90 protein-coding genes, 2 pseudogenes and 1 riboswitch (1 of these 93 running past the window's edge) are annotated in these 115,343 nt (G+C 70.2%); of the genes and pseudogenes, 42 read left to right on the top strand and 50 right to left on the bottom strand.

Annotated features, from left to right (window positions below; genetic code table 11):
- Positions 1 to 105, bottom strand: partial view of an alpha/beta hydrolase gene (locus F8M74_RS05965; RefSeq protein ID WP_141252693.1) — the 5' end (the start) only. Its footprint begins 705 nt before the window's first position; only the first 105 of its 810 coding nucleotides appear in the window; its start codon is at positions 103 to 105; the stop codon falls past the left edge of the window.
- 208 nt (positions 106 to 313) lie between these two features.
- Between F8M74_RS05965 and F8M74_RS05960 the strand changes: the two genes are divergently transcribed.
- On the top strand, positions 314 to 3,511 hold the full coding sequence (locus tag F8M74_RS05960; protein ID WP_228559482.1) for a type 2 lanthipeptide synthetase LanM family protein: 3,198 nt from the start codon (positions 314 to 316) through the stop codon (positions 3,509 to 3,511).
- An 84-nt stretch (positions 3,512 to 3,595) separates the two neighbouring features.
- Positions 3,596 to 3,838, top strand: a complete 243-nt coding sequence (locus F8M74_RS05955) for a mersacidin/lichenicidin family type 2 lantibiotic (RefSeq protein WP_141252695.1) — start codon at positions 3,596 to 3,598, stop codon at positions 3,836 to 3,838.
- 138 nt (positions 3,839 to 3,976) lie between these two features.
- On the opposite strand, the gene F8M74_RS05950 is transcribed toward F8M74_RS05955, so the two are convergent.
- Positions 3,977 to 5,212, bottom strand: a complete 1,236-nt coding sequence (locus F8M74_RS05950) for a DUF1501 domain-containing protein (RefSeq protein ID WP_141252696.1) — start codon at positions 5,210 to 5,212, stop codon at positions 3,977 to 3,979.
- Positions 5,213 to 5,313: 101 nt separating this feature from the next.
- Positions 5,314 to 5,525, top strand: a riboswitch (cobalamin riboswitch).
- 399 nt (positions 5,526 to 5,924) lie between these two features.
- On the opposite strand from F8M74_RS05950, the gene F8M74_RS05945 reads away from it, so the two are divergent.
- Positions 5,925 to 6,380, top strand: a complete 456-nt coding sequence (locus F8M74_RS05945; protein WP_141252697.1) for an acyl-CoA thioesterase — start codon at positions 5,925 to 5,927, stop codon at positions 6,378 to 6,380.
- 13 nt (positions 6,381 to 6,393) lie between these two features.
- On the opposite strand, the gene F8M74_RS37720 is transcribed toward F8M74_RS05945, so the two are convergent.
- The 6 genes and pseudogenes from F8M74_RS37720 to F8M74_RS37455 all read right to left on the bottom strand — a co-directional run bounded on the left by F8M74_RS37720 (position 6,394) and on the right by F8M74_RS37455 (position 9,452).
- Complete coding sequence (locus tag F8M74_RS37720) at positions 6,394 to 6,588, bottom strand: hypothetical protein (RefSeq protein ID WP_228559493.1); 195 nt, start codon at positions 6,586 to 6,588, stop codon at positions 6,394 to 6,396.
- Positions 6,589 to 6,628: 40 nt separating this feature from the next.
- Positions 6,629 to 6,754: pseudogene (locus F8M74_RS38430) on the bottom strand (MerR family DNA-binding transcriptional regulator); the annotation flags it as partial.
- 144 nt (positions 6,755 to 6,898) lie between these two features.
- Positions 6,899 to 7,411, bottom strand: coding sequence for a PEGA domain-containing protein (locus tag F8M74_RS05930; RefSeq protein WP_162294982.1), 513 nt, complete (start codon positions 7,409 to 7,411; stop codon positions 6,899 to 6,901).
- A 320-nt stretch (positions 7,412 to 7,731) separates the two neighbouring features.
- On the bottom strand, positions 7,732 to 7,866 hold the full coding sequence (locus F8M74_RS38425; protein WP_255470587.1) for a hypothetical protein: 135 nt from the start codon (positions 7,864 to 7,866) through the stop codon (positions 7,732 to 7,734).
- A 140-nt stretch (positions 7,867 to 8,006) separates the two neighbouring features.
- Positions 8,007 to 8,972, bottom strand: a complete 966-nt coding sequence (locus F8M74_RS05925; protein ID WP_141252700.1) for an IS630 family transposase — start codon at positions 8,970 to 8,972, stop codon at positions 8,007 to 8,009.
- 189 nt (positions 8,973 to 9,161) lie between these two features.
- Positions 9,162 to 9,452: a hypothetical protein gene (locus tag F8M74_RS37455; protein ID WP_194856992.1), complete on the bottom strand. Its 291-nt coding sequence runs from the start codon at positions 9,450 to 9,452 to the stop codon at positions 9,162 to 9,164.
- A gap of 210 nt (positions 9,453 to 9,662) precedes the next feature.
- On the opposite strand from F8M74_RS37455, the gene F8M74_RS05915 reads away from it, so the two are divergent.
- From F8M74_RS05915 to F8M74_RS05850, 14 genes are all read left to right on the top strand, one after another.
- Positions 9,663 to 9,974 (top strand): acyl carrier protein, encoded by a 312-nt coding sequence (locus tag F8M74_RS05915; RefSeq protein WP_011556324.1) that lies wholly within the window; start codon positions 9,663 to 9,665, stop codon positions 9,972 to 9,974.
- A complete protein-coding gene (gene fabZ, locus F8M74_RS05910; RefSeq protein ID WP_141252701.1) occupies positions 9,967 to 10,449 on the top strand; it encodes a 3-hydroxyacyl-ACP dehydratase FabZ in 483 nt (160 codons plus the stop codon). Before F8M74_RS05915 ends, fabZ begins: the two co-directional genes overlap by 8 nt.
- 20 nt (positions 10,450 to 10,469) lie before the next feature.
- Positions 10,470 to 11,240, top strand: coding sequence for an MBL fold metallo-hydrolase (locus F8M74_RS05905; RefSeq protein WP_141252702.1), 771 nt, complete (start codon positions 10,470 to 10,472; stop codon positions 11,238 to 11,240).
- Positions 11,237 to 12,448, top strand: coding sequence for a beta-ketoacyl synthase (locus F8M74_RS05900; protein ID WP_141252703.1), 1,212 nt, complete (start codon positions 11,237 to 11,239; stop codon positions 12,446 to 12,448). The genes F8M74_RS05905 and F8M74_RS05900 overlap by 4 nt, the downstream gene beginning before the upstream one ends.
- The gene (locus F8M74_RS05895; RefSeq protein ID WP_141252704.1) at positions 12,445 to 13,467 is read left to right on the top strand and encodes a beta-ketoacyl synthase N-terminal-like domain-containing protein; all 1,023 of its coding nucleotides are present in this window, start codon (positions 12,445 to 12,447) and stop codon (positions 13,465 to 13,467) included. The genes F8M74_RS05900 and F8M74_RS05895 overlap by 4 nt, the downstream gene beginning before the upstream one ends.
- Complete coding sequence (locus F8M74_RS05890; RefSeq protein WP_141252705.1) at positions 13,460 to 13,909, top strand: 3-hydroxyacyl-ACP dehydratase FabZ family protein; 450 nt, start codon at positions 13,460 to 13,462, stop codon at positions 13,907 to 13,909. The genes F8M74_RS05895 and F8M74_RS05890 overlap by 8 nt, the downstream gene beginning before the upstream one ends.
- Entirely contained in the window at positions 13,896 to 14,645 is a 750-nt protein-coding gene (locus F8M74_RS05885; protein WP_141252706.1) for an SDR family oxidoreductase, read from the top strand. Before F8M74_RS05890 ends, F8M74_RS05885 begins: the two co-directional genes overlap by 14 nt.
- Positions 14,642 to 15,415 (top strand): SDR family NAD(P)-dependent oxidoreductase, encoded by a 774-nt coding sequence (locus tag F8M74_RS05880; protein ID WP_228559479.1) that lies wholly within the window; start codon positions 14,642 to 14,644, stop codon positions 15,413 to 15,415. Before F8M74_RS05885 ends, F8M74_RS05880 begins: the two co-directional genes overlap by 4 nt.
- Before the next feature lie 62 nt (positions 15,416 to 15,477).
- Positions 15,478 to 16,713, top strand: coding sequence for a beta-ketoacyl synthase (locus F8M74_RS05875; protein WP_141252708.1), 1,236 nt, complete (start codon positions 15,478 to 15,480; stop codon positions 16,711 to 16,713).
- A 38-nt stretch (positions 16,714 to 16,751) separates the two neighbouring features.
- Positions 16,752 to 17,969, top strand: coding sequence for a beta-ketoacyl synthase (locus tag F8M74_RS05870; protein WP_141252709.1), 1,218 nt, complete (start codon positions 16,752 to 16,754; stop codon positions 17,967 to 17,969).
- Positions 17,970 to 17,986: 17 nt separating this feature from the next.
- Positions 17,987 to 18,715 carry an ABC transporter ATP-binding protein gene (locus F8M74_RS05865; RefSeq protein ID WP_141252710.1) on the top strand — a complete coding sequence of 243 codons (729 nt, stop codon included), beginning with the start codon at positions 17,987 to 17,989 and terminating at the stop codon, positions 18,713 to 18,715.
- Positions 18,712 to 19,938, top strand: coding sequence for an ABC transporter permease (locus F8M74_RS05860; protein WP_141252711.1), 1,227 nt, complete (start codon positions 18,712 to 18,714; stop codon positions 19,936 to 19,938). The genes F8M74_RS05865 and F8M74_RS05860 overlap by 4 nt, the downstream gene beginning before the upstream one ends.
- Positions 19,939 to 19,957: 19 nt before the next feature.
- Positions 19,958 to 20,701: an outer membrane lipoprotein-sorting protein gene (locus F8M74_RS05855; protein ID WP_141252712.1), complete on the top strand. Its 744-nt coding sequence runs from the start codon at positions 19,958 to 19,960 to the stop codon at positions 20,699 to 20,701.
- Positions 20,702 to 20,706: 5 nt separating this feature from the next.
- On the top strand, positions 20,707 to 22,038 hold the full coding sequence (locus F8M74_RS05850; protein WP_228559478.1) for a hypothetical protein: 1,332 nt from the start codon (positions 20,707 to 20,709) through the stop codon (positions 22,036 to 22,038).
- A gap of 45 nt (positions 22,039 to 22,083) precedes the next feature.
- Here the strand turns inward: F8M74_RS05850 and F8M74_RS05845 are convergent, their stop codons facing one another.
- Positions 22,084 to 23,658, bottom strand: a complete 1,575-nt coding sequence (locus F8M74_RS05845; RefSeq protein WP_141252713.1) for a serine hydrolase — start codon at positions 23,656 to 23,658, stop codon at positions 22,084 to 22,086.
- 173 nt (positions 23,659 to 23,831) lie between these two features.
- On the opposite strand from F8M74_RS05845, the gene F8M74_RS05840 reads away from it, so the two are divergent.
- Positions 23,832 to 24,380, top strand: a complete 549-nt coding sequence (locus F8M74_RS05840; RefSeq protein ID WP_141252714.1) for a hypothetical protein — start codon at positions 23,832 to 23,834, stop codon at positions 24,378 to 24,380.
- Here F8M74_RS05840 and F8M74_RS05835 read toward each other — a convergent pair.
- Positions 24,334 to 25,950 carry a DUF1800 domain-containing protein gene (locus tag F8M74_RS05835; protein ID WP_216619907.1) on the bottom strand — a complete coding sequence of 539 codons (1,617 nt, stop codon included), beginning with the start codon at positions 25,948 to 25,950 and terminating at the stop codon, positions 24,334 to 24,336. The two genes, F8M74_RS05840 and F8M74_RS05835, sit on opposite strands and share 47 nt — an antisense overlap.
- A 177-nt stretch (positions 25,951 to 26,127) precedes the next feature.
- On the opposite strand from F8M74_RS05835, the gene F8M74_RS05830 reads away from it, so the two are divergent.
- Complete coding sequence (locus F8M74_RS05830) at positions 26,128 to 27,990, top strand: protein-arginine deiminase family protein (RefSeq protein WP_141252716.1); 1,863 nt, start codon at positions 26,128 to 26,130, stop codon at positions 27,988 to 27,990.
- The gene (locus tag F8M74_RS05825; RefSeq protein WP_141252717.1) at positions 27,987 to 28,910 is read left to right on the top strand and encodes a HEAT repeat domain-containing protein; all 924 of its coding nucleotides are present in this window, start codon (positions 27,987 to 27,989) and stop codon (positions 28,908 to 28,910) included. The genes F8M74_RS05830 and F8M74_RS05825 overlap by 4 nt, the downstream gene beginning before the upstream one ends.
- Positions 28,911 to 28,912: 2 nt before the next feature.
- Here F8M74_RS05825 and F8M74_RS05820 read toward each other — a convergent pair whose 3' ends face one another.
- The 7 genes from F8M74_RS05820 to F8M74_RS05790 form a co-directional block, all read right to left on the bottom strand.
- A complete protein-coding gene (locus F8M74_RS05820) occupies positions 28,913 to 29,614 on the bottom strand; it encodes a response regulator transcription factor (protein ID WP_141252718.1) in 702 nt (233 codons plus the stop codon).
- Positions 29,611 to 31,434: a HAMP domain-containing sensor histidine kinase gene (locus F8M74_RS05815; RefSeq protein ID WP_141252719.1), complete on the bottom strand. Its 1,824-nt coding sequence runs from the start codon at positions 31,432 to 31,434 to the stop codon at positions 29,611 to 29,613. Before F8M74_RS05815 ends, F8M74_RS05820 begins: the two co-directional genes overlap by 4 nt.
- 9 nt (positions 31,435 to 31,443) lie before the next feature.
- Entirely contained in the window at positions 31,444 to 32,775 is a 1,332-nt protein-coding gene (locus F8M74_RS05810; protein WP_228559476.1) for a von Willebrand factor type A domain-containing protein, read from the bottom strand.
- A gap of 98 nt (positions 32,776 to 32,873) precedes the next feature.
- A complete protein-coding gene (gene ddpX / locus F8M74_RS05805) occupies positions 32,874 to 33,530 on the bottom strand; it encodes a D-alanyl-D-alanine dipeptidase (protein ID WP_141252721.1) in 657 nt (218 codons plus the stop codon).
- Entirely contained in the window at positions 33,527 to 34,219 is a 693-nt protein-coding gene (gene queC, locus F8M74_RS05800; RefSeq protein WP_141252722.1) for a 7-cyano-7-deazaguanine synthase QueC, read from the bottom strand. The genes ddpX and queC overlap by 4 nt, the downstream gene beginning before the upstream one ends.
- Positions 34,219 to 34,824 (bottom strand): hypothetical protein, encoded by a 606-nt coding sequence (locus F8M74_RS05795; protein WP_140867702.1) that lies wholly within the window; start codon positions 34,822 to 34,824, stop codon positions 34,219 to 34,221. The genes queC and F8M74_RS05795 overlap by 1 nt, the downstream gene beginning before the upstream one ends.
- Before the next feature lie 20 nt (positions 34,825 to 34,844).
- On the bottom strand, positions 34,845 to 44,393 hold the full coding sequence (locus tag F8M74_RS05790) for a flagellar hook-length control protein FliK (RefSeq protein ID WP_141252723.1): 9,549 nt from the start codon (positions 44,391 to 44,393) through the stop codon (positions 34,845 to 34,847).
- Between the two features lie 223 nt (positions 44,394 to 44,616).
- Between F8M74_RS05790 and F8M74_RS05785 the strand changes: the two genes are divergently transcribed.
- Entirely contained in the window at positions 44,617 to 47,040 is a 2,424-nt protein-coding gene (locus F8M74_RS05785; RefSeq protein WP_239004909.1) for a protein kinase, read from the top strand.
- Position 47,041: 1 nt separating this feature from the next.
- On the opposite strand, the gene F8M74_RS05780 is transcribed toward F8M74_RS05785, so the two are convergent.
- The 3 genes from F8M74_RS05780 to F8M74_RS05770 form a co-directional block, all read right to left on the bottom strand.
- Positions 47,042 to 47,461 carry a hypothetical protein gene (locus F8M74_RS05780; RefSeq protein ID WP_228559474.1) on the bottom strand — a complete coding sequence of 140 codons (420 nt, stop codon included), beginning with the start codon at positions 47,459 to 47,461 and terminating at the stop codon, positions 47,042 to 47,044.
- Between the two features lie 68 nt (positions 47,462 to 47,529).
- Complete coding sequence (locus F8M74_RS05775) at positions 47,530 to 48,384, bottom strand: NlpC/P60 family protein (RefSeq protein WP_141252726.1); 855 nt, start codon at positions 48,382 to 48,384, stop codon at positions 47,530 to 47,532.
- A gap of 41 nt (positions 48,385 to 48,425) precedes the next feature.
- A complete protein-coding gene (locus F8M74_RS05770; protein WP_228559470.1) occupies positions 48,426 to 53,942 on the bottom strand; it encodes a hypothetical protein in 5,517 nt (1,838 codons plus the stop codon).
- A gap of 202 nt (positions 53,943 to 54,144) precedes the next feature.
- Here F8M74_RS05770 and F8M74_RS05765 point away from each other — a divergent pair, with 202 nt between their 5' ends.
- Together F8M74_RS05765 and nth are read left to right on the top strand one after the other, a co-directional pair.
- Positions 54,145 to 54,651 carry a GNAT family N-acetyltransferase gene (locus tag F8M74_RS05765; RefSeq protein ID WP_141252728.1) on the top strand — a complete coding sequence of 169 codons (507 nt, stop codon included), beginning with the start codon at positions 54,145 to 54,147 and terminating at the stop codon, positions 54,649 to 54,651.
- A gap of 129 nt (positions 54,652 to 54,780) precedes the next feature.
- Positions 54,781 to 55,503: an endonuclease III gene (gene nth, locus F8M74_RS05760; protein ID WP_141252729.1), complete on the top strand. Its 723-nt coding sequence runs from the start codon at positions 54,781 to 54,783 to the stop codon at positions 55,501 to 55,503.
- Between the two features lie 2 nt (positions 55,504 to 55,505).
- On the opposite strand, the gene F8M74_RS05755 is transcribed toward nth, so the two are convergent.
- Positions 55,506 to 55,679, bottom strand: coding sequence for a hypothetical protein (locus F8M74_RS05755; protein WP_228559468.1), 174 nt, complete (start codon positions 55,677 to 55,679; stop codon positions 55,506 to 55,508).
- 141 nt (positions 55,680 to 55,820) lie between these two features.
- On the opposite strand from F8M74_RS05755, the gene F8M74_RS05750 reads away from it, so the two are divergent.
- Both F8M74_RS05750 and F8M74_RS05745 read left to right on the top strand, forming a co-directional pair.
- Positions 55,821 to 58,154: an acyl-CoA dehydrogenase gene (locus F8M74_RS05750; protein WP_141252730.1), complete on the top strand. Its 2,334-nt coding sequence runs from the start codon at positions 55,821 to 55,823 to the stop codon at positions 58,152 to 58,154.
- Position 58,155: 1 nt separating this feature from the next.
- Positions 58,156 to 58,305, top strand: coding sequence for a nuclear transport factor 2 family protein (locus F8M74_RS05745; RefSeq protein ID WP_228559466.1), 150 nt, complete (start codon positions 58,156 to 58,158; stop codon positions 58,303 to 58,305).
- Between the two features lie 8 nt (positions 58,306 to 58,313).
- Here the strand turns inward: F8M74_RS05745 and F8M74_RS05740 are convergent, their stop codons facing one another.
- Complete coding sequence (locus tag F8M74_RS05740) at positions 58,314 to 58,940, bottom strand: hypothetical protein (protein WP_171410212.1); 627 nt, start codon at positions 58,938 to 58,940, stop codon at positions 58,314 to 58,316.
- A gap of 147 nt (positions 58,941 to 59,087) precedes the next feature.
- Here F8M74_RS05740 and F8M74_RS05735 point away from each other — a divergent pair, with 147 nt between their 5' ends.
- Positions 59,088 to 60,524, top strand: coding sequence for a M48 family metalloprotease (locus tag F8M74_RS05735; RefSeq protein ID WP_141252732.1), 1,437 nt, complete (start codon positions 59,088 to 59,090; stop codon positions 60,522 to 60,524).
- A 267-nt stretch (positions 60,525 to 60,791) separates the two neighbouring features.
- Positions 60,792 to 61,247: a DUF3293 domain-containing protein gene (locus tag F8M74_RS05730; protein WP_141252733.1), complete on the top strand. Its 456-nt coding sequence runs from the start codon at positions 60,792 to 60,794 to the stop codon at positions 61,245 to 61,247.
- A 63-nt stretch (positions 61,248 to 61,310) separates the two neighbouring features.
- Here F8M74_RS05730 and F8M74_RS05725 read toward each other — a convergent pair whose 3' ends face one another.
- The 4 genes from F8M74_RS05725 to F8M74_RS05710 all read right to left on the bottom strand — a co-directional run bounded on the left by F8M74_RS05725 (position 61,311) and on the right by F8M74_RS05710 (position 64,445).
- Entirely contained in the window at positions 61,311 to 61,730 is a 420-nt protein-coding gene (locus F8M74_RS05725) for a hypothetical protein (RefSeq protein WP_141252734.1), read from the bottom strand.
- 144 nt (positions 61,731 to 61,874) lie between these two features.
- Positions 61,875 to 62,486 (bottom strand): ATP-dependent Clp endopeptidase proteolytic subunit ClpP, encoded by a 612-nt coding sequence (clpP, locus tag F8M74_RS05720; RefSeq protein ID WP_090488476.1) that lies wholly within the window; start codon positions 62,484 to 62,486, stop codon positions 61,875 to 61,877.
- Between the two features lie 105 nt (positions 62,487 to 62,591).
- Entirely contained in the window at positions 62,592 to 63,992 is a 1,401-nt protein-coding gene (gene fumC, locus F8M74_RS05715) for a class II fumarate hydratase (RefSeq protein ID WP_141252735.1), read from the bottom strand.
- Between the two features lie 99 nt (positions 63,993 to 64,091).
- Entirely contained in the window at positions 64,092 to 64,445 is a 354-nt protein-coding gene (locus tag F8M74_RS05710) for a PspC domain-containing protein (RefSeq protein ID WP_228559464.1), read from the bottom strand.
- Between the two features lie 248 nt (positions 64,446 to 64,693).
- Here F8M74_RS05710 and aceB point away from each other — a divergent pair, with 248 nt between their 5' ends.
- The 3 genes from aceB (at position 64,694) to F8M74_RS05695 (ending at position 68,246) form a co-directional block, all read left to right on the top strand.
- Positions 64,694 to 66,319 carry a malate synthase A gene (gene aceB, locus F8M74_RS05705; protein WP_141252737.1) on the top strand — a complete coding sequence of 542 codons (1,626 nt, stop codon included), beginning with the start codon at positions 64,694 to 64,696 and terminating at the stop codon, positions 66,317 to 66,319.
- 57 nt (positions 66,320 to 66,376) lie between these two features.
- Positions 66,377 to 67,663 (top strand): isocitrate lyase, encoded by a 1,287-nt coding sequence (aceA, locus tag F8M74_RS05700; protein ID WP_141252738.1) that lies wholly within the window; start codon positions 66,377 to 66,379, stop codon positions 67,661 to 67,663.
- Between the two features lie 178 nt (positions 67,664 to 67,841).
- Positions 67,842 to 68,246 (top strand): hypothetical protein, encoded by a 405-nt coding sequence (locus tag F8M74_RS05695; RefSeq protein WP_171410211.1) that lies wholly within the window; start codon positions 67,842 to 67,844, stop codon positions 68,244 to 68,246.
- Between the two features lie 139 nt (positions 68,247 to 68,385).
- On the opposite strand, the gene F8M74_RS05690 is transcribed toward F8M74_RS05695, so the two are convergent.
- The 7 genes from F8M74_RS05690 to F8M74_RS05660 all read right to left on the bottom strand — a co-directional run bounded on the left by F8M74_RS05690 (position 68,386) and on the right by F8M74_RS05660 (position 75,973).
- Positions 68,386 to 68,724, bottom strand: coding sequence for a hypothetical protein (locus F8M74_RS05690; RefSeq protein WP_140795389.1), 339 nt, complete (start codon positions 68,722 to 68,724; stop codon positions 68,386 to 68,388).
- A 66-nt stretch (positions 68,725 to 68,790) separates the two neighbouring features.
- Positions 68,791 to 69,519, bottom strand: a complete 729-nt coding sequence (locus tag F8M74_RS05685; RefSeq protein WP_141252740.1) for a double-CXXCG motif protein — start codon at positions 69,517 to 69,519, stop codon at positions 68,791 to 68,793.
- Complete coding sequence (locus F8M74_RS05680; RefSeq protein WP_141252741.1) at positions 69,516 to 70,187, bottom strand: TIGR02269 family lipoprotein; 672 nt, start codon at positions 70,185 to 70,187, stop codon at positions 69,516 to 69,518. The genes F8M74_RS05685 and F8M74_RS05680 overlap by 4 nt, the downstream gene beginning before the upstream one ends.
- A 48-nt stretch (positions 70,188 to 70,235) precedes the next feature.
- Positions 70,236 to 71,519 (bottom strand): TIGR04013 family B12-binding domain/radical SAM domain-containing protein, encoded by a 1,284-nt coding sequence (locus F8M74_RS05675; protein WP_141252742.1) that lies wholly within the window; start codon positions 71,517 to 71,519, stop codon positions 70,236 to 70,238.
- A 68-nt stretch (positions 71,520 to 71,587) separates the two neighbouring features.
- Entirely contained in the window at positions 71,588 to 73,171 is a 1,584-nt protein-coding gene (locus F8M74_RS05670; protein WP_141252743.1) for a serine hydrolase, read from the bottom strand.
- A 331-nt stretch (positions 73,172 to 73,502) separates the two neighbouring features.
- Complete coding sequence (locus tag F8M74_RS05665; RefSeq protein ID WP_141252744.1) at positions 73,503 to 74,081, bottom strand: hypothetical protein; 579 nt, start codon at positions 74,079 to 74,081, stop codon at positions 73,503 to 73,505.
- A gap of 797 nt (positions 74,082 to 74,878) precedes the next feature.
- Complete coding sequence (locus F8M74_RS05660; protein ID WP_141252759.1) at positions 74,879 to 75,973, bottom strand: heparin lyase I family protein; 1,095 nt, start codon at positions 75,971 to 75,973, stop codon at positions 74,879 to 74,881.
- A 256-nt stretch (positions 75,974 to 76,229) separates the two neighbouring features.
- Here F8M74_RS05660 and F8M74_RS05655 point away from each other — a divergent pair, with 256 nt between their 5' ends.
- Positions 76,230 to 77,255, top strand: coding sequence for an arginine N-succinyltransferase (locus F8M74_RS05655; protein WP_141252745.1), 1,026 nt, complete (start codon positions 76,230 to 76,232; stop codon positions 77,253 to 77,255).
- A gap of 9 nt (positions 77,256 to 77,264) precedes the next feature.
- Here the strand turns inward: F8M74_RS05655 and F8M74_RS05650 are convergent, their stop codons facing one another.
- Positions 77,265 to 78,290: a lasso peptide biosynthesis protein gene (locus F8M74_RS05650; protein ID WP_141252746.1), complete on the bottom strand. Its 1,026-nt coding sequence runs from the start codon at positions 78,288 to 78,290 to the stop codon at positions 77,265 to 77,267.
- Between the two features lie 62 nt (positions 78,291 to 78,352).
- Here F8M74_RS05650 and F8M74_RS05645 point away from each other — a divergent pair, with 62 nt between their 5' ends.
- Positions 78,353 to 81,499: an ABC transporter substrate-binding protein gene (locus tag F8M74_RS05645; protein WP_141252747.1), complete on the top strand. Its 3,147-nt coding sequence runs from the start codon at positions 78,353 to 78,355 to the stop codon at positions 81,497 to 81,499.
- A gap of 36 nt (positions 81,500 to 81,535) precedes the next feature.
- Here F8M74_RS05645 and F8M74_RS05640 read toward each other — a convergent pair whose 3' ends face one another.
- On the bottom strand, positions 81,536 to 83,656 hold the full coding sequence (locus F8M74_RS05640; RefSeq protein ID WP_228559491.1) for a hypothetical protein: 2,121 nt from the start codon (positions 83,654 to 83,656) through the stop codon (positions 81,536 to 81,538).
- A 113-nt stretch (positions 83,657 to 83,769) separates the two neighbouring features.
- Positions 83,770 to 84,390 carry a DedA family protein gene (locus tag F8M74_RS05635; protein WP_141252749.1) on the bottom strand — a complete coding sequence of 207 codons (621 nt, stop codon included), beginning with the start codon at positions 84,388 to 84,390 and terminating at the stop codon, positions 83,770 to 83,772.
- A 313-nt stretch (positions 84,391 to 84,703) separates the two neighbouring features.
- Here F8M74_RS05635 and F8M74_RS05630 point away from each other — a divergent pair, with 313 nt between their 5' ends.
- Positions 84,704 to 85,090, top strand: a complete 387-nt coding sequence (locus tag F8M74_RS05630; RefSeq protein WP_133453620.1) for a hypothetical protein — start codon at positions 84,704 to 84,706, stop codon at positions 85,088 to 85,090.
- A 22-nt stretch (positions 85,091 to 85,112) separates the two neighbouring features.
- On the opposite strand, the gene F8M74_RS05625 is transcribed toward F8M74_RS05630, so the two are convergent.
- From F8M74_RS05625 to F8M74_RS05610, 4 genes are read right to left on the bottom strand one after another with little or no spacing between them, the layout of a single operon-like run.
- Positions 85,113 to 86,189: a radical SAM protein gene (locus F8M74_RS05625; protein ID WP_141252751.1), complete on the bottom strand. Its 1,077-nt coding sequence runs from the start codon at positions 86,187 to 86,189 to the stop codon at positions 85,113 to 85,115.
- Positions 86,186 to 86,494 carry an anti-sigma factor gene (locus tag F8M74_RS05620; protein WP_020478006.1) on the bottom strand — a complete coding sequence of 103 codons (309 nt, stop codon included), beginning with the start codon at positions 86,492 to 86,494 and terminating at the stop codon, positions 86,186 to 86,188. The genes F8M74_RS05625 and F8M74_RS05620 overlap by 4 nt, the downstream gene beginning before the upstream one ends.
- Entirely contained in the window at positions 86,491 to 87,105 is a 615-nt protein-coding gene (locus tag F8M74_RS05615) for an RNA polymerase sigma factor (RefSeq protein WP_140795401.1), read from the bottom strand. The genes F8M74_RS05620 and F8M74_RS05615 overlap by 4 nt, the downstream gene beginning before the upstream one ends.
- A 35-nt stretch (positions 87,106 to 87,140) precedes the next feature.
- The gene (locus F8M74_RS05610; protein WP_141252752.1) at positions 87,141 to 87,725 is read right to left on the bottom strand and encodes a DNA-3-methyladenine glycosylase; all 585 of its coding nucleotides are present in this window, start codon (positions 87,723 to 87,725) and stop codon (positions 87,141 to 87,143) included.
- 107 nt (positions 87,726 to 87,832) lie between these two features.
- On the opposite strand from F8M74_RS05610, the gene F8M74_RS05605 reads away from it, so the two are divergent.
- Positions 87,833 to 89,383, top strand: a complete 1,551-nt coding sequence (locus F8M74_RS05605) for a 4-alpha-glucanotransferase (RefSeq protein ID WP_141252753.1) — start codon at positions 87,833 to 87,835, stop codon at positions 89,381 to 89,383.
- A 54-nt stretch (positions 89,384 to 89,437) separates the two neighbouring features.
- On the opposite strand, the gene F8M74_RS05600 is transcribed toward F8M74_RS05605, so the two are convergent.
- The gene (locus F8M74_RS05600; protein ID WP_141252754.1) at positions 89,438 to 89,749 is read right to left on the bottom strand and encodes a hypothetical protein; all 312 of its coding nucleotides are present in this window, start codon (positions 89,747 to 89,749) and stop codon (positions 89,438 to 89,440) included.
- Positions 89,750 to 89,905: 156 nt separating this feature from the next.
- Here F8M74_RS05600 and F8M74_RS05595 point away from each other — a divergent pair, with 156 nt between their 5' ends.
- Positions 89,906 to 92,053 (top strand): BamA/TamA family outer membrane protein, encoded by a 2,148-nt coding sequence (locus tag F8M74_RS05595; protein WP_141279465.1) that lies wholly within the window; start codon positions 89,906 to 89,908, stop codon positions 92,051 to 92,053.
- Positions 92,050 to 96,786: a translocation/assembly module TamB gene (locus F8M74_RS05590; protein ID WP_163884337.1), complete on the top strand. Its 4,737-nt coding sequence runs from the start codon at positions 92,050 to 92,052 to the stop codon at positions 96,784 to 96,786. The genes F8M74_RS05595 and F8M74_RS05590 overlap by 4 nt, the downstream gene beginning before the upstream one ends.
- A 58-nt stretch (positions 96,787 to 96,844) precedes the next feature.
- Here the strand turns inward: F8M74_RS05590 and F8M74_RS05585 are convergent, their stop codons facing one another.
- Positions 96,845 to 97,891: a hypothetical protein gene (locus tag F8M74_RS05585; RefSeq protein ID WP_141257866.1), complete on the bottom strand. Its 1,047-nt coding sequence runs from the start codon at positions 97,889 to 97,891 to the stop codon at positions 96,845 to 96,847.
- A gap of 350 nt (positions 97,892 to 98,241) precedes the next feature.
- On the opposite strand from F8M74_RS05585, the gene F8M74_RS05580 reads away from it, so the two are divergent.
- On the top strand, positions 98,242 to 99,150 hold the full coding sequence (locus F8M74_RS05580; RefSeq protein WP_171410497.1) for a LysR family transcriptional regulator: 909 nt from the start codon (positions 98,242 to 98,244) through the stop codon (positions 99,148 to 99,150).
- Positions 99,151 to 99,269: 119 nt separating this feature from the next.
- Positions 99,270 to 99,599, top strand: a complete 330-nt coding sequence (gene trxA, locus F8M74_RS05575; RefSeq protein ID WP_141257864.1) for a thioredoxin — start codon at positions 99,270 to 99,272, stop codon at positions 99,597 to 99,599.
- A 365-nt stretch (positions 99,600 to 99,964) separates the two neighbouring features.
- Here the strand turns inward: trxA and F8M74_RS05570 are convergent, their stop codons facing one another.
- From F8M74_RS05570 to F8M74_RS05535, 8 genes are all read right to left on the bottom strand, one after another.
- Entirely contained in the window at positions 99,965 to 102,709 is a 2,745-nt protein-coding gene (locus F8M74_RS05570) for a VWA domain-containing protein (RefSeq protein WP_141257863.1), read from the bottom strand.
- 124 nt (positions 102,710 to 102,833) lie between these two features.
- The gene (locus F8M74_RS05565) at positions 102,834 to 104,618 is read right to left on the bottom strand and encodes a BatA and WFA domain-containing protein (RefSeq protein ID WP_141257862.1); all 1,785 of its coding nucleotides are present in this window, start codon (positions 104,616 to 104,618) and stop codon (positions 102,834 to 102,836) included.
- A gap of 46 nt (positions 104,619 to 104,664) precedes the next feature.
- Positions 104,665 to 105,513 carry a DUF58 domain-containing protein gene (locus F8M74_RS05560; protein ID WP_171410496.1) on the bottom strand — a complete coding sequence of 283 codons (849 nt, stop codon included), beginning with the start codon at positions 105,511 to 105,513 and terminating at the stop codon, positions 104,665 to 104,667.
- An 8-nt stretch (positions 105,514 to 105,521) separates the two neighbouring features.
- Positions 105,522 to 107,051, bottom strand: a complete 1,530-nt coding sequence (locus F8M74_RS05555; protein ID WP_141257860.1) for an ABC transporter permease — start codon at positions 107,049 to 107,051, stop codon at positions 105,522 to 105,524.
- A complete protein-coding gene (locus F8M74_RS05550) occupies positions 107,048 to 108,034 on the bottom strand; it encodes an ABC transporter ATP-binding protein (protein WP_141257859.1) in 987 nt (328 codons plus the stop codon). Before F8M74_RS05550 ends, F8M74_RS05555 begins: the two co-directional genes overlap by 4 nt.
- Positions 108,031 to 109,785 carry a hypothetical protein gene (locus F8M74_RS05545; protein ID WP_141257858.1) on the bottom strand — a complete coding sequence of 585 codons (1,755 nt, stop codon included), beginning with the start codon at positions 109,783 to 109,785 and terminating at the stop codon, positions 108,031 to 108,033. Before F8M74_RS05545 ends, F8M74_RS05550 begins: the two co-directional genes overlap by 4 nt.
- Positions 109,778 to 110,776 (bottom strand): MoxR family ATPase, encoded by a 999-nt coding sequence (locus tag F8M74_RS05540; RefSeq protein ID WP_171410495.1) that lies wholly within the window; start codon positions 110,774 to 110,776, stop codon positions 109,778 to 109,780. Before F8M74_RS05540 ends, F8M74_RS05545 begins: the two co-directional genes overlap by 8 nt.
- A gap of 1 nt (position 110,777) precedes the next feature.
- Positions 110,778 to 112,355 carry a hypothetical protein gene (locus F8M74_RS05535; protein WP_163884336.1) on the bottom strand — a complete coding sequence of 526 codons (1,578 nt, stop codon included), beginning with the start codon at positions 112,353 to 112,355 and terminating at the stop codon, positions 110,778 to 110,780.
- 407 nt (positions 112,356 to 112,762) lie between these two features.
- On the opposite strand from F8M74_RS05535, the gene F8M74_RS05530 reads away from it, so the two are divergent.
- The 4 genes and pseudogenes from F8M74_RS05530 to F8M74_RS05515 form a co-directional block, all read left to right on the top strand.
- On the top strand, positions 112,763 to 113,761 hold the full coding sequence (locus F8M74_RS05530) for an aldo/keto reductase family protein (RefSeq protein WP_140877445.1): 999 nt from the start codon (positions 112,763 to 112,765) through the stop codon (positions 113,759 to 113,761).
- 166 nt (positions 113,762 to 113,927) lie between these two features.
- A complete protein-coding gene (locus F8M74_RS05525) occupies positions 113,928 to 114,650 on the top strand; it encodes a MotA/TolQ/ExbB proton channel family protein (protein ID WP_141257857.1) in 723 nt (240 codons plus the stop codon).
- Positions 114,651 to 114,653: 3 nt separating this feature from the next.
- Positions 114,654 to 115,088 carry a biopolymer transporter ExbD gene (locus tag F8M74_RS05520; RefSeq protein WP_011556414.1) on the top strand — a complete coding sequence of 145 codons (435 nt, stop codon included), beginning with the start codon at positions 114,654 to 114,656 and terminating at the stop codon, positions 115,086 to 115,088.
- Between the two features lie 16 nt (positions 115,089 to 115,104).
- Positions 115,105 to 115,343: pseudogene (locus F8M74_RS05515) on the top strand (energy transducer TonB); the annotation flags it as partial.

Below are 115,343 nucleotides of genomic sequence, written 5' to 3'. Positions count from 1 at the left end.
GTAGAGCAAGGAGCGCTGCAGCGAGAACACCGCCACACACAACACGAGGTAGAGCGATCCGAAGGTGGCCAGGATGAGGATGAGCATGCGGCGCAGCCGAAGCATCGGCCCAGTGTGCCGCAGTTCGCAACGCAGTGCGACGGCGAGTGGCGTCACCTCCGTGGTGGGCAGAGCCTGTCATTCCCACCCCGTCCAGCCAGGCCCCCTGGCATCCGAACCTGCGGCAATGCAACGATAGCGATTGGAAGCCCTCTCACAGACACGCCGCAGGACGACTCGGACACCCCAGGCCGCTGCCTGGATTGGAGAAGGCGTGACGTCTCATTGGGTGCTGGGCCATGCCTTGGAAGAACGGCTGCCATCGCTCCGGATGCGCGGCACTCTGGGCGCGGTGGATGAGGCACGCGCGCGGCGCAGGCTGGAGCGTTGGCGCAAACAAGAACCGCTCACGCGGGACTCACTCTGGGCTGAGCGCCTGCGTGCCTCGGGGCTGACAGAAGCGGAACTGCACACCCTCCTGGGAGAACCGACGGAGGCGCTGCATGCACGCATGGGAGCGCCTCCGCCGTGGCAACGTGTCATCGAGCAGGCCTACACGTCAGAGGTATCGCCGCCCTTCTCCTGGCCGGAGCCCACGCCACCGGGAGCGGCCCTGCTCGGACTGGTCGAGCCACTTGTCCACAAAGCACACGCACGGCTCGTCTCCGCCCTGGACACATGCCTGCGTGACATGCCCGAAGCGCCGTTCGAGCCAGAGCACACGGCTCGCATGTTGCTCGCGCCGCTCCCGCGGATGTTGATGCCCTTGCTGGGACGGACACTCGCTGTGGAGCTGCGCATCGCTCAGCTCGAAGGGCGGCTCCAGGGAGACACGTCCGAAGCGCGCTTCCAGGACTTCGCCCAACACCTCCGGCGACGCGACGTGGCGCTCGACACCCTTGCCCGCTACCCGGTGCTCGCGCGGCAAGCCGTGGAGTACGTCACCGCGTGGGAAGCCACGGGCGTGGAACTGATGCAGCGGCTGGCCCGGGACGCCGCCGCGCTGTGGCACCGCTTCCACGGCGGCGTTTCTCCCGGCCCGCTGGTGGAGGCCCAAGGCGGTCTGTCAGACCCGCACCGAGGTGGACGCACCGTCTTCCTGCTCCGCTTCGCCTCGGGACTGAGGCTCGTGTACAAGCCGCGCCCGCTCACGACGGAAGCCGCCTTCCAGCAACTCCTCTCCTGGCTGAACGCGCGCGGCCTCACGCCTCCGCTGCGCACGGTGGAGGTCCTCTCCTCGGACGGCTACGGGTGGATGGAGTACGTGGAGGCCGCGCCCTGCCAATCGGCCGAGGAAGTGCGGCGCTTCCATCTGCGGCAAGGCGCCCTCGTCGCACTGCTCTACGCGCTGGACGTCACCGACATCCATTACGAGAACCTCATCGCGGTGGGCGAGCACCCCGTCCTGGTGGACCTGGAGACGCTCTTCCATCCACACACGCTCGCCGCCTCCATCCGAGACGTGGAGAAGCAACCCGGTGCGGTGCTGAACGGAACGGTGCTCAAGAGCGGGCTGCTACCCCAACCCGCCTGGCGCGCGAAAGACGGCACGGAGGTGGATTTCAGCGCCCTGGGCGCTGGCGAGGGACAGCTCACACCACTGGGCTACCTGGTGGCGACGGCGCACGGCACGGACCAGCTCCGCTTCGAGCGAATGCGGATGGAGATTCCAGGCGCGGCGAACCGTCCTCGCATGGAAGGACAGGACGACTCCGTGGCGGTGCAAGCGGACGCGCTCGCGCAGGGGTTCTCCACCCTGTACCGACTGCTCGCTGAGCACCGGGATGCGCTGCTCGCCCCTGAAGGGCCGCTTGCGGCTTTCGAGCACGCGCCCGTGCGAGTGCTCTTTCGCGGCACGGCCAGCTACGACGCCCTGCTGCACGAGAGCATGCATCCCCATGCGATGGGGGATGCGCTGGACCGGCAGCGCTTCTTCGACCACCTCTGGCTCGCCGTGAAGGAGCGCCCGTACCTGGCGGCCCTCATCCCTTTCGAGCAGGAGGAATTGCAGCGCGGCGACATCCCCCGCTTCACCGCCCTGCCCGGCTCGAAGGACCTGTGGTCAGGCGCGGGCCGCCACCTGCCCGACTTCTTCGACGACTCCGGCCTTGAGCGGGCGCGACGGCGCTTGGCGGGGCTGTCGCCGGATGACCACGAGCGGCAGCTCGGCTTGCTGCGAAGCGCGCTCGACCGGGTCCGGTTGGCGGCAAGCCCTGGCGACCGCCCCCGCTATCCGTTCCACGATCCACCCGAGCCCGCGCATCCAGACGTGCTGCTGGCGGCTGCACGACGCGTGGGAGAGCGATTGGTGGCCCTGTCGTTCTCCGGCGCGGGACATTCCCACTGGCTGTCACTCGAGATGTCCGACACGGAGGAGTGGCGGCTCGTCCAGGTAGGGGTGGACTTCTACCAGGGGCTCTCAGGCATCGCGCTGGTGCTGGCGCAGCTCGGTGCCCTGACGGGCGAAGCACGCTTCACGCAGGCGGCCCGAGGCGCATTGCGCCACCTGACCTGGCGCCTGGAGGCCGCGCCGACGCAGGTCCGTGGCGTGGGCCTCCTCAATGGCTGGGGCGGCATTCTCTACGCCCTGACCCACCTGGGGGCACTGTGGGGGGAACGCGCGCTGTTCGAGACCGCCGAGTCCTTCGTGGACGCCATGGCTTCCCGCGTGGAGCAGGACGAACACCTGGACCTGGGCAGCGGCTGCGCGGGCGCCCTGCTCGGCCTGCTGACGCTCGTGGGGCAGCATCCGTCCGAGCGAGCGTCACGACTCGCGCGCGTCTGTGGGGAGAAGCTGCTCCAGACGGCCACGCCCCAATCCCATGGCATGGGCTGGCTTTCACCCGCGACCGGCGGACAGGCGCTTTGCGGTCTGGCACATGGAGGAGCGGGCATCGCGCTGGCGCTGCTGCGGCTGGCCTCCGCCACGGGAGAGTCCCGCTTCCACACCACGGCGCTGGAGGCGCTGGCGTATGAGCGTGGCCGGTTCTCGCCCGAGGCCGGCGACTGGCCCGACCTCCGCGCCGACGCCGGGGTGCACGGCGGTGATGGACCCGCCTTCATGTGTGGCTGGTGCAATGGCGCACCCGGCATCGGGTTGGCGCGCATCTCCGGACTGCCGCTACTCGATGACCACCGAGTGCGTGAGGAAATCGCCGCGGCGGTCCGCGCCACGCTCGCGGGAGGCCTCGGCTACAACCATGGCCTGTGTCATGGCGACCTGGGCAACGTGCTCTTCCTGCTGGAGGCCGCGCGCGCACTGCACGATGACACGCTGCTGCGGCGCACCTATCAGCTCGCGGGCGGCATCCTCCAGGGCATCGAGTCGCACGGCTATCTGCATGGCCTGCCCGACAGCATCGAGACGCCAGGGCTGATGGTGGGGCTCGCGGGCATCGCCCACGGCCTGCTGCGGCTCGCGGCGCCGGAGCGGGTGACGGACGTGCTCTCCGTGGCCCCTCCCGTCTCGTGAAGCGGCTTCGTTCCCGACGAACTCCGGCACCGCGAGGGTTGGCGGTCCGTTGGCAGTCCCCAACAACCCAAGAGGAGCAGCACCATGAGCCACAACGACAAGAACCACATCCTCCGCGCCTGGCGTGACGCCGACTACTACGACAGCCTCTCCGACGCGGAGCGCGCCGCGCTTCCGGCCAGCCCCGCGTCCGTCATGGAGCTGGAGGATGCGACGCTGGCGTTCATCACCGGCGGCGATGCCGAGGCCACCTGCCCCGCCACCCCCACGCCCAACGAGCTCACCTGTCTCTATACGAACTGCGGGCGCATTGCCTGCTGCCGCTGAGCGGCAGGACGTGAGCTGACGCGGAAGGGCCGTGGCGGCTCGACGTGAGTACGGACGTGGTCTGCTCAGGGGAGCGGCGGAGGAAGGCCGCTCCCCTGTCTGTCCCAAACGGAGTTCCCCTGACGCACCGACCAGCGCCTATCCGAACAGGCCCAGTGACGGAGGCGGCGTGAAGCCAGGGAATACCCTCGCCAACTCCACGCCGGGCCGACAGGCACGCAGGACTTCCGCCAACGGCGCGCGTACGTCCGTCCATGCAGGCACATCCCGCCCGTCCTGCAAGTGGTCCGGCTCCAGCGAATCGAAGCGCCCGTACACCGTGCCGCCCTTCACGCCGCCGCCCAGCACCAGCATCGCGCTGCCCACACCGTGGTCCGTTCCGCGACTGCCGTTCTCCCGCACGGTACGGCCGAACTCCGTCAACACCACCACCGTCACCTGCTCCAGCCGAGGTCCCAGGTCCGCGGCGAAGGCAGACAGCGCGCTCCCCAACTCCTGGCAGCGGTTGGCGAACGCGCCCGTCGCGGCACCCTGGGCGGCATGCGTGTCCCAGCCGCCTGACTCCGTCGCCGCCACCTCCAGCCCCACTTCGCCGTGGATGAGCCGCGCGATGTCCCGCAGCCGCTGCCCGAGCGGCCCCTTCGGATACGCCACCGCCGCGCGCGAAGGCAGCTTCGCCAGCCGGTCCCCGTCCAGCAGGGACATCGCCTCGAATGCGCCCTGCCCTGTCGTCCGCAGCGCCTCGTCCACGGCGCCCGCGTAGAGCGCACTGAAGCCCCGGGTGGCTTCCTCCCCCCGGCGTCCGTCTCGCAACCGGAACTCCTCCAGCCGCCCCATGGCCACCGCCCCCGCGTCTCCGAACAACGCTCGGGGCAGCGTGGGTTGCAGCGCCACGGCGCGCAGCGCGGCGCCCTCCTCTTCCTCCAGCGCGCGGTTGAGCCAGCCATCCGGCGTCGACTTGCGCCCTGGCGTTCCAGACTCCACGAAGTCCTGCGCGTCGAAGTGGGAGCGGACCGGCTGCGGCAGCCCCACGCCATGCAGCACCGCCAGCCGGCCGTCGTGCCACAACGGCATCAGCGCATCGAGCCTCGGATGCAAACCGAACGGCCCTGACAGCTTCAGCGCGGCATCCGGCCCGCTTGCCCGCAGTGCCAGCGAAGGGCGCGCCCGGTGGTACGCCGCATCCTCGATGGGCGGCACCAGCGAGAGCCCGTCAACGCCTCCACGGAGGAAGACTGTCACCAGCGTGCGGCGAGCGGCTGACGCTGGACTGGCGGCAAGCGCCCGTCCCAGGAACCTCGGAGCACCCACAAGCCCCGCGCCCGTCACTCCCAGGGCGCGCAGCAGATGGCGGCGAGTCAGCGGTGCGGTCATGGCGTCTGGAGCTCCGAACGAGAGGTTAACTCGCTCAACACCGCCAGCGCCCTTCCCTCGCGGCGCGTCCGCGCGCCTTGACAGTCCAAGAACGCCGACAGTACATACCGCCCCATGTTGGTGCCTGGGCCTTGGCCCGGGCTTAAAAGGGAACCCGGTGTGAATCCGGGGCTGCCCCGCAGCGGTAAGTGAGAACGAACCTCGTCACACGCACTGGTTCCCCCTGGGAGCTGGGAAGCGACGAGCAGTAGGAGCCCGGCTCCAGCCGGAGTGCTCACGAGCCCGAAGACCTGCCTGCATCCGCTCGTGGGAGAAATCCACGGACGGTTTCGACCTGGAGCCGCGTGGGACGGCCGGAAGGTCCGAGCAGCGCTGGAGCCTCCAGCCAGTCTTCGCGTGCGCCTCGGCTTTTCCGACCCAACCCCGCTCGTGTGTCCAGTCGCCCGTTGGGGCGAAGGTCGGTCCGTGGGCTCCTCCAGGGCCTGGTGTGCGCTGGCACGCGCGCATCGTGACAACCCTTCTTCCACGCGGGAGCCCTGTCGGGCGACCTCGGTCGTCCGCGCTGCGTGGAGGACGGACGATGCGGGACGAAGGCAGGCAGGGCGTGCACTACCCGCAAGGGAATGTGCTGCTGCGCAACCTCGCGCGCGACTTCCCCGTGGTGACACACGGCCAGGGCGTCCATCCTTCTCTCTGAACCCCAGGACCCTGCATGACACCCGAGCCCACCCCCAAGCAGCGCATCGAAGCGGGACGCATCACCGAGGTCAGCCTCATCGAGATGGTCTTCCCGGAGCAGACGAACCACTACGGCACCCTCTTCGGCGGTCAGGCCCTGGCCCTCATGGACAAGGCCGCCTTCATCGGGGCCTCGCGCTACGCACGGCGCACCGTCGTCACCGCCAGCAGCGAGCGGGTCGACTTCCACGTCCCCGTGCGTCAGGGCCAGCTCGTGGAGCTGGAGACCCGCATCGTCGCCACCGGCCGCACGTCCATGACGGTGGAGGTGGACCTCTACGCGGAGGACCTCCTCACCGGGGACCGGCAGCTCGGGACACGGGGCCGCTTCGTGCTCGTCGCGCTCGACGCCCACGGCAAGCCCACGAGCGTGCCGCCGTTGCAGCCTCCGGCGCAGACGGAGCTGGAGCACACCGTGCCCGGCCCGTGACGCGGGGCCCTCCTCAGCGCAGCCCGTCCAGGAGCATGGCGAGCTTCTCCGGCTGCGACGCGAAGGGGGAATGCGACGCGTCCAGGGATTCAACGGTGAAGGCGTTGCCGGGCGTGAAGGCGTTGGCCTCGCGAATCATCAGGTCCTGGAGCGGGCGGGCCTGGGCGCAGCGGATGTAGCTGCGAGGAACGCGGCCACAGCGCGCCATAGCCGCTGGCGCTCCCCAGGCGTTGCGTCACCCGGCTCACCGACTCCGCGTCGAAGTCCCGGTACCCATTCGCGCGCCGACGCGACGCGAGGAGGCCCGCCTTCTCGTAGTGACGGATGGAGCGCGCACTGCAACCCGTGCGCAGGGCAAGTTCACCGATGTTCATCCCGCTCTCCTGAAAACGGACGCTAGCGCCTGACATCAGTGTCAAGGTCAAGGTCCGTGTCCAGGAACCTCTCCAATGGGTCGCTCACATTGGGGAGTTCACGCGCTCGCCAGGTATGCGAGCGCGCTCGAGGGGTGCTTCGTATCAGAGCGCGGGGCCGCCCGACTGAGCCTCCGACCGGCTCCGGCACTCGTCGAGCATCTTCTTCTTCTCCACCGCCGACGCGCGCTTCCACTCCTCCGTCCCGGAGAGGTTGCAATTGACGGCGGTGGGGGTGGGAGCTTCCTCCGGCGGCAGCCACGACACCCGCACCGCGTCCGCATCGAGCTGGTTCCAGGCCCCCGTGCCCGCGTCAACGATGACGGGGACGAGCCCGAAGAGGATGTCCAGGACCACCCAGCCCGCGCCGACCTTGTTCCGGACATCGAAGACCTTGTCCTCGAGCCCCTCCTTCTTGAAGACGATGGTGTACGAGCGCCGCGGATCGAGTTCCAGCGTCAGGGGCGTGGTGCCGCGCTTCACGCCGTCGATGTAAACCTCCGCCTGGTCCGGTGCGGAGCTGATGGGCAATTGCGTGGTCTTCGAAGCGAGCACCGTGGCGCAGCCCCACTGGAGTGAAACCACGCCAATCAAGGCCGCCGTGAGCATCCGATTCATCCCCTGAATCCTCCCTGAGCAATCGCTCATCATCTGCGTGCCGCCCACGCGCACCATGAATTCGGCGGCATCCGTTCCGTCAATAAAGCGGAGGGACTCCCGACAAAAGCGCGAGCAACCTTTTTCACGCGTGGGCAAGGCACGGACTGGAATTCGCACCAGACATTCAAAGCGTCTTTTCCGTTCCATTTTGACGTGCAGGGAAACGGGGTTAATAAGCACCCAGGGGCGGTTCCCAGCCCCAAGCGTGGCGACGTGTCAGTGCGCCCGCTTGGAATTGGCGAACTGGACGACCTGCGCGGAGGCGGACCCTGGCGCCGTCAGCCGCCGAGGTCGAACACCAGCTCAGTCTCGATGGCGTTTCCCTGGCAGGGCCCCTGGCTCGGGACGTCCGCCCGGAGCGAGAGACGCCCCTTCAGCTTCGGAGGGTCGTCGAGCACCAGCTCCCCACGCATCTGCTGAGGCGTCTGCTCGATGTAGCGCGGCAGCGCGTCACAGACCGTCCATGACCACGCCGAAGCGATTGCCGGAGCGTTTCCCTCCTGCGCGGTGAACTCAGCGGTCCTAAACGCCCGATCATGAATCTCGCACGCGCTCAGGCGGCGCGCCGCAGATGAACCTTGCGGAGGATAGGACTGGCACGCCGCTGGGCGTTGCGAGCGTGCATGTAGGCATGGACGCGCCGCATGAGCTTCTGGAGAGTGCGGCAGCGATGGTTGCGAGTGACGTTGGCGTGGAGGTCCAGCCAGACGCGCTCAATGCGATTGGCGTCCGGGCAGTAAGGCGGCAGGAAGTGGAGGACAATCCGGCCGCCGAGTTGCTCGAGCGCCTTTCTCGTCTGCTGGCTGCTGTGGATGGAGGCGTTGTCCAGGATGAGGTGGATTCGTGGGGCGCCAGAGTACTCACCGGCGATGCGCCAAAGCAGTTGGATGAAGAGTGAGCTGGCCTTCGACTTGCCTTCCACCCAGGTGAGGCGGCCCGTCTTCGAGTCCAGGGCGCCGGCCAGGTATCGCTTCTTGTTGTTGCCTGGCGTGAGCACCACCCGGCGCTGGCCGGGCAGGCACCAGTCGCGTCCCACCTTCGGATTGAGATGGATGTCCACCTCGTCCACATAGAGGACCGGCTCGTCGGACCGGGCACATGCTTCCAGGCACCGCAACTCGAAGATGCGCCGGCGCCGCTTCCAGCCCGGCCAAGGGCAGCCCACCACGGGTTTGGCCGCCTTCAGGCTCGCACCGAGGGTGGCAAGCGCACGGCCCATGGTGGCAACCGACACCCGCGCCAGGCCCCGGCGCTCCATCTCCAGCGCGAGCAACTCCCGTGTCCACGTCGGGCGGCACCAGCCCACCTCTTCGGGAGTACCCGCCAGCACGCGCGAGAGAATGGCGAGGAAGCGCTCATCCACCTTCGCCTCGCCATTGGCCGCCCTGCGGTCCAACAGGGCTTTACGCCGCCCCGTCCGGTAGCGATTGACCGCGGAGACAACCGTGGAGGTGGCGCACGCCAGAGCACGCGCTACCTGCCTGCACGATTCGCCGCGCGATACTCCCACCACCGCCATGCACCGCCGCAGGGTGAGCGGGCAGCCGCTCCTTTCACCCCAGCGGATGAGAGAGCGGCGCTGCAGCCGCGAAAGACGGGGACTACCTTTGTCCCTGGGCGGGGCCTTTCTGATTCCTGGTCTTCTGCGCACACAGAGCCGAACGGGATGTGCCCTTGCCTCTTCCTGTCGCCCCGCGCGCCCGCCCGCTCACCAACCGCGATCGAGAATCACGAGCGGTGGTTTAGAGGAACCGTACGCCAGGGGGGTAGCGGTGCCCGCGATGGTCAGCACGGAGGGGCCCGTGCCCAGGGCCGTAGGGTCGAGCCGCACTTCCATGCAGGACTGGTGGGTTCCGTCCGCGTCGGTGTCCGTCACGCCCTGGAATCCACACACGGTCATCTGCCGGAGCCCCGCGCTGCCCGCCCCGTCTCCCGTGACGAAATGCGAGCCGGGGTCCGCGATGAGCCCCATCCATGCCTCGCCGTGACGCGCGCGCATGGAGAGGTCCCAAACCGGGGCGTCCCCACCACAAGCGGAGAGCATGAACAGCAGCGCCAGCGAACGAGCCGACGTGAAGCGACGGGGCGACTGAGTGGATGAGGCCAATGTTGAACGGCATCACGTACCAGGCACGTTGCCCAGACACCCAACTTATCCGGCGATGTCAGAGGACTCCGATACGTTGGTTTCTCAACATCAGGAGAGCAGATGCACCTCGACAACACGGAAGTGAAGAGCGGCCTCAAGGCCATGATCGTCGATCGCCTGCGGCTGGACATCGACCCCGCGAGCATTCCGGACGGGGCACCGCTGTTCGGCGGTGACTCGCAGGAAGGTGAGGCGGGAGGCCTGGGACTCGACAGCGTCGAGGCGTTGGAGATCGTGGTCGGCATCGAAGAGAAGTGGGGCGTCGTCATCGCGGATGACAGCGTCGCCAAGGAGTTCCACTCCATCGACACGCTCGCGGCGCTGGTCAACCGGCTCATCGCGGAAGGCGGGAAGAAGGCCGCCTGTGCCTAGCCAGCAGGCAGCAACGCCCGCCGGGCTCGGCATCCAGGAGCTCCTCCAACTCCTGCCGCATCGCTATCCGATGCTCATGGTCGACCGGATTGACAGCTTGGAACCCGGCGTGTTCGCCGAGGGAATCAAGTGCGTCACGGCGAACGAGCCCTTCTTCCAGGGGCACTTTCCCGAGCACCCCATCATGCCCGGCGTGCTGATCGTCGAATCCATGGCCCAGGTGGCGGGCGTCATGCTCCGCACGAGGAGCCGCCCGGACCTCGCGCCCGTGGAGCCGGCGACACAAAAGCCAGCGCGGCCGGGCGTGATGGCCAACATCCACCGGATGCGCTTCCGCCGCCCTGTCGTTCCGGGCGATCAGCTCCGCGTCCGAGCCACGCACCTCAAGAGCCTTGGCACCATCCATCACGTGAAGGTCGAAGCACGGGTGGGTGGAGAGCTGGTCGCCGACGGCGAACTGATGCTGGGCGCCTAGCCCCAAGGAACCACATCACCATGTTCTTGAATGTGCTGCTCCAGGGGAGCGGCTTTCCACGGCTGCGCTCCACTGTCACCCTCGTACAATCCCAACAGCGAAACATCCTGGTGGACAGCGGTCTGTGCGACGACGCGGGACGCCTGGTGCTAGCACTCAAGGAACGCGGCCTGACACCAGATGACGTGGACGTGGTTGTCGCCACCCACCTCCACTACGACCACTGCGGCAATCACTTGCTGTTCCGCAACGCGCAATACGTCGTGGGCGCCAAGGACTTCGTCGAAAACGCGCACTTCATCGAGGCGTATCACCAGGACCACACCCCAGGGAAAGCCGCGACCTCGGAGCTGCTGCGCGAGCATTACCAGACGGTGAAGGAGTTCTATGTCCGGTCCATCGTGCGCGAGGTGACTCGGAACATCGGGTTCTACAACCGCGTGCTCGAACGTGACTCGCGCTTCGTCCCTGTCGACGGCAGCCATTGGCTGACGGAGGAGGTCGAGGTGCTGCCCACGCCGGGCCATACCCATGGGCATATCTCCGTCGTCGCGCACCGCGCCCGCACGGACGATGAGGGCACGCCGCGAAAAATCCTCATCGCGGGGGATGCGCTCTTCACACGGAAGACCTTGGTGGAGAACGCCGAGCGGGAGCTCCAGCTCGCGCAGGACACCGAGCTGTACACTCACACCCGCCGCAAGCTCCTCCGCGAATACCGCCACATCATTCCGGGCCACGACTGTCTGGTGGACACGGCGCCGTCCGAGCCACTGGAGAAGCTCTCATGAGCCCCCATCGCGTCGTCATCACGGGCCTTGGCGTGACGGCCGCCAATGCACTGTCCGCCGACGAGCTCGCCCAGGCCCTGTCGAACCGCCACAGCGGCATCCGGCGGGCCGCCCCGTTCGACATCGAAGGCCGGACGTACTCCGCGGGCGTGGTGGACCTGCCGGGCGAGACGCCCGACAACGGTTTGGACCGCGTGTCAAAGCTGGCCCTTCACGCCGCGGAGCAGGCCCTTCGCGACAGTGGGCTCGAAGCCCAGGGGAACTGGCGGGAGGTGGCGGGGGTCATGCTGGGCACGAGCCGTGGGCCCGCCTTGTCCCTCGAACAGGTCATTCGCTCCGGAGGTGATGAGGACGCTCGCCGGAGACACTTCGGGGAGGTTCCCTTCTCCTCCATCGCGCGGAACGTCGCGGACCAGTTTGGCCTGGGCGGCATCCTGTCCACCGTCACCATGGCCTGCGTGTCCAGCAGCCTCGCAATAGGCCGAGCACTGGACGAAATCCGTCAGGGACGGGCCTCCGTGATGCTGGCGGGAGGAGCGGATGCACTGACCCTGCTCAGCTTCAGTGGCTTCTCCGTCCTGCGCGCCATGACGCCCACGGTGTGCCGCCCCTTCGACCATCGGCGCAATGGGATGGTACTCGGCGAGGGCGCGGGCATCCTCGTGCTCGAGGAGCTGAACCACGCGCGCCAGCGGGGCGCTCGAATCCATGCGGAGCTGTGCGGCTGGGGAACGGCGGGTGATGCCCATCACCCCACCAGCCCACACCCCGAGGGCCGGGGGCTCCAACAGGCGATGACGCTCGCCTTGCGACAGGCGGGACTGACGACGGAGCAGATCGACTTCGTCAACCTCCACGGAACCGGGACGCCGGCCAATGACCCCGCGGAGTGCCAGGCCCTGCGAGGTGTCTTCGGTGCGCGAGCCGCGTCGGTGCCGGTCAACTCCCTCAAGCCCTACTTCGGCCACACGCTGGGGGCCTCCGGCGCGCTGGAGCTCATCGGCTCCGTGCTGGGCATGGCTCGTGACTTCCTCCCGCCGACCCTCAACTGCGAGGAACTGGACCCGAAGTGCGACGTCGACGTGGTGCGTGGCGAGGGCCGCGCCCAACGCATCGACACGCTGATGAGCACCAAGTCCGCGTTCGGCGGGGCGAACGTCGCCCTCGTTGCCCGGCGCTTTCCGGAGACAGGGAGGGCGGCACGATGAGCCGGCGCATCGTCATCAGCGGGCTCGGCGCGGTGTGCCCCCGGGCCACGGGACCTACCGCCCTCTGGGAGCGCTTCTCCCAAGGCGATGCGGGCCCACCGTCCTCCTTGGCGGAGCGCATTCCCGACGCGGCGTTCGCGAAGCAGTCCGCCCAACTGCGGCACATGGACCGGCTCGGGCGCATCGCGCTCGCCGCGACCACGCTGGCCATCGAGGATGCCGGGCCCGGCAATCCCCTCCAGACAGGCATCGCGTTCGGCTCCGGCTACGGCTGCCTGCCCACGAACGCGGAGTACCTGGAAGGCATCCTGGAGCGGGGCGGCCGCTACGGAAACCCGGTGGTGTTCCAGAACACCGTCACCAACGCGGCGACGGGCTACATCTCCATGGTGCACGACCTTCGCGGTCCCACCGCGACCCTGTGCTCGGGCCACTCCGCGGGACTGGAGGCGCTTCGCTTCGGCTGCCAGCAAATCGAGGAGGGCCAGGCGGAGCGGATGGTGGTGGTGGGCGCGGACACCCTGAGCCCCATGCTCCTGGCTGGCATCGCCCTGCCTGAGGGAATGCGGGTGAGTGAAGCGGCGTGCGCCCTGGTCCTGGAGGAGCACACGCGGGCCCTGACGCGCGGCGCACACCGCCACGCGGAAGTCCTGGGCACCGGGCACCGGGGAGGCTCGCTCACGAACCAGGCGCACACGCTGGCCCGCGCGGTGCGGGACGCGATGCACATGGCCCGAATCGAGCCCGAGCAACTGGGCGCCGTCTTCTCCTGTGCGAGCGGCCGAGGAGACTTCGACGGATGGGCGCAGCGTGGGCTGCACGAAGCCCTTGGGGCGCACGCGGCGAAGGTGCCCGTGAGCTGTCCCAAGGACGTGCTTGGAGAGACGTTCAGCACGGCGGGCATGCTGGCCGTCGTGCTGGCCACGCGGGCCCTCGACAAGGGATGCGCGCTGGTCACCGCCCTGGGGGGTGAGGGCAGCACCCTGGCCGTGGTGCTGCGCGGGGGTGCTCATGACTGAGCACCCCATGGCCCGCATCTACGGCGGGACACCGCACCGGTTCCCCATGCTGCTGGTCGACGCGGTGGAAGCGCTCTCACCCGGCTTTGGCAGGGCGTTCAAGCAGGTCTCCGGCAACGAGATGATGTTCGAGCGTTTCGGAGACGCGCCCCCCGCCCTGCCCTCCTGCCTGCTGGTGGATGCCCTGGGACAGGTCGCCATCATGCTCCTGCGTGAGCCCGACGAAGTCACACCGTCTGTCTGGTACCTCGGCGGCATCGAGGCAATGACATTTCACACACCCATCACGGCCGGCAGCGTCCTGCGGATGGAAGCCAACATTCTCAAGCGGTGGCGGACCACGGTGCGCGTCGAGGTCAAGGCCTGGGCCGACGCTGTCCCGGCTGCCAGCGGCGTCATGGTGCTTTCCCAGAGAGGTTCGAAGTCACATGAGTCACCCTGAAACAAACACTCCGTTCCTGGACGGTTTGCTCCACCAGCAGGTGGTGCTGGTCACCGGAGCAGGACAGCCCATCGCCAATGCCATTGCACGGCGCCATGGGAAGGCGGGGGCGCGTCTGGCCCTGGTCTTCCAGCCGGAGCACGAGGCGGAGGCAACGGCACTCGCCAGGGAGTTGAGCGCGGAACTGGCCCTGGCCTGCGAGTCTTCTGACGCCCAGGCGGTGAGCACGGTGGTCCGCCGCGTCGCCACGGAATTGGGCCGCATCGACCTGCTCATCAACGCGTCACTGAGCCGCGCGGCCGGTCGGCTCAGCGACCTGTCCGCCGAGCGGTGGAAGGCCGTGCTCGACCGCCAGTTGAGTGGGACAGCGTGGTTCTGCAAGGAGGTCATCCGCCCGATGATGCGCAAGCGCTCGGGGCGCATCGTCAACCTGCTGGATGCCGCTTCCGGAGGCGCGAGCCGCGTGGCCGCCGAAGGCATCACCGCGATGACACGCGCGCTGGCGAACGAGGTGGCCCGGCAAGGCATCTCCGTGAACACGCTGGCGGTCCAACTCCTCGAGGAGGAGACAGCACACCTCACCCCAGCGCAGCGCGAGCGGCTCGATGGCGAGCTGGGTCCCCTGGGGCGGCTCGGGAGCGCAGAGGAGGTCGCCGAGGCCGTGCTCTTCCTCGGTTCGAGCGCGGCGAACCTCACGACGGGTCAGCGCCTGTCTGCCACCGGAGGTCTGTGGTGAGTGAGTCCCAGGCAACACGTCAGCGGTTCCGGCAGCAGACGGTCATCATCACGGGCGGCTCGCGTGGCATTGGCAAGGCCATTGCCCTCGCCTTCGCCGCGGAGGGCGCGGACATCGTCCTCAACTACGGGAGCAACGCGGAGGCCGCGCGTCAGGCCGCCGCCGAAGTCGAGGCGCAGGGCCGGCGCTGCGTACTGGTCCCCGGCTCGGTCGCCAGCCCCGACGTACCAGGACAGCTCCGAGAAGCGGCGCTCTCCAACTTCGGCCGCATCGATGTGCTGGTGAACAACGCCGGCATCAGCCGGGATGGGCACTTGATGATGCTCCAGGCCGCGGCGTGGCGGGAGACGGTGGACGTCAATCTCTACGGCGCGCTCGCCTGCTGTCAGGCGGTCATCCCGACCATGGTGCAGCAAGGCCGTGGCGCCATCATCAACATGTCCTCCTCCGCCGGAATCCGGGGACGCGCGGGACAGGTGCCCTACGCCGCCACCAAAGGGGCCTTGATTGGGCTGACGCAGGCGCTGGCGGGAGAGCTGGGGCCAAATGGCATCCGGGTGAACTGCGTGGCGCCTGGCTTCGTGGAGACGGAGATGGTCGCGGGGCTGATGAACCGTCCCGGAGTGCGCGAGGGATTCATCCAGGCCACCCCCATCCGCCGGCTGGGAACCGTGGAGGACGTCGCCAACGCCACGCTCTTCCTGGCGTCTCCGGAGAGCGCCTACGTGGTCGGCGACGTGCTGCGCGTGAATGGCGGGCTGGTGCTGTAGCGCGCCGCCCGCGGACGTCTGTCTTTTCAAGGAATCGCGCAACACGGGCTGAGAGGAACAGGATGAGCAACAAAGTCGTCGTTACCGGCATTGGCGTTCTCACGCCCATTGGCAACAACCTGGAGGAGTTCTCCGAAGGGCTTCGCTCGGGGAGAGATGGCATCGCGCCCGTCACCCATTTCGACGCCAGCAAGCACCGCTGTCAGTCCGCTGGCGAGCTGAAGAATATCGACTTCTCCGCGCACTTCAGCCCCGAGGAGCTGCCCTACCTCAGTCGCGGCGCCCAGATGATTCGCGTGGCGGCGGCGCAGGGGCTGGCGGCGTCCGGGCTGGACCTGGACGTCGAGGACCGCTCGCGCATTGGCGTGGTGCTCGGAACCAACCTGGGAGGAATGCCCGCGAGGAAGGAAGGCTACGCCGCGCTGCACCATCCCTACCGGCGTGGGCGCGCGGGCCCGAAGGAGCCCTGGCGAGCCCTGGTGCTCGACAGCTTCATCTGCGCCATGAGTGACCACGTCGCCAGCCAGTACCAGTTGGGGGGACTCAGCCTGGTCATGTCCACCGCGTGCAGCGCGGGCCTGCATGCCCTGGGCGTGGCGATGGATGTGATTCGCTCCGGGCGGTCCGAGGTGATGCTCGCGGGCGGAGTCGATCCGCTCAGTGAGATGCCCCAGGCCGGCTTCGGCGTCCTGCGCTCCCTGGCGAGCGACAAGCTGCGGCCCTTCAGCAAGGACCGCGATGGGACGCTGCTGGGCGAGTCCGCCTCGCTGTGGGTACTGGAGAGCGAGACCCACGCGAAGCGCCGCGGAGCGAACATCCTGGCGGAGCTCGCGGGCTACGGAGGCTCCACGGACGCCTACCACATGACCCGGCCCGACGAGACGGGACGCGGCCCCGCGCGGGCCATGCAGGCGGCGCTGGCGAGCGCGGGCATGAAGCCCGAGCAGATTGGCTACATCAAGGCGCACGGCACGGGCACGCCGGCCAATGACGTCATCGAGACACGCGCCATCAAGCATGTCTTTGGCGAGCAGACCCGAGTCCCCGTCAGCTCCATCAAGGCGATGGTCGGCCACAGCCTCGGGTCCAGCGGCGCCATGGAGGCGGCCGCCGCGGTGGTGGCGCTGAACGATGGATTCCTGCCGCCCACGCTGCACCTGGACACGCCAGACCCCGAGTGCGACCTGGACTACGTGCCCCATCACAGCCGGCCCACGAAGCTCGAAGCGGTGCTCTCCAACGCGTTTGGCTTTGGCGGCAACAACGCCGCGATGGTCTTCCGCCGCTGGGAGGGCTGATGGAACACAAGGGGAAACGCATGGCTGGCGGTACGCGAATGACAGACGAGATGCGAGTGGTCATCACCGGCATGGGCGCGGTGTCCCCCTACGGGGCGGGCGTCCCGCCCTTGCTGGACGCGCTCGCCGAGGGACGCAGCGCCATCCGCCCCATCGACGACTTCGATGTGTCGGGGTGCGGTTGCAAACACGGGGCGCGCGTTCCTCGAGGGAGCCTGTCCGCGCTGACGGGCTCCAACAACCTGCGGCGGGCGCCTCGAGGGACGCAGTACACGATGCTCGCCACGGAGGAGGCGCTCCAGATGGCGGGGCATGAGCCCTCCACCTGGAACCCGGAGCGGGTGGGCGTCTTCCTGGGCACCTACCGGGCCATGGCGGAGGTCAGCCAGGACATCTGGCACCGCATCATCACCAGCGAGCCGCGCTTCGTCCAACCGCTGCTGTTCCAGGAGACGGTGACGAACGCGGTGGCCAGCGCGCTGAGCATCCGCTGGGGCTGGCGCGGCACCAACTACGCCATCAGCGCGGGGAATGCCTGCGGTTTCCAGGTGCTCGCGCTGGCGGCGCAGGCGCTGCGCAGTGGACGAGCGGACGCCCTCATCGCGGGGACGTTCGACCTGTTCACCACGGCCACGCACTTCGACATGGATGACATTGGCGTGCTAAGTGATGCCAACGTGAGCCGTCCCTTCGACACCCGGCGAAATGGCTACATCATGGGAGAGGGGGCGGCGGTGGTGGTGCTGGAGACGCTCGCCTCCGCGCGGGCGAGAGGCGCCACCCCGCTGGCGGAAATCGCGGGCCTGGGCGTGGCGCACGACGGGCACGCCTTCGGCATCCATCATCCGGAGGGCCGGGGACTGGCCTCCGCGATGAGTCAGGCGCTTCGCGACGCGGAAGCCTCGCCCGAGGCCGTGGACTACATCGCCGCGGCCAGCAACTCCACGCAGTCGTTGGACAGGGCGGAAGTGGCCGCGATGAAGACGGTGATGGGCGCCGCGGCGAGCGCCGTTCCCCTCAGCAGCGTGAAGGGGCTCATCGGCGAGGCGGAGTCCGCCAGCGACATGTTCAACCTGCTCGCCTGTGTCAGTGCGGTTCGGGGAGGCGGATTGCCTGTCCAGGCCGGCACCGAGCAGCCGGAGTTCGAGCTCAATCTGGTGCGCCAGCCGCGGCCACACCGGCCCGTCCGGACGGCCCTGGCGCACTCCTACTCGTTCGGGGGCAACGCCGGCGCGGCGTTGGTCCGGGCGCTCTAGCATCGAGGAACACAGACATGGCCAACTTGGAAGGGACGGCGGCAAGCACGGCGAACGAGGACGTGCTCCTGTCCCTGAATGACATCCGGCGCGACTACGTCCTGGGAGAAACACGGGTCGAAGCCTTGAAAGGCGTCTCCCTGCGCATCCACCGGGGAGAGTTCGTCGCCATCTGGGGCCCGTCGGGCAGCGGCAAGTCCAGCCTGATGAACATCCTGGGGCTGGTGGACGCGCCCACCTCCGGTGAGGTGTCGCTGGAAGGCACGCCCATCGCGCAGCTGACGGACAACGCGCTCTCCGACTTGCGCAGCCGCAAGGTCGGCTTCGTCTTCCAGAGCTTCAACCTCATCCCCGTTCTCAGCGCCCTGGAGAACGTCATGGTGCCGCTGCAGATTCAAGGCGTGGGCACCGCCGAGGTACGCGAGCGCGCCAGTCAGGCCCTCAAGGACGTGGGCCTGGAGAATCAAGCCAGCGCGCGCCCGGACAAGATGAGTGGCGGTCAGCGCCAGCGCGTGGCGATTGCCCGCGCGCTCGTCACGTCGCCGTCCATCGTCGTGGCGGATGAGCCCACGGCCAACCTGGACTCGGAGAACAGCTACATGGTGGTCAAGCTCATGCGAGAGCTCAACCGCTCCAAGCGCGTCACCTTCATCTTCACCACCCATGACCCGCGGCTCATGGACCTGGTCGACCGGAAACTCCTGCTCAAGGACGGCCTGCTCCAGGCGGACGAGGCTGTGCGATGAACTACTTCTCCATTGGCTTCCGCAACATCCTGAAGAATCACCGGCGCAGCCTCGTCACCCTCCTCTCCGTGGGCTTCGGCTTTGCATCCATCAGCCTCTTCGCGGGGTACATCAAGTATGTGTACAGCGGGCTGGCCAAGCAGGCCATCCATGGGGAGCTGCTGGGGCACCTGACGGTGATGAAGCAAGGCCTGCGCACCGAAGGCCGCCTCCATCCGGCGCAATACATGTTCTCCAAGGAGGAGCTGGACCGGGTGATGCCCATCCTCCGGCAGTACCCTCACACGCGGCTGGTGACGCCGCGCATGTCCCTCAGCGGAATGGTGTCCAACGGCACCGCGTCCACCGTCTTCGTGGGCGAGGGCATGGTCCCCGAGGACGTCAAGAAGCTCCAGGGTGACTTCCAGCGCAAGCTGTCAGGTGACTTGAAGGCGGACAACCCCATCGGGGTGGCGACGGCGGAGGACCTGGGCAGGATTCTCAATTTGAAGCCCGGCGACTCGGCCGCGCTGCTGGTGAGCACGGTGACAGGTCAGGCCAATGCGCTAGATGTGGACATCGTGGACGACTTCAACACGGGCAACGTCGGCACCAACGACAAGTTCCTGTACATGCCCTTCGACCTGGCGAAGTCCCTGTATGACTTCGACGGCGCCGAGCGGCTCATCGTGCTGCTGGATGACAAGGCCTTCACCGAGCAGGCGCGGACGGAGCTCACGGCGCAGCTCAAGCAAGCGGGCTTCGACGTGGAGCTCAAGACGTGGCTGGAACTGTCGAGCTTCTACTCACAGGTGAAGCGCCTGTTCGACATGATTTTCGCCTTCATCTTCAGCAACGTCTTCATCGTGGTGGTCATGAGCATCGTGAACTCCATGAGCATGACGGTGGTGGAGCGGACGCGGGAGATTGGAACGCTGCGCTCCATGGGTCTTCGCCGCTCGGGCATCCTGCGGCTCTTCACCACCGAGGCCTTCATGCTCGTGGTGCTGGGATGCGCAGGAGGGTTGCTCTTCACGTTGCTGGTGCGACTGGCCGTCAACAGCGCGGGCATCACCTATACCCCGCCCAACTCCTCCAACGTGGTCAGCCTCATGGTCGACCTCGACGTGCCCCGGATGGCGAGGACGTTCGTCATGCTCTCGCTGCTGGGCATCGCCGCGGCCTTCTTCCCGGCGCGTACCGCCGCGCGCAAGTGCATCACCGACTCGCTGGGCCATGTCTGACGGAAAGAGAGTCATCACCATGAAACACATCCTGGCGCTCATCCTGGGGCTGCTGCTCTTGCACACCGGCACGGCGCGGGCGGCGGAGCCAGACGCGGCGGAGATTCTCAGGGCCTCGGACCGCTCGCGGGGTGGCGGGCTTCCTGGCATCCGCTGGACGGTCCGCATCACTCCCGAAAGTGGCGTGGACAAGGAGCCCGAGCGGCTGCTCACCCTGAAGGCCAATGCCACCGCCAGCCTCGCGGAGACGCGAGAGCCCGTGCGATTCAAGGGCTCCAAGCTGCTCCAGGTGGACCGGAACATGTGGATGAGCCGTCCCGGCCTCCGCAAGCCCATCCCCATCTCACCGAGGCAGAAGCTCTCTGGTCAGGCGTCTCAAGGCGACATCGCATCGACGAACTACGCCGCCGACTACCAGGGCAGGCTGCTGCGCGAAGAGGACGTCAACGGCGAGGCCAGCTACGTGCTGGAGTTGAAGGCCATCAACACGTTCTGCACCTATGACCGCATCACCTACTGGGTCTCCAAGGAGCGGCAGGTCGGCGTCAAGGCGGAGTTCTTCTCCCTCTCCGGCAAGCTGCTGAAGTCCGCCACCTTCGAGTACGGCAACCAGCTCACCCACGAAGGCAAGACGTTCCCCTTCGTGAGCAAGATGACCATCCAGGACGCGCTCACGCCCGCCAGGACGACGCTGCAGTACGCCGACGTGCAGGTGACGGAGTTGGCCCGCGGGACGTTCGACGTCAACCGGCTTGGGAACTGAGCCGCATGCGCTCCAAGCGAATCGCTGTCTTCCCGCCAACCGGCCTGTCATTGCTCATGGGCCTGCTGGCGGGAGGGCTGGGCACGAACGCGAAGGCCCAGGCGCTCCAGGAGCTGCTGGAGCAGGGCTCCGTCGGCCTCCAGGTGTTGGCACTGGACAGTGAGCGGGGACTCCGTGAGAACAGCCTGCTCAATCCTGGCAACCGCATCGCCCGTCTTCCAGCAGGGCAGACGGAGGTGGAGGGTCGGCTTGATTTGAAGCTCGCCACAGACACCTTCGAGGTGAGCCTGAAGCCCCGGGCCCGCTTCGAGTGGCGGCGCTTCGGAGAGACGGGACCGGAGACGCGGCTCGACGCCTGGGTGAACCAGGGATTGGTGACGCTCTACCCGGTGCAGTCGCTCGCGGTGTCCCTGGGCAGGGACGTGCTCATGTGGGGGCCCGCCAATTTCCGTTCGCCCAGCAATCCCATCTACTTCGAGAACGGCCGGAACAATCCCATGCGCGAGCTGCGCGGCGTGGACGTGGCCCAGGCCACCTGGTCCCCCACGCAGGCCCTGTCCCTGTCGCTACTGCACCAGTTCGGCGACGGACGCGGAGACTGGCAATGGGAGAAGGACGACGGGTTCAAGGCCTTGTCGTTGCTGAAGGTGGACTATACGGCCGAGTCTTCCGTGGTGGGATTGAATGCCTCCAAGCGGTGGGCTCACGAACGCCCGCGCTTCGGTGCATTCGGGCAGACCACCGTCGGCGAGGCGCTGCTCCTCTACGCGGAAGGTGGCCTGCGGCAGGGGACCTCCGCGCTCTACCCCGAGCGACTCCCCAACGCCGTGGGAGGCGCATTCCTGCCGCGCCATGCCCGGGACCACCGGCTCATCTACTCCGCCCTCGCTGGCGGTGGCTACACGCTGGACTCCGGCCACACCGTCTACCTGGAGTACCTGAGCAACAATGAAGGCTACCGGTGGGCGGATGGCGCGCGGTACTTCGACATCGCCAGTCGTGCCTCCTCGGTCCTGGCCATCCCCTCCCCCGACGCCGCGCTCGCGAGCCAGACGCTGGGGGTGGCGCTCAACAATGGGCTGGCGCTCCTCGGGCGCCACTATGTGTTCTTGCAGGTGCAGAACAACCCCACCGACACCGGGCCCACCTGGCAGCTCCGCTACGCGCTCAACCTGGTGGACGGCAGCGGACAGGCCTCCGCCTATGCCGAGTGGAACATCTGGAGCCGACTGGCGCTCTTCGCGGTAGGCGTCATGCACCACGGAGGCAACCGCACCGAGTTCCACTCATTGCTGAGCCAGTCGATACTCGTGGGAGCCAAGGGCTACGTCCTGTAGCCGCGCCGACATGGGCATGCATTCACGTTCAAACTGAAATGGAACTCACCGGGCGCCCAGCTTCTCCAGCATCTTCACCGCGTTGTCGTTCTTGGGGTCGAGCTCCAGCGACTTCCTGTAGCGAATGACGGCGTCATCCTTGCGGCCTGCCTCGGCGTAGGCCTCCCCGAGGCTGTCATGAGCATTGGCATCGTCAGGATAGAACTCGACGTTGGCCTCGAACACCTTCACGGCGTCAGCGAGCTTCTGCTGGCGTAGGAGCCCGTAGCCAATGTCGTTGAGGATTCCCGAGGACAGTCCGGAGTCCGCCGCCTGCCCCTGCTTGCGGTCCTTGAACCAGGCAAGGGCGGAGTCCACCCCCTGGAGCCTGACCAGCAAGTCCACCGTCATGAAGGGGCTGTCCGGCTGGGCCTCCTCCATGCCCTTCCAGCCATACTCCGCCACCGCGCTGGCGAGGAGCCGGCCGAAGAGGCGCGAGCCCTCATCCGAGTTCGTCATGACGGCGATGCCGCTCCCTGAATCCGCCAGGGCCATGAGGAAGGCGCGGTAGCCCTCGTTGGCGCCGCTGTGCCCGAACCAGGCCTTGCCCTCCTCGCGCGCGAAGCCAATGCCGAAGTTCGAGGACTGGAGGGTGAGCATCTGTTTCGCCATCGACGGGGAGACAATCCGCCGGGACTTGCCGTTCCAGGCCTTGGAGACCTCCAGGGCGATGCGCGCCAGGTCGGAAGGCGTGGTCCACAGTCCCGCCGGGGCCATCTCCGGGTAGGTGTGCCAGCGTCCGTCGACGCTCGTGCCACCTGAACGAGTCCCAACGGCAGCGCGTGCTTCCAGGGCCTTGGAGAGCGGCTGCTCGAAGGTGCTGTCCTTCAGGCCCAACGGAGCGAAGACCGTCTCCTGCATGATTCGCGGGAACGGCTTCTGGAGCTGGTCGACGAGCATCTGCTGGACGATGACCGTGCCTCCTCCGCTGTAGCGCGTCCGCGTTCCCGGCACGGTGTCGACCCGCACGGCACCGCTGTTCGCGGGCACGGCACCGTCGAGAATCTGCTGCGTCGTCGGCACGGCTGCCCCCGCCGCGTAACCCGCGAAGCCATGCACCGTCGTGCCCGCGTTGTGCGCGAGCAACCGGCGGAGGGTGACCTTCTGCTCCTTCGTGAAGTCGTTCTCCGGCACCTTCCAGGAGGCGAGCGAGTCGTTGATGTCCGCGTCGAGCGACCACTTGCGCTTCTCCGCGTGGTGCATGGCCGCGAGCGCCGTGACGGGCTTGCTGATGGAGGCCGCCTGGAAGAGCGTGTCGATGGCGACGGGCTCGCTGCCGCCGGACTGCTTCACGCCATAGGTCTTCGCCCAGACGAGCGCGCCCTTGTCGAAGACGGCGATGCTCAGCCCAGGCACCGAGTACAGCTCCATCCATTGCTGGAGCGTCAGGTGCCGGGGGGCCTCACCTGGAAGCACGACGGGAGCGAGCCCCGCCTCCACCCGCGCGATGCGTGCGGCCTCAGAGGGCCGCGCGAGCCACTCCGTAGTGGGACGTCGCGGGGCGGCGGCGGTGAGCAGCACGAGGGCGGTGAGGCTGACCAGTGCCGTGGCGACAAAGCGGGCAGGACGCATTCGGGGCATGTCGTGAGCGCTACGAACGAGTTCGCAGTCGATTGCACCCCCCGCAGGAGATTTCGAGCGGGCTCCCGCATTCCGCCGGGCACTGACAAACCGTGGGCCCCATATCGACCTCCAGCGTCTGGGGCGTTCCAGATTGACGTCAGTCACGCCACGTTGTCCCGTAAAGGGCTGGCATGCCATTGCATCGCTATCCCTATGTGGGTCCGGAGGAGATACGCCTCGCGGTCGCAACGTCGCCAGCCGGAGTCCCCATCCTGGCGGCACGAGACGTCGAAGCGTGGCTCCAAGCGATACCGGATGCCCTCATCGAGGGAGCCACCTATATCGTCGACCTCCAAGGGCGGCTTCGCCTGGCCCCACGAAGGTCTGAGCACGTCGCGTGTGCGGAAGGCGAGGACGTGCTCGCCGCAGGCGAGATTCGCTTCCAGCGAGACACCCACGGCGTCACGGTGGCCGAAGTCTCGAATCAGTCCACGGGGTACTGTCCGGACACGACGTGTTGGACCGCCGTCGAGCGGGCCCTCGCGCATGCGGGCCTGAATGCTCCCGCCGGCTTCACGCACGAAGTCATCTTCCGGCGTTGCCTCCGGTGCGGCGAAGTCAACCTCGTGAAGGAGGGCTGGTTCGTCTGCGTGTTCTGTGAGGCCGACCTGCCCCTGGAGTGGAACATCTCCCCTACTGCTTCTGGAACTCCGGCGAGCCCAGCAACAACCCGGCGATGAGCGAGACGTCCACGGGGCGTGTCTCTCCCACTGCGCTGGCGGCCTCGGCGCGCTTCGACAGCGCGTCGAGGATGGTCGCTCGCGTCGCCTCCGACGGAGGCGCGCCCAGCAGCGCCTGTCCCAGCGCGTCCACCCAGGCGCGCTCGGTGGGCTCGGCTGGCGTGGCCAACGTCTTCAACGCCACCTTCGTGCCCGGCATCCGCCCGGACACCAGCTCCAGGCTGAAGTTGAGCCGGGCCACCAGGGAGCCGCTGTTCACCCACGGAGCCGCCCCTTCTGGAAAGCCCGTGGGCGCTGGAGCCCGGAAGAGCGGCTCGCCCATCTTCGCCAGGGACTGCACCAGCCGGGGGCGCACCGTCACCTCCACCTCGGTGGCTCGCAGCGCGGACACCACGAACTCGAAGGGCGTCTTCACCTTCGCGGCCCGCGCCTCGGGTGCCCAGAACTCTGGTGACTGGAAGAGCGCGCGGTACACGGTGGGCAGGTCTCCGTCCGCGTCGAGGAACACCTTCGCCACCCGCTCCACCAGCGCCGGCGGCGGCGTGTCCGAGACGAAGCGCCGCGCCAGCTTGCTCGCGACATGGCGCGCGGTGGAGGGGTGTCGCGCCAGCAGGTCCAACACCTGCTCCCCATCCGCCACGCTCCGCTGACCGGGGATGCGCTGCCCCAGCACCCACTTGTCGTCCGGGTCATGCGCCCGGCGACGGAAGTAGAACGCAGGCTCCTGGCGCGGCTTGCGGATGCTCCAGCCCGTGAAACAGCGGGCCACCTCGCGCACGTCCTGCTGCGTGTAGCCACCCTCCACGCCCAACGTGTGCAACTCCAGCAGCTCGCGCGCGTAGTTCTCGTTGAGGCCGGGCTTCGGCTCGGCGGGCTCCGGTGCGTCGTCATCCTCTGACAGCGCTTCGCGTGACACGCGCTCCGGCATCCCGTCACGGACGCTGCGCCAATTGTCCAGGTAGAAGAGCATCGCCGGATGGCGAGCGGTGGCGCCCAGCAGCTCCCGGAAGTTGCCGAAGACATGCGGGCGGATGGCATCGCGCTCGTAGGCCGTCACCATCCACCGCACCGCGCCTTTGTCCGAGGACACGTTGAAGTGGTTGAACCAGAAGTCCACCAGCACCTCTTCGAGCTGGTTGGGACTCTCCACCGCCCGCAGCAGCTTCGCCGCGGATTGCTCCAGGCCGATGAGCGCGGGACGCTGTGGCTCACGCCCGTCCTTCAAGGCTTCCTCCCGCTGGCGCTTCGGCGGGTACTCCCGCACCAGCTCCGCCATGGACATCGTCAACGTGGGCAGCGCTTGGAGCTTCGCCTTCAGACCGGCTGGCAGCGGCGCACCGGGACGGGAGAGCTGCGACGCCATCCATTCCTCCACGCCCTGGCGCCGCAGGTCCGCCAGCGCCTGTCGCGAAGGTCCGAAGGCCATGCGCCGCAGGACGTGGACCGCACGAGCCTCGTCGAAGGCGGGTTCGGCCGACACAGGCTCGGACGCCACCACGGCCGTGGGGTGCGGCCCGTTCGCACATGAGAGCACGAAGGCCACCAGGAATCCGACAGACAGAAGTCGCATGACGATGGAGGAACCCCACACGGTACCTGAAGTTACGCGGTGAGTTGTGAGCTCGAAGTCAAATGACGCTTTCCTGGCGCAAAGGACTCCCGGGCCACTGCATCGCGACTTGCCGTAGGGCGCACGATGTCGTTCCACCGGGACCGGGGCTGCCCGTCGGTGCCCCCGGAGAGCGCCATGCCACCGTCCCCGCCTGCCCGAGCACGTCTCCTGCCGCTGTTGCTGGCATGCCTGTTGGCCAGCGCCTGCGGGCCCGTGGCCGATGACGAAGGGGGACGCCCCGGAAGCGAGGATCCACTCGAAGGGCCCTTCCATCCGGTGGTCGACCTGCGCGCGGATGTGAATCGCAATGGCATCGTCGAGCTCGACAACCCCACGGAGGACGAGGACGAGGACACCTGGACGGCGGAGCGCGGCGCCATCTTCCTGGCCAACCTGGACGACGACGAGGACGCCTGCCCCTTCTCCATGGACCCCCACCGCATCAGCGATGATGCGCTGACGCAGTGCCATGACGCCATGGACGCGGTGGTGAATGGCGAGTCGGACCTGGAGGACCTGGCCCGGCTGCGCACGATGCCCTGGCCCGAGGCGCCCGCGGGCACGGTGGGCTCCGTCATCGTGTCCGGGGCCGCGGGCAAGAAGGTGCGCCTGTTCAAGCGCGTGCGGGGCAACTTCATCTCGGGCGGCTTTCCCGACACGGTGTTCCTGTCGACCGCCGAGATACGGCGCGGCGTGGTGCTCGCCATCGAGGGGCGCGACATCGTTCGCGACCCCGAGGAGTGGGATGGCTTCGCGGACGTGGTGCTCACCATCGGCCGGAACAATCCGCACGACCCGGTGTTCACCGACACCGTCCGCATGCGCGTGGCGCCCGTGGTGCTCTTCCACCACATGACGCCCGCGTGGAACGTCTTCGTCTCCAAGCCCGCCGCCAGCATTGAGGCCAACCAGTTCCGGCAGGCGCTGGGCGGCGTGCTCGCGGACTCAGGAGAGCGGATGGTCTACTCCGAGTTCGCGGTGGATGATTTGTGGGCGCAGGACTACTTCGAGCCCGCGTACATGTCGATGCCTGCCCCGGGGGGCCGCCAACACGTCATGCAGGTCCACTACCGCGCGCCGCACGTCTACAACACCGACGCGAACGCGCCCCTGCGCGCGGCCGGCCGCATCGCGTTCTGGCTTCGAGGCCCCGACAATGCCGCCATCCAGCAGTACCAGCAGGGCATGTCCATGGCCTCCCAGACGCTGAACTCCTTCGGCAATACGGAGGTCATCCCGCCTTACGAGAAGGACGGTGTCACGTATCCCCTGGGCCGGCTGTTCCGGGGCCGGGGGCCAGACTCGCGGCCGGACTATCAGCCCGACCCCAGCTTCACGAAGATGCTGGAGGCGCAGGCCGTGCAGCCTCCCATCTACGTGGACACCTCGTGGCTGTTCGTGGACCACGTGGATGAGACGTTCACCTTCCTGCCCGCCCCCACGCCTCGAGGCTGGATTGCCCTGGTGGCCGACCCGGCGCTCGCGCGGCGGATGCTCCAGGACGCGCAGGCCCAGGGGCACGGAGACGCGAAGCTCTTCGCCGGCCTGTCCTGGGCGTACTCCATTCCCGCGGAGGTGAGCATCGCCGAGGTGCTCGACAACCCCGAACTGATGGACGCCAGCGCCGTGGCGGCGCTGGAAATCGGCACGCAGCTCTCCATCCTCCGAGAGGAGACGGGCCTCACGGACGCCGACATCATCCGCGTGCCCTTTCTCTTCCAGAACGCTTCAGACGGCGTGACGGCGTACCAGCCCGCCACGCTGAACCTGCTGTCGTTGACGCCCACGCAGGTCATCGCGCCAGACCCGCACGGACCGCTCATCGATGGGAAGGACCCGTTCAAGACGCGGTTCGAGGAGGCGCTCGGGGCCTATGGCATCCGCGTGCACTGGGTGGATGCGTGGGCGCCGTTCCACATCGCCCAGGGCGAAGTCCACTGCGCCACCCAGAGCGCTCGGCAGGTACCCGACGTGAAGTGGTGGGAGGGTGGACGATGAGGCGCGCACTGCTTCGCGGCATCAGCGCCGCCTTGATGCTGGTCTCCCTGAGCGCGGGTGGGACGGAGACGCCCTGCCCGGGTGATGACTGGAGGGTTGGCTTGAAAGCGAACATCTCCCGGGCCCGCCGGGAGAATCCAGCGGCGTTCATCCGGTTCGACACAGCCGCCGCCCAGGTGGACGCGCTGGACGCGAAGAAGCGAGGCACCCTGGCCGCAGTGTCACCGGGGCTTCGTGCGCTGGGGCCTGAGGCGCTGTGGCCCATGGTGGAGCGGCTCGCCTTCCCACCTCAGGAGACGCCGCGGCTCCCCTCTCGTGAGTCCGCGCGGCTGGCATTCAAGGTGGGCCTGGTGGAGGCCACGGGGGCGCTGCGTGACCTCCGCCTGGCCCCCTTGTGGAAGAGCCTTCTCGAAAGTCCGGACACCCAGCCCCAGGTCCTTCGCCCGGTCGCTGGAGCGCTGGCACGGCTGGAGACATTGGACGCGGCGAACACGCTCATCGCCGTGTCGAAACAGAAGGACGCCCGGGGCGAGGCCGCGATGGAGGCCCTGGGCCTGTGCCGGCGGCTCGTGGCGACACGGGCGCTGGCGGATGCACTGGACTCCCGGCCGGAACGCGAAGTCATGCGACGGTTGGCCAAGGCCCTGGGGGATGCCGGGTCCGCGTGGGCCTGGAAGACGTCCGGCGTGAAGGCGCGCTCGGAGGAAGGCGCCATCCGTCGCGTGGCGGCCGAGGCGCTGGTGCGGGCGTACCTGGACACGGACGGTGACGTGCGGCGCGCCGTCTCCAACGCCCTGCTGCGCGTGGATGCGCCCCAGACGCCCACGCTCATCGACGCGGCCCGGCTGAGCGCCCCGCCCGCCCAACAGGCGGCGCTGGACGCCCTGGCTGAACGGCTGCGCCACAACCCGCTGCGCTGACGTCAGGCCGCTTCGATTTCCATCCGGTACCCCACGCCGCGCACCGTCTGGATGGCGAAGCGGGACGTGCTGTTCCAGCCCAGCTTCTTCTTCAGGCTGGAGACGAAGTTGTCCACGGTATGCGGGTCCACGACGACGTCCCGGCCCCACACCGCGTCCAGGATTTCGTCGCGGCGCAGCACTCGCTCGCGCTCGCGCACCAGGAACGCGAGCAGGTCGAACTCCGTCCGCGTCAGCTCCACCGGGGCGCCCGCCGGCGTCTCCACCTTCCGGCGGTCCAGGTCCATCCGGTAGCCCGCGAAGCGCAGCCCCTTCACTGGCGCCGCGCCGGAGCGGCGCACCAACGCTCCCACGCGCGCCAGCAGCTCGCGCAGCCGGTAGGGCTTGCCCAGGTAGTCCTGCGCGCCTGACTCGAAGCCCCGCACCACGTCATCCTCCAGGGTGCGCGCGGTGAGCATCAGGACGGGCGTCGCCACGCCTTCTTCGCGCAGCGCGCGGCACAGCGTGTAGCCGTCACCGTCCGGCAGCATGACGTCCAGCAGGATGAGCTGGAAGTCGCGCCGGCCCAGGTGCTCGCGCGCCTCCCGCACGCAGGTGGCTTCCTCCACCGCGTAGCCGCCCTGGTTCTCCAGGTTGTCGCGCAGCGCGAGCCGCAGGTTGGCGTCGTCCTCCACCAGGAGGAGCGCCGGAACGGATGAGGTCATGTCGTCACCGTATGAGGAAAGCGAAGCTCGAAGGTGGTGCCTTCCGGGCTGGAGGCCGCCACGCGCAGGGTGCCGCCGTGCACGCGCATGATGCGGCGGCACAGGGCCAGTCCCAGGCCACTGCCGGGTGCATCATGGCCCTGGCCAGGCAGGCGCACGAACTCCTCGAAGGCGCGCTCCCACTGCGCCTGGGGGATGCCCACGCCGTTGTCGGAGAAGCGCACGCGGCCATCTGACAGCGCCTCGATGCGCAGGCGCACCGGGCTGCGGGTGTTGTAGGCACAGGCGTTGCGCGCCAGGTTTGAAAGCAGCAGGCGCAGGAGCTGTCCATCCGCGCGCAGGGAGAACTCCCCCACGTCCGCCTCCAGTTCCACGGGGACCTTGGACCAGAACTCCAAGTCCTTGCGCAGCTGAGCCACCAGTTCGTCCAGGCGCACCGGCGCCAGCTTTGGCACCCAGCGCCCCTTGTCGATGCGGTTGAAGGACAGCAGGTTCTCCACCAGGAAGCCCAGGCCGTCCGCTTCCCGGACGATGCGCGCCGGGTAGTCGCGCGCGTCCGTGCCCTCCGCCAGCCGCCACTCCAGCGTCTCCGCCAGCAGCCGGATGGACGCCAGTGGCGTGCGCAGCTCGTGTGACACGGTGGCCACGAAGTCGCTCTTCAGTTCCAGGAAGCGCAACTTGCGGTGCTGGGCCACGAAGGCCAGCGCGGCGATGCCCAGCGCCAGCACCGCGCACGCGGCCACCATGCCCGTCTTCAGCCGGTAGCGTCGCTCCAGCGCCCCTTGGGCCCGCGCCCACTCCGGCGTGTCCACCGACAGCGGCAGGTCGGCCAGCGGCAACATCTCCGCGTCCGCGAGTAGCCGCACCTGTCCATCCGCTTCCAGCAACCCGCGCTCGCGCATCTCCCGTGTCAGCGACTGGAGCAGCGCGCCCGAGTCCACCGCCACGCCCCGCACGTGATTGCCGCCGCGCGGCTCCAGGTACCACCCCGCTCGCACCAGCGCGGGGCCCGGAAGCGTCCTGGGCAATGGCAGCGGTTCGGACGCGAGCTCGGCGGCGCGGGCCTCGAAGTCCGCCACCGGCACGCCGGCCTTCGTGGAGAGCGCCACGATGCGCTCGCGCAGGAAATCGAAGTCCTCCTTCGTGAAGCGCGCGCGGCGCAGCAGGAGCAGCCGCTGCAATCCATCCAGGCGCCCGCTGCGCCCGTCCGCCAGGCCGTCACGCACCAGCGCGTGCATCAACTGGGGAACGGGGTCGCCCCGCTCCGCCAGCGACTCCAACACCACCAGGAAGCCCGGCACATCGCGCGTGGAGGCCAGCACGTACTGCGAGCGGTGTTGAAGCAGCGCCATCAGCGCCACGGTGGACGCACGGCGGTCGCCGCGTGACAGCGCCCGGTCCACCTCGCGAATCAGCGCGAGCCGCTCCGCCCACGGGTCCTCCGCCTCGTCCGCCCGCTCCGTGCCGGCGCGCAGGCCCGCGTAGCGCCCTTTCGCGGGCGTGTCTTCGCCGGTGTCGTGGAGGGCCAGCCGGGGCAGCAACTGCGTGCCCCGCTCTCTCAGGTAGAGACCCGTCGCGGGGGCGAGCGGATCCAGCGCGGCGGCCTCCAGCGCGGGGCGCGCCGCTTCCAGGCGGTCTCTCAGGGACTGCGCCAGGGAGGCACGCGCGTACTGCTCCAGGGCCTCCCGGCGGGAATCAAGCGAGGCCTGCGCGTCATCCCGCTCGGTGGCGAAGATGCGCTGGAGCGAGCCCAGGCCCCAGGCCAGCCCGGCGAAGCCCAGCAGGAGCGCGATGAGGGTGGGCAGCAACCGGCGGAGCATCGGAGCGGCTCAGTTTCCCAGGGAGGGCACGTCGTCGAAGTCCGAGCTTCCGCCGGGCATGAGGCGCTCGAAGCGCTCCTTGCGCGTGTCCAGTGACTGGGCCTTGCGGATGAGCGCCCCCAACTGCGCCACGTCCTTGCGGGCTCGCAGTGGCTCGCCGATGCCTTCCCACAGCGTCAGCAGCCGGGGCCAGTCCAGGGCGCGCGTCCAGAAGGAGCCTCGCAGCTTCTCCGCGAACGCGGAGGCCACGTAGGCCAGGCGCGTGGATGGGGCGGCGCGGGCATAGTCGGAGCGCAACGTGCTGGAGGGCATCATCATCTGCACGCGGCGCCAGTTGCTCGAGTTGCCCTGCTCGTAGCGCACCCGGAGCATCCCGAAGGCGATGGAGGGCCCGAGCACCTTCACCTCGTGGATGGCGGTGACGGATTGGCCGGCGGCCAGTGGAAACAGCTCCGTCTCATCGCCTGGGTCGAGCGGCTCCGGGTTCGGAGACAGGTACTCGTAGCCCAGCAGCCGGTAGCGGGCGACGGCCTTCCGGTTGAACTCCACCTGGACGCCGACCTCGCGCACCGGCTCGCGAGCCTTCACGGTGATTCGCACCACGTGATAGCCCTTGCGGCTGGGCGAAGGGAAACCCTCGACGTAGAGCAAGAAGGGGCCGTACGGCTCGCCTTCGTCCCCGGAGTTGAAGCTGTTGATGAAGGCCTCCGTCCGCACCGCGCCTTCCGCGGGGAAGACGTCACGAGACAGGTAGTCGCGCGCCACCGCGTAGGCGCTGGTGTCCACGGCCACGGGGAACTCCGAGACGCGCGACTCCTCCGTGTCGATGGTGGGGTTCACCCCAAAGCCCCGCGTCTCGACGCCGGAGCCCGGCTTCCCCAGCGGCGCGCGATAGACGGTCTGCCACACCCCATCCGGCACGAGCACGGGCAGGTGCTGCAACGTCCAGGCGGGTGCCCGCTCCCGGTCATCGTCCACCGGCGCGGGGGGCAGCACGGAGGGGCGCGTCTGCAACGCCGCGGAGAGCGCCACGTCCACGCGGAGCTCATGGCCGGCCTTCACCGTGATGTCCGTCCGGATGAGCGCCTGGAAGGACTCCTTCTCGAAGCGGAGCGAGTAGACGCCATCCTCCAGTTGGGGAAAGCGGAAGCCGCCCTGCGCGTCCGTCACCGTGGAGCGGGGCTCCGGCAGCGCGGGTGAGGTCGCGGTGACGCGCACCTCCGGGATGGGGCTTTTGTCGCTGGCACGCACGACGGTGCCGGAGAGGCCTCCGGCCGCCAGCGCAGGCGCGGACAGCAGCAGGAGGACGACACAGAAGACATTGCAGAGGGTGGGCTTCATCGTGGGTGCCATCCCGGGCCACGCACGCCGTGACCACCCTGGGGAGGTGCCTGCAGCGTGCCGCAGGCGGGCCCTCCGTTCATCATGGTTTCATCATGTCATGGCGGGGAGAAGGGCACGTCCAGCACGGGGCGCTTCTTCGCGTCCGGCAGGTCGTAGTGCCACCACTCCATGCGGTTGCGCTTGAAACCCACGCCTTCCATGGCCTCGCGCAGGATTTCGCGGTGCTTGCGCGACGCCTCGGTGCCGCCCTCGTACCCATGGTGCGCGGCGCGTGTGAAGGTGTCGAAGGGGGTGGGCATCTCCACCTCCTGGCCCTCCAGCGTCGTCAGCGTGAGGTCCACCGCCCCGCCCCGGTTGTGGTTGGAGCCGGTGCGCGGGTTGGCGACGTAGCCGGGCACCGGCATGATTTCCCACATCTGGTACTGCACCGCGCGCGGCCGGTAGCAGTCGTACACCTTCAGCCGGTAGCCCCGGGCGCGCAACACGTCCGCGGCCTTCTTCAGGCGCTCGGCCGACTCGGGCAGCAGCAGGCAGCGCGCCGTGTCCGGGTACACCTTCCGCTTCAAGAAGTTGTCCGCCGTCGCGTAGCGCAGGTCCACGACCAGGTCCGGCACCACCGTGGTGGCGTCCACCAGGGAGGCCGCGGCCTTCGGCGTCGCAGTGGCCTTCGGCGTTCCCGCGTCGCTGGCCTGCGCGGGCCCGGACAACAGGCCCAGCGCCACCACCACGCCCCAGCCGAGGCGCGGCGTCACGCGGACTCCGTGTAGCGCGTGGGGTCCGGCACGCCGGCTTCCTCGAAGCCCTTCTTGCGCAGCACGCAGCTGTCACAGCGCCCGCAGGCGCGGCCCTGGGCGTCCGGGTCGTAGCAGGAGTGCGTCAGGCCGTAGTCCACGCCCAGCTTCACGCCTTCACGGATGATGTCCGCCTTCGTCAGGCCGGTCAGCGGCGCGTGCACGGTGAAGCGCGCCCCCTCCACGCCCGCCTTGGTGGCCAGGTTGGCCATCAATTCGAAGGAACGGATGAACTCCGGGCGGCAGTCCGGATAGCCGCTGTAGTCCACCGCGTTGACGCCGATGTAGATGTCCGTGCTGCCCACCACCTCCGCCAGCCCCAGCGCCAGCGAGAGGAACAGCGCGTTGCGCGCCGGCACGTACGTCACGGGGACGCCGTGGCTCATCTCATCCGAAGGCCGGTCCTTGGGCACCTCGATGTCCGCCGTCAGCGCGGAGCCGCCCACCTGCCGCAGGTCGATGGACACCACCCGGAAGTCCGTCACGCCCATGGCGGCGGCGACCTTCCTCGCCTGCTCCAGCTCCACGGCGTGCCGCTGTCCATAGGCCACCGCCAGACAGACGGGCTCGAACCCCTTCGCCTTGGCCATGGCCAGGCACGTCGTCGAATCCAGACCGCCCGAAATCAACACCACCGCGCGCTTCACCATCAATCCCTCCGCTCTCCCTGCACGGTGTACACCGTGGTGCAGGTGGTCGGCTGGCAATTGCAGTTGCGGGTCCCCGGCAAGAAGATGTCCGTGAGGGAGCCGCACGCCAGCGACACGTCGTAACCATTCTCCGTGGGGCCCGGCACCGAGCCGTCGGGGATGCCGCCGTCGAACTGGCGGCAGTCGCGGCTGAGGCTGCGCGCCTGGCTGTCGCTGAAGAGCGTCACCCGCAGCGTCTCCTCGATGGAGGAGTCCTCGCAGCCCGTGCCACAGGACGCGCGGGGCGCGACGGCCTTCAGCGTGGACGTGGCCACCTGCCCTTCATAGCCCGCGTCCCGCGAGTAGCCCTGCACGGTGAAGAAGCCCGTGCCCGCGTCCGTGTCGCGCGAGAAGGTGCCCTCGAAGAGGAACACACCGGCGTCGTTGAGTTGCGCGAAGTCCGGCACCGAGGCGTCGCACGTGGTGCGCGCGGCATCCAGCCGGGCCTCGAAGCGGAACGAACCGAGCACCTGGTCACCCGGGTACACCGGTTCGGAATAGCAGGCCATCGCCACGGCGACGGCCGTGACGGGCAGGGCGGCGAGAGCAAGGCGCTTCACGTGCATGGCGGCGTCACGCTACACGGCTAGACGCCGTCCAGCACGCAAAGGGCCAGCGCCCGGAAGGTGTCGCCGCGGGCAAGCACGGCGCCTACATCCACCTGCGCCGGGTCCCCTCCGCGCACCTCCGCGTCGAGCCGCGCCAGGACGCGCCCCGCCGCCAGCGAGGCCGGCACGGCGCGGAAGGCCGCCACCGCCGCCGCTTCCATGGCCGGCACCGGACCGGGACGGGCCAGCTGGACGCCGTCCTCACCCAGCGCCAGCGCCAGCGCGCACAGGTAACTCAGCTCGGAGGCGCCGAAGCAGGACAGCGCGCCCGCGCCCAGCACCAGCACGTCGCCGCTGGCCAGGTACGCCTCCACCCCGCCCACCGGGTCCACCACGAGTTGCAGCGAGCTTGCGCCCAGCGAGGCCAGGACGGGACGAAGCGCCGCGGCGAGCCGGGGCAGGCGCTCGGCCGTCACCGGCACCGCGCCGGCGGGTACCCGGTGCTCGAAGCCCGAGGGCACCGGCAGCGTGGACACCGGGGCCTGAGGCGCCGCCGCGTCGCTGGAGGACAGGGCCGCGCCCACGCCGTCCGCGCGCTGCGAGTCCTCCGTCCGGCCCAGCGCCCGCAGGGCCTCCGCGTAGAGCGTCCACCCATCCACGTCCAGCGGGTGCTCCCGGAGCAGGTGCGGCCAGATGCGAACGGCCAGGGACACACCCTCGGGCACCGTGGAGAGGTGCTCGGCGGCCATGCGGGTGACTTCAGGGGACAGCTCGCCGGCGTCGAAGAGGCGCGCGGCGAGCCGGGCTCCAGGCGACACCAACTGCGCGTCCAGGTAGCCGCGGAGAATGGCCTCCAGCACCGCGGGTTCGTCGGTGAGCCGCTCGCGCAGGCGCAGGGCCTCGCCGGTGAGGCCGCGCTCCTCCGCCAACCTCGCGCGGCGGGCCAGCCGTTCGTCCGTCTCCGGCAGCCGCTCGAGCTGCGCGGCCGCGTCCGCCATCATGCCCAGGGCCTCGTAGGCGTCCGCCAGCCGCTCGCGGTAGGTGTTGCCGGACTCCGCGCCCGCGGCCTGCTCCAGCCGCTCCACCAGCGACACGAAGACAGCGGGCTCCTCGCCCAGGTCCACCAGTGACAACAGGTGCCGCAAGGAATGGAGCTGCGCGGGGTCGTCCTTCAGGGCCTGTTCGAAGGCCGCGCGCGCCTCGGGCAGCTGCTCCAGCGGGCTGAGCAGCAGCTCGCCGCACTCCAGGTGCAGGACGGCGCGAGCCACCGCGTCCGACTCTTCGCCTGCCAGCTGCGACAGCGTGCGCACACAGGCCTCGTAGCGGCCCAACTCCAGCTCCAGCGCGTAACGCTCGCGCAAGAGCGCCTTGCGCCGCGAGGGCCAGCCGTCCGCCGCCATGGCCAGCGCTTCCACCCGCACCGTGCCCGGCTGCGCATCCACTTGCGTCAGCACCGCCTCCGCCAGCGCCTCCGGGAGCTTCTCCAGGGTGGGCAACAACAGCGTCAGACGGGCCGCGAAGCCCGGCTCGGGCGCCAGCTCTTCCAGCGCGCGTAGGCGAGGCAGCACCGAGGCCGCCGCCGAGCGGAGCACCTCATCGCGCAGCGCCACCGCGAACGCGGCGTCACGCGCGGCGGACAGGCCCGCGAGCTCCAACAACCCTTCCGCGTCGCCTTCCGCACGCAGGCCATCCGCCAGAGCCGAGGCATGCGCGGGGTCCGCGTCCTCCAGCGCGGCCAGGGCCCACAGCGCCTCGCGCGTGCGCGCCGTGTCGCCCGCCTGCGCGGCCATGGCCAGCGCGTCGGTCAGGTCACCCGAGGCCATGGCGGGCGCGAAGCCCACTTCCAGCGCGCGAGCGAAGGCGCCCAGCCGGCCGAAGCGCTCGGCCAGCTCCGAGGGCGCGAGCATGTCCGATGCCTCGGTGGCGATGCGCTCGAACACCTCCAGCGCCTCACCGTGCTCTCCCGCCTTCTCCCAGAGGCCCGCGGCCTCCAGCAGCAGCGGGGGGCGCTCCTCCGGCGCCGCCAGCCGCGCGGCCTGAAGGAGCGCCCGCGCCGCGCGAGGCGCCTCGCCCGACGCGCGGTACAGGTGGGCGACCCGCAGGGCAGCGTCGACGTCCGGCTCCACCGAGGCGGCGTCCTTCGCCGCCTTCAGGGCCTCCGGCAGCTGTCCGGCGGCCTCGAAGCCCCGCGCGGCCGCCATGAGCAGGACCTGCCGCTCGCGGCCAGAGGCCAGCTCCGCGCGCGCCACCTGCACCTCGGCGCGGCGGGCGGGGGCGTCCTTCAGCAGCGGCTCGAGGGCTTCCAGCGCGTCCGCGTAGCCCGCGCCCGAGGCACCACGCGCGGCCACTTCCTCCAGGGCCTCGCGCGCCACGTCCACGCGGCCCGCGTCACGCGCGAGCGCGGCCAGCTCCAGCCGCAGCACCGCGGCCTCGTCGGCGTCCTCGACGCGCGGCACCCACTGCTCCAGCGCCTCCAGCAGCCGCGTGGAATCGCCCCGCTGACGCAGGCCCGTCACCAGTGCCTGGAGCGCGGTGAGGTCCTCCGGCGCGGCCTCCGCGGCGCGCTGGGTCAGCGTCCAGGCCGCGTCTTCATCCGCCAGCGAGCTGGAGGCCACCGACGCGGCGGCCAACAGCAACTCCGCGGCGCGACGGCCACCCGCCGCCTCCGCGCCCGAGGCGTACACGTCCAGCAAGTCGCCATGACGTCCCAGGGCGTGCAGCCCCGCCACGGCCCGGTCGATGACGGACGCATCCGCGGGACGCAGGCGCGCCAGCGGCAACAGCGCGTCGATGGCGTCCTTCGGGTCGTCGAAGAGGTCCGCCGCGCGGCGGTAGAGCACCTCGGCGGTGGCGGCGTCCTCCGCATGGCGCGCCAACTGGAGCGACGCCCGGTAGAGGCCCGGCGCGTTGCCCGTGCGCGAGTGCACCTCGGCCAGGAGCGACAGCGCCTCGCGGCCGCGCTCGCCTTCCGGCTCCAGCGCCACCACGGACTCGAAGGCATCCGCCGCGTCGTGGAACGCGCCCGCGCCGAGCGAGGCATGGCCCAACCGCAGCCAGGTCCGCGTGCGCACCGGCACCGGCAGCGCGTCCCCGCCCACGTCCAGCAAGCGGCGGTCGTAGGGGCGCGCGGCGACGGGGCCGCCGCCCTTCGCGGCCAGCTCGGCGCGAGCGGACAGGGCGTCCACGTCATCCCCCGACAGGGAGAGGTATTCGTCGAAGGCCTCCGCGGCCAGCAGCGCCTCGCCCGCGTCCAGCAGCCGAGAGGCGCGCTCGCGCAGCAGCGGCAGGGCTTCCGACGTGGACAGGGCCGCGGCGCGCTGGGACAGCAGGTCCGCCAGCCGGCGCACGTCACCGGCCGCGCGCTCACGCACGCGCTCGAAGGCCTCCTCGCTCGCGGGGCTCAGCTCGAAGGCCTGGTCCTCGCACAGCAGCGCCCGCTCGCGGGCACCGGCCGCGCGGAAGGCACGGGCGGCGGACAGGTAGCTCTCTGCGGCGCCCGCGGCTTCCTGGCGCTGCGCCCTGCGCAGCATCAGCTCGGCGAGTGCCTGATGGTCCTCGGCCTCCTCCAGGAAGGCGAGGTGCCGAGCGAAGACGGGCTCGCGGAACGGGTCCGCCTCCAGCAGCACCGCGTCGAACTCCGCGGCGTCCGCGTGGCGCTTCACCTCGTGCAGCAACTCCGCCGCCTGCGCGGTGAGCTCCAGGTCGTCCGGGCGCGCGCCACGCGCCGCGATGAAGGCCGCAGCGGCGGACTCCGGGCGCCCTGCCCGGTCGCGGTACAGCACGGCGGCGCGCAGGAACAGCTCCGCGCGACGGGCCGCGTCGGGCTCGCCTTCCGCGCACTCCTCGTACCAGGCCGCCAGCTCCGCCAGCCGGCCGTCGCTCTCCAGGAGCTTCTCCAGCAGGCCCTCGGCCTCCGTCAGCGCCCGGTCCTTACGCAGCGCCGAGCGCAGCAACTCCTCGGCCTTCGCCACGTCTGACAGCACGCCCAGGTTCAGCCGCGCCAGCCGCAGCAACACGGCCGCGGCCTCGCCCGCGTCATCCAGCAGCGGCAGCGCGCGCTCCAGCCAACGCGCCTCGGCCTCCGCGTCGTCGCGACGCTCGGCCAGCGCCGCGCCCAGCTTCGCGGTGCCCAGGTCCACGGCCAGGGCAAAGGCGCGCTCCAGCGCGACCTCAGCGCCGGCGGGGTCCAGCTTCACGTCGCGCAGCAGCTTCGCCCGGTAGCGCTCGCACGCCGCGGCCTCGGACTGCTGCCCCCGCGCCTCCAGCAAGTCGCGCGCATCCGCCAGCGCCCGCAGCGCGTCGTCCGCGCGGCCCAGGTCGACCGCGAGCCGGGCCTCTTCCTGATAGGCCTCGAGCGCCGCGTCCGGGTCCCCTGCCTCGAGGCTGAGGGTGGCCACCTGGCGCAGCTCGGCGAGCAACTCCACGGTGCGGCCGGTCTCCCGGTGCAGCGCCGCCAACCGGCGACGCAGCGGCAGCGGCTCCGACGCCAGCGACGCGGCGCGCGCCAGCAGCGAGGCCGCCACACCCGCGTCCGCGAGCACCTCGCGGGCCCGCGCCGACAGCTCGACGAGCCGCTGCACGGTGTCCTCGGACGGAGTCAATGCGTGCGCGTGGGTGACGCGCACCTCGAAGGCGCCGCGCGGGTCATCCTTCTCCAGCAGCGCAGCCAGACGCAGTACGGCGGCCTCGCACAGGGGCCGCTCCACGAGCAGCTTCCGGTACGCGGCCACCGCGCGCTTCGTCTCTCCGGTCTGCTCGGCCAGCTCCGCCAGCCGCAGCCACGTGGACTCCGCGGCCTCCGGCGCGCCGCGGAAGTCCGCGGCGGCGGCGAGTGCGTCTTGCAGCGGCAGCGCCTCGATGACCGCGCCGCGCAGGTAGAGCAACTCCGCCAGCGACGCCAGCTCCGGCCCCTGCGCGGGGACCAGCGAATGGGCCTTGCGCGCCAGCTTCAGCGCCTTGTCCAGGTCGTGCGCGTCGCGCGCGTAACCCGCGCCCTCACGCAGCAGCAGCGCCGCGTCGTGCGCAGTGGCGCTCTCCGCCGCGGTCTCCAGCAGCGCCGCGGCCTCACGCAGCTCCCCACGCTCCGCCACCAGCGAAACGAGGCGACGGCGAACGGCGGCGTCAGACGGGGACAGGCGCAGCGCCTGCCGCAGCGCGGCCTCGGCGGGCACCGGCTGCGACAGCCGGTCCAGGTAGAGGCTGGCCAGCTCGGCGTACATCGCGGCCGCCTCGGCGGGCGCCACGTGGGGTGCCTCGGTGGAGAGCAGCTCGGCCAGCGCGGCCCAGTCCTCCCGGGTCCGGAGCACGCGCTGGAGCGCGGCGGTGGCCTGCGCGTGCCGAGGGGCCAGCGCGAGCGCTGCCTCCAGGCTCTGCCCCGCGTCCTCCATGCGGCCGCTGGACTCCAGCAGCGCGGCGCGCGCCAGCAGTGCCTCCACGCGACGAGGCGCGGGTCCCTGGAGGGCCGCCTCGGCGAGCGCGGCGGCCTCGTCCTCCGGCTTGCCATCACGGCGCGCCAGCTCGGCGAGGGAGAAGAAGGCGTCACACCGCTCCGCAGCGGACAGCTCCAGTCCAATGGCCGCGCCCAGGGCCTCGCGCGCGAGGGCGCGCTCGTCCTTCTCCACCAGCGTGGCGGACAGGGCCAGCAGCCGCTCGCGAGCGCGGGTGGCGAGGTTGGCGTCGGCGGACACGGCGCGGCGCCACACGTCCAGCTCCGCGGCCTCGTCGCCCGACTCGCGCGCCAGCTCCGTCAGCGCGAGCAGCAGCGATGCGGGACGGCGAGAACCCTTCGCGGCCTCCGAGAAGTCGTCGCGCGCGGCGGACACCCGGCCCGCGGCGCGGTGAAGCACGGCGCGCCGGGCCAGCAACTCCGCGCGCGCCTCGCCCGAGGCGGCGGCCACGAGCGTGCTCAGCAACTCCAGCCGTTCCGTCTCCTCTTCCGGCGTGCCGGTGCCGGACGGAGGCAGCAGGTCCAGCAGCGACTGCGCCGCCCAGGTATCGTGCGGCTCCTCCAGGCGCAGGCTGCGCAGCGCGTCCACCGCGGCGGTGGCGCGCCCCAGGCCCAGCGACAGCTCCGCCAGCTCGCGGCGAGCGGCGCGGCGGGGCTCGCCGGACAGGCGCGGCCACAACTCCACCAGCAGGTCCGCCAGGGCCTCGCGCGCACCCGCCTTGCGGTGCAGCGACGCCAGCTCCACCCGGGCGTCCAGATCTTCCGGCGCGCGGGCGCTGTACTCGGCCAGCAGGCGGCGGGCGGCATCCGTGCGGCTCGCGCGCACCGCGGCGGTGGCGGCCTTGCGCGTCAGGGCCACGCGCTCGCTCTCACGCGGCGCATCGCTGTCCGCGGGCGGCAGGGCCAGCACCGCCTCGAAGTCCTCCAACGCGGCGCGGGCATCCGTGGGCAGGCGCAGCTCGCCCCGGCGCTGGCGCGCGGGCGCGTAGCTCGCGTCACGCTCCAGGGCGTCGGCGAGGAAGGCCTCCTCGCGGCTGGTCCCCGCGGCGAGCAACGAGGCGCGGAACAGCAACTTCGCGCCAGCGCGGGCTTCGGGCATCAGCGCGGCGCGGCGCGCGTACAGGCGCGCGGCCTCCAGCTTCTCGCCTCGCTCCAGCTCCAGCTCAGCCAGCGACTCCAACACCTCGGCGGCCAGCGGGCCCTCGGGGTTCGCCTCCAGCGCGGCCGTCAGACGCATCAGCGCCGCGGCGTTCTCGCCTCGCTCGAGCAGCGTACGAGCGCTCTGGAGGAACAGCGGCGCGGCCTCCTCGGCGCGGTCGGCGCCCATCAGCGCCTGGGCGCGGTTGGCCCACAGCTCGGCCAGCGCCTGCGACTCCCCGGCCTCCGTGTAGAGCGCTTCCAGGCGCGCGGCCAGGGCATCATCCAGCCGGCGCAGCGGGAAGGCCTGCGCGTAGGCGGCGATGGCGCCTTCGCGGTCACCCAGCATCTCGCATGCGCGACCCAACCGGGAACGCACATCCGCCAGCTTCTCCGGCGCCGCCGTGCGAGGCAGCGTGGACAGCAAGCTCTCCAGCGCGCGCCGCGCATGCTCGGGGCGCTCGCAGCGCAGCGACAGGTCCGCCAGGTCCAGCAGCACCGCGGCGTCCGGCGCCAGCCGCGCGGCCTTCTCCAGCGCCACCAGCGCGTCACCCACGCGGCCCAGCCGGGCCTCCAGAACTCCGGCCAGCTCACGCAGCGCCGCCGCGGCCAGCCGCTTGTCGCCCTGCGCCTCGGCCACCCGCGCGCGCACCTCCAGCGCGTCGGCGAGCCCCGCCATGTCGGCGCGCTTGCGCTGCAACGCGCACAGCTCGCCCAGCGCGGGCAGGTCATCCGGCTCGGCGCGCAGCACTTCCTGGAGCGCGTGAACGGCCAGGTCCAAATCGAAGGCCAGGTCGCGCGCGGCCACCGCGAGCCGGCGGTACTTCTGCGCGCGCTCCTTCAGGTCCGTGGCGAGCCGCGCCAGCGAAGACAGGCACCGCGTCAGCAGCGCGCCGTCACGCCGGGCCTCGGCCAGCGCCAGCAACGACTCCAGCGCGGGCCGGTGGTCGCCATCCGCCTCCAGCGCCAGCAGGAGCAGCCGCTCCGCCTTCTCCGGCTGTTGCAGCTTGCCCCGGTACAGCTCGCCCGCCTCGGCCCAGGCCGCCGCGCGCTTGCCGGGCGCGTCCTGGAGCGCCGCGGCCTTCTCCAACGCCTCCGCCAGCTCCTGCGAGCGGCCGGTGGCGCGGAAGTACGGAATCAGCTCCTCCAGCGCCACCGCGTCGCGCGGATCCAACGCCAGCGCGGACTCCAGGTGCTCCCGCGCGCGCGCCGGGTCACCCAGCCGCGTGCGGTACAGCCTCGCCAGGGCGTGGTGGCTGGCGTGCGCGGCGTGCCGCACCCCTTCCGAGCGCGGCGCCGGCCCCGCCAGCTCCAGCGCCTGCTGGTAGCCCGCGAGCGCCTCCTGCAACCGGCCCAGCCCCTCCGCCACACGGGCGGCGGCGAACAGCGGCTCCGGCTCACCGGGCAGCAGCGACACCGCCTCACGGAAGCGCAGCAGCGCGTTCTCCGGCTGCTTCAGGCCTTCGTCCCACACGCGGCCGGCCATCAGGTCGGCATGGCCCACCCGGTCCAGCTCGTGGCGGCCCATGGCCACCTCGCGCAGACGGTCCAGGGCCTTCAGCGCGCGCAGGTGCTCACCGCCGCGATGGCACAGCTCACCCAGCAGCAGCAGCGCGTCCGGATGGTCCGGCGCCAGCCGCAGCGCGGCCTCGCAGTGCAGGCGCGCTCCGGCGATGTCGTCTTCCGTCTGCGCGCACAGCCGGGCCAGATGCACGTGCGCATCGGCGGCCTCGGCCGGGTCGCGAGCGAGCGCCGCCAACCGGCGATAGGCCCGCACCGCGCCCGCCCTGTCGCGGGCCTGGTCGGACGCACGCGCCAGCGCCTTGAGCGAAGGCAGGTGGTCGGGCTTGAGCCCCAGCAGTTCGTGCAGCGCCTTCACCGCCACCTGGGGCGCGGTGTCGCGCGAGCAGCGGGCGGCGGCCTCGGCGGCGAAGAAGGCCGCGGCCTCCTCCGAGGTCCGGCGCGCGAGCGCGCACAGCGCCAGGTAGCGCTCGGCGGCGCGGGCACCTTCACCCCGGCGCTCGCGCACCACGGCCTCGCCCCAGAGCGAAGCGGGGCTGCGGTCCCTGCGGCGTTGCAGCGTCGCCGCCACGTCCAGCGCCAGGTCATGCGCCTGCGGGTCCGCCACCATTAGCGACAGCAGCCGCTCGGCGGCGAAGGGGTGCGCGTCCTGCGCGTCACCGGCCTGGAGATACGCCTGACGCGCGTCGGCCAGCCGGCCCTGCGCGATGAGGCCTTCGGCGTCCGCGAAGGCGCGCGCACCTTCCAGTGCGAGCAGCAGCTCCTCGTCCGGGGGCGACGGCGGCGGCAGTCCTCCCGCGGAGAAGCGCAGGCGCAGGCCCGTGCTGGAGACCTCCGCGGCCGACAGGCGCGCGGTGTCCAGAGTCGGCATCTTGTAGCCGCGGCTCACCGCCGCCAGCTGGCACAGCACGGGCAAGACGCGCGTGGAGAAACCCGTGGCCCCGCGGACCTCGACATCCGGCACCAGCGCCAGCGCGCCCACGGCCGCGGACAAGAGCCCCGGCACCTGCACGGACGGCGTGGAGGAGAAGCCGTAGAGGCGCACGTCGTAGAGGTAGACGGCGAGCCGCTCCCCATCCGCGTCGAACGCCACCTTGAAGGTGAAGGGCGTGTGCTCCGGCGCCGGCAGCCGTCCCTGGCCTTCGAGGTAGCCGGGCCGGAAGTGCAGGCGCAGGTCCTCGATGCCGGCCAGACGCCCGGCCAGTTCCGCCACCCGGCGCGTCACCAGGTCCGCGTCGACGGACAGCTCGAGGAAGCCGAAGTGCAGCTTCTTGCGCTGGTAGCGCGTGGCGCCGGCGCTGACGTTGAAGGGGAAGCTGACGTCCGGAATCTGGAGCGCGAAGTCGGAGATGCGCAGTCCCGGCAGGACCTCCAGCGCCGGGAAGCCCACGAACGCCCTGCGGTCCAGCAGGCGCAATTCGGGGGCGGCGGCGCGCGCATCCAGCGCCGTGGCGGGCTTGGGAGAATCGCTTTCGGTAGCCATCGCGGGAGCAGGGACGTTAGCACGGGGTCCAAGCCCTCGAAATTTCTGGCAAACCCCCGCTTGTGGGGCAAGCAACGAGGCGTGATGGCTCCCCGAATCCAGGGTGAAGGAACGGGCTGCGCGCTGGGCCGAAGTCGGACAAGATGCGCCCCGCGTGCTGGCCCCTGACTCCCTTGTCCTCGACGGTCGCTTCCGGGTTCTCCGTCCGCTGGGCTCGGGCGGAATGGGTGAGGTTTACCTTGGCGAACAGGTCTCCCTGGGCCGCAAGGTGGCCATCAAGGTCCTGCACCATGACCTCCACGCCCAGGCCGGCATGGCGGAGCGCTTCAAGCGCGAGGCGCGCCTCCTCTCCGCCGTGGAGCATCCGGCCGTGGTGCGCATCGTCGACTTCGGCGAATCCGGCGACCACGCCTGCCTGGTCATGGAGTTCGTCGAAGGTGAGAGCCTGTACGACGTGCTCACGCCGGGCCCCATGCCCCCGGGCCGCGCGCTGCCCCTGCTCCAGCAGTTGGCGGAGGGCCTGGCCGCCATCCACGACAAGGGCATCATCCACCGCGACCTGAAACCGGAGAACGTCTTCATCTCCAAGAGCGCCCGGGGCGAGCAGGCCCGGCTCCTGGATTTCGGCATCGCCCGGTTGGTGGAGCCAGACGCCGCCAGCAGCGTCAGCCAGATTGGCGTGGTGCTGGGCACGCCGGAGTACCTGTCGCCGGAGCAGGCCGTGGGCGCGAAGGTGGACACGCGCAGCGACCTGTACTCGTTCGGCGTGCTGACCTACCGCGTGCTGTCCGGGCGGCTCCCCTTCGACGGGCCCCTGCCGCGCAACTTCCTGTCGCAGCACGCCTCCGCCGCGCCGCTGCCGCTGGACCGCGCGGCTCCCGCGCTGTCGCGATATGTGGGCCTGCTGTCGCTGGTGATGCGCCTGCTGGAGAAGGACGCGAGCAAGCGTCCCCAGAGCGCGCACGAACTGGCCGACGCGCTGGCCGCGGCGCACTCCGCACTCTCCGCCTTCACGCCCGGCCTGGGCACCCCCGCCTACGTCCCGCAGCCGGGAAGTGGCGCCACGCCCTCCTCGGGCACGTCGGTGTTCGGCACCGGAAGTGCCATGGGGAGCAGCTCGGGGCCCACGGGCACGGCGGCCTTCGCGGGAGTCGCTCCGGCGCCGCAGGCGAGCAGTGGTACCGCCGCGTTCGGCGTGGCCTCCAGCGGCGGCTCGGCCTCGGGCGCCCTGCCGGCGGCCTCCCCGCGCACGGGGACGGCGTCCTTCGGACTGAAGTCCTCCGGCGGCGTGGCCGCGGTGACGGGCGGCAACGCGTCGGTGGTGAAGCCGCAGAACCTCACGGTGATGCTCACTGACATCCAGGGCTTCACCGAACGCACCAGCCGGCAGACGCACGAAGAGAACGCGCGGATGCTGGAGACGCACGACAAGCTGCTGATGCCCCTGGTGAAGGAGCACGACGGGCGGCTGGTCCAGAAGCGCGGGGACGCGTTGCTGGTGGTGTTCCGCTCCCCCACCGCGGGCGTGCTGTGCGGCATGGCCATGCAGGACCGGCTGTGGCGCCACAACCAGACGGTGCCGGAAGTGGACCGCCTCAACGTGCGCGTCTGCCTGCACGCGGGCGAGGTGCTCGCCACGCCGGACTCCGTGCTGGGCGAGCCCATGGAGGTCATCGAGGCCGTGGAGCATGTCGCCAGCGCGGGTGAGGTCACCTTCACCGAAGCGGTGAACCTGGCGCGCAACCGCGCGGAGGTCACCGCCGAGCCCTGCGGCGCCATCACCCTCCCCGGCCGCGACGAGCAACTCCAGCTCTATCGCTGCCAGCGTGCCGCGGAGGGCCCGCCCTTTGGAGACCGCTTCGCCTCGCAAGGCAGCCGGGGCAACGCGCTCGCGCCCCTGCTGGCGAAGCTTCAGGCCGTGAAGCTGCCCACCGGCCTGGGGGAGCTGCTGCGTCAGCGGCGGCGCGAGGCGGCGCTGGTCACCGGCGCGGTGGTGCTCCTGGGCGCTGGCGCCGCGTGGCTGAGCCAGCGCAACGACGCCGGTACCCGGGCCTTCGCGCTGCTGGAGGATGGGAAGCTGAACGAAGCCCTGGCGCTGATGGACGCCGCCACCGACGAGGAGAAGGAACTGCCCTCGCTGAAGCGCGCACGCGTGGCGGCGCACCATGCCAAGGGGCACCACATCAGCGAACGGACCGCGCTCAGCCAGCTGAAGGAGGAGGAGCTCGAGGACGTGGAGCCGCTCATCCTCGACGGGCTGGCGGAGGACTACGGCAAGGAGCCGCTCTCCGTCCTGGGGAATGCCCTGACCCGGCTTCCGAAGGACCGCTTGCGCTCCCACTACGAGGACCTGGCCGAGGAGGCGTACTCCCTGCGCCAGTGGGGCGCGCTGCGCTACCTGGAGTTCGCGAAGGCCGCGGACGGAGTGAACCTGGTTCGCGCCTATAGCGAGGCGCTGAACTCCCCGGACTGCGACATCCGCACCCAGGCCGCCAACCGTCTCGCGGGCCTGGGTGACGCGGATGCCATCCCCTCGCTGGAGCGCGTCACCTCGCTCCCCAAGGCGAAGGGCCTCCTGGGCAGCAAGGACTGCGGCCACGAAGCAGCGGCGATCGCCATCAAGTCACTCAAGCAGAAGAGCGACTGACTCAGTCATCCCGCCGTGCGTGCCCCTTCTTCTTGCCGCGCCCGCGCCCGCGCCGGTCATCGTCGTCATCGTCGTCGTCGTCCCAGTCATGTCGGCGGGCCTTCACCTTGTCGTCCACCCGCAGGAGGCTGCGCGAGTACGCATCGAAGTCCAGGTGCAGGTGGCCCCTCGCATGCCGCGTGGAGGCATGGAACTTCACCCGCCACACGTCCCGCCCCTTGCGGTCCGCGTCCTTCAGGCGGCACTCATAGCCACGCGAGCGGCATTGGTTGAAACCCAGGTCCACCGCTTCCCTGTACGTCATCGCCACCGGACGGTGCGGAGGAGGCGGAGGAGGCGGTGGATGCGGATGAGGTGAGCGGGTGTGCAGGACACAACCCGAAGCGAGCATCAGACAGCCAATGACAAGGGCGAGTCGCATGCCACCCATGACGCATCAGCGCGGAACATCTTCAAAGCCACGCAGGGTATGGGTTAAGCACTGGAAAGTTACAGCCCTTCAGGCGACGCGAAGGCCGCGAACAGCTCACCGGCGAGATAGGCCCGCGAGCCCTTCGCGGCGGGACGGATGTAGTCATTGACCACAGGCCCGCCCTGCTCCAGCTGGTGCCTCGACGGGAAGGACAGGTTCAGCCGGCCTCGCGCGACGCCCTTGCCGCCCCGGTGGATGAAGGTGACGGTGCCATGGGCATCCACGGCCTCCACCACGCCAATGTGTGTCATGCCGTCGTTGCGGCGGCCATCGCGGTTGCGGTCATACGTCTCACGAAAGAAGACGAGGTCTCCGGGACGCGGCGACTGATGGTGGACGGAGCCGACGTCCACCGCGCGGCGGAAGATGGCGGAGACGGCGTTCTCTCCCGCGCGGAAGCCGTGCGCCACCAGGTCGATGCCGGCGGAGCGGTACGCCAGGCGCACGAAGCCGGAGCAGTCATCCGGGACGCCGCGGCTGACTCGGCGCAAGCTGCGCATGCCCACGAGTTGGAGGGAGCGCTGGACGATGGAGCGCGACATCTGCGTGGGCGCGAGCACCACGTCCCAGAACCGGCCGGTGGTGCTGGCGGGCCCCGTCGCCTGCTCGGCCGCCCGCAGCGTGGCCTCCAGCACGCCCGCGCTCACCCACTGCGTCGCCCCCACCGTGGGCGCCACTTCGGCGGTCCCCAACTCCACCGCCGTGACTGGCACCGGCACCGGCGCCGCGAGGCCTCCTGGCGCGGCCACTGTCACCGCCTCCGTCATGGCGACGGGCTCCGCAGGGCGCGGCTTCACGGTGGCACACCCCACGAGCACGCTGAGGGGGAAGACGGCAAGGAGTGGAAGGCGGAGCGACATGAGGGGCCGCATTCAAGACCACCTCCCAGGCCGTCCGCCAAGAACTCCCGGTATCAGCCCTCCCAGGTCGCGAGCATGGCTCGCACCCGTGCATACCTCTGAAGCAGCGCCGCGCGATGTGCACTGAGCATCACCATTGAACCAATGACCATCAGTCCCAGGACGAACAGTGAGGCCGCGGCAATCCGGTGGTCCCGCATGCCGAAGCGCACCAGGTTGGCGGCGATGCACGTCACCAGGAACGCCGTGCCCAGATACACGTAGGAGCGGATGCGCAGCGCGATGCCACACGCCACGCCCACCACACAGAGCGTGACGCACAGGAGCATCGAACCGCCATCATTGAACATGAGCGGCTTCCAGGCACCCGCCACGTAGATGGCGGTGACGGCCAGCGCACGCAACCGGGCATAGGTCTCCGCCTCGATGGCCTCGCGGAACACGCGCAGCAACGCGAGCAGAGAGAGCCCCGCGGGGATGACATAGAACTGCGCCTCTCCCGCGCCCGTCCCCTGCCACACCAGCAGCAGCGCCGCGTTGAACGCCACCACCGACGTCAGCGACGCCAGGCCCCGGTGTCGCGGGTGCGTGGCCAGCGCGGCGAAGTGAGCGGCATACCCCACCATCAACGCCGCGACATGAAGGGGCTCGCTCCATGGAGCGGAGAACAGTCCCGCCAGTGGGAAAAGGTATGCGCCCAACAAGGCGGGCCGTCGGAAACACGCCAGGGAGGAACCCTCGCGCTGCACGAAGAAGTAGAGGCCGGTGAACAGCGCGCCGCCCACCAGGGCCGCCAGGCTGTCGCCGGGGCCCGGGTGCGCCCCCATTCCCAGCATGCGGATGGAGAGATAGCCCAGCGCGAGCACCACCTGCGCCATGTAGGCGGACGCCTCTTCCTTCTCCGTGGCCGCGCGGCGAACCAGGGCGAAGAGCAGCACGCCCAGCGCCACGCTCGCCACCAGGCCCTCGCGGAGCGCGCCCAGCGACGTGTCCACGAGCGACAGCCCCGCCATCACCTCGAAGAGCGCCACCCCGGCGAAGCCGTGCCCCACGCTCCGGCGCCGCGACTTGCCGGCCACGAAGAGCGAGAGGGCCGCCAACAACGCGCTGGCCGCTCCGAGGTACGGAAGGATGAACGCCGCGCCCCGGCCACTGGAGTACACCGCGCCCAGGTACAGCAGCCATCCGTGCACGGCGGCGAGCGAGGCCAGCCACCCCACCACCTCACGCTCGCGACGCCGCCACACCACGGCCCACGCCGCGCCCACGCCGAACAGGAACGTCAGCGGAGTGCCCACGTGCTCCAGTTCGCGCAAGCCCGCGAGCGACAGCAGCGCCAGCACCCAGCCGCCATGGTGCAGCGAGGCGCCCACGCGCACACCGCGAGCGTCCACGAGCGACCCGATGAGGCACAGCGCCAGCCCTGTTCCACTGACGACAGCGGGCACCCACAGCGGGTCCACGGCGGCGACGAGCACGGCCCCCAGCAACGCGGTGGCCACGTTGGCCATCCATCGCTCCTTCGCCACCATCAACACACACGCCGTCACCGCGGCGCCCACCGCCACCGGCAGGGGCAGCGAGCCAGGGCCCGATAGGAGCAGGCGCTCCAGCAGCAGCACGCCCAACGCACCGGCGCTGCCCACCCACAGCGGCTCGCTCCAGGTGTCCTCCAGCGGCGGCAGCACCTTCGCGAAGGCCTGGGTGAGCGCGCGCTGGATGCCTCCGGACTGGAGCACGGCGGACGCAACGGCCGCGCCCAGCGCCACGGCGATGACGGACAGGCCCGCGTCGAGCCCTCGCTCGAGCAGCGCGTTCACACTGACCGCGCCCATGGGCGCCAACGCCAACGCCCAGATGGCGGGAGCCAGCAGCCACCGCTGAGACAGCAGGAACGCGGCCAGCGCCAGCACCCCCGCCAGCGTGGCGAGATGAGACGGCGTGGGCGAGTCGAGGGCGGGCAACGCCGCGAGGATGAGCGCCGTGACGACGGCGCCGGGCCGCAGTGCCGTGTCCGGCGCGCTCCGGAAGAACGCCCACACGCGAGCGGGCCCATGACTCTCCGCGATGGCCAGCGCGAGCAGCAGGCCGATGACGATGGGACGGGCCGCCGGGAAGAAGAGGAGGACCAGCGCGGAGCCGCACACGCGCAAGAAGGGACGCGGCCCGGGCATCAGCGCCAGGGACGCCGACAGCACATAGAGCGACGTGGGGACATGGTACGGCCTGAGCGCGACGAGGAGCACGGGCAGGGCCACCACGGCGAGCCATCCCTGCATCCACGATGACAGCGCCTGGCGAGGGGCCTCCTCACGCGATCGCAGCAGCAGCGATGCCGCGGCGGGGACGTGCGCCACGGCACGCACCAGCGCCAGGCTCAGCAGTGGAAGCGCCTGAACCCACGAGGGCAGCTCCCCCCCCACCACCACGATGCCCACGAAGGCATACGGGACAGCGAGCGACGCGAAGAACGGCTGACGATTGGCGCGCGTCCAGAGCAGGGGCAGCACGCAGGTACCCACGAGCAGCAACGGCAGCCCCGCGTCGTCCCACTTCACCACCGCGACGCCCAGCACCACGGCGGCGGACAACGTCGCCGCCAGGGCGAAGCGGTGACCGCCCGCCCCCACGCGAAAGACCGCGGGGACCTCCTCCAGCACGGCCAGGAGACTCAACACCCCGGCGAGGCACAACAACGGCACGGCGCCGAAACTGAACGTCGCGGTGAGCGCATAGAGCGCGGCCACGGCGACACTCAGCCCCGCAGGCAGTACGCGCGCGGTGAGCAGCGCCGCGAGCGCTGCCCCCAGCAAAAGGGGCGCCTGCTCCGACGAACGCGCGCCCAGCAGGGCCGTCAGCGGGAAGACGAGCGCGATGAGCCCGGCGACCGTCGCGCTGATGCCTCGGCCCCACCGCGCCGCGGCGACGGAAGCCCCCAGGGCCCAGCAGCAGAACAGCGCCACGGACAGGCCCGGCGACATCCATCCACCCCATGGCGAATAGAGACCCGGGATGTCGTGCACCAGCGCCAGGGCTGACATGAGCACGGCGAGGGGACGCACCACCGGGAAGGTCCGCGACGCCACGGCCACCGCGCCCGCGGACATCAGGATGACGCCGGCCAGCCCCGGCGCCTGGGCCAGCACGCCCCAGGGAATCGCGAGCAGCGCGTAGAAGACGCCCGGCAGGCCCAACCACCGCGTCAGCCCACCCCGCATCCCCAGCAACGAGAGCCCGAGTGCCACCACCGCGAGCGTGGGCGCCACCGCCGTGGACGAAAGCTGTCCCACCAGGCGCGGAAGCGCGGCCGCCGCCAGCACGGACGCCAGCGCCATGAGGGAGGCACGCTGGAGCACCCAGGCGACAAGCACCGCGGCGGCGCCACACAGGGCCATGCCCGTCACGGCCGTGAAGCCGTCACCGGCAATCAGGCCCATGAGGAACCCCGCAGTGGCCGCCACGCCCACGACGGCGCCCAGCAACCCGCGCGTGCGCGCGGTGCACACCATGCTCACCGCGGCGAGCACGAGGGCCAGCGCCCCCGACGCGACCGCGCCGCCGGACGCCCCCAAGACGGCGTAGGCCTGGAAGGGAAGGAACAGCGACAGCCCCGCCCCCACCACCGTCAGGAAGAAGCGCTCCACCAGCAGGCCCAGAACGAGACACAGCACCGCCAGCGCCAGCGCGCTCCAGAAGGAGGGCCGAGCGTCGGGTCCCGACAGGCCAAAGAAGACGAAGAGCGGGCTCGCCACCGCGGTGGCGCGCAACAGCACCTCCGCCAGCGCGAGGTCCCGTGCATTGCCCGTACGCTGGCCTCGCCACAGCCGCGAGACGGCGAACAACGCGCCAGCGAAGATGAAGGGCAACGCGGACAGCGCTCCGAACTGAAGGGGCAGCGGCTCGGTGACGTAACCGAACCAGGCCTTCACCGCATTGATGATGCGCCGCACCGGCCCGGGGATGAGCTGGGAGAAGGAGGCATAGGCGAAGTACGTGCTCGCATAGGCCGCGTAGACCCACCGGATGCGGGCGACGCCGCCGCGCGACAGCGACAACAACGTCCACGAGATGACCGCCGCCGTGACGAAGAGCGCCGGCGCCGGAGCCAGTGCCGCGGCGATGAGGCAGGTGGCCTGGAGTGACACCGCGCCAATGGACAGCGAATCCGCGCCCCGCTCGGCATCCAGGGTGCGGAAGCGTAACGCGGTGGCCAGGAGAAAGGCGCCGAACGGGGCATAGGTGCCAACGGAGATCGCCACGTCCGCGCCTGCCAGCGCGACGTGCAGGCGCGTGAAATAGAGCAGCAGCAGGTACAGCGGCGCGGCGAGGACGAAAGCGAGCGCGGTGCCCTCACGCGGCGCTGGTGGCGGACGCGAGGACAAGAGGAAGAAGAGCGCGCACGGCAGGACGTTGAGCCACAGCGCCAGGCCGCCCTGCCCCGCGGCGAGCGGCGCCAACCCCATCATCAAGGTACTGGCCACGAGCGCCAGTTGGATGAAGGGACGGGAGGTGGAATCGAAGGCCTCCAGCGGCTTGCGAGCCAGGAAGGCCGCCACGGCCGCCCATGCCAGCAGCGCGGGAATGAGCCACACGGTGCCGACGCCACCCAACTGGAAGACATCCCCCAAGCCCATGGGCCCCAGTGCGATACCAGCGAGCGGAGCCACGGCTGTACCGATGAGCCCCAGGATGTACCCGGGCTTGCGTAACGCCTCGCGCCTGGCGAGGTACGCGCCCCAACCGGTGAAGCCCGCGGAGCAACCCGCCGTCAGCCCGAACACCGTGAGCGAGCGGAAGCCGGACGACATCCCCACCCAACTCTCGAACACGAGGTAGAGGGCACTGGAGAGGATGAGGAAGGCCCCGACGAACCACATGAGGCTTTCGTAGAGGAATGGCCTCCACACGCGGTTCCAGGTGGAGGTCTCCTCGACGAGGCGCGCGGTGAGGCTTCGCGCCGGCGGCGGCTCCGCGTAGGGCTCCGCCGGATTCGCGGGCAGCGGCATCCAGACAGGTGGGGCCTCGGGGAGCGGCTCATCCGACTGCACAGCCTCGGGCGCCGCGTCCACTCCGGCATCGGCCTCCGGCGCGGACGGGTGCGACGGCGCCGCGACGTCCTCCGGCTCCGACGAAGCGGACGCCTCGGCCCGGCGCGGCTCCTCGGTGGTTCCCGGGGCCTCCACGGCCGGAGTCACCTCGACCTCCGGTTGTACCGAAGCCGCCTCCTGCGACGCGGGAGGCTCCTGCATCAACACGGCGGGAACGGACGTCGCGGCATCCGCATGCGCCGGAGCCACGACGGTGGCCGCCTCCGCTGAGCCCGCTGGAGGCAGCTCCGTCAAGACCGCGAGGAGGATGCGTGCCTGCCGCTCATACCGCTCCGAGATGAAGCGCCGGACGTTGGGAGGAACCTCGGACGACTCCCACCGCGTCAGCTCATCGAGGAGGAATTGAACGTGCGTGAGCTCTGCTTCAATGACCTCACGCGAGCGCCCCGTCATCCGAGCGCCACACAGCGCACACCACGAGTCCTTGCCACGCCGCTCTTCACGGCAGTCAGCGCAATACATGCATCCCCCTCGATACAACGAACATGCCATTCAAGAGGCCGTCGCGTACAGACACCCCCTGACGAAGGGGAACGCGTACACGCTGCATCACACCCGTGACACCTGTGCATCCGGTTGCACAACCCGTGCGTGAGCGTCAACGCAGCGGGCGCCCCCCTTTCCGCCGCTGGCACCTCGGCCCCGGCTGTGAAACGTTGCGCTCATGAGCAAGGAAGCGCTGACGCTGCGACGCATCGAATCGAGGGATGACGCTGCGGTGGCCGGCATCATCCGAACGGTGATGCCGGAGTTCGGCGCGGACGGCCCTGGCTTCGCCATCCACGACCCCGAGGTGTCAGCGATGAGCGCCGCCTACGCCCGGCCCCGGCACGCCTACTTCGTCGTGGAGCGGGCGGGGCGAGTCATCGGCGGCGGTGGAATCGCCCCACTTGAAGGAGGAGATGCGGGCGTCTGCGAGCTGCGGAAGATGTACTTCCTCCCCGAAGCCCGAGGCCTCGGCCAGGGCGAGCGCCTGCTCCGACGCTGCCTGGAGTTCGCGCGTGAAGCGGGCTTCCAGCGCTGCTACCTGGAGACGCTGGCGGGAATGCAGCAGGCCCAGAAGCTCTACCGCCGCATGGGCTTCGAGCCGCTGTGCGCGCCCATGGGCAGCACGGGCCACTTCGGCTGCGATCACTGGTACGCCCGGGATTTGTCAAAGCCGCTCGACTGACGAAGACGGACGACCCCTCGCTCTGTCAGCGACCCTTCGTACGGCCCAGGGCCTCGTCGCGCCCGCGTTCCCAGGTTTGGGACGGGAGGCAGCACATGACGAGCATCCATCCCGCGGAAGGAACGCGCCATGCCTAGCCGGCGGGCGCCCACGAAGCCCGGCCGCGTCGTGGAACCACCTCCCCAGCCGGACAAGAAGCCCTTCGACATCGACGAGGTGCTCGGCCGCATCCGAGAGGCGGTGCGCCACTTCGCGGACGCGGCGATGTTCGCGCTCGCGGCCCGAGGACATGACACGCTCTTCGAGCAGCTCGCCGCCTGCATCCTCTCCATCCGCACACGCGACGAGGTGAGTCTGCCTGTCTCGCTCGCCCTGCTCCAGCGCGCCTCCACGCCGGAGGCCCTGGCGCGCATGTCGCCGGAAGACATCGACGCCCTCATCCAGCCCGTCACCTTCCATGAAGCGAAGGCCTGGCAGCTTCACGCCATCGCCACGCGGACGCGGGATGAATTCGGAGGCGCGCTGCCGTGTGACGCCCAGGTGCTCCAGTCCTTCAAGGGCGTGGGCCCCAAATGCGCGCACCTGGCGCTGGGTATCGCCTGCGGACACGAAGCCATCAGCGTGGACATCCACGTCCATCGGGTGACGAACCGCTGGGGCTATGTGCAGGCGCGCACGCCGGAGGCCACCATGGAGGCGCTGGAGGCCGTGCTCCCGCGCGCCTGGTGGGTGGAGCTCAACCGGTTGCTGGTGCCCTTCGGCAAGCACGTCTGCACGGGCACGCGGCCGAAGTGCTCCACGTGCCCGGTGCTGAGTTTCTGCCGGCAGGTCGGCGTGAGGGACGCGCGCTGACGCTACCGGTCCTGCCCCACCCCCGTGGACTGGTACGGCGCGAAGGAGAAGGCCTCCGGCCCCGGCGGCACCGTGAAGGGCCCGTGCATCTCATGTCGCGCACGCTCCACGCCGCCTGAGAAGCCCAGCGCCTCGGGCTTGGGAACCAGCGCCTCCAGCTCCTGCACTTCATCCATACGGGCAAGCTGGGGATGCCTCCCTCCGCTTGGAATGCCGCGCCTGCTCGCCTGCCTCGGGCCCGACGCATGCTTCCCATTGCCGCGCGACGGCATGCTGGCCACACTGCGCCCGTCCTCAAGCCTCCAGGAGCGCCAGCCATGGTGGATGACACCCGACCGACAGCCCACGAGTTGCTGTCCCTGCCTCGACTCGCTCCGCTCGTGCCCATGCTGTACGTGGCCTGGACGGACGGGGAGCTCACGCCGGAGGAGATTCGCGCCATGGGCTCCGCCGCCCGCGCGCAGCCCTGGCTGGACCTGCGCGCCAACACGGTGCTGGCGCGCTGGCTGGACCCGCTGGTGCCGCCCAGCCCCGGTGAGCTGGCCCAGGTGCGCGAGCACATCCGCCGCACCGCGGAGCGCCTGTCCCACAGCGAACACAACAACCTCGCCGAGCTGGGCGCGCGGCTCGCCCAGGTGGGCAACGGCGACGAGGGCCTTCCCGCGCCCATGCCGGAGCTGACGCGCGCGCTGGCGCAGCTGGAGGCGTCCCTGGGCGTCTCCGGCAGCGAGGCCGTCCGCTCGCTCGTCCCCGCCGCTTCCCCCAGCCGCGCCGAACAGGGCACGCCCACGTCCTTCGACCCGGAGGCGCTGCGTGCCGTGCTGGACCGGACCTATCCGGAGACGCGCGCCCAGGTGCGCCAGTGGCTGGCGGACCCGGCCTACCGCTACACGGACACGCGCGACACGGCGAAGTACCGGGACCAGGTGCTCGCCTGGCTCAAGGCCATGGCCGACCAGGGACTGGGGCGCATCGCCTTCCCCGCGGGCAATGAGACGAGCGCGGACCTGGGCGCCTTCGTGACCGCCTTCGAGACGCTGGCCTATTTCGACCTGAGCCTCGTCATCAAGGCCGGCGTCCACTTCGGCCTCTTCGGCGCCAGCATCCTCTTCCTCGGCACCGAGAAGCACCACCGGAAGTACCTGCCCCAGGTGGCCTCGCTGGAGCTGCCCGGCTGCTTCGCCATGAGCGAGCTGGGCCACGGCTCCAACGTCCGGGACGTGGAGACGGTGGCCCGCTACGACGCGGAGGCCGGCGAGTTCGTGGTGCACACGCCGACGGAGACGGCGCGCAAGGAGTGGATTGGCAACGCCGCGCGGCACGGGCGCATCGCCACCGTGTTCGCGCAACTCGAGGTCGGCGGCCGGGCGCTGGGCGTCCACGCGCTGCTGGTGCCACTGCGCGACCCGGCCGGGAAGGTGCTGCCCGGGATTCGCATCGAGGACTGCGGTGAGAAGATGGGCCTCAACGGCGTGGACAACGGTCGCATCTCGTTCGAGCACGTCCGCGTCCCACGGGAGAACCTGCTGGACCGCTTCGGACAGGTGAACGCGCAGGGCGAATACACCAGCGCCATCACCGGCGACTCCAAGCGCTTCTTCACCATGCTGGGCACGCTGGTGGCGGGCCGGGTGAGCGTAGCCGCCGCGGCGCTGAGCGCGGCCAAGAGCGGGCTCACCATCGCCGTGCGCTACGGCGACCTGCGGCGCCAGTTCGGCCCCGCGGGCGACAAGGAGTTCCGCCTGCTGGACCACCAGGCCCACCAGCGGCGCCTGCTCCAGCCCCTGGCCAAGACGTACGCCATGGACTTCGCGCTGGAATACCTCGTCGAGCGCTACGTGAAGCGCACCGAGGAGGACGCGCGCGAGGTGGAGTCGCTGGCGGCCGGCCTCAAGGCCTACAGCACATGGCACACCACCGCCGTCCTCCAGGAGGCGCGCGAGGCGTGCGGCGGCCAGGGCTACCTCGAAGCCAACCGGCTGGCGGCGCTCAAGGCGGACACGGACGTGTTCACCACCTTCGAGGGCGACAACACGGTGCTGATGCAACTGGTCGCCAAGGGCCTGCTCACCGGCTACCGGCAGCGCTTCGAGGACGACCGCGTCTTCGCCGTGCTGAAGCTGCTGGCGGACCGGGCCACCGCCGTGGTGGACCGCAACCCCTTCGCCGCGCGGCGCACCGACAGCGACCACCTGCGTGACAACGACTACCACCTGCGCGCACTGCGCTTCCGCGAGGAGGAGCTGCTGGCCACCGTGTCCAAGCGCATCCGCAAGCGGCTGAGCGCGGGCGTGGAGGCCTTCGAGGCCTTCAACCAGGTCCAGGTCCACCTGCTGGAGCTGGCGCACGCCCACGTGGAGCGGCTGGTGCTGGAGCAGTTCCTCAAGGGCGTGGCGGACGTGAAGGACCCCGGTTTGAAGACGGTGCTGGGACGCCTGTGCGACCTCTACGGCCTGTCCTGCCTGGAGTCCGCCAACGGCTGGTTCCAGGAGCACGGGTGGCTGGAGGGCGCCAAGGTGAAGGCCATCCGCAAGGAGGTGACGCGGCTGTGCGCCGAGCTCCGCCCGGACGCGGTGGCGCTGGTGAACGCGTTTGGAGTACCGGACACCTGCCTCGCCGCGCCCATTGGATTGGGTCACCTGTCGCCATGAGGTGAAGTTCGACATCCGCCACCTGGTGGCGGACGGAGACCTGGTGCTCGCGCACTGGAAGGCCACCACACCGGCCCCCCAGCCCCTCTTGCGGCAAGGGCACTCCCTGTTCCGGCTGCGCGACGGCAAGGTGGTGCCGCCCACGCTGTAGCCCTCGGCTCAGCCGCCGGGCGCGCGGAACACCGCGCCGTCCTGGCCTTCCACCACCAGGCTGGCGGCATCCGACGGCGACACCCGGAGCGCCACGCGAGGCAGCCCCTTGCGGTCCCTCAGCACCAGACCGGGCGAGCCATGCTCGTCCGCACCCAGGATGGCCCGGGGCCGTCCGTCCGCGTCCGACAGCTCCAGCCGCGACGAGCCATCCACCTGAAGGCCCACCGCGAACAACTCCCCGCCGCCGGGCGTGGACAGCGTCAGGCGCGGCGCCTCGTCGGAGTACACCATCAGCTCCGCCAGGGACTGGCCCTCGGCGGTGGAGAAGCGCAGCCGGGGCGAGCCGTCCTCGCCCACGCCCAGGAGCGCCCGGGGCCGGCCCTCGCCGTCGCGCAGCACCAGGCCCGCGTTGCCCTGGTCATCGGTATCCAGCGTGGCCCGCGTCTGTCCGCGCGCGTCCGTGAGCACCAGCCGGGAGGCCACCAGCGTGCCGGAGGACAGGTCCTCGCCCCGGAGCGCCGCCGCGCCCAGCCCCAGTCCCGCCAACGCGAGCGCGGTGAACGTCAGTCCCTGCCACCGCCGGCAACTGCGCTCCAGCCGCGCCATCCGTGCTTCGAGCGAATCCGAATCCATTCGAGCGCCTCCTCGCGAAGAGAAGCTAACGGAAGCGGGCCCGGTGCGCGCGCCCGACTGTCCAGCAGTGACGACCTGCCCACCCCCACCGTGGTCGCCGCGCCGCCGCTGACCTATTTGCGCATCCACCACTACCAGGAAGGCCCCATGACTTCACGACTCCGGCTGCTGCCGCTGCTGGCCCTGCTCTCGCTGACAACCTGCGTGCGCAACCCCGCCACCGGCAAGCGCATGCTGTCGCTCGTCTCCGAGAACGACGAGATTGCCCTGGGCAAGCAGAGCGCGGAGGAGGTGCGCGGGTCCATTGGCCTCATCCAGGAACCCAAGGTCCAGGAATACGTCGCCCGGGTGGGCCTGCCCATGGCGAAGGCCTCCGAAAGGCCAGAGCTGCCCTGGACGGTCCAGGCCGTGGATGACCCGGTGGTGAACGCCTTCGCCCTCCCCGGAGGGCCCGTGTTCGTGACGCGGGGCCTGCTGACCGCGATGAACTCCGAGGCGGAGCTGGCCTCCGTGTTGGGGCACGAAATCGCCCACATCACCGCACGGCACTCCGTGGAGCAGTTGTCCCAGGCGCAGCTCGCCCAGGCCGGCCTGCTGCTGGGCAGCGTGCTCAGCGAGGACGTGGCCCGCTTCGGGGGCCTGGCCGCCGCCGGCCTCCAGTTGCTGTTCCTCAAGTACGGCCGCGACGACGAGCGCCAGGCGGACGAACTGGGCTTCAAGTACATGCTGAACGGCGGCTACGACGTGCGCCAGGCGGCCAACGTCTTCGCCACCCTGGACCGCGTGGGCAAGGCCGCGGGCGGACAGAGCCTCCCCTCGTGGCTGTCCACCCACCCCGACCCGGGCGACCGCGTGAAGACCGCGCAGGAGCGCGCCGCGAAGGCCCACGTGGACTTCAACCAGCTCAAGGATGGCCGGGAGGAATACCTCGCCATGCTCCAGGGCATGCCCTACGGCGACGACCCGCGACAGGGCTTCTTCCGGGGCAACGTCTTCATGCACCCGGGCCTGCGCTTCCAGCTCACCTTCCCCCAGGGCTGGAAGACGGCGAACCAGCCGCAGCAGGTGGCGGGCGTCAGCCCGCAGGAGGACGCCATCGTCGGGCTGGTGCCCACCGGCAAGATCGCCCCGCAGGAGGCGATGCGGCGCTTCCTCGCGCAGGAGGGCATCCAGCCGGTGAGCGCGGCGCCCACGGGCTTCCCGCCGGGCGCCGCGTTCTTCCAGGCGCAGACGGAGCAGGGCGTCATCGCCGGCGTCACGGCCTTCGTGTCCCAGGGCGGCACCACGCTCCAGCTCCTGGGCTACACCGGCGCGCAGCAGCTTCCCGCCTACGAGGACGCCTTCCGCGCCACCTTCTCCAGCTTCGGAGAGCTGACGGATGCGTCGGCGCTGGCCGTCCAGCCCGCACGGATTGAACTGGCGAAGGTGACGTCACCCATGACGTTGCAGCAGTTCAACGAGCAGCACCCGTCCACCATCCCCGTGGAGGAGCTGTCCATCATCAACGGCGTGCAGCCCGGGGACACGCTCCCCGCGGGCCGCACGGTGAAACGAGTGACGGGCGGGGTGCGGTCCACGCCCTGAGCCGTGCTCCGGCAGGGTGCGCCGGAGCACGGTGCGTCTCTCAGTATTCGATGTCGCTGTCGCCACGCTCCGACGCGCAGCCCGTCCCCAGAACCCCATCAACGCAGACACGACAGCAACAGAACGACAAAACGTGTTCCCCTCCGAAGCCTTTCATTCCGTTCCGCAACGAGGCGGGGGCACTGACGTCGAACGGAATCGAACATTCACATTGGATTATCCGAAACCCGATTTTCCCCGGAAGACACGCGGCGCATCATGCACGGTATGAGCTTCCACGAACGCGAGCGGTTGGCGACGGCCTACGCGGCGACGCGCTACGTCATCCGGCCCCATCCCAGCACGGGTGGTGTCGAGCAAATCCTGCGGGCGGGCGCCTTGCACCCGGCGCTGGACGCAACGCTTGCGGCGCGCGGCCACCGCGAGTGGGCCTTCCTGACGGCGTGGAATCCCGGCTCGCAGTGGCGGAGCGACGAGGAGAACCGCCGCGCGCAGGCGCGGATGGTCGCGCAGCTCGTCGCCGGGGGTTGGGGGGCCGCCCCCGCGCTGGGCGAGGCAGATGACGGCAGTTGGTGCGAGCAGAGCCTCTTCGTCCCCGGGCTTCCCCGCGAGGAGGCCGGACGCTTCGGCCGCGCCTACGGACAGGTCGCCGTGCTCGTGGGACGCACGGGAGGCCAGGCGGAGCTGCTGTTCTGCGAGGAAGCCCGCTCCCCCGCCCCGTGAAGCACGCGGACCGGGTGCCCCCGCGCCGCCCGTGAGGACCGGGGCGCGGGGCGACGCCCACGCTCAGGGAATGGGGCCTCGAGGCTGCCCCGCCGCCGGCACGGAGCCGCTGGCACCCTGGGCGGCGTCACCCGGGTTCTCCGGGATGACTTCCAGCTCGCGGACATTGACGACCCTGCGCGCCAGCTCGTCGAACTCGACCTCCAGGATGCGGCCGGGTTGGTCCGCGAGGCCGAAGCGGATGCGCCAGAAGTTGGGGCGGATCTCCACCGCCTCCCCGGCCTCGGCCAGCACCAGTGAGTTGTTGCGGGCGTATTCCTCGCCGGCCTGCACCACGTCCCGAGCACCCAGCTCCGTCTGCACGGCGGCCGAGCTGGGAGGGACAGGGGGGCGGCCGGTGGGCCCCGTCGCGCAGGCCATGGAGGCCAGAATGGCGCCGGGCAAGAGGAACCGGGGGACGATGCGAAATCGGATCGGCGTCATATGCCCATGGTGAGCACGCCGCGTGCCACCTGCAGGCAGGGAAGCCGGAAACGTCCAGTGCTGGACCTGCGTCCGGCGCGGCGCCCGTGTGGCACCCCGCCGGGGAGCACCCCGCCCCGGCATGCGTCCGGGGCGGGAAGGGCCCTACTTCGCCGGAGCGGGCGTCGGGGCGATGGCGCGCTGCTTCTCCACCACCTCGTCGATGAGGCCGTACTGCCGCGCGTCCTCGGCGCTCATGAAGTAGTCGCGCTCGGTGTCCTTCTCGATGCGCTCGATGGTGTGCCCCGTGTGCTTCACAATGAGGCCGTTGATGTAGCTGCGCAGGCGGAGGATTTCCTTGGCCTGGATGTCGATGTCCGTGGCCTGGCCCTGCGCGCCGCCCAGCGGCTGGTGAATCATGATGCGGCTGTTGGGCAGGGCGTAGCGCTTGCCCTTCGCCCCCGCCAGCAGCAGCAGCGCGCCCATGGAGGCCGCCTGCCCCACACAGATGGTGGACACCGGACACTTCACGTACTGCATGGTGTCGTAGATGGCGAGGCCCGCCGTCACGGAGCCACCCGGCGAGTTGATGTAGAGGTTGATGCCCTTGTCCGGGTCCTCCGACTCCAGGAAGAGGAGCTGGGCAACAATGATGTTGGCCACGTCGTCATTGACAGGCGTGCCCAGCATGATGATGCGGTCCTTGAGGAGCCGGCTGTACAGGTCGTACGCCCGCTCGCCGCGGTGCGTGGTCTCGATGACGAAGGGGACGTTCATGACGCCCCTACCCTAATCGCCCTTCCGCCGCCGCGCCCGTCCCTTCTTCCCGGAGCGTACGCTGCCCCACGCTTCGACGCCGGGGCCCCCTGCTCCCCGGGGGGCCTACCCCTTGTGGCCCGTCATGTCCTCCGGGCGGACCCACTGGTCGAACTGCTCGGGTGTGACGAGCCCCAGCGCCACGGCCGTCTCCTTGAGCGTCGTGCCGTCCCTGTGGGCCGTCTTGGCGATTTTCGCCGCGTTGTCGTAGCCGATGTGGGGGTTGAGCGCCGTGACGAGCATCAGGCTGCGCTCCAGGTTCTCCTGGATACGGGGCCGGTTGGGCTCGATGCCCACCGCGCAGTGCAAGCGGAAGCTGCGCATGCCGTCCGCCAGCAACCGGCAGCTCTGGAGCAGGTTGTGGGCGATGAGGGGCTTGAAGACGTTGAGCTGGAAGTTGCCGGACGCCCCGCCCACGGTGACGGCGACGTCGTTGCCCATTACCTGGGCGCACAGCATGGTGAGCGCCTCGCTCTGGGTGGGATTCACCTTGCCCGGCATGATGGAGCTGCCCGGCTCGTTCTCCGGGATGGTGATTTCCGCCAGCCCCGAGCGCGGCCCCGAGGACAGCCAGCGCACGTCGTTGGCCACCTTGAAGAGCACCGCCGCCAGCCCCTTCAGCGCCCCGTGCGCCTGCACCAGCGCGTCGTTGGCGGCCAGCGCCTCGAACTTGTTGGGCGCGGTGACGAAGGGGTGGCCGGTGAGCTGGGCCAGCTCCTTCGCCACCCGCTCGGCATAGCCCTTGGGGGCGTTGAGGCCGGTGCCCACCGCCGTGCCGCCCAGGGCCAGCTCCAGGAGGTGCGGCAGGGTGCGCTCCAGGTGGCCCTGCGCGTGGTCCAGCTGCGCCACGAAGCCGCCGACCTCCTGCCCCAGCGTCAGGGGCGTGGCGTCCTGCAGGTGGGTGCGGCCCACCTTCACCACGTCATGGAAGGCGCGAGCCTTCTGCGCGAGCACGTCGCGCAGCGCCTTCAGCTCCGGCAGCACGTGCTCGGTGATGGCGGCCACGGCGGCCACGCTCATCGCGGTGGGGAAGACGTCGTTGGAGCTCTGCCCCTTGTTGACGTCATCGTTGGGGTGGACCTTGCGGCCCTCGCCGCGCTCGCCGCCCAGCAGCTCCGAGGCGCGGTTGGCGAGCACCTCGTTCGTGTTCATGTTCGTCTGCGTCCCGCTGCCAGTCTGCCAGACGCTCAAGGGGAACTCCGCGTCGTGCTGACCCGCCAGCACCTCGTCCGCGGCCCGGATGATGGCCTCGCCCTTCTCCTTCGCCAGCGAGCCGTTCTCCACGTTCACCCGCGCGGCGGCCTTCTTCACCAGCACCAGGGCGCGGATGAGGGCCAGCGGCATGCGCTCGGTGGAGATGGCGAAGTTCTGGAGGCTGCGCTGCGTCTGCGCGCCCCACAGCCGGTCGGCGGGGACGTCGATGGGACCGAAAGTGTCTTTCTCGGTACGGACGTTCTTCGTGCTCACGCGCGGGGCTCCTCGGAAAGAAAGGTGGGCCCCATCGAATAACAGGCCGGAGCCTTCAGGCAGGGCTCCGGCGTGAGTTTCTTCGTTGGACGCTGAGCACTACACCCGGCGCTCGACGCGGGGCGTGCTCTCCGAATTGCCCAGGCCGGACAGCCAGTTGTACGTGCGCCGCAGGGGCGCGGTGCCCGTCGCCGACGGCGGCGTGAAGGCCCACAGCAGCAGGTACACCATCAGCGCGGTGCCCCCGGATACCGCCAGCGCCACCACGAAGCCCACGCGAATCAGCGCCGCGTCCACGCCCAGCTCCCGTCCCAGCGCCGCGCACACCCCGGTCAGCAGCCGCCCATCCACGCCCCGGTGCATCGGCTCCGTGCGCGCGCCGCAGCGCGGGCACCTTCGGACCTCCAGGCTCACTTCCTCGGTGCAGGTGGCGCAGCGTCTCTTGGCGTCCATCACATCTCCCTTCTGGGGCCGCTCCCACTTGGCGTCCGTGGCCCTCATTCCTACCTACGCGCCTTGGCGCCCCCCATTGCATACGCCCTGGGGGCGACTCGTTGATTTACAGATTTAACACGCCGGCTGTTGACACAGTTACAGGCAAGCAGGCAAAGATTCACTCCGCACTTCCTTTTTGCCCTCGCAGGACTCATTTTCCGAGCCGTCCCAGAAGATTTACAACGCACCTAGCCAAAGGAGCTCAGATGTCGGACCAAGCCCCCTCTGTGAAACCCCCGGCGTTCGGACCGGGAGTGGTGGTGAAGGGGACCTGGCACCCCGACTACGCCGAGGTCCTCACGCCCGAGGCCCTGGAATTCGTGGCGAAACTGGCCCGCAACTTCGGCGAGCGCCGGCTGGCCCTGCTGGAGCGCCGCAAGACGGTGCAGGCGGCCTGGAGCAAGGGAGAGCGGCCCCACTTCCTGCCGGAGACGAAGGCCATCCGGGAGGGCGACTGGACGGTGGCTCCCCTGCCCGCCGACCTTCAGGACCGCCGCGTGGAGATCACCGGCCCGGTGGACCGGAAGATGGTCATCAACGCGCTGAACTCCGGGGCGAATGTCTTCATGGCGGACTTCGAGGACGCCAACAGCCCCACCTGGGACAACGTGGTGCGCGGGCAAATCAACCTGCGCGACGCCGTGCGCGGCACCATCTCCTTCACGGCGGAGAACGGGAAGCACTACGCCCTCAACCCGAAGCGCGCCGTGCTCTTCGTGCGCCCCCGCGGCTGGCACCTGCCGGAGCGGCACATCGAAATCGACGGCAAGCCCATCTCCGGCTCGCTGCTCGACTTCGGACTCTTCTTCTTCCACAACGCCCGTGAGCAGCTGGCGCGCGGCACCGGCCCCTACTTCTACCTGCCGAAGATGCAGAGCCACCTGGAGGCCCGGCTGTGGAACGACGTGTTCCACCTGGCCCAGGCGGAGCTGGGCATCCCGCGCGGCACCATCAAGGCCACCGTCCTCATCGAGACGCTGCCCGCCGCGTTCGAGATGGACGAAATCCTCTACGAGCTGCGCGAGCACTCCGCCGGCCTCAACTGCGGCCGCTGGGACTACATCTTCAGCTTCATCAAGACGCTCCAGTCGGACACCCGCGTGGTGCTGCCCGACCGCGGCCAGGTGACGATGGACAAGGCGTTCCTCAACGCATACTCGCAGCTGCTCATCCAGACCTGCCACCGCCGCAACGTGCACGCCATGGGCGGCATGGCGGCCTTCATCCCCATCAAGGGGGACGCGGCGGCCAACGACGCCGTCATGGACAAGGTCCGCGCGGACAAGCTGCGCGAGGTGAAGAACGGCCACGACGGGACGTGGGTGGCGCACCCCGGCCTCATTGAAATCGCGCGCGACATCTTCGACTCGCACATGAAGGGCCCCAACCAGCTCTCCAACAAGCGCGAGGACGTGAAGATTGGCGAGGCGGAGCTGCTCAAGGTGCCATCCGGTACGCGCACCGAGGAAGGCCTTCGCCACAACATCCGCGTGGGCATCCAGTACACCGCCGCGTGGCTGGGCGGCCTGGGCTGCGTGCCGCTCTACAACCTGATGGAGGACGCGGCCACCGCCGAAATCTCACGCGCCCAGGTGTGGCAGTGGATCCACCACGGCGCCTCGCTGGAGGACGGCCGCAAGGTGACGCCTGGACTCTTCCGCGACGCGCTGGGCGAGGAGATGGGCCGCCTCGAGAAGGAAGGCGCCAAGGAGCGCTACGGCGCCGCCCACCTGGAGCGCGCGCGCGTGCTCTTCGAGCAGCTCTCCACCGCCGGCACCTTCGAGGACTTCCTCACCCTGCCGGCCTACGACGCCCTGGAAGCCCAACGCTGAACCCTTCGCACTTTCGCAGCAGCAACCCACCACTTTTACCGTAGCGAGGAGCCCACGATGTACGACGCCACGCCGACGACCGCCGATGCTTCCCCTCACGCCAAGCTCCACGGACAGCGTTTCGAGGGCATCAAGCGCAACTACACCCCGAAGGACGTGGAGAAGCTCCGCGGCTCCATCACCGTCAGCCACACGCTGGCGGAGCTGGGCGCCAAGAAGCTCTGGGAGCTGCTCCACACCGAGGACTACATCAACGCGCTTGGCTCGCTCACGGGCAACCAGGCGGTGCAGATGGTGCGCGCGGGCCTGAAGGCCATCTATCTGTCCGGCTGGCAGGTCGCGGCGGACGCGAACTCCGCGGGGCAGATGTACCCGGACCAGAGCCTCTACCCGGTGGACAGCGTCCCCACCGTGGTGCGGAAAATCAACAACGCCCTGCGCCGCGCGGACCAGATTGACCACGCGGAGGGCCGCAAGGACCGCTACTGGTTCGCGCCCATCATCGCCGACGCCGAGGCCGGCTTCGGCGGTCCGCTCAACGCCTTCGAGCTGATGAAGGGCATGATTGAAGCGGGCGCCGCCGGCGTGCACTTCGAGGACCAGCTGGCCAGCGAGAAGAAGTGCGGCCACATGGGCGGCAAGGTGCTGGTGCCCACCAGCCACTTCATCCGCACCCTCAACGCGGCCCGGCTCGCGGCGGACGTCATGGGCGTGCCCACCCTGCTGGTGGCCCGCACGGACGCGGACAGCGCCAAGCTGCTGATGAGCGACGCGGACGAGTACGACCACGCCTTCATCGACAAGAAGTCCGGCCGCACCGGCGAAGGTTTCTACCGCATCAACGGCGGCCTGGACTGCGCCATTGCCCGCGGCCTGGCGTACGCGCCGTACGCGGACCTGGTGTGGTGCGAGACGAGCACCCCGGACCTGGCGCAGGCGAAGAAGTTCGCCGAGAGCATCCGCGCGAAGTACCCGAACAAGCTGCTGGCCTACAACTGCTCGCCGTCCTTCAACTGGAAGAAGAACCTGGACGACGCCACCATCGCCAAGTTCCAGCGCGAGCTGGGCGCCATGGGCTACAAGTTCCAGTTCGTCACCCTGGCCGGCTTCCACGCGCTCAACTTCGGGATGTACGAGCTGGCGCGGAAGTACAAGGACCGCGGCATGGCGGCCTACAGCGAGCTGCAGCAGGCCGAGTTCGCGGCGGAGAAGGACGGCTACACCGCCACGCGTCATCAGCGCGAGGTGGGCACCGGCTACTTCGACCAGGTGGCCGAGGTCATCTCCGGCGGCAACGCCAGCACGCTCGCCCTGACGGAGTCCACCGAGGCCCACCAGTTCTAGGCAACGGCGCCTCCTGAAGTCCCAAGAAGGCCGCGGCTGACGGGGAGCACGCCCGTAAGTCCGCGGCCTTCGGGCGTTTTCGGCCTTTCGCGCAACTTCCCCGGCGGCCGGGCGATAATGGGGATTCGAGAGGTCCGACACGTGCGTGGTGCGCGTCCCGGGCCGAGACGGAGGCGCCATGACCCGCATCAACTCCTTCACCGGTCCGATGATTCAGCCCGCCACCACGCAGGCGCAGACCCGCGCCGCGAGCACGAGCTTTGGCGCGCTGGTGAACCCGATGGCCCCGGCCAACCGGCCTGGGGACCCGACGATGGTGTCGGGGGGCGCGGTGGTTGCCTCGGCGCTCGCCTCGGTGGGCAGCTCGCCGAACAACGGCATCCTGAACTCCTACCTCTCCGCCGTGGGCCGCGGGCCCATCTCCGAGGACGGCACGCGGGCGGCGACCCAGGCCCCTGCGGGCTCGGAGCAGGCGCAGCAGGAGCAGGTCATCATGGAGCTGGCGGAGATGTCCGCCGCCACGCTGTCCAACTCCATCCTGCACATGGGCAACAAGGGCAAGGTCGACCTCGAGCGGGAGTAAGGCTCACCCCTTCTTCTCGTCGCTCTCCGCGTTGTAGGCGTCGCGCTGGCCTCGTTGCAGCTCGGGGTCCATGTCTCCCAAATGGAGACGCCCACCGTCCGCGAGCAGGGAGCGGGCAGGCGGGCGGGCCCGTGCTGGCTCAGTTGAGGTACTTGGGCCGGGGCGGCTCGGCGGGCTGCTGCTTCATCATCTCCAGGCCCTGCCGGGTGAGGACGAAGCGGACGACGCCGGAGCCCCGCTCGGTCTCGATCTCCGCCTCGAAGGCAGGCCCGGCGATGCCGCCGAAGGATACGTCCTTGCGCAGGTTCACCACCCGGCCGCTCACCATGTCCCCGGCCACCTCCTTGGCACCGTCACCGCGCTGGTGCAGCTCGAAGGCAGCCTGGTGCAGCGTCATCGCCAGCGAGGGCGACAGCGGCTGGTTGCTGAAGAGGACGGAGATGAGCAGCCAGTAGGGAGGTGCCTGGTCGGTGGACATCGCGCCCCCATCCTAAGCGCCTGGCGGAGCGGAGGCCCGTGGAAGTGACGGCCCGCGCGCGAGTGCCTAGCGGGTAGGCAGCTCACGGAAGGTGATTCCCTCCAGCTCCAAGCGCTGAACTGCCTCCTTGAATCGCTCCGTGCCCACCATCACGGTCGCGAAGTTGCCCACGCGGAAGACGTCGCGGTCCGTGGGCAGCGAGGCGGCGTCGAGGATGGGGTCGTCTGGCAGCGTGAGTTTGAACCGGCCACAGGTGTCACACGGAGGAGGCAGATCCGGCGGATAGCAGTCCGGGTGCAGTTGTCCTCGAGGTTCGAGCTGAAGCTCCAAGAGCTCCGGCGGGTCCTTCTGCCGAAAGCGCAGCTCCGTCTTGCAGCCCACGAGGCCGCGCACACCTTCCACCTGGAGCCGTTCCAGCGCTTCCCGGCGAACCACCAGCAGCATGCTCCCCTGCGTTTCGAAGTCGGCGAATCGTCCCGAGGCAGTTCCAACCAGCGGGCCGAACAATGTCCCTGGAGGCAGCAACGCGCTTGGCGGAGCCAAGGGGCGGACCAACTCACGCAGCCTCGCGAACTCCTCGAATGGCTCGGGCCGGGCCTTCAGGAATTCGCTCTGCGCAGGCAGGTTCGACAAATCCACAGCGGGGTACTGATGGCCCGAGGAGGCCCAGGTCACCCCACAGCCAGGGCACCCCGCCAGCCCAGGCAGTCCCCACTTGTGCGCGGCGTTGAAGCTCCCGTTGATTCGGGGCCACATCGCGCTGTCCTGGGAGAGTTCAAACACACGAAGGGTCATGTTCCTGGCCTGGAATAGTACGGGCGAATCGGCCCACCAAGCAGCTCGAAGCGGTAGATCAACTCTCCGGCGTGTTTGAAAATCTCTTCAGGACTCGCCCCACCGTTACGCCTCATGTACCCACGCCAGGCTTCGTTCCAGGCACCACCGGCTCCCGCACCACCGTGAATGCGTCGATGGAGCTCTCGCGGTATCGGCATCGTGTAGTCGTGAATCTTGACGCCCCGCTGCGTGAACCATTGGGCGAGTTCTGGTGCCTGGGGAAAGATGTGGTGCTTCTCCCAGCGTCCGGGCGGCAGCTGATGTGACGGCGGAATGACTCGCCCAGGCGCACCACCCCAGTTGGGGAACACCATGACAGCGCCCCGAGGCAACTGCTGCCCGAGGCCCCAGTTTCGCCGGGGACCTCGGCCAGGCGCCGCGGCAGCCACGGGTGGACGGGCGGGCGGAAAGCGCGCCAGCTCCACCTCCCCCGGCAGGTCCGCGCAACGGTAGAAGCCACACGCGTCGCCCAGACACAGCAAGGACACACACTGGTCCTCGTGCGGAGTCCAGCACTCCAGTTCCGCGTCATCCCAGGCCTGCTGCATGGGCGGCTTGACCGAGGTGGAACACCCCAGCCAAAGCACGGCGAGCACCATAAGCATTCTGAGCAGACAGGTTCGCATTCCGCGAATCCTAGACTTCAGGTCTGTCTTGCCCGTTCCGCGCTGCCCTTACCCCGCACGCGGGCGGCGGCGTGAGGCAATGCCCTCGGCGAGCGCGACCTGCTGCTTCCAGTGCCCATACAGGCGCCCCTGTGAGGCCAGCCGGTCCAGCTTGCGCTGTGTCGCCTCATCCACCGACCCGGGCGGCGCATCACGGAAGGGCGTCCCCGGCAGCGGCATGAATGTATGCCCATGCACGCGCGCGCCCAGGCCCGCCAACTTCTCCATCAGCGCCACCGTGGCATCCACGTCCGCGGGCTCCTCGCCGGGCAGCCCGAGGATGAAGTCCACGTTGGGCACGAAGCCACACTCCACCGCGATGCGGGTGGCGCGCACCACCGTCTCCACGTCGTGCCCCCGGCGGGTGCTCTGGAGGATGCGCTCGGAGCCGGACTGGCCGCCGATGATGAGGTTGTCGTTGTGGACGTAGCGCTTGAGCAGCGCCAGCGCCTCGGGCGTGACGTGCTCGGGGCGGACCTCCGACGGGAAGGTGCCGTAGTAGACGCGCCCATCGGGCGCCATGGCCTCCTTCACCGCGGCGAGCAGCGCCTCCACCGCGTCCAGGTTCACCGACTCGTCTGCGGTTCCGTAGGACATGGAGGTGGGCGTGATGAAGCGGATGTCTCTCCGCCCCGAGCGCCGCAGCTCCCGCGCCCAGTGCGCCACGTTGGCCACGGAGCGGTGGCGGAAGCGCGCCTTGCTCATGAACGGCGTCTGGCAGAAGCGACATGCGTAGATGCAGCCGCGCGTAATCTCGATGGCGCCGTACTGCCCGTTGCGCGCCGCGAAGGGCGGGAAGTCGTCCAGTTGCACGCCCTCCCCCCGGCCGCGCTGCACCAGCTTCCCGTCCTTCAGGTACGCGACGCCGTGCGTCTCACGCGGCTCCTCGCCTCGAAGCACCCGGCCGAGCAAGGCGCGCAGGGAGTACTCACCCTCGCCCACCGCCACCAGGTCGAAGCCCGCCTGAAGCGTCTGGAGCGTCTCCGCCGTGGCGTGCACGCCGCCGGCGATGCACAGCACGTCCCGTCCCTCCAGCCGCTCACGCACCCATGCCAGCTCCGCCGCCGCCGGGGCGAAGCTGGCCGAGTAGAAAGACCACGCCGCCACCACCGTGTCTCCGGCGTCCACGCGCTCGCGAATCGTGTCCAGCAACGTCTCGCGGCTGCGCGGAAAGTGCAGCGTCACGTCCGCCAGCGCCGGGTCTGACTCCACGGCGCCCGCCAGCACGGTGAAGGCGTACTTACCCGGGTACTGGTAGCTCAGGACGAGCGAAACACGGCGAGATGGCTGCATACTGGAAGCGCTTTATGCCACAGGGCCGGCGGCGCAGGCACCGTCGCGCCGCGCGAGCCCTGCGCCAGTCAGGGCGAAGGCACCAGCGAGAGGGCCAGCGTGTTGAATGCAGGGAACTCCATGACGTCCGGAGGCACCCGTCCATCCGGCAAGGCCATGCGCACCACCACCAGGTCCTGCTCTGGCACCACCAGCAGGAGCTGCCCGAAGGAGCCGCGTGCGGAGTAACCACGAGGCGGGCCCTCCACCTGCGTGCGCAGCGGGATGCGGGCGCTCTTCTCCATGAACTCCCTGACGCCGTTTACCCCGCCCAGTCGCTCGGAGAGCACCTGGCCGAAGTCTCCGGAGGGAATCGGCTTGCCCACCACGTCCCGAAGGCGGGACAGCGACGCCTCCGACATGCCGTTGCGACGCGCCTCGTTCACCATGTCCTGACCCAGCACGCGGAACGACTTGTCGTAGACGAGCCACCACAACAAGCCCGCCGCGGGGGCGAAGGCCTGCGAAGACGCGGCGGTGCATTCCTGAATCCAGGCCTCGCTCAGGATGCGCTGGCCCTGCCAGACGCCTCGCTGGAGCATCAACTGGCCCACCTTGGCGAAGTCCACGGGGTGCAGGCGCAGACCGGACATGCCCAGCGGATTGCCGGACGGGTCCTTCTGCCAGAACACATCACGGATGCCGAGCGGCTCGAAGAGGCGCCGCATGAGATAGGCGTCCAGCTTCTCACCCGAGGCACGCTCCACCACGCCCGCCAGCAGGTTGGTGGCCTTGTTGTTGTAGAAGAACTGGCTGCCCGGGATGTCCACCACGTGGGCGTCCAGCGCGTATCGGACGAAGTCTCGCGACTGGTAGATGTCCATCGCGTCGGCATTCGCCGCCAGCCCCGAGGTATGGCTGAGCAGATGCCGCAGGGTGACCTTCCCCTTGATGCCGTCCTTCCACTCCGGGAAGAAGGTGGAGACGGGCGCGTCGGCGGAGGCAATCTTCCCTTCGTCGATGAGCAGGCCGATGGCCAACGCCACCACGCCCTTCGTCGCGGACATGGACTCGATGCGCTGCGTCTCGCCGCCGAAGTACCACTCGCCCACCACCTTGCCGTGACGGAGCACCACCAGCGCCGACGAGCCCGCGTCCTCGGCCGCCTTCACGAAGGCCGCGAGCGCCCGCTCAGACACTCCCGCGTCCGCGGGCGTCGTCGTCTCCAGCCCCGCCCCCACGTTGCCTTCGGCACGGGCCTTCAGCGCGTTCTCCCGGGCCCGCGCCACCAGCGCGTCGTAGCCAGGCATCCGCCGCAGCGGCGCCAGGGACTTGTCGTGCAGCAAGTCGCCCGGTGAGCTCATCCCGCGTTCGACGGCGCGCTCCAGCCAGGTGAACGCCGCGGCATCGTCACCGGTGCCCAGCGAGGCATAGGCGGCGTACCAGGCCACGTCGTCCGTCTGGTGGCCACCGTCCCACAGACGCTGCATCTCCGAGAGCGCGGAGTCGAAGTGCCCCGCCTCCATCGCCATGCCCGCCCGTTGCAGGGCCTCGCGCAACTGGGATTCGGGGTCCACGGGCGCCTGCGCGATAGGAGCCGGAGGCGTGGCGGCCGGTTGCGCGTGGGCACAGGCCAGCAAGGTGCAGAGCGGAAGGAAGAGGTGGTATCGCATGGACGCTCCAAGGGACGTGTTCTGTTCGGACAACGCCCATGGAACACCGATATTGCACGGCACACGCGCCAGGGCGAGGGCCGAAGCGGGCGCCCACCCGGCGCATCCGGTCCATGAACGCGACCTCGACGCGCGGCAAGCCCACGATGGGCGAAGTCGCGCCGTTCGTGCCACACCACGACCGAGCCGAGGAAAGGCGGGCCCGCAGCCCAGGGGGAATAACGCCCCCTGGGCTGGAGCAGCGGCTTCCGGTGCCATTTCGTGAGAGGGACGCTACGTCAATGGCATCCAGCCCAGGCAAACAGCGCCCATCAGGCCGCGCCCATCCACTTCACGAACCAATGACAATGTAGGGGTCGAAGTAGAAATACTCGACGGTCGCCCCGTCCCTCGTCAGTCCGAACACCAATCCGTACTGGAGCTCACCGCTCACGATCGTACTGGCATTGAACGTGACGTACGGGATGTAGCTGCGCGTCAAGCTGGCCGTGAGGTCCTGGTCGATGAGCGGGTTGTTGGGCCAATAGCTCCAGGAAGAAGGCGTCTGCGTCCACGACGCGGCATCGTCGCCGAACGCGATGAAGTCAGGCGTGGGGCCCGGATCCATGTCGAAGTTGGGGATGTCGATGGGCCGCTTCGAGGAATCCTTCATGTCCGCGACCTTGAGCTGGGTGCCCTGGAACGTATGCGCGATGATGCCGTTGGGCGCGAGCTTCACGGACGTGAGGTGGTTCTGCTCCTCCGTGTAGATGCGGATGTTCTCCCCCTTCGCGACGGGCACCTTGTAGTCGGCGTCTTGGGGCTTGTCGTTCACGACAAGCGGAGGATGCCCGACCGCGACCGCGGTGTTGACGGAGGCCCCGCCCTTGGGAAGTGCATTGGAATCAATCAGGAAGACGATCTTCGCCATGTAAGCACCAATTCTTTCGTGTGGTTGATGTCTATCGCTGCTGAACCCTCACATCGGATTCACGGCAAGGAGTTCATCCCGCCTGACGCAAACCAAAGCAACCCATGTGCCAACACCTGTTTGCCCATTGCCACGTCTGAAATCCACATGAAGACTGGAGTTCCGCCATGCAACTGACGCGTCAGCCGCTGCCGCTACCACTCCACGTCTTACGTGCAAGACATTGCTCCGCGCGCGCCCGAATCCAGCCCAATCGCAGACGCGAATCCGCCTCCATTCCAGCAGCAGCATATGGAATCAGGGAAGGATTGGACCCGCCCCATTCGGTCGTCAGGTCCCGCGGCGGGGCACAGGTTCGCGACGGTGCACGAAGTGATGGATACGTAGGAGAAACCCCTGAGGCACTGGTTCCGGCGGAATGGCCCTCACGAGGGACGTAGCGGACGAGTCCGCGGGACCTTCCCGCTGAACGACAGGCACGGTCATGACCTGTCAGGTGATTGGATTTGCTGCTCGCGCGAAGAGCGCTGACACGAGGCACTGCTGACACGTCAGACGCGCCATCAACGCGTCAGGCTTCAGGTGAGGAAGCATCGGCATCGTGAATCATTCGGACGTGCCACGTTGGCACTCCCACTCGAACGAGAGCGGCGGACCGCCTCGGAGCCGGGCAGACCTTCTCCAGCAAACCAACGCAGCCAGTGGGTACGAGCCCTCAAGACACGTAGGTCGAGACTCGCACCTCACACTTCCCCACGAAGGCGCGCGAGCCCACGGCCCGCGCGCCCCCCGTGGGCTCAGCTCCCGCGACGGCGGTAACCCGCCAGTCCCATCAGGCCCAGTAGCGCGAAGGCCGCCGCGGAGCCACCGGTGCTGCTGCACCCCGACTGTGCCACGACGCCCTCATCCGAGGAGATGCCTCCGGGCGGGGGCACGTTCGGCCCAGGCTCCGTGCCCGCGTCCCAGGCTGACGTCCCCGCGTCCGCCTCCGGCTGCGGCCCCGGCTCCTCGGCCTCACCCGCGTCCACGGGGTCCGGGTCCACGCTGCCCGCGTCCTCGGGCGAGCCGGCGTCCACCGGCGTCCCCGCGTCCACCGGCGTCCCCGCGTCCACGGGAGGCGGCTCCGGCTTCTGCTCGAGCACGTCCGACAGCACCGTCGCCTGAATGAAACCATCGTGGTAGACGACACCCACCGGCTTCACGGTGTCACTCCGGTAGAGGCCGAGCTTCAGGTAGTTGCGCTGGCCCGAGTACATCGTCATCGCGCCGCGCCTGGGCAGCACCAGTTCCTTGTTGTGCCACAGCTCGACGAAGCCCACCTTCGGGTCGGACGACCACTTCGCGTGCAGGATGAACTCGTGCCACACGCCTCGGGTGAGCTTCGTGCGCCACGGAATCTCGCTGGTGCCGGGGAGCGACAGTCGGATTTCCTCCCCCTTCACGTAGAACTCCACCGGCGGCGAACCACAGCATCCGTCGTGGTGCCACTGAGTGAAGAGCTGCCAGGTGTCCACGCTGGGGAAGTCGTTCGCGAACATCACCTTCCAGCGGTAGTAGTACTCCGAGCCCACCGGCTCGTTGCTGATGTAGACCAACTCGTTGCGATTCCCGCTGGCGTTGATGGGGTCGTCGCCCTGATGCACCGTCGCCTTCAGCGCGTATTTGCCCTCGGCCACGGGTGACGTCACCACCTGCAGCCGGTTCGCGTTCACCATCTGCTCGCGGGAGTACTGCGAGCGGTCACCCGTCTCGAAGTCCCCCCGCCACACGACGCCTGCCATGGCGAGCCCGGGGACGCACCACATCACAAGCCATACGGGGACAAAGGCTCTCAAAAGACATCCTCGCAAATGTTTTGAATGCAACGACCGACACACCGTACCGCAAACCATTGCCTGCTTCATTCCCCCGCGAAATCCTTCCCGCTGGTTCGGCAAGTGGGCAGCCGGGCGTGCAAGGCCTTGAATGTTTCACGCCATGTTTCACGTCGAGCGCAGGGCGGCTGACACACTCCGGGCGTCCTGGCAAGCCGACAGCAACACGTCGCGTCATCAACACGCCGGCCAACCTTCAAGCTGACTGGCGGCAGGTGTGGGGTATAGTCCGCACTTTCCGGCGCTCCGTTCCGGGGGCGCCCCGAGTGTCCCCATGCTTGTCCTGCGTGACGTCCAGAAGACCGACCTGCCCGGGCTGAAGAGGCTCGCGGCCGTGCTGAACACGGTGAACCTGCCGAACAACGAGGAAACGCTCTCGGCCATCGTGGACACGTCGGTGAAGAGCTTCGCGGGCAAGGTGAAGAACCCCTTCGAGCGCGAGTACCTGTTCGTGCTGGAGGACGTGCGCAACAGCCTCATCATCGGCACGTCGATGATCATCGCGCAGCACGGCACCTATGAGGCTCCGCACATCTATTACGAGGTGAGCGAGCGCGAGCACTACTCCGCGTCCCTCTCCCGTCACCTTCGCCACAAGGTCCTCTCCATCGCCTACAACTACGAGGGCCCCACCGAGGTGGGCGGCCTCGTCGTGGACCCGCCCTATCGCGCCACGCCGGACAAGCCCGGCAAGCAGCTGTCCTACGGGCGTTTCCTCTTCATCGCCATGCACCGGCGGCTCTTCCGCCCTCGCGTGCTGGCAGAGCTGCTGCCGCCGCTGCTTCCGGACGGCCGCAGCCTCTTGTGGGAGGCCTGCGGCAAGAAGTTCACCGGCCTCACCTACCAGGAGGCGGACCGCCTCAGCCGGCAGAACAAGGAGTTCATCAAGGAGCTCTTCCCCGCCTCGGACATCTACGCGTCGCTCTTCCCCGCGCGCGTGCAGAAGGTTCTGGGCGAGGTGGGCCCGCAGACGCGCGGCGTGCAGCGCATGCTGGAGCGCATCGGCTTCAGGTACATGGAGCGCATCGATCCGTTCGACGGCGGTCCCCACTTCGAGGCCGACACCGCCGACATCTCCCTGGTGCGCAAGTTCCGCACGCTCAAGGTGGCAGAGGAGGACTTCGACCTGGAGGGGGATGACGTCCTCGTCGCGGTGGAGAGTGACTCCGGCCGCAACCGCTTCCGCTCCGTGCGCTGCCAGGCCCGGCTGGAGAACACCCAGGCCTTCCTGCCCGCGCGAGCCAAGGAGGTCCTGGACGTCCAGGCCGGCGCGAAGGTGTCCATCATCCCCTTCGAATAGCCCACTGCCTCACGGCCGGCGCACTACCCGGTGCGCCCCGCGCAGCAGCGACAGCCAGCGCGCCCCCGCCTCCAGCGCGGGGCCCTGCGCCTCCGCCAGGGCGATGGGCAGGTGCGTATGCGGTGACACCTCGTCCAGGGACGTCGGGTCCAAATCCAACGTCCCGCCCTTCGCCAGCGCCACGCGCACCCAGGCGTGGGGACGCGCCGGCCCGCCGTCCACCACCAGCAGCCCGTGCACCAGCGCCACCTTCACGCCCCGCGCACGGGCCCCCGCCGCGAAGCGCAGCGCGTGCGCCAGGCACCCGCCCGCCTCGCCCTCGCCGTCCTCGCTCCAGTCCGCGCCACCGGGCGTCTTCTCCGGGAAGGCCGCGTGGACCTCGGCCGCAAGCGCCCGCGCCGCCGCCGCCTTCCACGGCGTCAGCCCCGCGAGCCGCGCTGGAACGTCGAGCGGCGGCTCCAGCGACAGCGCACCTCGGGCCCCCTCCACGAGCAGTCCGTCCGCGAAGAGCTCGGGAGGCGCGCGCAGCCGCTCCCCAGGCGCGGCCACGGTGAAGCGCGAGTCGCCCACCTCCAGCGCCTCCATTCGGCCGTCCGCCCCATAGCGGGCCTGGAAGGCCGTCCCCAGCAACGTTCCCTCCACGCGCCGGTCCTCCACCCGAGTGACGCAGTGCGGGCCCTCGCGGCCCGTCAGCTCCTCCCGCCCCACGACACATCCCACGGCGGGCACGCCCTTCCAGAGCCACAGCGCCTGCGGCACCGCCGGCGAGCCACGCACCTGCCCCTGGGCATCCACCTCCAGGGACTGTTCCCGGCGGCGCGCTCCCGCCTTTCCGGCGCGGGTGTGCAGGTGCTGGCTGACGTAGGTGAAACGGCCCGGCTCCAGTTTCAGCGTCACCGTGCCCACCGGCACGCCGCGCCAGGCGAAGACGTAACGCGTGGAATCCGCCTGGGGCGAGGGTGGCGCGCCAGCACTGCCTGGATTCTCTGGCTTTACCGGGAGCGTCAGCAGCAGCAGGGCAAGCAGGGTGGCCACGGCCCCAGTGTGCGGCGTTTTGAGGACCGGCGCGAGAAGGCGGAGTAGCGTTCCACTCCTTCATGGGCGCCAAACGGTACCTGTTCACGTTCGGCCTGGCGGCAGGGCTGGTCTCCGCGCTCCTCCTCGGGGGGATGCTGCGAGCCGTGTCCGGGGGGCCGCTTCCGAATGCCACCTGGGCGGTGGTGCTGCTCGCCACGCCCGCGCTCTATCTCGCGGGGGGGTACCTCGCGTGGTTCCGCTGGGCGGCGCAGCGGCGGCGGGTGCGCCGGCAGGTGATGGCGCGGCTGGCGGAGGGCGACCTCACCACCACGGTGGGGCCGCGCTATGAAGGCCACGAGGACGTGCGCCGCCTCATCCTGTCCCTGCGGCGCGCCCTGGCGCAGGTGCAGCGGGTGACGGCCAACCTGCACCGCACCAGCACGGACGTGAGCGGGCAGGCCCGGATGCTGCTGGAGGCCGCGCGGCGGCAGGGCGGCGCGGTGGAGCGCACGCTGGAGGCCGTCAGCGGCATGGGCGGCAGCCTCCAAGTGGCCGGCAAGCGGGTGCACCAACTGGAGGTCTTCGCCGTCGACACCACCGGCGCGCTGCTGGAGATGACGGAGCGGCTGGAGCAGGTGGTGGACTCGCTGGCCCAGGTCAACACCTTCGCCCACAACACCACGTCGCTGATGCAGGCCATGGCCGAGCGGATGGCCAACATCGCCGCGTCCGGTGACGAACTGGGCCGCTTCGCCAGCGAGGCCGAGGACTTCGTCGCCGCCGTGGAAGGCGGCATCGATTCCGTGCGCCGCCGTGCCAACGAGACGAACCAGTTGGCCATCGCCGTGACGGCCACCGCCGAGCGCGGCGAGGTGCTGGTGGGCGACAGCGTCAAGGGCATGTACCGGGTGGAGGAGACGGTCCGGAAGGCCGCCGAGTTGATGGAGATGCTGGGCACGCGCTCGACGGAAATCGGCCGCATCGTCGACGTCATCCAGGAGATTGCGGACCAGACCAACCTGCTGGCCCTCAATGCCGCCATCATCGCCGCCCAGGCGGGCGTGCAGGGGCGGCCCTTCGGCGTGGTGGCCAACGAGATTCGCAACCTGGCCGAGCGCACCACGCGTTCCACCCGCGAAATCGGCGCCATGGTGGCGGGCGTGCGCGACGCCGTGCAGACGGCGGTGGCGCTGGTGCAGGAAGGCCGCGAGCGAGCCACCGCGGGTGTGGCCCTGGGCGACCGTGCCGCCGAGGCCCTGGTGGAGATTCGCACCATCACCCAGCGCACCTTCACCGCAGTTGAAGCCACGGTGGCGGAGACGCAACGGCTGGAGGCGCAGGGTGCCACGGTCGTGGAGGCCAGCCGCCGCGTGGCCCTGCGGGTGGAGAACGTCACGCGCATGGCCATCGAACAGTCCGGCCACGCGCGCGAGCTGCTGCGCCAGACGCAGGAGATGGCCCGCGTGGGCCAGGGCGCCTCGCAGAAGGCGGAGGCCCAGGCGCGCACCGGGCGCGACCTCTCCGAGTCGGTGGTGCGGCTGAGCGCCGCCCTGGAGGAGCTGCGCTCCGCCAACGTGGTGCTCACCAAGGCCGACGCCTCCATCCGCGAGGAAGTCGCCCAGGTGCGAGAGGACGCACGCCGGGTCATCCGCATCGGCGACGGGCTGACGCGAACGGTGGACCAACTGGGCCACGAAGCCGAGGGCCTGGAAGCGGAGGTGTACCACTTCAAGCTCCCCACGCCCCACTCCGGCGGGACGCTGCGCGTGGGCATGCACCAGGCTGCGTCGCTGCGGAACCGCCAGGCGGTGGACCCGCTCTTCAGCGTGGAGAACCAGGTCTCCGAGCTCACCGCGTGCGTGTTCTCCACGCTGGTGCGCAGAGAGGACGGCGGGCTGGAGCCCGACCTGGCCGAGCGCTGGGACGCAGACCCTTCCGCGCGCCGCTACCGCTTCTATCTGCGCCGTGGCGTCACCTTCCACGACGGCACGCTGCTGACGGCGAGCGACGTGAAGCGCCACCTGGAGCGGCTGCTGGACCCGGCGCTCCGCTCGCCCGACCGGAGCCTCTTGGAGGACGTGGAGGGCGCGCCGGAGTACGCCGCTGGCATGGCGCGCGACGTGTCCGGCCTGGAAGTGCTGGACGACCACACGCTGGAGATTCGCCTCCGCGAGCCCAAGGCGTTCTTCCTCCAGTTGATGGCGCTCACCGCCACCGCGGTGGCCCGGACGGACGCCAACGGGCGGCTGGTGGGCACCGGGCCGTTCCGGCTCCTCGCCCTGGAACCCGAGCACGTGGTGCTGGAGCGGAACCCCTCTTACTGGCGCCCGGGCGGACCGATGGTGGACCGGCTGGAGTTCCTGCTCGCCGGTTCTCGCAAGGAAGCGGTGACGCTGCTGCGCCAGGGGGCGGTGGACCTGGTGTCGTTCCTCGATACGGAGCATGTGGAGCTGCCCGGCCTGGAGGCCTTCCAGCTTGCCGCGAGCACCACGCCCTCCACGGCCTTCGTGGTGCTCAACCACCGGGAGGCGCCCTTCGACGACGTGAGAGTCCGTCGCGCACTCCGCGCGGGCATGGACATCCAGGCCATGGTGAGCCAGTTCCACCCCGGCGCGCGCGTGGCTCGCTCGCTGACCCCACCCGAGCTGCTGGATGACGCGGACATGGGACCCGCGCCCGTACCGGACGTGGCCCTCGCCGAGCGGTTGCTGCGAGAGGCAGGCCTGCGCAGGCTGCGGCTGACGCTCCACCGTCCCACCGGCAGTGACCACTCCGCGGAGGACGCGGTGCTCTTCCGCCCGCTGCTCCAGGCCGGGCTGCTGGAGTTGCGCTACGTGGAGATGTCGCGCGAGGAATACACGGCCCAGGTGACCGAGGGCCGCCTCCCCGCCTTCCGCAACCGCTGGCTGGCCGACTACCCGGACCCGGACACCTTCCTGTACTTCCTCCTCCACTCCAACGCCCAGACGGTGTTCCCCATGGGCTACCGGAACCCGGAGCTGGACCGCCTCACCGCCGAGGCCCGCGTCTCCATCGACCCGGAGCTGCGCCGTCAGCTCTATCTGCGCGCGGAGCAGCTGTTCCAGGAGGACTGCCCCCTCATCCCGCTGTACCACGACCGCGCCCACGCGGCCGCGACCCCCGCGGTCCAAAACCTGCGGCTGCACCAGACGCCGCCCCAGGTGCGCTTCGACGACCTCTGGGTCGACCCGAACGCCTCCACCTGAGACAGCCCGAGGCACGGGGGGCGCGCGACGCCGGCATCACGGAGATTCGACTCTCATTCGCGAGGGTCCACCATGGCGCTGCGGCCAGCCGCGGTCTTCCGTCGTGAAGTCCCGCCCCAGGCCATACGACTCCAGTCGCCACACGCCATCGCGGTTCAAGACGACATACAGGTGCTGCCCCAGGAACGCGGCACCCGCCACCCGCGGGCGACTGGGAAGCGGGCAACTGCCGACTCGGGCGCCTTGAGCAAAGAACTGTATCCAGGCCTGGTGGCCCTCCGGCAGTTCGGCGTCAGCGAGCACCCCCACCGCGCCCCCTTGAAGCAACGCGGCTTCGTACACCATGCCCGGTGCCACCTCATCCGGAAGCGCATCCACCTCCCACACCACGTGTCCGGACTCCGGGTCCACGGCGCGAAGCACGACACGCTCCTCCCGCGCCGTGCAGGGAACGCCGTCCGTGCGCGCACATGCCCGTGCGAAGAGATGACCAGGCTGTCCAGCCGAGGACAGCAGCGCCGGCTCCGCGATGGGCACCCGCACGCGGGCTCCACCGCCCCCTTCGGAGAGCATGACGGGCACGCCGCCATCCTCCGGCACAAAGGCTCGCGCTCCCACCAGCAGCCGCCCACCCGCGATGGCCAGTGACGCACCTCCATCCGGAACACCGCCATCCCGCAGCGCGCTCAACTTCAACTCCGTCCCCCCACCGCCATCTGTCACTCCTGGCGACACCTCCACCCGCGCCAGCCGTCCATCCACCGTGTAGAGATAGGCCGTCCCCAGCACGTCCAGCCCCAGCCGCGCCTCTCCTCGCCAGGCTTCGACCTGTGACGCGCCCAGCAACGTGCCCGCGTCCTCGCGACCCGACAGCCAGACGAGCCTCGCGGATTCGGGCGCGGTGCCGCCATCATCCACGCCGCCGGCATCCGGCACGGCCCGCCACGCGACGTAGGCGAGGATGTCCTCCTCATGCGTGAGTGCGATGTGGCTCGCGGCGGCTCCTCCCAGCGGCAGGCCCTCGCCCGCCCCTAGCGACGCCCACGAGGCCTGCCATAGGCGCGCACCGGAGCCGCGCGGCGCATAGGCCTCGAGCCCCTCTGGCGCATGGACCACCACGCCCGCATCCGACGCGGCCAGCAGCGTCCGCGCGCCCCCATCCGGATACGAAGACGCGTACCGCAGCAGCCCAGAGCGCGTGTACGCGACCAACTGGCAGCCCGCGTCCCCGCCACACACGGAGGTGTAGAGAGCGTCCTCCGAGACGAGCAATACCGTCCCACCGTCCGCCTCCACCGGCACGCCTTCCAGCTCCAGGCTGAGCTCCGGCGCGAGTTCGACAGGGTCCGGCCGCTGACACACGCCGCCCTGGCACGTCCCTTCTCCCTGGCAGGCGGTAGCGGGCGCGCAGACGAAGCCCTCGGGTGGCGTCACCTCCCGGCATGCGCCGCTGAAGCACAGACGCGCCGTCTGACAGTCCGCCGGGCCGCAAGGACTGAAGTCGTCGGCGTCCACCGCCGTGCAGCCCTCATCCCGGTCGCACAACCCCACCTTGCAGGGGTTCTCCGGCGCGGGGCACGCCACCCGCGACGTCACACACCCCCGCGTGGGTGAACACGCATCCACCGTGCACGGATTGTTGTCATCACACGTCCTCGGGTGGCCCACGCAGACGCTCGCCTGGCAGCGGCCATCCACCTGACAGCGGCTCTCCGGCGTGCACGCGGCGCCTTCCTCCAGCGGCGTTTCCACGCACGTCCCGGATGCCACGTCGAAGCGGGAGTCGAAGCAGGGGCGCTCCGGACACGGCGTGGGCCGGATGCCCAGGCCCGTGAGGCGAACGGACTCCGTCAGCCCCGCGCCTGACAGCAGCAGCATCCCCTCCGACGGCCCATGCCCCGCGGTGAAGACGACCTCCACTTCAGTCGCGCCACCGCCAGATACGCTCACCTCGGACGCCACCACGGCGAAGGGCGCCTCCACGGATGCCGCCACCGTCAGGCCCACACGGCCCGTGGCCAGCACCGTCACCGCGCGGCGCGCCTGCGTCCCCTCCAGCACACGGCCGAAGTCCACCACCGCATCCCGGGGCCGGAACCCCTGACGCGAGCCTCCCGTCCCGGAGTCCCCCGACTGGCACCCGCCCACGGCGAGCATGAGCGCCACCAACAATGGACTCCAGGAACGCGCCTGCGGATGCATGTCCGCGACTCAAGCGCGGGGCCGCGCGCCCCTGCAATGCAACACCAAGGCGCCGTCCTGAGACGAACTCAAGGCCCCGGCGCGGGGGCACGGCGCCGGGCCAACATCCGGATGCCCACGCCAATGGCACCAATGACGACCAGTCCCACCACCGCGTACTGGTACCGGGTGACGAGCGCCGTCAGCCGCTCCAGATTGCCGCCCACCGCCGTGCCCAGCCCCAGCACCAGCCCGGTATGTGCCATGGCGGACACCGCGCCCAGCGCCAGCGCGTTGAAGCGCGGCATGCGAGAGGCGCCCGCGGCGACGAAGATGAGGCCCCGGATGCCCGGCAGGAAACGATTCACCAGCAGCAGCCACGGCCCATTCACGCGCATGCGCGCTTGAACCTGTTCCAGCCGCGCATGGGTGATGCCGAAGAAGCTGCGCTCGGGGTGGGCGTCGAAGCGCTTCGCCAGCCAGTGCCCCACCGCGTAGTTGATGGCCGCGCCCACCACGCTGCCCACCGTCACCACCAGGAAGACGAGCATCCACGGCTGCGAACCACGCACCGCATACACGCCCCCCAGCAGGGTGATGGTGTCCCCGGGAAAGGGCGGCACGACGTACTCCAGCATCGCCGCCAGCCCCAGCACCAGCAGGCCCAGTGGCCCCAGGGCCGAGATGAGCTGGTCGATGTATTCCACCATCCGAGCGTGCGACCTCCGGCGAGCCGTGCGCCGTCGGATTTAAGTCGGACGCCGCCGATGCGAAAGCGGCATCCACTCCGCCCCGCCCGCGGTGAACATCACCGGAGCGCGCGCCCGGCGCGAACCGCCGCCCCAGGGCCTGTCGCCCGAAGGAATGCCGGCATCCGTGCGGTAGGTCCCCGAACGGGGGCTCAGCCCGACCACGACAGGGCGCGCCCACCGTGACTACCCTTCAATTGCGCCCTTCAATCACGTGGACCTTCCGGGAGGAACGCATCCATGGCGGGCCCATCCCTCACCGAGGTCTCTCGCCATGTCCTATCGCGTCACCATCGCCCCTGAGCTCACGGAAGCCTACCAGCAGCTGCCTCTCTCCGAGCGCCAACCCATCCAGGAGCGGCTGGACATGCTCGCCGCGGCCGCCGAGGACGCCGCCTACTCCCCGTCCAGGATGCGCCGACCCCATGCGAGCGAGCTCGCGGTCGTCTCCCCCGGTGCACACCAAATCTTCCTGGGCGACCAGTGGATTGCGTACCGCGTCCAGGCCGAGGACCGCACCCTCCAGTTGCTGGACTTTGGCAGCTGGAGCAAGAGCCCGCTGGCACGACAGGCGCCCCCCGCGGCGGAATGGCACAGCTCGGGTCACCGGGAGGATGGCTGGGACAACGAGGGCGGCGGCAGTCCCCCCTACACGCCCTAGGCCTCAGCCCTCCGCGCGCACGTCACGGCGTCGTGGACGCAGGCGGCTCGGAGGGCCGCGGCATCACCGTGCCGCCGTACTGCGTGGCCGCCAGCGTGCCACACGCCGCGCCAATCTCCTTGCCACCGGAGTACCGCCGCGCCACCGGTGACTTGAGAATCTGGAGGTGGTCGCGGAACGCGCTCAACTCCTCGGGCGTGGGCGGCAGGTACTTTCCGGTGGGGTCCGTCACGTCGATGAGGTCCACCTTGATGCGGATGCCTTCGAAGGCGGCCTTCAGCGCCTCGGCGTCCTCGCGGCCCATGTTGAAGCCGCTGATGGCGACATAGGCGATCATCGCCCGCTCACGCCGCACCTCGCTGTACTCGCGGATGGCGGCGATGAGCTCCGGCAGCGGGTGCGTCTTCTCAATCGGCAGCACCTTCGCGCGCTTCTCCGCGATGGCGCTCGTCACGGAGAAGGCCAGCCGGTACGGATGCCCTTCGCGCACGTAGCGGCGGATCGCCGGCACATGGCCCGCCGTGGAGAAGGTAATCGCCTCGCCCGCGATGGAGAACCCCGCCGGGTGCCGCAGGATGTCCGCGGCCCGCAGCGTCTCCTTGTAGTTGAGGAGCGGCTCCCCCATCCCCATGAAGACGACGCCGCGCACCGGCCGGTCCGCTTCCTCCCGGACCTGGAGCACCTGGTCCAATATCTCCCAGGTCTGGAGATTCCTTTTGAAGCCCAACTTCCCCGTCATGCAGAAGTCGCACGCCAGCGCGCAGCCCACCTGGCTGGAGACGCAGATGACGTACTTCTCATCGAAGATGGGGATGCGGACCGCTTCAATACGTCCGCCCAGCGGCGAGTCGAAGAGGTACTTCACGAAGCCGTCGTCCGCGCGGCGGCGCTCGACGATTGCCAGCTTCGGCATCTCCGCGTGGGCACGCAGGTGGTCTCCCACGCGACGCGGCACCTGGCGGGCCGAAGCGACATCCTCCACGGACTGCGCACCGTGGGCGAAGACGGCCGCGAACACCTTGCGGACGGCGGTGGGCGACGGGGAGAACGGCGCGAGCGCGGCCTCCAACTCCTGCAACGACAATGACTTCAGGTTCACGAGGCGGACTTGATTTTGGAGCGAAGGAACTCGGTGAGCTTCTCGGAGACTTCCTTCGGCATCTTCGCCACCAGCGCCTTCTTGCATAGCCCGGGCGTGGCCCGGTAGGTGCGCAGGAAGTCCACACAGGGGCTGCACCCGCGCAGGTGCTCACGCAGGTGCTGTGTGTCCTCGGGAGACATCTCTCCGTCGAGGAATTGCAGCAGGAGGTTGATGGAATCTTTGCAGTTGTACATCCGAACCTCGGCTGGCTGCGGCGCGCCCTCGTTCCTCTCGATGATGCCGAGCGCTTCGTCGCGTTTCACAACTCGCGGCTGTCCCGGTTGTAGAAAGCGTCGATGGCTTCACGGAGCGCGAGCCGTGCCCGGTGCAACCGGCTCTTGATGGCGGGGATGGAGTCCCCCGTCGCCTCTGCAATCTGTTCGTAACTGAGGCCCTCCACGTCTTTCAATAGGAAGACCTCCCGATACCCCTCGGGCAGGCGGTCCGAGGCTTGCTGGATGGCGGAGCCCAGCTCGGCGTCCAGGGCCTTCTCCTCGGCGTCCCGGCTCCAATCCGTCTGGGGATAATCCGCCAGGGAGCCCCGCTCGGTGAACTCCGGGCCCTGGAGCTCCTGCTCGGCTGCCTGGGCCACGCGGCGGTGGCGCAGGCGCATGAGCGCATGGTTGGCGGCGATGCGGTGCACCCAGGAGCCGAAGGCCGCATCCCCCCGGAAATCCTTCAGGTGTTGGTAGGCGGACAGGAAGGTATCCTGGGTGATTTCGGCCGCGTCGGCCTCCGAACGGGTCATCCGGAGCGCCAGGCCATACACCTTGTCCCGGTGGGCATCCACCAGGGCCTCGAAGGCGGAAACGTCTCCATCCTGTGCGCGAGAGAGGAGCTGACGGTCCTCCTCCCTGATGGCCTCGTCGGACATGGCGGGGCGCACCCAACCAGCCAGAAAGCCCGCCGTCAAGCGGGCTTGCGGCGCCCCGGTGGCGGCCCCTTGCTGACATGTTGACTGTCCCGGACCCACAACCGGAAGGGTTCGGCGGCCCACGCCCCGGCGTAGTCCACGCCAATCCGAGGCCCCCGGGACACGGCTGACTCGGGAACAGGCGTCCCGGGTCGCAGGTGCATCGCGGGCGTGCACAGGCCCCGCCGGTTGTGCGCCCGGGTGAGGCCCAGCGCCTTGCACAGGCGGCCCGGCCCGTCCGTGCGCGTCCCCGGGGGCAGGCCCTCCACCGGCTCCACCGCCCGCACCAGCACCGCCGCGCCCACCCCCGTGGCATCCGTCACCACGTTGAAACAGTGGTGCATGCCATAAATCAGATAGACGTACGCCACGCCGGCCGGTCCGAACATGACCTCGGTGCGAGGGGTGAGCCCCTTGGCCGCGTGGCACGCCAGGTCGTGCTCGCCGATATAGGCCTCCGTCTCCACGATGCGGCCCACCCGGCGCTGTCCGCCCTCCTCCACCACCAGCAAGGCGCCGAGCAGCTCCCGGGCGACCACCAGCGCGGGACGGGCGTAGAAAGACTCCGGCAACCAGTTCACGCCTGGATGTTAACGGCCCTTCCGTTCGGAAAGCGAAGAACCCAGACACACTCGGAGAGCGTCCGCAGTTCCCACCGGCGCAGGGCTGGGGCAGATTGCATCGCACCATGTCCACCCCCGGCCGGCTCTCCGGTCTCTTGCTCCCGCTTTTCTCCCTCCGCTCGCAGACCGACTTTGGCATCGGTGACTTCGGTGCCCTGGAGGGACTGTTCACCTGGATGAAGGCCGCCCGCCAGCGGATGCTGATGGTGCTGCCGCTGCTGCCCACCGCGCCGGGCGACTCGAGCCCCTACGCGACGCGCTCGGCCTTCGGCCTCAATCCCCTCTTCATCGACCTGCAGCGGCTGCCGGAGTTCACCGCGGCCGGCGGCGAGGCGGCCCTGTCCGACGCGCAGCGCGCCCAACTGGCCGAGGCGCGCTCGGCGCCGCGCGTGCGCTACGACCTGGTCTTCCCCCTCAAGGACACCGCCTTCGCGCGCGCCTTCGACGTCTTCGAAGCGCAGCACTGGGCGCCCCAGTCCGAGCGGGCGAAGGCCTTCCGCCAGTGGCGCGACGCCCAGGGCGAATGGCTGGAGAGCTACGCGCTCTTCACCGCCATCAGCGAGCAGGAGGACCGCCGCCCGTGGTGGGAGTGGCCGGAGCCGCTGAGCACGCGTCAACCCGAGGCCCTGGCCCAGAAGTCCCGGGAGCTGGAGCGCCGCGTGCGCTACCACGCCTGGCTCCAGTGGGTGGCCGAGCAGCAATGGAACGAGGTGCGGACGCAGGCCCGCGCCAAGGACGTCCTCCTGTGCGGCGACGAGCCGTTCATCATCGGTCAGGACAGCGCGGACGTGTGGGCGCACCCGGACATCCTGCGGCGCGACGCCCGCCTGGGCGTGCCTCCGGATGACTTCTCCGCCACGGGCCAGGACTGGGGCCTGCCCTACTTCGACCTGGCGGCCATGGAGAAGGACGACTTCGCGTGGCTGAAGATGCGCGCGAAGAAGGCGGCCAGCTACTACGACTTGCGCCGGGTGGACCACGCGGTGGGGTACTTCCGGCAGTGGATTCGCGACGCACAGACGCCCACCGGGCGCTTCATCCCGCCGGACGAGGAGAGCCACCGCCGCCTGGGCGAGAAGACCTTCCGCCTGCTGTCCGAGGGCGCCGGCATCGTCGCCGAGGACCTGGGCGTGATTCCGCCCTTCGTGCGCCACATCCTCGCGGAGCTCAAGCTGCCCGGCTACCGGGTGATGCGCTGGGAGCGCGACGACAACCACTACCGCGACCCGCGCCAGTTCCCTGCGGTGTCCCTGGTCACCACCGGCACGCATGACACGGACACGGTGGCTGAGTGGTGGGAGGGCGCGGGCGACCACGAGCGGCAGGCGGCGGCGCGCTCGTGGCCGGAGCTCAACGGCGTGGCCATCACCCGCGAGTTCACCCCGGACGTGCACCGGGCCATGCTGGCCTCGGCGCTCAACGCCAACAGCGACCTGTGCGTGTTGCCCTGGCAGGACGTGCTCGGCACCCGGGACCGCATCAACCTGCCCGGCTCCATGAGCGATTCGAACTGGGCCTACCGCATCGAGCAGAACGTGAGCGACCTGCTCACCGATTCGCGCACGCGCGAGGCCGCCGAGCGGCTGGCCTGGCTCACCGCGTCCGCGCGGCGCTGAGACACCGTCCGCCCGGGGCCCCGAAGTGAGCGGACACGCGCGGCCGTGACGGCCTCACGGCTTGATGCACTTCACCTGGGCCGGGAAGCCGTCGAACAGGGCGCAGGTGCGGTTGGAGTTGGCGCACTCCAGCCGCTCGCAGATGTCGTCGAAGACGCAGATGGGCGGCGAGCGGCCGAACTCCAGGAAGATTTCCGTGCAGAACTGGTACGGGTTCACGCAGCCGAACGAGCCGCAGTAGGGCGCGTCCGACAAGCTCTCGCCCTCCTTGGGGCGCACCGCCTCGTCCTCGGAGACACCACACGAGGACGCGCATACCGCGAGCACGGAGAACACCAGGCTTCTGATTCGCCGGGACTGGGCCATGGCCCCCCATCTTGGGCCAGGCGGGCGCGGCTTGCACGTCTTCGCGAGGCGCCATGCCGCGACACCGGACACTGGGGTTTGACCCGACGTCCCGGTATGCGACAAAGCATTGCCATCCTGGACGGAAGAAGTGTTGGGGCCGCGAGCCTTCCGGCTATGAAACATCCCGTGGCCGCCGACCTGCTCAGATACCTCCGCCTTGCCACTCCGCTCGCGCTGCTGCTCACCGCGGCCTGCGCCACCACGAATGCGCCGCCCCCCTCGGGGCCCAAGGTCACCGACCTGGAAATCCAGGGAACGGACCAGGTGAGCGAGGGCGCCATCAAGGACCGCATCCTCACCACCGCCACGCCCTTCTGGGGCTTCTGGCCCTTTGGCGGCCCCAGCTACTTCGACGCCAACGCGTGGCAGGCGGACCTGCGCCGCATCGAGCGGTACTACCAGGCCCAGGGCTTCTACCAGGCGAAAGTCACGAACGCCGAGGTGAAGCCGGCCGGTGACGACAAGGTCGCCATCGACATCAGCGTGCAGGAGGGCGAACCCACCCGCATCAGCGCAATCCAGGTGACGGGCCTGGACACCCTGCCGGAGGACGTGCGCGAGGAGCACCGCAAGTACGTGCTGGACGGACTGCCCCTGCACGAAGGCGACGTCTTCAAGGAAGAGTCCTGGGAGGAGGCAAAGGTCCGCGTCCAGGAGCGGCTGCGCGAGCTGGCCTACGCCGAGGCCGAAGTCGACGGCGAGGTCCGGGTGGACGTGGACACAAGGCAGGCGGTGGTGGAATTGCGCACCCGGCCCGGCATTCGCTACCGCTTCGGCAACACCTTCGTCGCCACGGACGCCAATCCCCAGGTGCCTCCGCGCCGCATCATCGAGCAGGTGACGGGCGCGCTGAAGAAGGGGGACTGGTACAGCGAGACGGCGCTGGCCAACGCGCAGGCGCGCGTGTTCCGCATGGGCGTGTTCGGCGCGGTGAAGGTGAACCGCGGCGCGCCGGACCGCGAATCCGGCACGGTGCCGGTGGTGGTGGACGTGCGCGAGGCGCCCTTCCGCTCCGTGCGGCTGGGCGGCGGCCTGGGCGTGGACGCGGCCCGGCAGGAGGTCCGCGCGGTGGGCGAGTGGACCCACCGCAACTTCGGCGGCGGGCTGCGCCGCTTCACCGTCCGCGGCCGGCTGGGCTACGCCTTCATCCCCAACGTCCTCAACTTCAACAAGGACGGTCCTGTCTTCGACGTCACCGCCGAGTACGAGCAGCCCCGCTTCCTCTTCAGGGACTTGCGGGCGCAGAACTCGCTCAGCGTGGAGAAGGGCCTGGAGCAGGCCTATGACTTCTGGGGCGGCAGGCTCCAGACGGGTGTCATCTGGCAGCCGCACCCCGACTTCTCCATCTTCCCGTCGTACAACCTCCAGATGTACCGGCTCAGCGGCCGCGTCAGCGCGGACTCCCGGGTGCCGCCCATCGTCCTGGGCTGCGGCGAGGGCCAGGCACAGTGCAACGTGGCGCTCAGCTTCCTGGAGCTGGCCTTCACCTGGGACCGGCGCGATGACGTCATCGAGCCGCGCGACGGCTACTACCTCTCCCTCTCCGTCCAGAAGGGCGGAGGCACGCTCCTCATGGGAGACTTCAACTACGTCCGCCTGCTGCCCGACCTGCGCGTCTACCGTTCGTTCGGCGAGGACAAGCGGTTCATCCTGGCGGCGAAGGTGCGCGCGGGCACGTTGAACCCCGCGGGCGGCGGCCAGAGCTCCATCGTCACCCGCTTCTTCTCGGGCGGTGGCACGTTCATGCGGGGCTTCAACGGCCAGCGACTGTCCCCCCTGGCCGCCCTGCAGCGCACGGCGGACGTGGACGGCGACGGCAACCCGGATGTCGTCCAGGACGAGGAATGGGACACCGTTCCCGTGGGTGGCAACAGCCTCTTCGAGACCTCGGTGGAGATGCGCTACCAGTTCACGGAGAGCCTGATGGTGGCCGCCTTCTACGACACGGGCCTGGTGGGCATCGAGAGCTTCGCCCACGCGAACCGGCCCAAGCTCTTCGGCCCCGAGCACTACCACGCCGTGGGCATGGGGCTGCGATACCTGACCGTCGTGGGGCCCGTCCGGCTGGATATCGCCCGGCGGTTGAACATCGGCAGGGGATTGCCCGTTTCAACCCCGGGATACATCTATCCCGAAGCCGGAGGCTGCTTCGGCATTGGCAGCCGCTGGAGGCCCACGGGTCCGACGACGCCCAGCGGCGCGTTCGCGGGCGCTCCGGACGGGCTGTGCGCGCTGCACCTGTCGATTGGAGAGGCGTTTTGACGGAATCCCCCCCGAGCGCCGCGCCTCCCCCACCCCGCCGGCCCGCGCGCTGGGGCCGCCGCGTGCTGTGGGGCCTGCTGGGCCTCGTGGGCCTCATCGTGCTCGTCGGCGCGGGCGTGCTCGTCTTCGCCACGACGTCGCGCGGAGAGGCCTGGCTCGTCCAGAAGGGACTCGCGCTGGCCAATGAGCAGCTCTCCGGCCGGCTGGAACTGGGGCGCCTGGACCTGTCCCTGAGCGGCGCCATCCTCGAGGACGTGAAGCTGTATGACCCTGAAGGCGAGCTGGTGGCGGACATCGCCCGGGTGGACGTTCGCGCGCGGCTGGCGGGGCTGGTGCGCCAGCACGTGGACCTCCCCTCCGCGCGCATCGAGCATCCGCGCCTGTATCTGGCCCAGGACGAGCGCGGACTGAACCTGACGCGCGCGTTGGAGCCCCGCACGCCCAGCCCCGAGGAGCCCTCTAAGGGCCGCGGCTCGCTGAGGCTGGACTTGCACGAGCTCGTGCTCGAGGACGGCTACGTCGACTTCCGCCAGGCGTTGCCCGAAGGCGGTGAGCGGCAGATGCGGCTGGAGGACCTGGATGCCCGGGGCTCGGCCCGCTACGCCGCCGCGACGCAGGGCGTGGGCGCGAACCTGGACGCCACCGCGAGCCTCGCCCGTCCCGTGCCCGGGCCCGTGCGGCTGGCGCTGAAGGCCCGCGGCGAAGAGGGCGCCTTCGAAGGCGATGTCGACCTGGAGGCCGCGGGGCTGGTGCTGGACGCCAGCGGCCGCGCGAAGCTCCCTCCAGAGACGCCGCCGGGCGTGCCGGAGGGCCAGCTCCAAGCAGGACTGGAGCTGCGGCGCCTGTCCGCGCCGCCCGACCTGCTGCGGGCCTTCGTGCCCACCTGGCCGTTGCGGGTGCCGGTGTCCGCGGAGGGCTCCGCCGGACTGGACGGCGACGCGGCGCGGGTGGACGTCACCGCGAAGGCCGCCAGCGCTTCCTTGTCCGTGAAGGGCGACATGGATTTGGAGCGGATGCGCACCGACGGCCTGTCCGTGAAGGTGCGCGACGTGGACCTGTCGGAGCTGATGTCGCAGGGCCCCAAGACGCGCATCGCCGCGGACCTGGACGCGAAGGGCGGAGGCACGAGCCTGGAGTCGATGGAAGGCGAGGTGAAGCTCACCGTGTCCCCATCCCAATACCTGGGCCAGCCGCTGGGTCCGGTGGAGTTGGAGGCCAGCGCGAAGGAGGGCCGGTATTCGCTGATGCGGCTGCGGATGCTCGCGCCGGGCGTGGCGCTGCAGGCCAAGGGAGCCGGCACAGCGGAGTCGGTGAACCTGGAAGGCGGCCTCACCGCCGGCAACCTCGCCCTGCTCTCGCAGATGCTGTCCAAGCTGATGCCGGGCGTGGTGGCCCCCATGGCGGGCAACGGCACGTTGGACTTCTCCGTGAAGGGCCCGCTGCGCACGCCCGCCGTGAAGGTCGACGGTGGCTTCGCGGCGCTGCGGTACGGCGACGTGGCGGCGCAGGACGTGTCCCTGAAGCTGGAGATGCCGGACGTCAGCCACCCCCTCACGTCCAACGCCACGCTGGTGGTGTCCCGGCTGAACGCGGGCGGACGGGACTTGCGCGACGTCGCCGTCACGCTGGCCACGCAGGAGCGTGCGCTGGAGGCCAGCGTGCGCGTTGCGGGAGACGCGGAGCTGGGGCTCACGCTCAGTGGCCAGGTGGATGGCAATCGCCAGGGGCTGGCCATCCGGCAGCTGGCGCTGTTCTGGCCGGAGGCCACCTGGACGCTCCAGGCGCCCACGCACCTGGGCTTCGGCGGAGGCAACGTCGAGGTGACGCCTCCGCTGCGGCTCGCGTCGGAGGGGCAGACGCTGTCGCTGCAGGGCGCGATGCGCGGCCAGCGCGTCAACGCGCGCGTGGAATTGGGCGCGTTCGATTTGTCGCGGCTGCCCAGGTCCTTCGTCCCGGAGTCGCTGGGCCTGGGCGGCAGGCTGACAGGCCACGCCGCCGTCAGCGGGACGATGGCGCGCCCCGACGCGGAGACCGACCTGCGGCTGGAAGACGGCAGCGCGCAGGGCTACGAGGGGCTTCAGGCGAAGCTGAAGGCGCGCTACGTGAAGGACCGCGCCACCGGGACGCTGGCGGCCAGCCTGCCCGTGGCGCGGCTCGCCGCCGAGTTCGACGTGCCGGTGCAGGGCGTGCTCAAGCGCCGGCGCGATGCGATGTCCGTGCGCCTGAATCTGGAGGACCTGGACATCGCCGGCGCCATGAAGCTCGCGGGCCAGCCCGAGAGCGCCAGCGGCCGGCTGGCCGGCACGCTGACCGTGGAAGGCCCCGCGCGTGAGCCCCTGCTGGACTTCACCCTCCGCGGGCAGGACGTGCGCTACCAGGCGCCGCCGCCGGGCTTCTCTCTGCCCGTGCCGCTGGCCTTCCAACTGCGCGCCGCGTCCGACCGCGAGGACCACACGCTGGATGCGCGCCTGGACGTGGAGGGCCTGGGCTCGCAGACGTACCTGGCCCTGCGGACGCCCTTCACGGTGGGCGGGCTGATGGCGAAGCCGCCCACGCCCGATGAGCTCCTGGCGACGACGCTGGGCGTGGAGGCCCGCGTGACGCAGCTGCCCCTCACCCTGCTCAAGGGCATGAGCGGCGTGCAGCAGCCGGGCGGCACGGTGACGGCGCAGCTGGACTTCGAGGGCTCGGTGCTGGTGCCCCAGGCGACGCTGCGCGTGCAGGCCAACGCGGTGACGATGAACGGGCTGCCGCCCATGAACGGGCAGCTCAGCGTCGTGGGCGACGACAAGGACGTGAAGCTCACGCTGAACGCGCAGCGCCAGGACGGACCGCTGGCGCAACTGACGGCCACGCTGGCGGCCCCGCTGGGCGCGCTCCAGGACCGCGAGGTCTACGGCCACATCCCCTTCGACATCACCGGCCGCGTGGGCCCGGTGCCGTTGCAGGAGATTCCCGGCCTGGCCACCCCGGCGTCTCCCGTGACAGAGGGCGCGCCGCCACCGCAGGGCGGCCGGCCCCAAGGCATCCAGGGCGTGCTGGCCATGGAGCTGGGCGCGCGGGGCACGCTCGACACGCCGCAGATGGAGCTCACCGCCGGCGTGCAGGACCTGGGCGTGGGCAACACGGGGCTGGGCCAGGTGCGCCTGAACTACACGTACAGGGACACCCGCTCCCGCTTTGACCTGCTGCTCACCGAGCCTGGCGGCGGCACCATGCTGGTGAACGGAGGCCTGGGCCTGGACGTGTCACTGCCCGCGCTCAACCGGGGACTCCAGACAAACAACGCGCCGGTGGAGGTCGCGCTCAAGGCGCGCAACTTCGACCCGGCCTTCCTGTCCGGCACGGTGGAGATGCTGCGCAGCATCGGCGGCGTGCTCCAGGCGGACGCCAGCGTCGCCGGCACGTTGGGCGCGCCCAGCATCAACGGCAGCCTGGAGTGGAAAGACGGCAAGCTGGGGCTGATGGGCCTGGGCGAGTACCGCGACATCCAGCTCGCCCTGAAGGCCAGCCGCGAATCCATCGCCATCACGACGCTGTCGGCGAAGGCCGGCAACGGCTCACTCAACCTCAACTCGCCGCTGACCGCGGTGCTCAACGCCCGGAATGAGTACGAGCTGTCCAGCCCCGGAACGTCCGACCCGCCGCTGGTGATGCGCAACTTCCCCATCATCGTCGACGACCAGCTCTTGGCGCTGGTGAGCCTGCGCGCGAAGGTGGAGGGCACGCTGTCCCAGCGACTGGTCAACCTGCGCAACGTCACCATCCCCGAGGCCACCATCGAGCTGCCGGAAGCCAAGCGCAAGGACCTGCAGGCGCTGGAGCGGCCCGGTGACGTGGTGCTGGTGCGCAACGGAGAGCCGCTGGACCGCAAGAAGCGCAAGGAAGCGGCCCAGGCGCAGCCCCCGGCGAATCCCGACGAGACACCCGTGGAAGGCGCGGCCCCGGCGGAGGGCGTAGCGGTGGAAGACGAGGAGGAAACGGCCACGCCACCCATTGTGTTCTGGGTGAATGTGAATGCGCCCCGCAACCTCTGGGTGAAGGGCTCCGACATCAACGCGGAGCTGGGACTGTCGGATGACTTTCGCGTCGAATACACGGACGTGGCGCGCCTGTTCGGTGAAGTGCGCGTGCTGCGCGGACGCGTGGACGTGCTCGGCCGCCGCTTCGACATCCAGCGCGACAGCCAGGTGCGCTTCACCGGCCCGGCCATGGCGCCGTACATCAACGTCACCGCCGAGCATCGCAACGACAGCGCCAAGGTCACCGTGTTCGTCACCATCCGGGGCCAGGGGCGGGAAATCACGCTCAAGCCCACCAGTGACCCGCCGCTGCCGGAGTCGGAAATCTACACGCTGCTGGCGACGGGCCGGCGCACGCTGGAGCGCAGCTCCGGTGCCTCCATGAACGCCAGCGCGCAGGCCGCGTCCGTGGTGGGCTCGCTGGTGGCCAACGAGGCCCGCAAGGCCCTGGCCGCGAAGCTGCCCCTGGACGTGGTCTCCATCGAGGCGGGGGCCTCCGGCATCGCGGGCACCAAGCTGGAAGTCGGCACCTACGTGACGGACAAAATCTACGTCGGCTACACCGGCCGCGTGGGCGCCAACCTCCAGCAGGGAGAGAACGCCAACGCGGTGCGCTTCGAGTACCAGCTGGGCACGCGCTGGAGCCTGGAAGGCCAGTACGGCGACGCGCGCTCGGGCGGGTTGGACCTCATCTGGACCAACCAGTACTGAGGCTCGCTGGGACACGGCGGGCTCCCGTCCTTCCGGGCGGGAGCCGCCGCTTCGACGACTAGAGGCCGTACATCGCGAAGCACGAACCCGCGGGGCCCGCGCCGGAAATGGGCGCGGACGGCGCGCTCAGCCACGCGCTGTTGGCGCCGCACTGGTGCCACTGCTGGTCGCCCGTGGACTGCACACAGGTGCGCGCTGGCACGGAGCGGCCCAGCGTGGCGGAGGAGCACCAACCGTAGGACGCGGTGCAGTTCGTGGGCTTGGTGGTGCTGCCCGCGGTGAAGGCGCCCGACTGGCACTGCCGCCACATGGCGTCCGACGAGCTCTGCACGCAGCCGAGCTCCGGCACGGTGGTGTCGGCCGTCTCGGAGTAGCAGCCGGAGGCGGAGCCCCACGCATAGGCCGACTCGTAGCGGTGGTAGACGACGGACACCAGCGACGAGCCGCCCACGTTGGTGCGGCCGCACTGGAGGGCATACGCGCCCACCCAGGGCGTGTACGTGTAGAGCGCCGCCGTCGCCTTGTTGACGGGACGCACCGAGCACGGGTCCGACGTGGACTTCGTCACGCCCACGCGCCAGCCGGAGATGGTGGCACGGCCCGCGTCCAGGTCCGTCAGGTAGCCGCGCAGCTTCTTGGCGGAGCAGTCAATCTGCTTGCCGAAGCCCACGTATTGCGCGTCACAGCCGCTGGTGTCCGGACAGCCACAGCCGGTGGCCTTGGCCAGGTTGTTGGAGTTGCCGCTCTGGACGAGGCTGGACTCCACCTGGATGCGGGCCAGCATGTACAGCGGGCTGATGCCAAAGGCCTTGGAGCGCTCGACGATGAGCGCGGCGGCCGTCTTGTTGCTGAAGGCCGGGTCCCGGTAGTTCGCCAGGAACGAGTTGTTCTGCTGGAGGAAGGCCTGCACCTGCGCGGTGGTAATCCACTGGCCACCGGTGATGTCGGTGTCCTCCAGCAGCCGGTGCATGTCGTACTTCGTGGTGGCCTCCAGCAGCACCTGGCCGGTCAGCTCATCGATGACGGGCTCATCTGCCGCGTCGATGGGACCACAGCCGGCCGCTACCAACGCGGGCACCAGGAGCAACCACAATCGCGTCTTCATCGCGTCCTCGGGGGGATGGGCCGCGAACCCGGAGAGCGGTGCTCACCGTCCACCGGACACGGCCTGGGGGAATCCGAGGCTCCAGCCGCGTGAAACATTATTCAAGAATTTCTTATCTTTAATGCCTGACGGATTATTGGTGTCATGCTGAATCCGTCACCCTGGCCACACAGACAGAGCGCGGGCGCCGGGAGTCGCGTACCCACCATGAGGCACGTCCACGCTGGCGAAGGGCGGCGGACGACGCCGGAGACGGACCGGCCCCGTGCATCCCCACCGTGGCGCCCTGAGCGTTCTGCCCGTCCTGTTAGGCTGACCGCGTGCCCGCGAGCCCGCCCCTCCTGGATGACATGCTCCTCTTCACCGAGGTGGTGGCGACCGGTGGCATCACCGCCGCGGCGGAGCGGCTGGGGCTGCGCAAGTCCACGGTGAGCCGCCGCCTCGCGGCATTGGAGGAGCGGCTCGGCGTCCGGCTCATCGAGCGCAATACGCGCGGGCTCCGGCTCACGGAGGTGGGCCGCGACTACCACGCCCACTGCGCGCGGCTGGTGGCGGAGGCTCGCGAGGTGAATCGCGCGCTCGGCGAGTCACGTGTCACGCCGCAGGGCACCTTGCGCATCGCCACGCTCTCACTGCTGGGCGAGCTGCTGACACCGCTCATCGCCGAGCTGCTGTTGCGCAATCCCCTGCTCCGCGTGGAAGTCTCACTCGCCGAAGCGCACGTGGACCTCATCTCCGAGGAGTACGACCTGGCGCTGCGGACCGGCCCGCTCGCGGACTCCGCCATGGTGGCCCGAAGGCTCGGGCGCCTTCGCACCGGCTACTACGCCAGCCCCGCCTATCTCGCGAGGCAAGGGACACCCCGAACCTCGGCGGAGCTGCAAGGTCATGCCTGCGTCGTGCTCGCCGCGCCCGGCACCGACGAGGTCTGGTTCTTCGGCGAGGGCCGCGGCGCGAAGAGCCTGCCGGTGACGGGGCGGCTGCGCGTCCCCAGCGTGCGCGCGGGACAAGCGGCCGCGCGCGCGGGCCTGGGCGTGGTGCGACTGCCCGCCTCGCTCGTCGCCGAAGACGTGCGCGGCGGGCTGCTCGTTCCGGTGCTGGAAACCGAAACGCCGCCGGGCATCCCTGTCTTCGCCGTCTATCCCAGCAGGCGGCAGCTCCCGCCCAAGGTGCGCGCCTTCCTGGCGCTGTTGAGTGAACGCGGCGCCGCGCTCCCCTGGGACGACGCCACCGAGCCCACATCCTCCCGGAGCCGGTAAGGGACCTCGCGCAACACAGCGTTCCCTCGCGGGCGCTCGTCCGTTCCCGCTGAGGCCACTACACCTGTGTCCACACCCAGGCAGGGCCCACGCGCCCGGCCGAACGAGGAGGACACGCCATGACGACGAACGTCATCCCGCTGGACGACGCGCACTTTCAACGGGAGGTGCTGGAGTCATCCGAGCCCGTGCTGGTGGACTTCACCGCTACCTGGTGCCCGCCGTGCCGTGCGCTCGCCCCCGTGCTTGACGCGATTGCCGCCGATTTCCGGGGCCGGCTGAAGGTGACCAGCCTGGACGTGGACGACAATCCGGAGTCCGCCATGCGCTATGGCGTCCGCGCCGTCCCGGCGCTGCTGCTCTTCAAGGAGGGCAAGGTGGTGCGGCAACTGCTGGGCGCCCAGCCCCGCGCCAGGCTGGAGCAGGAACTGCGCACCCACCTCGAGTGACGCGGCGCTCCTCTTCCTTCAGGCCGTATTGGCCAGCAGGTTGCGCGTCCAGTGGTTGTTGTAGCCGCCAGCGGGCAGGTCCGAACACCTTCTGCCCTGTCTGGTGCCCAACACCCCGGGCCGGCCAGGACGTGCGCTACCGCACCACATTCCGCTCACGGATAATTTTAGACCCGTGTTGCAAATCATACACTGCTCGTGTATCCACTCATTCGCCCTGTGAGTCTCGCAGGGCGCGGGTCGCCCCACATCTCCGATCCCCCCATCTCGTTCGGGGCGACTCGTACCCACCGCGGACAGTCGCCCTCCTCCGTGCCAGCCCCTTCCTGTCCGGGGCGGCCCGCACCTCTACCAACGCCTTCGTTTCAACGGTCCAGCCGTCGGCGGGCCCGGGCTCGTGCGGCGTCCAGCGCGGAGTCCACGCTGCCCTCGGCCGGCTTCGCTGGCGCCGGAGCCGCATCGCCCTCGCGGGCCGGCGGAGCTGGCGTCGGGGTTGTCCGTGTTCCCGGAGTGGACGACGGCGCCGTGGGCGTCGCGGGAATGGACACGAAGCGCTCGCGGGTCCGCGACGCACGCAGCCGTGGCGCGGAGAGGAAGCGGCGCACGGCCACCTCCGCCAGCAGCAGGGCCAGCGCCAGGGCCACCAGCCACGGCGCCAGCGCCACGCGGCCCAGCGACTCCGGGGCCTCCATGAAGAGGCCCGTCATGGACAAGCGCTCCACGCCGCCTCCTACCGCCGCGATGGCGCGCAGCAGCTCCAGTCCCGCCTTCGTGGAGCCGGGCTCGAACTCCGGCGCGTAGGGCAGCGTAACGGGCGGCGCGCGCAGCACCTTCGCGCCCAGCCGTACCACCGGGTGCCACGTTCCACTGCCCTCCAGCGGGTACTCGGCGACGAGCCGGTCTTCATCCTCCCACCGCATCGGACGCTCCACCGGCGCGGCGCGTCCGTCGCCGGGCAGGAGCACCATCGTCGGTGCCGCGCCGGGCAGCGCCTCGCCTGGAGGCAGGTCCAGCGTCACGCGCAGCAGGTGCCCTCGCCGCTCGGTGCGCACCACCGCGTCCCCGACGGGCGCCGCGCCCGCCAGCGTCCAGCGCACCATCCCTTCCAGGGCCGCGCGCAGGGAGGACCACGTTCGCAGCTCGCCGGTGTACGGCCCGTCCACCTCCGCGGTGAAGGCCACCGTGCGTCCCGCGCCTCGCGGCCACATCGCCAGGATGGGCGCGCCATTCGTGTCCAGGGTGCGCAGCGCCACGTTGGCGCGGGGCTTGAGGTAGGTGAGGTTGTAGCCGCCCACCTGGGGCAGCCCATCCGCGGACAGCCGGCCGAGCAGCGGCAGGTCGGGCGCGCCTTCCAGCGACGCGGGTTCATCCACGAAGGTGGCGCGCGCCACCGTGAGCGTCTCCTGACTGAAGATGCGCGGCAGGCTCATCGCGTCCTCGGCGAAGTAGACGCGCCCACCGCCCCGGTGGGCCACTTCCCGGAGCAGGTCCGCGTCCGGGTCCGAGGGCACGCCCAGCCCGATGACGGACACCGTCACGTCCTGCTCGCGCAAGTGGGCCAGCGTGCGCTGGTAGTCATCGGGCTCCTCGGAGTCCGCTGCGTCGGAGAAAAGGAGGACGTGGCGCGTGGGCTTCTCGCTGCGGAGGATTTCCGTGCGGCCGGCACGGAGCGCCTCGCCCACGTAGATGCCACCACCACCGCTGAATCCGCGCGCGACGGCATCCAGGGGCAACCCCGCCTCCACCGGGCTGAGCGGGAAGATTTCATGGGCCGCCGTGTCCACCATGTGCACGGAGACCTCGTCCTTGGGGTTGAGCAGCGTCAGGGCGGCCACGACGCCCTCGGCGGCCAGTTCCATCTTCGTCCGCCCATCCGGGACGGTCATCCCCATGGAGCAGGAGGCATCCATCAACACGCTCAGCGCCAGGGACGCGCGACGCTGCTCCTCGCGCATCTCCAGGGACACCGGGAGCAGCGGCTCCACGGGCGAGCGACGGAAGCCGCCCTCGCCGAAGCTGTTGCGTCCGCCGGTCATCACCAGCCCGCCTCCGGCCTGCTCGACGTAGGCCGCCAGCGCGTTGAGCCCCGGCTCGCCGAGCGCATTGGCGTCCACGTTCTCCAGCACCACGGTGCCCACGCCATCCAGGTCATCCAACGTGAGGCGGAACGGCGTGCGCACGTCGAGTTGCAACCCCGAAGCGGCGAGCGACTGCGCGAGCGTTCCCCGGGACTGGTTCGTGAGCAGCAACACCCGGGGCGGGCCCTCCACGCGCAGCACGGCGACGCCCTGGTCGTTCTCCACGACGCCGTCGCCGGGAGCGGCCACGGAGAGCCGGTAACGGACCAGGCCGGGCTCCTCGACCAGGTCGCGCAGCGGCAGCACGTTGGGGCCCGGCTGGAAGTCGAAGGGCCCCTGGAGGAGCACGCGGCCATTGCGCTCCAGGCGGACGGTGCCGGTGACGGCGGCGGAGGCTTGCACCACGGCGGAGAACTGGAAGGGCTCACGCTCGGAAACGGCGGCGGGGACGTCCACGGAGACGACGGCCACATCGAGCGGCGGTTCGGGGCGAGCGATGTGGCGCCAGTCCACGGCGAGGCCCCGGGCCGCCAGTCGCCGCGCGGCGCCGCGCGCATCCACGCCCGTGGCGCGGCCATCGGACAGCACCAGCACGCGGCCGGTGCGCTCGTCGGGGATGAGGGCGCTCGCGGCATCCAACGCGGCGGACAGGTCGGAAGCCTCCGTGTCCACGGGGCGCGTGAAACCGCCAAAGCCTCCGAGGGTGGAGAGGGGCTGCTCGACGCGCGCTTCCCGGCCGAAGGTGATGACCCCCACGCGGTCCCCGGGACGCCGCTGCGACTCCAGGAGGGTGATGAGTTCCTGGGCTGTGCGGTCCACGTCACGAGGCATGGACGCGGAGCGGTCCACCACCACGACGACGTCACTGCCGGCATCGGCCCATCGCAGCTCGGGGCCCGAGAGCGCGCCGACGACGAGCACCAGCAGCGCGGCACGCAGCCACATGGGCGGGCCCGGCCGGCGGCCGTACTTCCAGAGGAAGAGGCCCAGCGGCAGCAGCAGCACCCACGCCTGCGGGAGGGAGAAGGTCATGCGCGGCTCCAGCGCCGGGAAGCCATGGCGGCATCAAGCGGCACGGGAACCGGGCGTCCCATCACCCACCACGCGCTCACCTCACGCGCCTTCATCGAAGTCTTCCGTCGCACCAATGACGCGCTCATGAAGCGCCCCCAGTACTTGCCGCACTCGCCCCGGGGGCGCCTGGCGTCTCCCTCCGCGTGAGGTAGAAGTCCGCCACCAGCGCGGCGAGCAGAAGAACCAGAGGCCATCGAGCCCGGCCCGGCGCGTTGCCTCCCGCGTCGTCTTCCCCCGCCTCACGTGCCGGCACCTCCGCGCTCCCGCGCTCACGCAGGTCCGACTCCCGGGCGTCCAGCGCCAGCACTTGCGCCGTGTCCACCACATCGCCGTCACGCTCCAGCGAATAAGCCCCCGGCCCGGTGGGAGGCGACAGCGTCACCTCGCCCGCGCCAAACACTGGCCGGCTGCCCCCCGGTCCCACGAGCGTGTAACGCGCACCCGCGAGCGTCACCACCGGCAGCGGCTCGCCCAGCATCAGCTGCCGCCGAGGAAAACCCTCCCGCGTGCGGCGGGCCTCTCGCACCAGATTGCTCAGCAGCACCGGCCACGCGGACACGCGCTGCACGTTCGAACGCGACAGGTCCACGTTGACGTGAACCCGGCCGTCCGCCTCCTCGGACACCAGCACCGCGTCCCCGGCGCTCACCAGTGGCTTTCCAGGCGGATTGTCCCCTGCCGTCCACCGCACGCCCGCCAACTGCACGTCATCCAGCAGCGGGTGCCCCTTCTCGGAGAAGAACGGCCCCACGAACGTGCGCGGCGCGCCGCCCGCCCCCACCGTCACCCGCGCATCCGTCCCTGGCGGGCCCAGCACCAACACCCCGTCCGTCGCCGAGCCCTCCGCTCCGCGCGCCACCTCCGGCGATACCGCGAGGAACCGCTCCAGTGCGGTCTGCTCGGGAGCGCCCAGTCCCTGCGCCAACGCCACCGCGATGGGGCGCATGGGCGCGGGCGGCAGCCGCACCTGGCCGTCCTCGGGCAACGCGTCGTCTGGAAGCGACACCTCCACATCGCCCGCTTCCTGGAACGTCAGCCGGACCGTCGCGGTGCCCTCCTCCGGAAGCTGCACGCGTTCCACCCGCTCCGTGCCGGCCTTCGCACCGGCCCCTGGCAACGCGCGAACCCGAACGTCCACCTCCTCAGGCGCCTCCCCGAAACGCGCCACCCTCAGCGTCACCGTGGCAGTGGGCCCCTCATCGCGCCGCTGCGCGGAGACCAGCGCCACGTTGCCTCGCGCGGTCCCCAGCGCCGTCCACCGCACGGACGCGGGCACCAGGGCCGCGTTCACCGGAGGAACGTCCGTGAAGAAGGCCACGCGCCGTCCCGCCCCCGCCAGCTCCTGCGCCCAGATGAGCGTGGGCATCGGGTCATGGTCCGCGCCCTGCGCCAGGAAGGACTCCAGCGCGGCCAACGCCCGAGAAGGCTCCGCCTCTGGCCCCGCGAGCATGCGCGGCGTGCCGCCACTGGCCAGCAGCGTCACCTGCGTCGCCTCCTCCGACTCCACGCGCGCCGCCGCCTCGCGCCGCACCTGCTCCAACACCGTCACACCGTCCGGCCCGCGCGCGGACATGGACAGGCTCCCATCCACCACCAGCACCAGGTGCCGGACCCGCGCCGAATCTCCCCACCGCACGTCCGCCAGGAAGAGCGCGGCGGCCACCACCGCCAGCACCTCCAGCAGCAGCGACGCCTCCCGCGTGAAGCGCTCCCAGCGAGGCCCCGCCTCGGCGCGGGGACTGGGCCTGCGCCACAGGAAGAGCGCGCTCACCACCACCGGCTTCTGCCGGCGCCGCAGGAAGTACGCCGCCACCAGCGGCACGAGCGCGCCCAGCGCCAGCAGCCCCCACGGGAAGCCGAAGCTCACGCGTCACCTCCCGCGACGCGCTCCATGCCCGCCACCCAGCGCCCCCTCACAACGCACCCGCCGCGAGGAACAGAGGCCGCAGCGACCCCGCGACCAACGCGCCCAGCGCATCCTGTGCCCGTGCGGTGAGCAGCGCCCCACGAGCACGCAAGGCCGCGCCCCTCAAGCCGCGCTGGTGCTCCGCGAAGCGGCGCGTGTACGCGGCCAGCACCTCGTCGGTCAGCAACTCCTCCAGCGCCGCGCCGCTCTCCGAATCCACCAGCCGGGCCCCGTCCCCCCCAGCGGGGTCCAGGTCCTCGGCGTCCAGCACCTGCGCCAGGAAGAGGCCCGACGCGCCACGCGCCAGCCGCGCGCACAACGCCGGCAGGTCCGCTTCGAAGAGGAAGTCACTCACCACCACGCGCAGCCCACACGGCCGCAGCGGCGGCAGGCGCCCCAGCGACTCCGGCAGTCCGTCCCGCGCGTCGAAGTCCGCCGCTTCCAAGGCCGCCCGGCACGCCTGTCCCTGAGCACGCTCCGGCCGGGCACCAGCCACCAGCAACGTGGGCGACAGTCCCTGCCGCGCCGCCACCTCCGCCGTCAGCAGCGCCACCTCCCGCGCGCACGCGGCCTTGCGCGGGGACAGCGCCATGGAGCGCGAGCCATCCAGCACCACCTCCACGCGCGGCGACACCTCATCCTGGCGGATGCGCAGCACGAGCTCTCCCGTGCGCGCCACCGCGTTCCAGTCCACCTGCCGCAGGTCATCCCCGGGCTGGTACGCACGGAAGTCATGCAACTCCAGCGCGCTGCCCGCGGACGTGGCACGGACCTCCCCCAAGAGCCCCCGGTGGGGCACCCTGGGCAGCGCCAGGGCCAGCCCCGGAACAAGCCGCGCGACGGCGGCTGCGTCCATCCGCTCGCTCACGACGTGTGGGCCCGCCGCTCACGCGCCACGAGCATCCGGTCCGTCCCGAAGGCGGCCACCAGCGCCAGGCCCACGACCGCGCCCAGCAAGTCCCAGGACATCTTCGGCCCGGACGCCCCGTAGTCGTACGTGGCGAAGTTCGCGATGCCCACCACGGGGTTGAAGAGGTTGAGGACGGGGTCATCCCCATCGAATCCCATCAACACCGCCACCAACGGAGGCAGCGCCGAGGCCAGCGCCACGGAAGCCACGAACATCAAGCGCACCGCCACGGGCGTGGCCAGCCGGTCCGGGCGCACCTTCCGCCCCAGCCACACCGCCAGCGACAGGAAGAGCACGCCATACGCCGGCAACGCCAGGGTGGCCATCCGCAGGGAGAGGCCCTTCAGCGGCACGTCCGAGGACCCCACCTGCAAGCCCCAGAACAGCGCGCTCCAGGCTCCCAGCAGGAACACCATCCAGCGGAAGCCCCGCAGCGCGCCGGGCCGCAGCACGGACCAGGGCCGGGTGGTCGCGCGCAGCGGGCGCGCCTGGCCATCCACGTCCGCGACCACGAACATGCCCACACCCAACAGGTGGACGCCGCCCAGGAGCGCGAACATCTCCGGAACACTGTGCTTACGCCCCGTCAGCCACCAGATGGCACAGCCGACGAGCACGCCCACCAGCACCTGCACCCCCACCGCGCGACGCGGCCCCCGCGTGTAGTCCTCCGTGGGCAGGGACAGTCGGGATGCGGCGGCCTCGAAGAGCAGCCAGCCGTCCATGAGCATCAGCATCAGCGCGATGCCCACCAGATAGCGGAATTCCACATCATGCAGGAACCGGTCTCCCGTCTCCGATATCGCGTAGGCCGCGCCCAGGCCCTGCACCAGCGCCAGGCCCAGTGCGCCCAGCAGACCGAAGTGGACGAAGGCACGCCCCATGCGGCCGTCGGCCAGCGTCGCCGCGCACACGCTGGCCACCGTGAGGAATACGAGCCACGCGCCGCCCAGCGCCAGCACCACCAGAATCGTGGACAGCGTGATGCCATTGAGGAAGTAGCTGAAGAGGAGGAAGGGCCCCGCGGCGGAGGCATACAGGGCCGCCTGCACGAGGAACGACGCCACCTTGCCCCGGAGGATGCGGCGCGGCCCCAGGCCGGTGAGCACCAGCAACACCCACGTCTCGTCCTCGCGCTCACGCGCCAACGAGCGGTAGGCGCTGTACGGGATGACGAAGAAGTGCGCGACGCCCAGGCAGACGAAGAAGGAGAAGAAGTAACCCTGGCCGCGCCGCGAGTAGCCGCCCTCGCGCGTGTCCACGTAGGCCACCAGCGCCACCGCCAGGCACGCCAGTAGCATCAACCCGAAGCACACCCAGAAGACGCGCGTGCGCAGTCCCTGGCGGAGCTCCTTCACCACCAGCGGGTTGAGCCGGTCCCCCCACCGCTGCGACCAGGGCTCCGCGCCCGCGACCTGGCCACCACCCGAAGCCATCGGCTCCGGGGCCGGAGGGCTCATCGCCGTATCCACGGGCGCGCTCACGCCACCCTCCCCTTCGTCACCGTCATGAAGGCATCCTCGAGGTTCCGCTCCCGCGCGCTGAAGGCACACACGGGAAGCCCCGCGGCCACCAGCGCCGCCAGCAGCACCGCCGCCGCCGCGTCCACCTGCGCGGGGCCCGCGCCCGCATCCAGTTCCAGGCGCACGCGCAGCGCCTCGCCCTCCCGCGCCACACGCTTCACGCGCGGCTGCTCCAGGAGAAACCGCTCCGCGCGCTCCCAGACGGCGTTGCCCGCTTCGCCCACGGCCAGCCGCACCGTCAGCTCGGGCGTCACCGCCGCGCCCATCTCCTGCTGCTGGAGCAGGTCCGCCACCTTCCCGGTGGCCAGTAGACGCCCCTGCTCGATGATGGCGCAGGTGTCGCAGATCTCCGCCAGCTCCGTGAGGATGTGGCTGGAGATGATGACCGCCTTGCCCTGGTCCGCCAGGGCGCGCAACAGCTCGCGCAGCTCGATACGGGCGCGCGGGTCCAACCCGTCCGCGGGCTCGTCCAGCAGCAGCAGCGACGGGTCGTGCAGCAGCGTGCGCCCCAGCGCCACGCGCTGCCGCATGCCCTTGGACAACGCGGTGGTGAGCCGGTCCGCCAGGGGCGTGAGTCCGGTGAACTCCATCACCGACTCCACCCTCTGCCGGCGCGCCGCGCCCTTCAGTCCATAGGCGCGCGCGAAGAAGTCCAGGAACTCGAAGACGGTGACGTCGTCATAGGTGCCGTACCGGTCCGGCATGTAGCCGATGAGCGGACGCGCCCGGTCCGGCGCATCCACCAGCGAGTGTCCGTCCAGCAGCACCTCGCCCGACGTGGGCACATCCAGCGTGGCCAGGATGCGCAGCGTGGTGCTCTTGCCCGCGCCGTTGGGCCCGATGAAGCCCAGGATGCTGCCGGCCTCCAGGGAGAACGACACGTCATCCACCGCGCGCAGCGGCCCGTAGTCGCGCCGCAGTCCCTTCACCTCCAGCAGGCTCATGGCCGCCCCCCTTCCGACTGGCCTCGCACCAGGTGGATGCCGGCCTCCAGCTCCACGTCAACGGCGGACGAGGGCGTCGGCCCCAAGCCCCCCAGGCGCGCGATGAAGCCACCCTCCGGAAGTGGAGCGCGGAAGTTCTCCTCGCCCGCTGACAGACGTCCCTCGGCGAGCGACGGCCCCCCCACGCCGGACACCAACTGGTTCACCGGTGTCGCGCTCGCGGGCAGCGGCTCGCCCAGCGTCCCTTCCGCGCCATCATCCAGCGCGGGCAACGCGTAGCTTTGGTCCCCCACCCGGACATAGCCCTGCTCCAGCCGCGCCCCCAGCGCGTTCTGGACGCGAACGGTGCTGCCCTCCCGCCGGACGACGAGCCGCGCGCGCGAAGGCAGCACGGCTACCTCGCCCCACTCACGATAGGTCCGTGGCGGCAGGAAGCCATGCGTCACCGTCAGGCCATTCGTCCAGTCCAGGTCCACCAGCATCTCGTCGGCATTGTCCGGTGCCAGCAGCGCGCTCGTCGCCGGGAAGCGCACCGGCCCCGAAGACACGTTGGCGTACCAGGCGGAGACGCCGAGCGTCACCGCGCGTGAGCGCTCCGCGTCCAGCCACGTGAGGCTGTAGCGCGCGGAGTGCACGGCGAAACCATCCACGAGCACCGACCAGGTCACGAGCGCCACACAGGTGAGGACCGACACCAGGGGCACCGCCACCAGCACCGCCACCGGCCCTCGGCGCCGCGCCAACATCAGCCCGCCCGGCCCCACCGCCAGCACAAAGGCGAAGATGAGTAGCAGGAACCGCCCCACAGGCGTGTTGGCATGGTCCAGCAGCGGCGTGATGCCCCCGGCGAGCAGGTTGCTTCGCTCCCACCGAGGCGCGGCCCCCGCGGGCTTCACGGGCCCTGGGATGAACTCCCCCAGCATCGCGTTCAAGGCCTGTCCGCATTCGAGCGCGGCGCCACACAGCCGCACCCGGCCGAAGCCATACGGCACGGCATCCCTGGAGCCTTCCGCGGTGAACAGCGGCAGATGCTCCGTCAGATTGCTCGACACCTGCGGCAGGACGAGCCGTCCTCCCGAGAGGACGTAGGACTCCAGCACGGCCCAGACATCCGCGGGCACGGAAGCCAGGCCTCCCGGTACCATCACCACGGAGTAGCCCACATAGGAGGACAGCTCCCTGGGCGCATCGTGCGGGTCAACGGTGCGCACGGAGAACAGCGGGCTGCCGGTCGCCTCCACCCGAGGCACCCCCGACGTGTCGTCGAAGTCCTTGAGCGTCCCCAGCACCAACACCGTCCCTCCCGTGGAACGCTCCACATAGACGGGGGTGTTGGCGAGGAGCGTCTGCGGAGACAGGCCGGGCGACTCCACCTGGATGCTCCCCGCCTGAACTGTCGCTGGCACCGGCAGCCAGGTGACGAGCCGCCGTTGCGGCGGCACCTCCACGGTGCGCTCGGAGGTTCGCGGCTCCGAGCTCGAATGTCCCTGGAAGGTCAGACGGACCTGGAGAGGCACGAGCCCCGTGTTCTGGAGCACGACATCGATGGGGGTGTAGCCGCGCTCCGGCTTCAGCGCACTGGTCCGGATGGAGACGCGCAGGTCGCCGTGGTTCCGCGTATCAATGGTTCCGGAAGCATCGCGATACCCGTAGCCCGTGGGCGCGGCCTCGTCCGCGAGCGATGTGGCGAAGGCCCGTGAGCCGCCCAGGGCGCAGAGCAGGACACTCGCGGTCAGTACCGCGCTACGCACGCGGCACCTCGGGGACGGCCTGGAGCAGCGCGCGCACCACGTCCGCCGCGCTGACCTTCTCCAGCGAGGCCTCGTAGGCGAGCACCAACCGGTGATTGAGGGCGGAAGGCGCGGCGGCCACCACGTCATCGAAGCCCACGTTGGGCCTGCCTCGCAGCAACGCCAGCGCGCGCCCGGCGGCGGCGAGCGCGAGCGCCGCGCGAGGACTGGCGCCATAACGGACGAAGCGGCGCACGGCGTCGGGCGCCGACGGTTGGCGTGGGTCTGAGGCCTCCACCAACCGGCCGATGAAGTCCGCCACGGGGCCCGGCAGGTGCACGCGGTCCGCCGCGGCGAAGAGGCGGCCCAGGCCCTCCGCGTCCAGCACCGGCGACAGCTCCGGCGGCGCGCCACGCACGCGCGTGGTGAGCAGCGCGCGCAACGTCTTCGCGCCCACGGGGGGCACCTGGATGCGGAAGAGGAACCGGTCGAGCTGCGCCTCCGGCAACGGATAGGTGCCCTCCAGCTCGATGGGGTTCTGCGTGGCGAGCACGAAGAAGGGGTCCGGCAACAAACGGGTCTGCCCCAGCACGGTGACGCTGCGCTCCTGCATGGCCTCCAGCAGCGCGGACTGCGTCTTCGGGCTGGAGCGGTTGATTTCGTCCGCGAGCACCAGGCTGGCGAAGAGCGGGCCCTCGCGGAAGACGAAGTCGCGGCGGCCGTCGCCTTCCAGCACGTAGGTACCCGTGATGTCGCCGGGTAGCAGGTCGGGAGTGAATTGGATGCGGCGGAAGGGCAGCGACAGCAGCCGCGCCAGCGCCTTGCACAGCTCCGTCTTGCCCAGGCCAGGCAGGCCCTCCAGCAGGACGTGCCCGCGCGCGAGCACCGCCACCACCACCTGCTCGACGACGGATTCCTGGTCCAGCATGACGGTGTTCAGCCCGTCCTTGAGCCGGGCCGCCACCTCCGCCGCTCCCTGTGCCTCGGCGGGACTGAGAAGCTCCGCTGCCACGTCATTGCCCCCTTCCAGACGACTCGCCACCAAAGTACCGCCTCACCATGTCCCGGTTGCGGGGAAGCAGCGGCGCCGCACCGGGCCCCGCCGTCGCATCCCCCCGCGCCTGCGTGCCCTGCGCGCCGCCAGGCCCGGCCGGGCCCGCGCGCCGCCGAGGGTCCGCGGCCCGGAGCCCCCAGAGTTCCTCGCCCTCGTCGCCCCCCTGTCCGGGAGGCAACGGCTCGAAGGCAAGCCGCTCCGGGTTCATCTCCGCCTCGTCACCAAAGACGAGCGGTTGGCTTCCGCCACCGCGTGACACACCCGCGCCCTTCCGCACGCTCCGGCTCGCATGCCCCTGCTGACCCGAGTTGGATTGCCCCTCGCCCGCGCCGGATTGCCCCTCACCCTCGCCGCCGCGCCCCGACTGCCCCTGTCCTTGGCGCCCTTGCCCTTGGCGCCCCTGCCCCGAGTTCTGGCCGCCAGAACCCTGGCGACGGGCCTGCGAATCGGAACCGTTGCGGCTGTTCGAATCGAAGCGGTTCTCCAGCGACTGACGCCTGCGCTCCAGCGCCTCGCGCAGGCTGGCAATCTGGTCCGGTGAACCGGAGGCCCGCGCGCGGGCAGCTGCCTGCGCCTCACCGGAGCGATCACTCCGCGAACCTTCCGTGCCCTGCGGTCCCTCGGCGCCCTGCGTTCCTTGTCCGGACGCGCGCGTGGCATCCGCCTGTGCCGCTTCGCCGTTCTCGGATTCACGCGGCGCCCCGCCCTCCCCCGTTCCCTCCGCGCCGTCGGACGAGCCGCCTTCCAGCGCCATCAGCGCCTGCTCCAATGCCTCGCGCTCACGCGTGGCGGCCTCGGCGCCTCCCGCGGCGCCTAGCGCATCCTCCAACGCCCGCGCGGCTTCCGCGGCCTGAGCCAATTGCGCGGCGGCCTCCGCGGCCTGCTCGGCCAACCGCTTCTCCAGTGCGTCGGCGGCCTCCCAATCTCCGGCGTCGAAGCGGCCCTCGGAGACTTCCTCGGCCAGGCGCCGCAGTTCGTCCTCGACGGCCTCCTCCAGCACCTCTTCCTTGGCGAGCGCCTCCGCCTGCGCCTGGACCGCGGCCACCTTCGCCGCGGCGGCGGCATTCACGGCGCGGCCTCGTGGCGCGGACAGGGGCAACAGGAAGCCCGCCACCGCGAACAGCACCGCGCCCGCGAGCGCCGCGGCCGGGCGCCGCCACTTCACGTCGGGAGGCTTCACCCCACCCGCGAACTGATTGACGGCCAGTTCCCACTCCCCCACCGGGCGCTCCAGCCGGGTGAGGAGCAGCCCGCCCGCGTTCGCCGACCGGTCCGCGAGCACCGCCGCCTGCTCCAACGACACCCGCCGGGAACGCGCACGCCAGAACCACGCGCCCAGCCCCAGCGCCAGAAGCGGTGGCAGGGCCCACACGAAGGCGCCGCGCAGGAGGAACCGGGCCAGCACGCAGGCCGTGGCGGTGGCCCACATCGGAACGATGCCGGCCTCCGCCCATGCCACCGCGTTGAGGCGCCGCTGCACGCGCCGGATGGGCGCGAGCACCAGGGCCTGGAAGCGGCGTTCTTCACTGGCAGCCATGAAGCGGCGAGTGTCGACTACTCGGCCCACTCCCCACAAGCGACGCGACGTCCAGCCGTCGCGGTCCGGGTGTGAGCGGTCGCATCCCGCCGTGCATTGACGCCCCCCTTCCGCCGCCTGGCACGGACCGCCCGAGCCTCGCGGACACCGACGCAGCATCCCCGCGGAGGAAGTGCCCATGACCGCGCCTTCACGCGAGACTGCCCCAGGTGCCGCCCCGCGCGGCAAAGACGGCCCACGCACCGTCCCCCAGTGCCATCAAGCCCACCGGACTGCTGCGACAACCCCACTTCCGGCTGCGCATCCCCTTCCGGCTCGTCTACGTCGCCTGGGTGGCGTGGCTGGCGGCTGGTGGCCCGTCTGCGGCAGTGCGCGCCTGGCGGCCCACGGTTAGGCTCGCGCGCACCATGCACTTCCGCAAGCTCGGCCGCAGCGGCCTCGTCGTCAGTGAGATTTCCTACGGCAACTGGATCACCCACGGCTCCCAGGTGGAGGAGGAGGCCGCGCTCGCCTGCGTGCGCGCGGCGCTGGACGTGGGCATCACCACCTTCGACACCGCGGACGTATACGCGGCAACCCGCGCCGAGGAAGTGCTCGGCCGTGCCCTGAAGGGCCAGCGCCGCGCCGGCTACGAGCTCTTCACCAAGGTGTACTGGCCCACCGGCCCCGGAAAGAATGACCGCGGCCTGTCGCGCAAGCACATCCTGGAGAGCATCGACGGCTCGCTGCGCCGGCTGCAGACGGACTACGTAGACCTGTACCAGGCCCACCGCTTCGACGTGGAGACGCCGCTGGAGGAGACGATGCTCGCGTTCGCCGACATCGTCCGCCAGGGCAAGGCGCTGTACATCGGCGTCTCCGAATGGACGGCCGACCAGATTCGCCAGGGCGCCGCGCTGGCCCGCGAGCTGCGCGTGCCCTTCATCTCCAACCAGCCGCAGTACTCCATGCTCTACCGCGTCATCGAGCCGCAGGTCATCCCGGCCTCCGACGAAGCAGGCCTGGGGCAGATTGTCTGGTCCCCCATCGCCCAGGGCGTCCTCACCGGCAAGTACCTGCCCGGCCAGGCTCCCCCCGTGGGCAGCCGCGCCACGGAGGCCAACGCCGTGCGCTACGGCATCACCCGCTTCATGACGGATGACGTGCTCACTCGCGTGCAGCAGCTCGTCCCGCTGGCGAAGGATGCCGGCCTCTCCATGGCCCAGCTCGCCGTGGCCTGGGTGCTCCAGAATCCCAGCGTCTCCTCCGCCATCGTCGGCGCCTCCCGGCCGGAGCAGGTACACGACAACGTGAAGGCCGCGGGCGTGAAGCTGGAGCCGGAGCTGCTGCGCCGGATTGACGCGGTGCTGGGCCCCGCCATCGAGCGAAATCCAGCCCTGACCGACGTCCCCGCCCAGCGCCCCTGAGCCCGTCCCACCCGGGCGGGCGCCTGAGCGTCCGCTTCCGGGAGGGCGGCACCCAACCCAGCCGTTCCATTTGACTTTCCGCGCCAAGGGAACAAGACATGGGCCCGCAGGTTGGCAACCGGGTTGCGAGTACCCCCGTGCCCCACCTTTACCCAGGCTTCCCTTCATGACGCCCTTCCTCTCCCTGGCCCAGACGAATCACACCGAGCTTGGCTGGCTCAGCAGCAAGCTGCTCGGCGTGACGCTCACCTCCGCCGAATGGGTGCTCTGGGTGCTCGTCATCCTCTCGGTGCTCTCCATCGCCATCATGCTGGAGCGCACGGTGTACTTCGCCCGCCACCGGCTGCCGGACTCGGAGGCCCTGGCGGTGCGGCTGGCCCGCGGCGAGTACGACGTGGCCCGCAAGGCCATCGAAGGCAAGACGGGCATGGAGGCCGCCATCATCCGCGAGGCCCTGGCCTCCGCCGACCAGGGCGCGGACACGGTGGAGCAGGTGATTGCCTCCACGTTGTCGCGTGAGCGTCCCCAGTACGAGCGCTTCCTGTCGTACCTGGGCACGCTGGGCAACAACGCGCCGTTCATCGGTCTGTTCGGCACGGTGCTGGGCATCATCAAGGCCTTCAATGACCTGGGGAAGATGAACGCCCAGGGCGGCGGCGGGGCCATGCAGCAGACCGTCATGGCCGGCATCTCCGAAGCGCTCGTCGCCACGGCCGTGGGTCTGGCGGTGGCGATTCCGGCGGTGGTGGCCTTCAACGTCTTCAACCGCCAGCTCAAGACGCTCACCAGCCGCGCCAATGCCCTGGGCTACGCCCTGGTGGGCAGCATGCGCGCCGAGCGCCCCGCGTCCAGCACGGCCGCTGCGGCTCGCGCCGCGGAGGCCCGCTAGGCCATGGCGGGCGGCGCGCAGGACAACGACGACGAAATCACAGGCATCAACGTCACCCCGCTGGTGGACGTGGTGCTGGTGCTGCTCATCATCTTCATGGTGACGGCCAACTTCATCGTCCGCGAGACGGTGGAGGTGGACCTGCCCCGAGCCGCCAACGGTGGTGAGACGGTGCAGGGCCTGGTCAACGTGGTGCTGGACAAGGAGGGCAAGCTCTTCTTCGACGGCACCGAGATGACCGAGAAGGACCTGGAGAAGCGCGTTCAGGAAGCGGTGGCCAAGGACAAGGAGACGCGCGCCATCATCAGCGCCGACCAGTCTCTGCCCTACGGCCGCGTCATGCGGCTCATCGACGTGGTGAAGGGCCAGGGCATCGCCAAGTTCGCGCTCAACATCGAGAAGGACGTAGCCCCCGCGGCCGCGCCCGCAGCCCCCTGAGGCAAGGCGTCACTTCATGAGTCAGGCGGTCCTCGACAACGCTCCGACGCCCCGACGCGACCGCTCACTGGCCGTGGTGGGCGTCTTCCTGCTCGTGTCGCTGGGGATTCACGTCGGCGGCTTCTGGGCGCTCGGGGAAGGCGCCTCGCGCAACCTCCCCGCGGCCAAGCGCCCCGTGGAGATGGTGATGGTGGAGGTGGTGAAGCCGCCCCCGCCGCCCCCCGAGGCGCCGAAGCCGGAGGAGCCGCCCAAGCC

The sequence above is a fragment of the Myxococcus sp. CA023 genome (assembly GCF_010998615.1).
Lineage (GTDB): Bacteria > Myxococcota > Myxococcia > Myxococcales > Myxococcaceae > Myxococcus.
The sequence above is the reverse complement of the archived record's forward strand: the minus strand, read 5'-3'. Positions and strand labels throughout refer to the sequence as shown.

Excerpts from the sequence above, each read along its gene's own strand:
- clpP (WP_090488476.1), bottom strand. The coding sequence starts at position 62,486 with ATGAACGTCCCCTTCGTCATCGAGACCACGCACCGCGGCGAGCGGGCG.
- F8M74_RS05915 (WP_011556324.1), top strand. The coding sequence starts at position 9,663 with ATGCACCTCGACAACACGGAAGTGAAGAGCGGCCTCAAGGCCATGATC.
- F8M74_RS05595 (WP_141279465.1), top strand. The coding sequence starts at position 89,906 with ATGAAACATCCCGTGGCCGCCGACCTGCTCAGATACCTCCGCCTTGCC.
- F8M74_RS37455 (WP_194856992.1), bottom strand. The coding sequence starts at position 9,452 with ATGCGCGCGCGTCACGGCGAGGCATGGATGGGGCTCATCGCGGACCCC.
- F8M74_RS05525 (WP_141257857.1), top strand. The coding sequence starts at position 113,928 with ATGACGCCCTTCCTCTCCCTGGCCCAGACGAATCACACCGAGCTTGGC.
- F8M74_RS05640 (WP_228559491.1), bottom strand. The coding sequence starts at position 83,656 with ATGCTCGCCGTGGGCGGGTGCCAGTCGGGGGACTCCGGGACGGGAGGC.
- queC (WP_141252722.1), bottom strand. The coding sequence starts at position 34,219 with ATGGTGAAGCGCGCGGTGGTGTTGATTTCGGGCGGTCTGGATTCGACG.
- F8M74_RS05775 (WP_141252726.1), bottom strand. The coding sequence starts at position 48,384 with ATGCGGCCCCTCATGTCGCTCCGCCTTCCACTCCTTGCCGTCTTCCCC.
- F8M74_RS05850 (WP_228559478.1), top strand. The coding sequence starts at position 20,707 with ATGCGCTCCAAGCGAATCGCTGTCTTCCCGCCAACCGGCCTGTCATTG.
- F8M74_RS05730 (WP_141252733.1), top strand. The coding sequence starts at position 60,792 with ATGAGCTTCCACGAACGCGAGCGGTTGGCGACGGCCTACGCGGCGACG.
- F8M74_RS05690 (WP_140795389.1), bottom strand. The coding sequence starts at position 68,724 with ATGTCCACCGACCAGGCACCTCCCTACTGGCTGCTCATCTCCGTCCTC.
- F8M74_RS05900 (WP_141252703.1), top strand. The coding sequence starts at position 11,237 with ATGAGCCCCCATCGCGTCGTCATCACGGGCCTTGGCGTGACGGCCGCC.
- F8M74_RS05665 (WP_141252744.1), bottom strand. The coding sequence starts at position 74,081 with ATGGCGAAGATCGTCTTCCTGATTGATTCCAATGCACTTCCCAAGGGC.
- F8M74_RS38425 (WP_255470587.1), bottom strand. The coding sequence starts at position 7,866 with ATGCGTGGGGAGCTGGTGCTCGACGACCCTCCGAAGCTGAAGGGGCGT.
- F8M74_RS05845 (WP_141252713.1), bottom strand. The coding sequence starts at position 23,658 with ATGCCCCGAATGCGTCCTGCCCGCTTTGTCGCCACGGCACTGGTCAGC.
- F8M74_RS05535 (WP_163884336.1), bottom strand. The coding sequence starts at position 112,355 with ATGGCTGCCAGTGAAGAACGCCGCTTCCAGGCCCTGGTGCTCGCGCCC.
- F8M74_RS05600 (WP_141252754.1), bottom strand. The coding sequence starts at position 89,749 with ATGGCCCAGTCCCGGCGAATCAGAAGCCTGGTGTTCTCCGTGCTCGCG.
- F8M74_RS05820 (WP_141252718.1), bottom strand. The coding sequence starts at position 29,614 with ATGACCTCATCCGTTCCGGCGCTCCTCCTGGTGGAGGACGACGCCAAC.
- F8M74_RS05675 (WP_141252742.1), bottom strand. The coding sequence starts at position 71,519 with ATGCAGCCATCTCGCCGTGTTTCGCTCGTCCTGAGCTACCAGTACCCG.
- F8M74_RS05790 (WP_141252723.1), bottom strand. The coding sequence starts at position 44,393 with ATGGCTACCGAAAGCGATTCTCCCAAGCCCGCCACGGCGCTGGATGCG.
- F8M74_RS05785 (WP_239004909.1), top strand. The coding sequence starts at position 44,617 with ATGGGTGAGGTTTACCTTGGCGAACAGGTCTCCCTGGGCCGCAAGGTG.
- F8M74_RS05755 (WP_228559468.1), bottom strand. The coding sequence starts at position 55,679 with ATGGATGAAGTGCAGGAGCTGGAGGCGCTGGTTCCCAAGCCCGAGGCG.
- F8M74_RS05605 (WP_141252753.1), top strand. The coding sequence starts at position 87,833 with ATGTCCACCCCCGGCCGGCTCTCCGGTCTCTTGCTCCCGCTTTTCTCC.
- F8M74_RS05570 (WP_141257863.1), bottom strand. The coding sequence starts at position 102,709 with ATGACCTTCTCCCTCCCGCAGGCGTGGGTGCTGCTGCTGCCGCTGGGC.
- F8M74_RS05885 (WP_141252706.1), top strand. The coding sequence starts at position 13,896 with ATGAGTCACCCTGAAACAAACACTCCGTTCCTGGACGGTTTGCTCCAC.
- F8M74_RS05670 (WP_141252743.1), bottom strand. The coding sequence starts at position 73,171 with ATGCGATACCACCTCTTCCTTCCGCTCTGCACCTTGCTGGCCTGTGCC.
- F8M74_RS05725 (WP_141252734.1), bottom strand. The coding sequence starts at position 61,730 with ATGACGCCGATCCGATTTCGCATCGTCCCCCGGTTCCTCTTGCCCGGC.
- F8M74_RS05660 (WP_141252759.1), bottom strand. The coding sequence starts at position 75,973 with ATGGTTTGCGGTACGGTGTGTCGGTCGTTGCATTCAAAACATTTGCGA.
- F8M74_RS05795 (WP_140867702.1), bottom strand. The coding sequence starts at position 34,824 with ATGCACGTGAAGCGCCTTGCTCTCGCCGCCCTGCCCGTCACGGCCGTC.
- F8M74_RS05860 (WP_141252711.1), top strand. The coding sequence starts at position 18,712 with ATGAACTACTTCTCCATTGGCTTCCGCAACATCCTGAAGAATCACCGG.
- F8M74_RS05905 (WP_141252702.1), top strand. The coding sequence starts at position 10,470 with ATGTTCTTGAATGTGCTGCTCCAGGGGAGCGGCTTTCCACGGCTGCGC.
- F8M74_RS05840 (WP_141252714.1), top strand. The coding sequence starts at position 23,832 with ATGCCATTGCATCGCTATCCCTATGTGGGTCCGGAGGAGATACGCCTC.
- aceB (WP_141252737.1), top strand. The coding sequence starts at position 64,694 with ATGTCGGACCAAGCCCCCTCTGTGAAACCCCCGGCGTTCGGACCGGGA.
- F8M74_RS05870 (WP_141252709.1), top strand. The coding sequence starts at position 16,752 with ATGACAGACGAGATGCGAGTGGTCATCACCGGCATGGGCGCGGTGTCC.
- F8M74_RS05825 (WP_141252717.1), top strand. The coding sequence starts at position 27,987 with ATGAGGCGCGCACTGCTTCGCGGCATCAGCGCCGCCTTGATGCTGGTC.
- trxA (WP_141257864.1), top strand. The coding sequence starts at position 99,270 with ATGACGACGAACGTCATCCCGCTGGACGACGCGCACTTTCAACGGGAG.
- F8M74_RS05550 (WP_141257859.1), bottom strand. The coding sequence starts at position 108,034 with ATGAGCCTGCTGGAGGTGAAGGGACTGCGGCGCGACTACGGGCCGCTG.
- F8M74_RS05930 (WP_162294982.1), bottom strand. The coding sequence starts at position 7,411 with ATGAATCGGATGCTCACGGCGGCCTTGATTGGCGTGGTTTCACTCCAG.
- F8M74_RS05815 (WP_141252719.1), bottom strand. The coding sequence starts at position 31,434 with ATGCTCCGCCGGTTGCTGCCCACCCTCATCGCGCTCCTGCTGGGCTTC.
- F8M74_RS05585 (WP_141257866.1), bottom strand. The coding sequence starts at position 97,891 with ATGAAGACGCGATTGTGGTTGCTCCTGGTGCCCGCGTTGGTAGCGGCC.
- F8M74_RS05830 (WP_141252716.1), top strand. The coding sequence starts at position 26,128 with ATGCCACCGTCCCCGCCTGCCCGAGCACGTCTCCTGCCGCTGTTGCTG.
- F8M74_RS05680 (WP_141252741.1), bottom strand. The coding sequence starts at position 70,187 with ATGCGAACCTGTCTGCTCAGAATGCTTATGGTGCTCGCCGTGCTTTGG.
- F8M74_RS05925 (WP_141252700.1), bottom strand. The coding sequence starts at position 8,972 with ATGGCGGTGGTGGGAGTATCGCGCGGCGAATCGTGCAGGCAGGTAGCG.
- aceA (WP_141252738.1), top strand. The coding sequence starts at position 66,377 with ATGTACGACGCCACGCCGACGACCGCCGATGCTTCCCCTCACGCCAAG.
- F8M74_RS05855 (WP_141252712.1), top strand. The coding sequence starts at position 19,958 with ATGAAACACATCCTGGCGCTCATCCTGGGGCTGCTGCTCTTGCACACC.
- F8M74_RS05890 (WP_141252705.1), top strand. The coding sequence starts at position 13,460 with ATGACTGAGCACCCCATGGCCCGCATCTACGGCGGGACACCGCACCGG.
- F8M74_RS05530 (WP_140877445.1), top strand. The coding sequence starts at position 112,763 with ATGCACTTCCGCAAGCTCGGCCGCAGCGGCCTCGTCGTCAGTGAGATT.
- F8M74_RS05955 (WP_141252695.1), top strand. The coding sequence starts at position 3,596 with ATGAGCCACAACGACAAGAACCACATCCTCCGCGCCTGGCGTGACGCC.
- F8M74_RS05835 (WP_216619907.1), bottom strand. The coding sequence starts at position 25,950 with ATGCGACTTCTGTCTGTCGGATTCCTGGTGGCCTTCGTGCTCTCATGT.
- F8M74_RS05945 (WP_141252697.1), top strand. The coding sequence starts at position 5,925 with ATGACACCCGAGCCCACCCCCAAGCAGCGCATCGAAGCGGGACGCATC.
- F8M74_RS05695 (WP_171410211.1), top strand. The coding sequence starts at position 67,842 with ATGACCCGCATCAACTCCTTCACCGGTCCGATGATTCAGCCCGCCACC.
- F8M74_RS05560 (WP_171410496.1), bottom strand. The coding sequence starts at position 105,513 with ATGGACGCAGCCGCCGTCGCGCGGCTTGTTCCGGGGCTGGCCCTGGCG.
- F8M74_RS05580 (WP_171410497.1), top strand. The coding sequence starts at position 98,242 with ATGCTCCTCTTCACCGAGGTGGTGGCGACCGGTGGCATCACCGCCGCG.
- F8M74_RS05810 (WP_228559476.1), bottom strand. The coding sequence starts at position 32,775 with ATGAAGCCCACCCTCTGCAATGTCTTCTGTGTCGTCCTCCTGCTGCTG.
- F8M74_RS05950 (WP_141252696.1), bottom strand. The coding sequence starts at position 5,212 with ATGACCGCACCGCTGACTCGCCGCCATCTGCTGCGCGCCCTGGGAGTG.
- F8M74_RS05735 (WP_141252732.1), top strand. The coding sequence starts at position 59,088 with ATGACTTCACGACTCCGGCTGCTGCCGCTGCTGGCCCTGCTCTCGCTG.
- F8M74_RS05615 (WP_140795401.1), bottom strand. The coding sequence starts at position 87,105 with ATGTCCGACGAGGCCATCAGGGAGGAGGACCGTCAGCTCCTCTCTCGC.
- F8M74_RS05740 (WP_171410212.1), bottom strand. The coding sequence starts at position 58,940 with ATGGATTCGGATTCGCTCGAAGCACGGATGGCGCGGCTGGAGCGCAGT.
- F8M74_RS05710 (WP_228559464.1), bottom strand. The coding sequence starts at position 64,445 with ATGGACGCCAAGAGACGCTGCGCCACCTGCACCGAGGAAGTGAGCCTG.
- F8M74_RS05635 (WP_141252749.1), bottom strand. The coding sequence starts at position 84,390 with ATGGTGGAATACATCGACCAGCTCATCTCGGCCCTGGGGCCACTGGGC.
- F8M74_RS05645 (WP_141252747.1), top strand. The coding sequence starts at position 78,353 with ATGGGCGCCAAACGGTACCTGTTCACGTTCGGCCTGGCGGCAGGGCTG.
- nth (WP_141252729.1), top strand. The coding sequence starts at position 54,781 with ATGCCTAGCCGGCGGGCGCCCACGAAGCCCGGCCGCGTCGTGGAACCA.
- F8M74_RS05685 (WP_141252740.1), bottom strand. The coding sequence starts at position 69,519 with ATGACCCTTCGTGTGTTTGAACTCTCCCAGGACAGCGCGATGTGGCCC.
- F8M74_RS05520 (WP_011556414.1), top strand. The coding sequence starts at position 114,654 with ATGGCGGGCGGCGCGCAGGACAACGACGACGAAATCACAGGCATCAAC.
- F8M74_RS05895 (WP_141252704.1), top strand. The coding sequence starts at position 12,445 with ATGAGCCGGCGCATCGTCATCAGCGGGCTCGGCGCGGTGTGCCCCCGG.
- F8M74_RS05655 (WP_141252745.1), top strand. The coding sequence starts at position 76,230 with ATGCTTGTCCTGCGTGACGTCCAGAAGACCGACCTGCCCGGGCTGAAG.
- F8M74_RS05875 (WP_141252708.1), top strand. The coding sequence starts at position 15,478 with ATGAGCAACAAAGTCGTCGTTACCGGCATTGGCGTTCTCACGCCCATT.
- F8M74_RS05765 (WP_141252728.1), top strand. The coding sequence starts at position 54,145 with ATGAGCAAGGAAGCGCTGACGCTGCGACGCATCGAATCGAGGGATGAC.
- F8M74_RS05780 (WP_228559474.1), bottom strand. The coding sequence starts at position 47,461 with ATGCGACTCGCCCTTGTCATTGGCTGTCTGATGCTCGCTTCGGGTTGT.
- F8M74_RS05865 (WP_141252710.1), top strand. The coding sequence starts at position 17,987 with ATGGCCAACTTGGAAGGGACGGCGGCAAGCACGGCGAACGAGGACGTG.
- F8M74_RS05750 (WP_141252730.1), top strand. The coding sequence starts at position 55,821 with ATGGTGGATGACACCCGACCGACAGCCCACGAGTTGCTGTCCCTGCCT.
- F8M74_RS05770 (WP_228559470.1), bottom strand. The coding sequence starts at position 53,942 with ATGTATTGCGCTGACTGCCGTGAAGAGCGGCGTGGCAAGGACTCGTGG.
- F8M74_RS37720 (WP_228559493.1), bottom strand. The coding sequence starts at position 6,588 with ATGGCGCGCTGTGGCCGCGTTCCTCGCAGCTACATCCGCTGCGCCCAG.
- F8M74_RS05630 (WP_133453620.1), top strand. The coding sequence starts at position 84,704 with ATGTCCTATCGCGTCACCATCGCCCCTGAGCTCACGGAAGCCTACCAG.